The 115,343-nt window shown below is 36.8% G+C and carries 97 protein-coding genes and 2 pseudogenes; 64 read left to right on the top strand and 35 right to left on the bottom strand.

Annotated features, from left to right (window positions below):
• Positions 1 to 54: 54 nt before the first annotated feature.
• Together zur and ssb1 are read right to left on the bottom strand one after the other, a co-directional pair.
• Entirely contained in the window at positions 55 to 585 is a 531-nt protein-coding gene (zur, locus tag CBE70_RS08685; protein ID WP_100159027.1) for a zinc uptake transcriptional repressor Zur, read from the bottom strand.
• Between the two features lie 204 nt (positions 586 to 789).
• A complete protein-coding gene (ssb1, locus tag CBE70_RS08680; protein ID WP_088494417.1) occupies positions 790 to 1,317 on the bottom strand; it encodes a single-stranded DNA-binding protein SSB1 in 528 nt (175 codons plus the stop codon).
• A 252-nt stretch (positions 1,318 to 1,569) separates the two neighbouring features.
• Here ssb1 and uvrA point away from each other — a divergent pair, with 252 nt between their 5' ends.
• The 3 genes from uvrA to CBE70_RS08665 all read left to right on the top strand — a co-directional run bounded on the left by uvrA (position 1,570) and on the right by CBE70_RS08665 (position 7,817).
• Positions 1,570 to 4,404: an excinuclease ABC subunit UvrA gene (uvrA, locus tag CBE70_RS08675; RefSeq protein WP_100159026.1), complete on the top strand. Its 2,835-nt coding sequence runs from the start codon at positions 1,570 to 1,572 to the stop codon at positions 4,402 to 4,404.
• A 667-nt stretch (positions 4,405 to 5,071) separates the two neighbouring features.
• Positions 5,072 to 6,403, top strand: coding sequence for an SLC5/6 family protein (locus tag CBE70_RS08670; protein WP_088494419.1), 1,332 nt, complete (start codon positions 5,072 to 5,074; stop codon positions 6,401 to 6,403).
• 64 nt (positions 6,404 to 6,467) lie between these two features.
• Positions 6,468 to 7,817 (top strand): L-cysteine desulfidase family protein, encoded by a 1,350-nt coding sequence (locus tag CBE70_RS08665; protein WP_100159025.1) that lies wholly within the window; start codon positions 6,468 to 6,470, stop codon positions 7,815 to 7,817.
• A gap of 105 nt (positions 7,818 to 7,922) precedes the next feature.
• On the opposite strand, the gene CBE70_RS08660 is transcribed toward CBE70_RS08665, so the two are convergent.
• Genes CBE70_RS08660 through dnaB form a run of 3 tightly spaced genes read right to left on the bottom strand, consistent with a single transcriptional unit; the run spans position 7,923 to position 11,714 of the window.
• The gene (locus CBE70_RS08660; RefSeq protein ID WP_100159024.1) at positions 7,923 to 9,119 is read right to left on the bottom strand and encodes an amino acid aminotransferase; all 1,197 of its coding nucleotides are present in this window, start codon (positions 9,117 to 9,119) and stop codon (positions 7,923 to 7,925) included.
• A gap of 53 nt (positions 9,120 to 9,172) precedes the next feature.
• Positions 9,173 to 10,264, bottom strand: coding sequence for an alanine racemase (alr, locus tag CBE70_RS08655; RefSeq protein WP_100159023.1), 1,092 nt, complete (start codon positions 10,262 to 10,264; stop codon positions 9,173 to 9,175).
• Positions 10,265 to 10,304: 40 nt separating this feature from the next.
• Positions 10,305 to 11,714 carry a replicative DNA helicase gene (gene dnaB, locus CBE70_RS08650; protein ID WP_100159022.1) on the bottom strand — a complete coding sequence of 470 codons (1,410 nt, stop codon included), beginning with the start codon at positions 11,712 to 11,714 and terminating at the stop codon, positions 10,305 to 10,307.
• Between the two features lie 155 nt (positions 11,715 to 11,869).
• Here dnaB and CBE70_RS08645 point away from each other — a divergent pair, with 155 nt between their 5' ends.
• Together CBE70_RS08645 and CBE70_RS08640 are read left to right on the top strand one after the other, a co-directional pair.
• Positions 11,870 to 12,853, top strand: a complete 984-nt coding sequence (locus tag CBE70_RS08645) for a quinone oxidoreductase (protein ID WP_100159021.1) — start codon at positions 11,870 to 11,872, stop codon at positions 12,851 to 12,853.
• Between the two features lie 191 nt (positions 12,854 to 13,044).
• Positions 13,045 to 13,359 (top strand): hypothetical protein, encoded by a 315-nt coding sequence (locus CBE70_RS08640; protein WP_100159020.1) that lies wholly within the window; start codon positions 13,045 to 13,047, stop codon positions 13,357 to 13,359.
• A 47-nt stretch (positions 13,360 to 13,406) separates the two neighbouring features.
• On the opposite strand, the gene dusA is transcribed toward CBE70_RS08640, so the two are convergent.
• Entirely contained in the window at positions 13,407 to 14,441 is a 1,035-nt protein-coding gene (gene dusA / locus CBE70_RS08635) for a tRNA dihydrouridine(20/20a) synthase DusA (protein WP_100159019.1), read from the bottom strand.
• An 84-nt stretch (positions 14,442 to 14,525) separates the two neighbouring features.
• Here dusA and CBE70_RS18510 point away from each other — a divergent pair, with 84 nt between their 5' ends.
• From CBE70_RS18510 to potD, 6 genes are all read left to right on the top strand, one after another.
• Positions 14,526 to 14,702 carry a CbrC family protein gene (locus CBE70_RS18510; RefSeq protein ID WP_106426930.1) on the top strand — a complete coding sequence of 59 codons (177 nt, stop codon included), beginning with the start codon at positions 14,526 to 14,528 and terminating at the stop codon, positions 14,700 to 14,702.
• 174 nt (positions 14,703 to 14,876) lie between these two features.
• Complete coding sequence (locus CBE70_RS08630) at positions 14,877 to 16,163, top strand: S8 family serine peptidase (protein WP_100159018.1); 1,287 nt, start codon at positions 14,877 to 14,879, stop codon at positions 16,161 to 16,163.
• 546 nt (positions 16,164 to 16,709) lie between these two features.
• Entirely contained in the window at positions 16,710 to 17,825 is a 1,116-nt protein-coding gene (gene potA, locus CBE70_RS08625; RefSeq protein ID WP_100159017.1) for a spermidine/putrescine ABC transporter ATP-binding protein PotA, read from the top strand.
• Positions 17,809 to 18,669 (top strand): spermidine/putrescine ABC transporter permease PotB, encoded by an 861-nt coding sequence (gene potB, locus CBE70_RS08620; RefSeq protein WP_023583058.1) that lies wholly within the window; start codon positions 17,809 to 17,811, stop codon positions 18,667 to 18,669. The genes potA and potB overlap by 17 nt, the downstream gene beginning before the upstream one ends.
• Positions 18,666 to 19,445 carry a spermidine/putrescine ABC transporter permease PotC gene (gene potC, locus CBE70_RS08615; protein ID WP_036934543.1) on the top strand — a complete coding sequence of 260 codons (780 nt, stop codon included), beginning with the start codon at positions 18,666 to 18,668 and terminating at the stop codon, positions 19,443 to 19,445. Before potB ends, potC begins: the two co-directional genes overlap by 4 nt.
• A gap of 112 nt (positions 19,446 to 19,557) precedes the next feature.
• The gene (potD, locus tag CBE70_RS08610; protein ID WP_100159016.1) at positions 19,558 to 20,601 is read left to right on the top strand and encodes a spermidine/putrescine ABC transporter substrate-binding protein PotD; all 1,044 of its coding nucleotides are present in this window, start codon (positions 19,558 to 19,560) and stop codon (positions 20,599 to 20,601) included.
• 148 nt (positions 20,602 to 20,749) lie between these two features.
• On the opposite strand, the gene CBE70_RS08605 is transcribed toward potD, so the two are convergent.
• The 6 genes from CBE70_RS08605 to CBE70_RS08580 form a co-directional block, all read right to left on the bottom strand.
• Positions 20,750 to 21,052 carry a helix-turn-helix domain-containing protein gene (locus CBE70_RS08605; protein WP_100159015.1) on the bottom strand — a complete coding sequence of 101 codons (303 nt, stop codon included), beginning with the start codon at positions 21,050 to 21,052 and terminating at the stop codon, positions 20,750 to 20,752.
• Positions 21,053 to 21,078: 26 nt separating this feature from the next.
• Positions 21,079 to 22,152: a fimbrial protein gene (locus CBE70_RS08600; protein ID WP_100159014.1), complete on the bottom strand. Its 1,074-nt coding sequence runs from the start codon at positions 22,150 to 22,152 to the stop codon at positions 21,079 to 21,081.
• A complete protein-coding gene (locus tag CBE70_RS08595) occupies positions 22,152 to 22,670 on the bottom strand; it encodes a fimbrial protein (RefSeq protein ID WP_100159013.1) in 519 nt (172 codons plus the stop codon). The genes CBE70_RS08600 and CBE70_RS08595 overlap by 1 nt, the downstream gene beginning before the upstream one ends.
• Positions 22,670 to 25,189 (bottom strand): fimbrial biogenesis usher protein, encoded by a 2,520-nt coding sequence (locus CBE70_RS08590; RefSeq protein ID WP_100159012.1) that lies wholly within the window; start codon positions 25,187 to 25,189, stop codon positions 22,670 to 22,672. The genes CBE70_RS08595 and CBE70_RS08590 overlap by 1 nt, the downstream gene beginning before the upstream one ends.
• 36 nt (positions 25,190 to 25,225) lie before the next feature.
• On the bottom strand, positions 25,226 to 25,906 hold the full coding sequence (locus tag CBE70_RS08585) for a fimbrial biogenesis chaperone (RefSeq protein WP_100159011.1): 681 nt from the start codon (positions 25,904 to 25,906) through the stop codon (positions 25,226 to 25,228).
• Between the two features lie 98 nt (positions 25,907 to 26,004).
• Complete coding sequence (locus CBE70_RS08580; protein ID WP_100159010.1) at positions 26,005 to 26,541, bottom strand: fimbrial protein; 537 nt, start codon at positions 26,539 to 26,541, stop codon at positions 26,005 to 26,007.
• Positions 26,542 to 27,415: 874 nt separating this feature from the next.
• Here CBE70_RS08580 and yddG point away from each other — a divergent pair.
• The 19 genes from yddG (at position 27,416) to CBE70_RS08485 (ending at position 45,630) form a co-directional block, all read left to right on the top strand.
• Positions 27,416 to 28,330 (top strand): aromatic amino acid DMT transporter YddG, encoded by a 915-nt coding sequence (yddG, locus tag CBE70_RS08575; RefSeq protein WP_100159009.1) that lies wholly within the window; start codon positions 27,416 to 27,418, stop codon positions 28,328 to 28,330.
• A gap of 263 nt (positions 28,331 to 28,593) precedes the next feature.
• On the top strand, positions 28,594 to 29,868 hold the full coding sequence (locus tag CBE70_RS08570) for a bifunctional O-acetylhomoserine aminocarboxypropyltransferase/cysteine synthase (protein WP_100159008.1): 1,275 nt from the start codon (positions 28,594 to 28,596) through the stop codon (positions 29,866 to 29,868).
• Between the two features lie 108 nt (positions 29,869 to 29,976).
• On the top strand, positions 29,977 to 31,353 hold the full coding sequence (locus CBE70_RS08565; protein ID WP_100159007.1) for a protein-tyrosine phosphatase family protein: 1,377 nt from the start codon (positions 29,977 to 29,979) through the stop codon (positions 31,351 to 31,353).
• Between the two features lie 272 nt (positions 31,354 to 31,625).
• Positions 31,626 to 32,210, top strand: coding sequence for a TetR/AcrR family transcriptional regulator (locus tag CBE70_RS08560; RefSeq protein ID WP_100159006.1), 585 nt, complete (start codon positions 31,626 to 31,628; stop codon positions 32,208 to 32,210).
• Between the two features lie 29 nt (positions 32,211 to 32,239).
• On the top strand, positions 32,240 to 33,094 hold the full coding sequence (locus tag CBE70_RS08555) for a transcriptional regulator (protein ID WP_100159005.1): 855 nt from the start codon (positions 32,240 to 32,242) through the stop codon (positions 33,092 to 33,094).
• On the top strand, positions 33,094 to 33,612 hold the full coding sequence (locus tag CBE70_RS08550; RefSeq protein WP_100159004.1) for a FidL-like protein: 519 nt from the start codon (positions 33,094 to 33,096) through the stop codon (positions 33,610 to 33,612). Before CBE70_RS08555 ends, CBE70_RS08550 begins: the two co-directional genes overlap by 1 nt.
• A 664-nt stretch (positions 33,613 to 34,276) precedes the next feature.
• Positions 34,277 to 34,555, top strand: a complete 279-nt coding sequence (locus CBE70_RS08545) for a BMC domain-containing protein (RefSeq protein ID WP_004249182.1) — start codon at positions 34,277 to 34,279, stop codon at positions 34,553 to 34,555.
• A gap of 20 nt (positions 34,556 to 34,575) precedes the next feature.
• Positions 34,576 to 34,860, top strand: coding sequence for a BMC domain-containing protein (locus CBE70_RS08540; protein ID WP_006536329.1), 285 nt, complete (start codon positions 34,576 to 34,578; stop codon positions 34,858 to 34,860).
• Positions 34,861 to 34,874: 14 nt separating this feature from the next.
• Positions 34,875 to 35,153 carry a BMC domain-containing protein gene (locus tag CBE70_RS08535; protein ID WP_006536328.1) on the top strand — a complete coding sequence of 93 codons (279 nt, stop codon included), beginning with the start codon at positions 34,875 to 34,877 and terminating at the stop codon, positions 35,151 to 35,153.
• A 73-nt stretch (positions 35,154 to 35,226) separates the two neighbouring features.
• Positions 35,227 to 36,894, top strand: a complete 1,668-nt coding sequence (locus tag CBE70_RS08530) for an acetaldehyde dehydrogenase (acetylating) (RefSeq protein WP_088494443.1) — start codon at positions 35,227 to 35,229, stop codon at positions 36,892 to 36,894.
• Positions 36,895 to 36,920: 26 nt separating this feature from the next.
• Positions 36,921 to 37,184, top strand: coding sequence for a EutN/CcmL family microcompartment protein (locus tag CBE70_RS08525; protein WP_100159003.1), 264 nt, complete (start codon positions 36,921 to 36,923; stop codon positions 37,182 to 37,184).
• A 7-nt stretch (positions 37,185 to 37,191) separates the two neighbouring features.
• A complete protein-coding gene (locus CBE70_RS08520; protein WP_100159002.1) occupies positions 37,192 to 38,340 on the top strand; it encodes a 1-propanol dehydrogenase PduQ in 1,149 nt (382 codons plus the stop codon).
• Between the two features lie 56 nt (positions 38,341 to 38,396).
• Positions 38,397 to 41,825: a choline trimethylamine-lyase gene (cutC, locus tag CBE70_RS08515; RefSeq protein ID WP_100159001.1), complete on the top strand. Its 3,429-nt coding sequence runs from the start codon at positions 38,397 to 38,399 to the stop codon at positions 41,823 to 41,825.
• A 100-nt stretch (positions 41,826 to 41,925) separates the two neighbouring features.
• Positions 41,926 to 42,876, top strand: coding sequence for a choline TMA-lyase-activating enzyme (gene cutD / locus CBE70_RS08510; protein WP_100159000.1), 951 nt, complete (start codon positions 41,926 to 41,928; stop codon positions 42,874 to 42,876).
• Between the two features lie 13 nt (positions 42,877 to 42,889).
• Positions 42,890 to 43,405, top strand: a complete 516-nt coding sequence (locus tag CBE70_RS08505; RefSeq protein WP_100158999.1) for a BMC domain-containing protein — start codon at positions 42,890 to 42,892, stop codon at positions 43,403 to 43,405.
• Positions 43,405 to 44,049: a phosphate propanoyltransferase gene (locus tag CBE70_RS08500; RefSeq protein WP_100158998.1), complete on the top strand. Its 645-nt coding sequence runs from the start codon at positions 43,405 to 43,407 to the stop codon at positions 44,047 to 44,049. Before CBE70_RS08505 ends, CBE70_RS08500 begins: the two co-directional genes overlap by 1 nt.
• A 17-nt stretch (positions 44,050 to 44,066) precedes the next feature.
• Positions 44,067 to 44,771: a hypothetical protein gene (locus CBE70_RS08495; protein ID WP_100158997.1), complete on the top strand. Its 705-nt coding sequence runs from the start codon at positions 44,067 to 44,069 to the stop codon at positions 44,769 to 44,771.
• A gap of 35 nt (positions 44,772 to 44,806) precedes the next feature.
• Positions 44,807 to 45,223, top strand: a complete 417-nt coding sequence (locus CBE70_RS08490; RefSeq protein ID WP_100158996.1) for a DMT family transporter — start codon at positions 44,807 to 44,809, stop codon at positions 45,221 to 45,223.
• A gap of 80 nt (positions 45,224 to 45,303) precedes the next feature.
• The gene (locus tag CBE70_RS08485; protein ID WP_004245856.1) at positions 45,304 to 45,630 is read left to right on the top strand and encodes a DMT family transporter; all 327 of its coding nucleotides are present in this window, start codon (positions 45,304 to 45,306) and stop codon (positions 45,628 to 45,630) included.
• A 114-nt stretch (positions 45,631 to 45,744) separates the two neighbouring features.
• Here the strand turns inward: CBE70_RS08485 and CBE70_RS08480 are convergent, their stop codons facing one another.
• Both CBE70_RS08480 and CBE70_RS08475 read right to left on the bottom strand, forming a co-directional pair.
• Entirely contained in the window at positions 45,745 to 48,822 is a 3,078-nt protein-coding gene (locus tag CBE70_RS08480) for a MexW/MexI family multidrug efflux RND transporter permease subunit (RefSeq protein ID WP_100158995.1), read from the bottom strand.
• Positions 48,823 to 48,834: 12 nt separating this feature from the next.
• The gene (locus tag CBE70_RS08475) at positions 48,835 to 49,941 is read right to left on the bottom strand and encodes an efflux RND transporter periplasmic adaptor subunit (RefSeq protein ID WP_100159045.1); all 1,107 of its coding nucleotides are present in this window, start codon (positions 49,939 to 49,941) and stop codon (positions 48,835 to 48,837) included.
• Between the two features lie 208 nt (positions 49,942 to 50,149).
• On the opposite strand from CBE70_RS08475, the gene soxR reads away from it, so the two are divergent.
• Complete coding sequence (gene soxR / locus CBE70_RS08470) at positions 50,150 to 50,599, top strand: redox-sensitive transcriptional activator SoxR (protein WP_075673527.1); 450 nt, start codon at positions 50,150 to 50,152, stop codon at positions 50,597 to 50,599.
• Positions 50,600 to 50,605: 6 nt separating this feature from the next.
• Here soxR and CBE70_RS08465 read toward each other — a convergent pair whose 3' ends face one another.
• The 7 genes from CBE70_RS08465 to CBE70_RS08435 all read right to left on the bottom strand — a co-directional run bounded on the left by CBE70_RS08465 (position 50,606) and on the right by CBE70_RS08435 (position 54,719).
• Positions 50,606 to 51,037, bottom strand: coding sequence for a hypothetical protein (locus tag CBE70_RS08465; protein WP_100158994.1), 432 nt, complete (start codon positions 51,035 to 51,037; stop codon positions 50,606 to 50,608).
• Entirely contained in the window at positions 51,027 to 51,731 is a 705-nt protein-coding gene (locus tag CBE70_RS08460) for a type III secretion protein (RefSeq protein WP_100158993.1), read from the bottom strand. The genes CBE70_RS08465 and CBE70_RS08460 overlap by 11 nt, the downstream gene beginning before the upstream one ends.
• The gene (locus CBE70_RS08455; RefSeq protein ID WP_100158992.1) at positions 51,712 to 52,275 is read right to left on the bottom strand and encodes a type III secretion protein; all 564 of its coding nucleotides are present in this window, start codon (positions 52,273 to 52,275) and stop codon (positions 51,712 to 51,714) included. Before CBE70_RS08455 ends, CBE70_RS08460 begins: the two co-directional genes overlap by 20 nt.
• The gene (sctJ, locus tag CBE70_RS08450) at positions 52,256 to 53,017 is read right to left on the bottom strand and encodes a type III secretion system inner membrane ring lipoprotein SctJ (protein WP_100158991.1); all 762 of its coding nucleotides are present in this window, start codon (positions 53,015 to 53,017) and stop codon (positions 52,256 to 52,258) included. The genes CBE70_RS08455 and sctJ overlap by 20 nt, the downstream gene beginning before the upstream one ends.
• Positions 53,018 to 53,019: 2 nt before the next feature.
• On the bottom strand, positions 53,020 to 53,304 hold the full coding sequence (gene sctI, locus CBE70_RS08445; RefSeq protein ID WP_100158990.1) for a type III secretion system inner rod subunit SctI: 285 nt from the start codon (positions 53,302 to 53,304) through the stop codon (positions 53,020 to 53,022).
• 22 nt (positions 53,305 to 53,326) lie between these two features.
• The gene (sctF, locus tag CBE70_RS08440; protein WP_100158989.1) at positions 53,327 to 53,581 is read right to left on the bottom strand and encodes a type III secretion system needle filament subunit SctF; all 255 of its coding nucleotides are present in this window, start codon (positions 53,579 to 53,581) and stop codon (positions 53,327 to 53,329) included.
• Between the two features lie 61 nt (positions 53,582 to 53,642).
• Entirely contained in the window at positions 53,643 to 54,719 is a 1,077-nt protein-coding gene (locus tag CBE70_RS08435; RefSeq protein ID WP_100158988.1) for a hypothetical protein, read from the bottom strand.
• 296 nt (positions 54,720 to 55,015) lie between these two features.
• On the opposite strand from CBE70_RS08435, the gene CBE70_RS08430 reads away from it, so the two are divergent.
• From CBE70_RS08430 to CBE70_RS08345, 18 genes are all read left to right on the top strand, one after another.
• Positions 55,016 to 55,771 carry a helix-turn-helix domain-containing protein gene (locus CBE70_RS08430; protein ID WP_100158987.1) on the top strand — a complete coding sequence of 252 codons (756 nt, stop codon included), beginning with the start codon at positions 55,016 to 55,018 and terminating at the stop codon, positions 55,769 to 55,771.
• Positions 55,755 to 57,467, top strand: a complete 1,713-nt coding sequence (sctC, locus tag CBE70_RS08425) for a type III secretion system outer membrane ring subunit SctC (protein WP_100158986.1) — start codon at positions 55,755 to 55,757, stop codon at positions 57,465 to 57,467. Before CBE70_RS08430 ends, sctC begins: the two co-directional genes overlap by 17 nt.
• Before the next feature lie 4 nt (positions 57,468 to 57,471).
• Positions 57,472 to 58,557 (top strand): type III secretion system gatekeeper subunit SctW, encoded by a 1,086-nt coding sequence (gene sctW, locus CBE70_RS08420; RefSeq protein ID WP_100158985.1) that lies wholly within the window; start codon positions 57,472 to 57,474, stop codon positions 58,555 to 58,557.
• Between the two features lie 16 nt (positions 58,558 to 58,573).
• Positions 58,574 to 60,679 (top strand): EscV/YscV/HrcV family type III secretion system export apparatus protein, encoded by a 2,106-nt coding sequence (locus CBE70_RS08415; RefSeq protein ID WP_100158984.1) that lies wholly within the window; start codon positions 58,574 to 58,576, stop codon positions 60,677 to 60,679.
• Between the two features lie 8 nt (positions 60,680 to 60,687).
• Positions 60,688 to 61,101 carry an InvB/SpaK family type III secretion system chaperone gene (locus CBE70_RS08410; RefSeq protein ID WP_100158983.1) on the top strand — a complete coding sequence of 138 codons (414 nt, stop codon included), beginning with the start codon at positions 60,688 to 60,690 and terminating at the stop codon, positions 61,099 to 61,101.
• Between the two features lie 3 nt (positions 61,102 to 61,104).
• Entirely contained in the window at positions 61,105 to 62,406 is a 1,302-nt protein-coding gene (gene sctN / locus CBE70_RS08405; protein ID WP_100158982.1) for a type III secretion system ATPase SctN, read from the top strand.
• Complete coding sequence (locus tag CBE70_RS08400) at positions 62,390 to 62,851, top strand: type III secretion protein (RefSeq protein ID WP_100158981.1); 462 nt, start codon at positions 62,390 to 62,392, stop codon at positions 62,849 to 62,851. Before sctN ends, CBE70_RS08400 begins: the two co-directional genes overlap by 17 nt.
• Positions 62,832 to 64,091: a hypothetical protein gene (locus CBE70_RS08395; protein ID WP_157925999.1), complete on the top strand. Its 1,260-nt coding sequence runs from the start codon at positions 62,832 to 62,834 to the stop codon at positions 64,089 to 64,091. Before CBE70_RS08400 ends, CBE70_RS08395 begins: the two co-directional genes overlap by 20 nt.
• Positions 64,088 to 64,984, top strand: a complete 897-nt coding sequence (locus CBE70_RS08390) for a FliM/FliN family flagellar motor switch protein (protein WP_100158979.1) — start codon at positions 64,088 to 64,090, stop codon at positions 64,982 to 64,984. Before CBE70_RS08395 ends, CBE70_RS08390 begins: the two co-directional genes overlap by 4 nt.
• A 4-nt stretch (positions 64,985 to 64,988) precedes the next feature.
• Positions 64,989 to 65,648: an EscR/YscR/HrcR family type III secretion system export apparatus protein gene (locus tag CBE70_RS08385; RefSeq protein WP_100158978.1), complete on the top strand. Its 660-nt coding sequence runs from the start codon at positions 64,989 to 64,991 to the stop codon at positions 65,646 to 65,648.
• On the top strand, positions 65,648 to 65,902 hold the full coding sequence (gene sctS / locus CBE70_RS08380) for a type III secretion system export apparatus subunit SctS (protein ID WP_100158977.1): 255 nt from the start codon (positions 65,648 to 65,650) through the stop codon (positions 65,900 to 65,902). The genes CBE70_RS08385 and sctS overlap by 1 nt, the downstream gene beginning before the upstream one ends.
• A gap of 4 nt (positions 65,903 to 65,906) precedes the next feature.
• Complete coding sequence (gene sctT, locus CBE70_RS08375; protein WP_100158976.1) at positions 65,907 to 66,680, top strand: type III secretion system export apparatus subunit SctT; 774 nt, start codon at positions 65,907 to 65,909, stop codon at positions 66,678 to 66,680.
• Positions 66,673 to 67,734 (top strand): EscU/YscU/HrcU family type III secretion system export apparatus switch protein, encoded by a 1,062-nt coding sequence (locus tag CBE70_RS08370; RefSeq protein WP_100158975.1) that lies wholly within the window; start codon positions 66,673 to 66,675, stop codon positions 67,732 to 67,734. The genes sctT and CBE70_RS08370 overlap by 8 nt, the downstream gene beginning before the upstream one ends.
• Before the next feature lie 149 nt (positions 67,735 to 67,883).
• Entirely contained in the window at positions 67,884 to 68,402 is a 519-nt protein-coding gene (gene sicA, locus CBE70_RS08365) for a type III secretion system translocator chaperone SicA (protein ID WP_100158974.1), read from the top strand.
• Positions 68,395 to 70,665 carry a type III secretion system translocon subunit SctE gene (sctE, locus tag CBE70_RS08360; protein WP_100158973.1) on the top strand — a complete coding sequence of 757 codons (2,271 nt, stop codon included), beginning with the start codon at positions 68,395 to 68,397 and terminating at the stop codon, positions 70,663 to 70,665. Before sicA ends, sctE begins: the two co-directional genes overlap by 8 nt.
• A 22-nt stretch (positions 70,666 to 70,687) precedes the next feature.
• Positions 70,688 to 71,536, top strand: a complete 849-nt coding sequence (locus tag CBE70_RS08355) for a type III secretion protein (RefSeq protein WP_100158972.1) — start codon at positions 70,688 to 70,690, stop codon at positions 71,534 to 71,536.
• A 2-nt stretch (positions 71,537 to 71,538) separates the two neighbouring features.
• Positions 71,539 to 72,570 (top strand): IpaD/SipD/SspD family type III secretion system needle tip protein, encoded by a 1,032-nt coding sequence (locus tag CBE70_RS08350; protein WP_100158971.1) that lies wholly within the window; start codon positions 71,539 to 71,541, stop codon positions 72,568 to 72,570.
• 227 nt (positions 72,571 to 72,797) lie between these two features.
• Positions 72,798 to 73,757 carry an IpaD/SipD/SspD family type III secretion system needle tip protein gene (locus CBE70_RS08345; protein ID WP_157925998.1) on the top strand — a complete coding sequence of 320 codons (960 nt, stop codon included), beginning with the start codon at positions 72,798 to 72,800 and terminating at the stop codon, positions 73,755 to 73,757.
• A 95-nt stretch (positions 73,758 to 73,852) separates the two neighbouring features.
• Here CBE70_RS08345 and CBE70_RS08340 read toward each other — a convergent pair whose 3' ends face one another.
• The 6 genes from CBE70_RS08340 to CBE70_RS08315 all read right to left on the bottom strand — a co-directional run bounded on the left by CBE70_RS08340 (position 73,853) and on the right by CBE70_RS08315 (position 80,549).
• Complete coding sequence (locus CBE70_RS08340) at positions 73,853 to 75,799, bottom strand: TonB-dependent receptor plug domain-containing protein (RefSeq protein ID WP_100159044.1); 1,947 nt, start codon at positions 75,797 to 75,799, stop codon at positions 73,853 to 73,855.
• A 276-nt stretch (positions 75,800 to 76,075) separates the two neighbouring features.
• On the bottom strand, positions 76,076 to 76,924 hold the full coding sequence (modD, locus tag CBE70_RS08335) for a ModD protein (protein ID WP_100158969.1): 849 nt from the start codon (positions 76,922 to 76,924) through the stop codon (positions 76,076 to 76,078).
• Positions 76,921 to 77,745: a class I SAM-dependent methyltransferase gene (locus CBE70_RS08330; protein ID WP_100158968.1), complete on the bottom strand. Its 825-nt coding sequence runs from the start codon at positions 77,743 to 77,745 to the stop codon at positions 76,921 to 76,923. Before CBE70_RS08330 ends, modD begins: the two co-directional genes overlap by 4 nt.
• Positions 77,732 to 78,526: an ABC transporter ATP-binding protein gene (locus CBE70_RS08325; RefSeq protein ID WP_100158967.1), complete on the bottom strand. Its 795-nt coding sequence runs from the start codon at positions 78,524 to 78,526 to the stop codon at positions 77,732 to 77,734. Before CBE70_RS08325 ends, CBE70_RS08330 begins: the two co-directional genes overlap by 14 nt.
• Entirely contained in the window at positions 78,523 to 79,521 is a 999-nt protein-coding gene (locus CBE70_RS08320; protein ID WP_100158966.1) for a FecCD family ABC transporter permease, read from the bottom strand. Before CBE70_RS08320 ends, CBE70_RS08325 begins: the two co-directional genes overlap by 4 nt.
• Entirely contained in the window at positions 79,518 to 80,549 is a 1,032-nt protein-coding gene (locus CBE70_RS08315; protein WP_100158965.1) for an iron ABC transporter substrate-binding protein, read from the bottom strand. The genes CBE70_RS08320 and CBE70_RS08315 overlap by 4 nt, the downstream gene beginning before the upstream one ends.
• Positions 80,550 to 80,780: 231 nt before the next feature.
• On the opposite strand from CBE70_RS08315, the gene gntR reads away from it, so the two are divergent.
• From gntR to CBE70_RS08295, 4 genes are all read left to right on the top strand, one after another.
• The gene (gene gntR / locus CBE70_RS08310) at positions 80,781 to 81,776 is read left to right on the top strand and encodes a gluconate operon transcriptional repressor GntR (RefSeq protein ID WP_100158964.1); all 996 of its coding nucleotides are present in this window, start codon (positions 80,781 to 80,783) and stop codon (positions 81,774 to 81,776) included.
• 289 nt (positions 81,777 to 82,065) lie between these two features.
• A complete protein-coding gene (gene gntK, locus CBE70_RS08305; RefSeq protein WP_100158963.1) occupies positions 82,066 to 82,620 on the top strand; it encodes a gluconokinase in 555 nt (184 codons plus the stop codon).
• Complete coding sequence (gntU, locus tag CBE70_RS08300; RefSeq protein ID WP_100158962.1) at positions 82,617 to 83,954, top strand: gluconate transporter; 1,338 nt, start codon at positions 82,617 to 82,619, stop codon at positions 83,952 to 83,954. Before gntK ends, gntU begins: the two co-directional genes overlap by 4 nt.
• A 146-nt stretch (positions 83,955 to 84,100) precedes the next feature.
• Complete coding sequence (locus CBE70_RS08295; protein ID WP_100158961.1) at positions 84,101 to 85,039, top strand: methyl-accepting chemotaxis protein; 939 nt, start codon at positions 84,101 to 84,103, stop codon at positions 85,037 to 85,039.
• Positions 85,040 to 85,107: 68 nt separating this feature from the next.
• Here the strand turns inward: CBE70_RS08295 and CBE70_RS08290 are convergent, their stop codons facing one another.
• The 7 genes from CBE70_RS08290 to CBE70_RS08260 form a co-directional block, all read right to left on the bottom strand.
• A complete protein-coding gene (locus CBE70_RS08290) occupies positions 85,108 to 86,340 on the bottom strand; it encodes an SGNH/GDSL hydrolase family protein (RefSeq protein WP_100158960.1) in 1,233 nt (410 codons plus the stop codon).
• Positions 86,315 to 87,517: an SGNH/GDSL hydrolase family protein gene (locus tag CBE70_RS08285; protein WP_100158959.1), complete on the bottom strand. Its 1,203-nt coding sequence runs from the start codon at positions 87,515 to 87,517 to the stop codon at positions 86,315 to 86,317. Before CBE70_RS08285 ends, CBE70_RS08290 begins: the two co-directional genes overlap by 26 nt.
• Positions 87,504 to 88,922, bottom strand: a complete 1,419-nt coding sequence (locus tag CBE70_RS08280; protein ID WP_100158958.1) for an MBOAT family O-acyltransferase — start codon at positions 88,920 to 88,922, stop codon at positions 87,504 to 87,506. The genes CBE70_RS08285 and CBE70_RS08280 overlap by 14 nt, the downstream gene beginning before the upstream one ends.
• Positions 88,923 to 89,085: 163 nt before the next feature.
• Complete coding sequence (locus tag CBE70_RS08275) at positions 89,086 to 89,880, bottom strand: protein bax (protein ID WP_100158957.1); 795 nt, start codon at positions 89,878 to 89,880, stop codon at positions 89,086 to 89,088.
• Between the two features lie 275 nt (positions 89,881 to 90,155).
• Positions 90,156 to 91,310, bottom strand: coding sequence for a DUF4056 domain-containing protein (locus CBE70_RS08270; RefSeq protein ID WP_100158956.1), 1,155 nt, complete (start codon positions 91,308 to 91,310; stop codon positions 90,156 to 90,158).
• On the bottom strand, positions 91,310 to 92,452 hold the full coding sequence (locus CBE70_RS08265) for a BamA/TamA family outer membrane protein (RefSeq protein WP_100158955.1): 1,143 nt from the start codon (positions 92,450 to 92,452) through the stop codon (positions 91,310 to 91,312). Before CBE70_RS08265 ends, CBE70_RS08270 begins: the two co-directional genes overlap by 1 nt.
• A complete protein-coding gene (locus tag CBE70_RS08260; RefSeq protein WP_100158954.1) occupies positions 92,452 to 93,447 on the bottom strand; it encodes a hypothetical protein in 996 nt (331 codons plus the stop codon). The genes CBE70_RS08265 and CBE70_RS08260 overlap by 1 nt, the downstream gene beginning before the upstream one ends.
• A gap of 360 nt (positions 93,448 to 93,807) precedes the next feature.
• Here CBE70_RS08260 and CBE70_RS08255 point away from each other — a divergent pair, with 360 nt between their 5' ends.
• Complete coding sequence (locus CBE70_RS08255) at positions 93,808 to 94,269, top strand: regulatory protein RecX (protein ID WP_100158953.1); 462 nt, start codon at positions 93,808 to 93,810, stop codon at positions 94,267 to 94,269.
• Positions 94,270 to 94,273: 4 nt separating this feature from the next.
• On the opposite strand, the gene CBE70_RS08250 is transcribed toward CBE70_RS08255, so the two are convergent.
• The gene (locus CBE70_RS08250; protein ID WP_100158952.1) at positions 94,274 to 95,146 is read right to left on the bottom strand and encodes a LysR family transcriptional regulator; all 873 of its coding nucleotides are present in this window, start codon (positions 95,144 to 95,146) and stop codon (positions 94,274 to 94,276) included.
• 416 nt (positions 95,147 to 95,562) lie between these two features.
• On the opposite strand from CBE70_RS08250, the gene CBE70_RS08245 reads away from it, so the two are divergent.
• The 10 genes and pseudogenes from CBE70_RS08245 to CBE70_RS08205 form a co-directional block, all read left to right on the top strand.
• Positions 95,563 to 102,429, top strand: a complete 6,867-nt coding sequence (locus CBE70_RS08245) for a Tc toxin subunit A-related protein (RefSeq protein ID WP_100158951.1) — start codon at positions 95,563 to 95,565, stop codon at positions 102,427 to 102,429.
• Between the two features lie 55 nt (positions 102,430 to 102,484).
• On the top strand, positions 102,485 to 106,816 hold the full coding sequence (locus tag CBE70_RS08240; protein ID WP_100158950.1) for a SpvB/TcaC N-terminal domain-containing protein: 4,332 nt from the start codon (positions 102,485 to 102,487) through the stop codon (positions 106,814 to 106,816).
• Positions 106,817 to 106,878: 62 nt separating this feature from the next.
• Positions 106,879 to 107,196, top strand: coding sequence for a phage holin family protein (locus CBE70_RS08235; RefSeq protein WP_100158949.1), 318 nt, complete (start codon positions 106,879 to 106,881; stop codon positions 107,194 to 107,196).
• On the top strand, positions 107,193 to 107,582 hold the full coding sequence (locus CBE70_RS08230; protein ID WP_100158948.1) for a M15 family metallopeptidase: 390 nt from the start codon (positions 107,193 to 107,195) through the stop codon (positions 107,580 to 107,582). The genes CBE70_RS08235 and CBE70_RS08230 overlap by 4 nt, the downstream gene beginning before the upstream one ends.
• Positions 107,579 to 107,947: a DUF2570 family protein gene (locus CBE70_RS08225; RefSeq protein WP_100158947.1), complete on the top strand. Its 369-nt coding sequence runs from the start codon at positions 107,579 to 107,581 to the stop codon at positions 107,945 to 107,947. The genes CBE70_RS08230 and CBE70_RS08225 overlap by 4 nt, the downstream gene beginning before the upstream one ends.
• Positions 107,877 to 108,107, top strand: a complete 231-nt coding sequence (lysC, locus tag CBE70_RS18745; protein WP_456300074.1) for an Rz1-like lysis system protein LysC — start codon at positions 107,877 to 107,879, stop codon at positions 108,105 to 108,107. The genes CBE70_RS08225 and lysC overlap by 71 nt, the downstream gene beginning before the upstream one ends.
• 589 nt (positions 108,108 to 108,696) lie before the next feature.
• A pseudogene (locus tag CBE70_RS18505) lies at positions 108,697 to 109,080 on the top strand (RHS repeat-associated core domain-containing protein); the annotation flags it as partial.
• A 63-nt stretch (positions 109,081 to 109,143) separates the two neighbouring features.
• The gene (locus tag CBE70_RS18500; RefSeq protein WP_232797381.1) at positions 109,144 to 109,833 is read left to right on the top strand and encodes an ADP-ribosyltransferase; all 690 of its coding nucleotides are present in this window, start codon (positions 109,144 to 109,146) and stop codon (positions 109,831 to 109,833) included.
• A gap of 421 nt (positions 109,834 to 110,254) precedes the next feature.
• A complete protein-coding gene (locus CBE70_RS08215; RefSeq protein ID WP_100158945.1) occupies positions 110,255 to 113,092 on the top strand; it encodes an RHS repeat domain-containing protein in 2,838 nt (945 codons plus the stop codon).
• Positions 113,093 to 115,065: 1,973 nt separating this feature from the next.
• Positions 115,066 to 115,343, top strand: a pseudogene (locus CBE70_RS08205) (toxin); the annotation flags it as partial.

The following is a 115,343-nucleotide window of genomic DNA, read 5'->3' as shown; positions in this document are numbered from 1 at the left end:
AACCACAAGATCATCTGCATTTTTTTATGTCTAGAATTACTGACAGTTACTCAATCAACGAGGCTTATAGTCGCCCGTTTTTTTCTGCTTAAGATTATCATCCATACTGTGATCATGATGACAACCTTCAGGATGTGTACACTCTTGTGCTTCGTGGCACTGTGAACACAATCCATGAATTTCGATGACGCTATGTCGTAAATGAAATCCACTCTCTTTTGCCAGTAATGAAATCGAATTTTCGATTTTATGGCTATTCTTTTCAGTGACAGATAAACAGCGGTCACAAATTAGCATTACTGACGTATGTTCAACATCATCAAAATGATGACAAAGTACATAACTGTTGGTGGATTCTATTTTATGGATAAATCCTTGCTCAAGTAAAAACTCTAACCCACGATAAACTGTTGGCGGTTTTGCTTGTGGCTCAACTTGGCGAAGTAAATCCAATAAGTCGTATGCGCTGATAGCAGAAGGTTGCTGCACTATTAGACGCAATACTGCCAGACGTTGTGAAGTCAGGCGAACACCTCGTTTCTGGCAGATCTTTTCTGCCTGAGCGAGCAATTTCTCTTCATTCATGGGGATCAGATGCTCTCAGACGTTGTTAATGGCGCAGATCCTATCATATTTTTCAAGAGTAAACCTTTGTGTAAAGTGGGGTTTTGTGAAAATAACTTTTCATGGCGACCTGTAATGAGCCTCAATAAAAAACCCAGCCTAAGCTGGGTTAATTTTTTAGATGGTTTTAGATAATTTGTTTTGAAACCAGGTCTAAGGTAAACCTCAAAACGGAATATCGTCATCAAAATCCATTGGTGGTTCATTGTTTGGCGCTGGTGCTGCCGCAGGTTGTTGCGCTGGGCGAGATTGTGCACCACCGCTAAATTGTTGTGATGCTTGTGGCTGTTGTGGTTGACCCCAACCGCCTTGGCCGCCTTGAGAAGGTGCGCCATCTTGACCACCACGGCCACCTAACATCTGCATTGAGCCACCAATGTTAACAACAACTTCAGTGCTATATCTGTCTTGACCGCTTTGGTCTTGCCATTTACGTGTTTGTAATTGACCTTCGATATACACTTGTGAACCTTTACGCAGATATTCGCCTGCAATTTCCGCTAATTTGCCGAAAATTACCACACGGTGCCACTCGGTTTTTTCTTTCATTTCACCGGTTTGTTTATCGCGCCAGCTTTCTGATGTTGCCAGTGTTAGGTTGGCAACTGCACCGCCACTTGGCATATAACGGATTTCTGGATCCTGCCCTAAATTACCGATAAGAATAACTTTGTTTACGCCTCTGCTCGCCATGTGAGGTACTCCTGCGAAAGTAAATTTTTTGAAATCATAAGCGAATAAGTTTATCACGTACGCTAAAATTTGAATATGACGTGTGATGAATTTCTCAATTGTGAACATTGTCGACATTTTTTTGTATCAAAATGACAGAGTTACATCATCAATCAATTTCACTATATATACTGTATATCCATTCAGTTAACTTTGTGTCATAATTATCCGATTCTTTCTTTTTCGGCGACTCTCTCAATCCGGGATATATTCATGGATAAAATCGAAGTACGGGGCGCTCGCACCCATAATCTAAAAAATATCAATTTGATCATTCCTCGCGATAAACTGATTGTTATTACGGGGCTTTCTGGTTCAGGTAAATCTTCTTTAGCCTTTGACACGCTTTATGCAGAAGGGCAGCGACGCTATGTGGAATCGCTTTCTGCTTATGCTCGTCAGTTTCTTTCGTTAATGGAAAAACCTGATGTTGATCATATTGAAGGTTTATCTCCCGCTATTTCGATTGAGCAGAAATCTACGTCGCATAACCCGCGTTCGACAGTGGGAACAATTACAGAAATTCACGACTACCTGCGTCTTTTATTTGCTCGTGTAGGTGAGCCTCGTTGTCCTGATCATGATATTCCATTAGCCGCTCAAACAGTGAGCCAAATGGTTGATAATGTACTTGAGCAACCAGAGGGCAAGCGCTTAATGCTGTTAGCGCCTGTGGTAAAAGAGCGTAAAGGCGAGCATATTAAGTTACTCAACAATCTTGCTGCCCAAGGTTATATTCGTGCGCGTATTGATGGCGAAGTATGCGATCTCTCTGATCCGCCAACATTAGAATTACAGAAAAAACATACCATTGAGGTGGTGATTGACCGTTTTAAAGTGCGTGACGATCTCGCCCAACGTTTAGCAGAATCTTTTGAAACCGCATTAGAACTTTCTGGTGGTACCGCTGTTATCTCTGATATGGATGATAACAATGCCGATGATATTGTTTTCTCTGCAAACTTTGCTTGCCCTGTTTGTGGTTACAGTATGAGCGAGTTAGAGCCTCGTTTATTCTCCTTTAATAATCCTGCTGGTGCTTGTCCAACTTGTGATGGTTTAGGTGTTCAGCAGTTTTTTGATCCTGAATTAGTGATCCAAAATAGAGAAATTTCTCTTGCTGGTGGCGCAATTAAAGGATGGGATCGCCGTAACTTCTACTATTTCCAAATGCTTCGCTCATTGGGTGAACATTATCATTTTGATGTTGAAGCGCCCTTTGATTCGTTACCAGATAATATTCAAAAAGTCATTTTAACGGGTTCAGGCAAAGAGAATATTGAATTTAAATACACAAACGATCGTGGTGATGTTGTTGTTCGTCATCATCCTTTTGAAGGTGTATTAAATAATATGGAACGCCGTTACCGCGAGACAGAATCTAGTGCGGTACGTGAAGAGCTTTCTAAATATATTAGTAATCGCTCTTGCGCCTCTTGTGGTGGTACACGTTTACGCCGAGAAGCACGCCATGTGTATGTTGAAAATACAACATTGCCTGAAATTGCAGATTACAGTATTGGTCATGCGATGACCTTTTTCCAAAATCTCAAACTCAGTGGTCAACGTGCGAAAATTGCCGAAAAAGTCTTAAAAGAGATTAGTGATCGACTAAAATTTTTGGTCAATGTCGGCTTAAATTACCTCACACTTTCTCGTTCAGCGGAAACCTTATCAGGCGGTGAAGCACAACGTATTCGCCTGGCGAGTCAGATTGGTGCAGGATTAGTTGGCGTAATGTATGTCTTGGATGAACCTTCAATTGGGTTACACCAACGAGATAACGATCGTCTACTTGAAACGCTGATCCACTTACGTAATTTGGGTAATACCGTGATCGTTGTAGAGCATGATGAAGACGCTATCCGTGCCGCTGATCATGTTATTGATATTGGCCCTGGTGCGGGTGTTCATGGTGGTGAAATTGTCGCTCAAGGGACTCTTGAAGATATTATTAATAACCCGAATTCATTAACGGGGAAATTCTTAAGTGGTGAGCGTCGTATCGCAATTCCAGAGCAACGTGTACCTGTTGATCGCGAAAAAATGCTGACCATTCTTGGCGCAAAAGGCAATAACTTAAAAAATGTAAATCTAAAATTACCAGTAGGTTTATTTACCTGCATTACAGGTGTTTCGGGATCAGGTAAATCAACGCTGATTAACGATACGTTATTCCCTATTGCACAACGCCAATTAAATGGGGCTACAAATAGCGTACCTGCGCCTTATTTAGATGTTGAAGGGCTAGAATATTTCGATAAAGTTATTGATATTAACCAAAGCCCAATTGGTCGTACTCCTCGTTCAAACCCTGCAACTTATACCGGTGTCTTTACACCTATTCGTGAGTTATTTGCGGGTGTACCTGAATCTCGTACTCGTGGTTATACACCGGGTCGGTTCAGTTTCAACGTAAAAGGTGGTCGTTGTGAGGCTTGCCAAGGCGATGGCGTTTTAAAAGTTGAAATGCATTTCTTACCTGATGTGTATGTACCTTGTGATCAATGTAAAGGTCAGCGTTATAACCGTGAAACCCTTGAAGTTAAATACAAAGGGAAAAATATTCACGAAGCGTTGGATATGACCATTGAAGAGGCGAGAGAGTTCTTTGATGCTGTGCCTGCGTTGGCTCGTAAACTACAAACATTGATTGATGTTGGCCTTTCTTATATTCGCTTGGGACAATCAGCAACGACTTTATCGGGTGGTGAAGCGCAGCGAGTTAAGTTAGCAAAAGAGTTGTCAAAACGCGGTACAGGACAGACTCTTTATATTCTTGATGAGCCTACAACAGGGCTTCACTTTGCTGATATTGAGTTGTTACTTGAAGTGCTTCATCAGTTACGCGACCAAGGTAATACTATTGTTGTTATTGAACACAATCTTGATGTGATCAAAACAGCAGACTGGATTGTGGATCTTGGCCCTGAAGGCGGAAGCGGTGGTGGTCAAATTTTAGTGTCAGGCACACCAGAGCAAGTTGCAGAGTTTGAAGGCTCACATACTGCAAGATTCTTAAAACCAATCTTAGAACGGGGTTATTAAGATCACGCCACTTATTCCCTTATGATCTAAGCGCTACGGACAATAAACTCTTTACTGTTTGTAGCGCGCTTTCTTCAAGAAAAGTAAATCCATGGGATATGATAGAATTTAATTCTATCGAAAAAAGTATTCTCTTTTGGTTATACACTTCCTTATTTATTTTAATCTTATTCGTCGCCTATTTTTATAAAAAACAGATTAAATGGTTAATTATGCTGTTTTGTAACAGTATTTTAACCAAATACGAGATAACAAAGCTAAATAGAAAGGATTATCATAGTATATCGTGATGGACAGCACAGTTTATTTGGTGATTTGTTTCAATTGTTATACTTGACTATTATTGTATAACAATAGGTATTTTTCATTATTAATCAATTAGTTGTTTGTTTATGAAGGTTACAATAGAGGGAAGGTTATTATTTACTGTGCTCTTTGAACAGATAATCCTACTTTTCTCCTTACGATAGAATTTTTTTCCAAATCATTTCAGGCTATCACGATTTATAACAACTTTTTTCTCCGTAATATTCCCTATCATTTACCCATAATAAATAATACCTGCAAAGAGTAAGGCTATTTCGACATCGCAATGTTAGATAGACTTTTTTTACCCCCAAATTTCGTTTTGCTATTAACAATTACAATATAAAAAGTGAGTACTAATATGGAAACGGCTTCCTCAAAAACAGAGACAACAAGCTATCCCGCAACTAGTGCTGGCGCTCGCCGCGCAGGTATGACAGAACAAGAATGGCGTGCTGCAATTAAATTCGACGGCAATGATGTGGGCTGGGTTATCATGAGTATCGGTATGGCTATCGGTGCAGGTATTGTGTTTTTACCTGTACAGGTAGGTCTGATGGGATTATGGGTTTTCCTACTATCCTCGATCATTGGTTATCCTGCTATGTACCTTTTCCAACGTCTATTTATTAATACGTTGGCTGAATCTCCAGAGTGTAAAGACTACCCAAGTGTTATCACCGGTTATCTTGGTAAAAACTGGGGTATTTTATTAGGTGCACTCTACTTTGTGATGTTAGTCATTTGGATGTTTGTCTACTCAACAGCAATCACCAATGACAGTGCTTCTTACTTACAAACATTTGGTGTGACTGAAGGTTTACTGTCAGAGAACCCATTCTATGGCTTGATCTTGATTTGTGCTTTAGTTGCTATCTCTTCTCGTGGTGAACAATTACTGTTTAAAGTATCAAGCTTTATGGTGCTGACTAAACTGTTTGTTGTTGCAGCGTTAGGGATCTCCATGATTGGTATGTGGCATCTTTATAACGTGGGTGCATTACCACCTGCTGGACGTTTAATCAAAGAAGCAATCATTACATTACCTTTTACCCTGACTTCAATTTTGTTTATCCAAACATTAAGTCCAATGGTTATCTCTTACCGCGGTCGTAATAAAAACCGTGAAGTTGCTCGTCACAAAGCGTTACGTGCAATGAACATCGCGTTTGGTGTGTTGTTCTGTACTGTTTTCTTCTATGCAATCTCATTCACATTAGCAATGGGTCATGATGAAGCCGTTAAAGCGTATGAACAAAATATCTCTGCATTAGCGATTGCTGCAAAATTCTTCCCTGGTGGTTGGGTAACTGTTGTAAGCGTTATGCTGAATATCTTTGCTGTAATGACTGCATTCTTTGGTGTCTACCTAGGTTTCCGTGAAGCGACACAAGGGATCGTTATGAATATTCTGCAACGCTATATCCCAGCAGAAAAAATCAACCAAAAATGGGTACAAAACGGCATCATGATTTTCGCCGTACTTTTAGCATGGGGTGCAATCATCCTGAATGCGCCAGTGCTGAGTTTTACCTCAATTTGTAGCCCAATCTTCGGTATGGTGGGTTGTCTTATTCCTGCTTACTTAGTTTATAAAGTGCCGATGTTACACAAATACAAAGGTGCATCACTTTACCTGATTATCTTTACCGGTTTACTGCTCGTTATCTCTCCGTTCTTGGCATTCTCATAGTCGCCAACTTCGGTTCTAGTTAGGCGTTATTGTTAAAAACTAAATTAATCCAAGGTGTTAGATTATGAGCCAGAACAAAAATTCTCATTTATGGTCACAGTTTGTTCGTCAGTTACGCGAAGGTGTGAAGCCTGCGGTAGGTTGTACTGAGCCAATTTCATTAGCATTGGCAGCGGCGAAAGCAACTGCGCTTTTAGGCGAGCCAGTTGTTCGTGTCGAAGCTTGGGTTTCGCCAAACTTGATGAAAAATGGCATGGGCGTAACAGTGCCGGGAACGGGAATGGCTGGGCTACCTATTGCAGCAGCACTAGGTGCGACAGGAGGAGATCCTGATGCTGGATTGGAGGTCTTGTTAAAAGCATCTGCTGATGCAGTTGCTCAAGCTAAAGCGCTGGTTGCTCAAGGTAAAGTCACAGTTGGTGTAAAAGCACCTTGTGAAGATGTTCTTTACTCTGAAGCGAAAGTGTATAGCCAATCTGGTTATGCCATCGTCAGTATTGCAAGAGAGCATACACACGTTGTTCGTTGTGAATGTAACGGTAACGTTGTTTTTGAGGAAGATAAATCAGCGCTTACCAATAATTGTGAATGTACTGATGAAAAACCTTTTACTGATGTTTGTGCTGAAGATATCTATAACTTCGCACTTAATGTGCCAGTGAGTGAAATTGAGTTTATGCTCAATGCCGCTCGTTTAAATGGCGCTTTATCAGAAGAGGGGCTACAAAACACCTATGGATTAGCCATTGGTCGTACCTTAATTTTGCAACAAGAGAAAGGTTTGTTAGGTAAAGACTTACTTAATGAAATCATGATCAGATCATCAGCCGCATCTGATGCTCGTATGGGTGGGGCGGTATTACCTGCAATGAGTAATTCAGGCTCAGGTAATCAGGGCATTGCCGCAACATTGCCTGTAATGGTTGTTGCTGAATTTATTAAAGCAGATGATGAAACCTTACTGCGTGCATTGGTTTTATCTCATTTAATGGCAATTTATGTTCATAGCCATTTTCCACCACTTTCCGCCCTTTGTGCTGCAACAACCGCTTCAATGGGAGCAGCCGCAGGAATGGCATGGTTACTCACAAAAGATTTCACCACTGTCAGTATGTCTATCAACAGTATGATTGGTGACATCAGCGGCATTATCTGTGATGGTGCATCGAATAGCTGTGCAATGAAAGTATCAAGTAGTGCAGCGAGTGCCTATAAAGCAGTATTAATGGCGATGCAAAATCAAAGTGTTGCGGGTACTGATGGTATTGTCAGTGACGATGTCGATAGCTCAATAGCGAATCTCTGTGCATTAGCCAGTCGTGCTATGCAACATACAGATATTCAAATTATTGAGATTATGGAAGAAAAAGCGCGTCGTAATGCTGGGGAAAAGAAGCAAGCTGTCAATATATAAAAGGCGAAAACCTAAAGCGACAGTGATGTTGTGATGCAGTAAAAAGAAATACCTGCTTATAGAAATAGGCAGGTATTTTTTTATCGTGAAATTGCGTTGATTGGCTTAAATACTCACCGCTGCAAAGGCTTGCGCAATGCGCTGAACATTACCTGTATTAACACCTGCCATACAAACACGACCAGTACCGACAAGATAAATGCCAAATTCGTCACGTAATCTATCAACTTGTGTTTGTGTAAAGCCAGTATAGCTGAACATACCGCGTTGAGTTAATAGATGATCAAAATTCTTTTCAGGCAGTGCAATTTTTAAAGCTTCGACTAAAGTCACGCGCATCTCTTTAATGCGATCACGCATATGCGCGACTTCTTTTTGCCATTGTGCAGTTAAAACTTGGTCTGATAGCACTTTATTGACAATTTGCGCACCATAGTTTGCAGGGCTTGAATAGATACGACGTACACCTGCTTTCAACTGACCTAATACATGTTCGCATTCAGTGGCATTATCACAAACAATTGATAAGCCGCCAGCACGCTCACCGTAGATCCCAAATATTTTTGAAAAAGAGTTACTGATAAGTATCGGTAATCCTGCTTTTGCCATAGTACGGATAGCATAAGCATCTTCATCTAAATTTTCAGCAAAGCCTTGATAAGCAATATCTAAGAATGGAATTGCTTGGCGAGCTTTTAATACTTCAGTGACTTGATCCCATTGATCTTTAGTCAGATCAGAGCCTGTTGGGTTGTGGCAACATGGGTGCATTAATACGATGCTTTTTTCAGGCAGCTTTTTAAAGCAATCTAGTAGTGCTTCAAATTTTACGCCTTTGGTTTCAGGATCAAAGTATGGGTAGTAATTTACCTTGAAACCCGAGCCCGCAAAAATAGAAGCATGATTATCCCAAGTTGGATCACTTATCCACACTTCTGATCCTGGAAAATAGCGATGGAGAAAATCAGCTCCCACTTTTAATGCACCTGATCCGCCTAATGTTTGGATTGTGGCAATTTTCTTTTCTGCAATTAGAGGATTATCTGCACCGAAAAGGAGATCTTGAATTTCGCTACGATAAGGCGCCAGCCCTTCCATTGGTAAATAAAGTGTTGCGGTGGGGGTCATGGCATTAAGTTGCTGACGCGCAACTGAAACTGTTCCTAAAATAGGGGTCTTGCCTTCTTCGTCATAATAAAGACCAATGCTTAAATTAATTTTATCCTGACGTGGGTCTTTGTTATAAACATCCATCAATGAGAGAATCGGATCTCCCGGAAACGCTTCAACCTGTTGAAACACGGCTTCTTCTCCAATCACTTTTAGTGTGTCATAGGGATACAATATCGTGTGTATTATTGTTCGTCTAGGTATTCCATGATGACGCGCGAGGTTAATTTTGTAATCAACTCATAGGCGCTAATACCACTATATTTGGCAATTTCTTCTACGGGCAACACATCTCCCCATAAAATAGCTTCATCACCAACACTATCAATCAGTTCAGTCCCCAAATCGACGCTGATCATATCCATCGAAACTCTGCCAACAATAGGCACTTTTCGACCATTGATCCACACAGGAGTACCTGAAGGTGCGCTACGAGGATAACCATCGCCATAACCAATAGCGATCACACCAAGATAAGTGTCTTTTTCACTTACCCATGTGCCACCATAACCAACAGGCTCACCTGCTTTATGTTTACGAACGGCAATCAAGCTTGTTTTCAGTGTCATTGCTGGGGTTAAGCCAAAATCTTTACCCGTTCTTTCATCACCAGTAGGGGAGATACCATAAGTAATAATTCCGGGACGAACCCACTGATAATGAACTTGAGGCCAAAATAAAATACCAGCAGAAGCTGCGATAGACTTGTCACCGGCTTTATCTTGAATAAAATCTTGAAATAGTGAGATTTGTTTTTGTGTTGCTTCAGGAACATCAGGCTCATCAGCGCGACTAAAATGGCTAACAATATTCACGGGTTGTTGCACATTTTTGCAAGCGCAAAGTCGTTGATAGAAGGCTTGCGCATCTTCAGGACGCACCCCAAGACGGTGCATTCCCGTATCAAGTTTCATCCATACTTTTACAGGCTCTTCTAAATCAGCCTGTTCTAATGCTTCAAGTTGTTCTTGGCTATGAACAACCGTTTCTATGTGGTTAACTACCAAAATAGGCAAATCAATCGCATCAAAAAAACCTTCTAGCAGCAGTATGGGTTTAACAATCCCCCCACTGCGCAATGTCAATGCTTCACCAATGCGTGCAACACCAAAACAATCAGCATTTTCCATTAAAGTGTATGCTGTTTCTAATAACCCATGACCATAAGCGTTTGCTTTCACGACAGCTATCAGGTGGCTATGTGGGGCATAGTCTCTCACATGCTGAAAATTGTGACGCAGAGCGCGGCGATCTATCACTGCGGTTGCCGCTTTCATATTATTCCAATACTTCCTTCAATTAAGTCAAGGTTAGTGATTATTCATCATCGTAAGCAGGGCCAGCATAGTTATCAAAGCGTGACCATTGGCCGTTAAAGGTCAGTCTTACTGTACCAATTGGACCGTTACGTTGTTTACCGATGATGATTTCTGCAACCCCTTTTAAATCACTACTTTCGTGGTAAACCTCGTCACGATAAATAAACATGATAAGGTCAGCATCTTGCTCAATAGAGCCTGATTCACGTAAGTCGGAGTTAACTGGGCGTTTATCAGCACGCTGTTCCAAACTACGGTTTAACTGTGATAGAGCAACCACAGGAACTTGTAATTCTTTAGCTAACGCTTTTAAAGAACGAGAAATTTCAGCAATTTCTAGTGTTCTATTTTCAGATAATGAAGGTACTCTCATTAGCTGTAAGTAGTCAATCATGATAAGGCTTAAACCGCCATGTTCACGATAAATGCGGCGAGCGCGAGATCGTACTTCTGTTGGTGTTAAACCCGATGAATCATCGATATACATATTGCGTTTTTCAAGCAAAATACCCATGGTGCTTGAAATACGCGCCCAATCCTCATCATCGAGCTGACCTGTACGAATTCTTGTCTGATCGACACGAGATAATGATGCCAACATACGCATCATGATTTGGTTTCCGGGCATTTCTAAGCTGAAGATAAGTACGGGTTTTTCTTCCGTCATTGCCGCATTTTCACATAAGTTCATGGCAAATGTGGTTTTACCCATAGAAGGACGTGCTGCAACAATAATTAAATCTGACTTTTGTAATCCTGCGGTTTTTTTATCAAGATCTTGATAACCACTTGAAACCCCTGTGACACCATCATGAGGTTTTTGATAGAGCTGTTCTATTTTTTCAACCGTCTCTTCTAAAATGGCATCTATTGCTTTAGGGCCTTCGTCTTTATTGGCTCTTGTCTCAGCAATTTGGAACACTCTTGATTCAGCAAAGTCGAGTAGATCTTCACTGGTGCGTCCTTGAGGATCAAAACCTGCATCTGCAATTTCGTTGGCAACTTTTATCATATCGCGAACAACTGCACGCTCTCGGACGATATCCGCATAAGCGTTGATGTTCGCTGCACTAGGCGTATTTTTTGAAAGCTCAGCTAAGTAAGCAAAACCACCTACACTGTCTAACTCTGCATTTTGTTCTAATGCTTCTGATAACGTAATAAGGTCGATAGGTTTGCCTAATTCCAACAAACGTTGCATTTGCGAGAAAATAGTACGATGAGGTCGGCTATAAAAGTCTTCTGCGGTGACGCGTTCAGAAACATTATCCCAACGTTCATTATCTATCATCAGACCGCCTAACACGGACTGCTCTGCTTCCAGCGAATGGGGAGGTAGCTTTAATCCCTCCATTTGTCGGTCTTTAATCTCAGACATCAGCTTGTCAGTGGTCTTGTTTCTGGCCATAAATCCTGCATAAAATCGAAAAAGTGTCAGTCAGGGTATTAGTATACGCTAACCCAATTATCTGTGCCTTGTAGAAATAGCTATCCTTTGTCATTATCTCTAAAGGTCTTTTTGCGCTCGCTTATTTAACTTTTCATCCTACAAAGGAGATAGTAATGGCTAATCGTATTCAATTTGCAACTCATGGCGATGCAGATGTTCTTGAGTTAGCAACATTTACACCAGCTTCTCTTGGTGATCATGAAGTTCAAGTTGCCAATAAGGCAATTGGTATTAACTATATTGATACTTATGTACGTAGCGGATTATATCCTGTAAGCCAATTTCCAAGTGGATTAGGCACTGAAGCTGCGGGCATTATTATCAAAACAGGCGCTAAAGTGACTTCACTAAAAGAAGGGGACAGAGTTGTGTATGCGCAATCTCCGCTAGGGGCTTATAGCGATACGCATAATGTACCAGAAAATAAAGTAGCACGTCTGCCTGATAATATCTCTTTTGAACAAGCCGCAGCCTCTTTCTTAAAAGGATTAACGGTTTATTATCTCTTCAATGAAACCTATAAATTACAAGCGGGTGAAACCTTCTTATTCCACGCAGCGGCTGGTGGCGTTGGTTTAATTGCAAGCCAATGGGCGAAAGCAATTGGTGCAAAAATGATTGGTACAGCAGGTAGTGATGAAAAAGTTGCCAAAGCGAAAGCCGCAGGTGCATGGGAAGTGATAAATTACCAGACTGAGTCGATTGTGGAACGTGTCTTGGCGCTAACGAATAACCAAAAAGTACCTGTTGTTTACGACTCTGTGGGTAAAGCAACGTGGTTAGATTCGTTAGACTGCTTGCAACGCCGTGGCTTAATGGTGAGTTTTGGTAATGCATCAGGTGCCGTAACAGGTGTTGATTTAGGTATTCTCAATAAAAAAGGTTCTCTGTATGTGACTCGTCCATCTATTTCGGGTTATATCACAACGCGTGAAGAGTTAGATGCTGCAAGTGAAGCGCTATTTGCGTTAATTAGTAGCGGTAAAATTGATGTGAGTGTGCCAGATAATCAAAAATTTGCTTTAGCAGATGCAAAAGATGCACATCGTTATCTTGAAAGTAGACAATCTCAAGGATCGAGTTTACTTATTCCTTAATTCTTATTTGTAAAAACTAAAACCTATTTAAAATAAATTAGATAGGTTTTGAATATTTATTATTAATAAATATAAATAATTTCCATCTTGATTATCAAAAAAAAGCCTTATTTTTATTTTAGATTTATTTTTAACTCTATCTCTTTTAATTTATGTTTTCGTGATTTTTATTAATAGAATATGGAGTGTTTATGCAAAAAGATGAATTAAAGGATTTTATTAATTTTATTTATGAAGATAATAAAGTCAGTAATGTTGAATTACAGTTTATTCGCGATGTCGCAGATGAAAAAATAGAAGCATTATTTAAACGTCTTGGTGAAAATAATAATTTATCTGCATTCCAAAAGTCAATGGATGTGTCAGTTCAATTAATGCAAAACGCTTTTTTTGATATTAAGAAAAAAGAAAGTACAGAAGAAGGTAAATGCGAAGTTAAAGAAGCGTTTGAGTTTCAAATTGCTTATTTAATTGCCAATTATAATCGTTTCTTCTCATTACTTTAATAAAAATAAAACCAGCCCAATGTGGCTGGTTTTATTTTCGAATGTCGTTATTTTTCAGTTACAAATTTAAGTGCATTTTCTAAAACAGATAAATCAGCGCCCTGTTTATGGGCATTTTCACTTAAATGACGTCGCCATTGTCTAGCACCTGGAATACCCTGGAAAATCCCCAACATATGACGCGTAACATGACCTAAGTAAGTACCTTGTGAGAGCTCTTTCTCAATATAAGGGTACATTGCTCTTACCGCAGTAACAGCATCTGCAATAGGTAGCTGATTGTCAAAAAGCTCATGATCAACATGCGTTAGAATTGACGGGTTTTGATAAGCCTCACGACCAACCATAACACCATCCATATATTTTAAGTGTTCCTTCGCTTCTTCTAGTGACTTAATACCGCCATTAATCGCCATAGTAAGATGCGAAAAATCACGTTTTAATTGATAAACACGAGGGTAATCTAAAGGTGGAACTTCACGGTTCTCTTTTGGGCTTAAACCCGATAACCATGCTTTACGTGCATGAATAATAAAGGTATCGCAGTTATTATCACGGCTAACAGTATCAATAAAATCACAGAGAAATTCATAGCTATCTTGGTTGTCGATACCAATACGTGTTTTTACTGTTACAGGGATATCAACCACATCACGCATGGCTTTCACACAATCTGCAACGAGTTGTGCATCTCCCATTAAACAAGCACCAAAGCGCCCATTTTGTACACGATCTGAAGGGCAACCCACATTTAAATTAATTTCATCATAGCCACGCTCTTGTGCCAATTTTGCACATTGCGCTAAAGCTTGAGGATCGCTTCCGCCTAACTGCAAAGAAACAGGATGTTCTTCTTCACTGTATTTTAGATAGTCGCCTTTACCGTGAATGATGGCACCTGTTGTGACCATTTCAGTATAAAGCAGTGTATTTTTACTGAGCTGACGAAAGAAATAACGACAATGACGATCAGTCCAATCGAGCATCGGCGCAACAGAGAAACGATTCAAATTATATGTCTTTGAATGGCTATTAACATGATGATTTTCTGTTGGTTTATGGAGTTCTATATTTTCTGACATACTGTAATTCTTTCGTCTATTTAGGCGTTGCTACCCTTATTTTTTTATGAGGGTAGAAAATGAGGGCGCATTATAGCATAGAGAATAACTAAAGATATTGCGAATAGATTAAATGAATTTGTTTCTTTGGAAGAGGATATTAGTGATATAGACATGACAATCGATGATTTATCAAATAACTTAACCAATGAAGGTCATTGCCAAGGTTATTTATTTAAATGTTTTTGTGGAAAGTTACGTCTACATATTGATTTTAGTTAATAAATATTATTCAAATAATATTAAGTCTATTTTTTTAAGCCTATTGTTAAAACATAGGCTTGATATTTATTTTTATAAAATAGCCTATTTGTATTATCTCTATTAAAAATAAAAATAGTCAATGCTCAATATTTTACGCTATAAAGCGAAAAAATAAAAAGAGGAGCATTGATTATGAACATTAAAAGAAAAATCCTTATAAGATTAAATAATCTTGATTATGATAATAAAAAACTGTCATTTTCTACTTCCCATGAAATGCATCACTCCCTTTTAACTAATATATCTTTAGTTCCGGTAATATCATCTGTTTATCAATTACCACCAAAAAACTATATTAATTCTATTTCAATAAACTTTAATGATCTAAATAAATATTATTACCTTAATTTACCAGAGAATAATCATTATTCTTTAGACGAAGTGATCAAAGTATTACAACAACACCCTGATATTGAATATGTACAAACGGTACCGATACAGCCTATTGAACCTCCTAATATTACGCCTGACTTTACTCAATATCAGCAATACTTAAATACGCCAGAAAAAACGGTAAATATTAATAAAATTAAAGGGCTAGGGATTTATGAAGCATGGAAGCAAGAAGCCTACGGGCAAGGAATACAAGTCGCTGATATTGAGTGGGATTTCAATCTTTCTCACCATGATTTATCAACGGATAATATTACGCCATTATTACCATTCAATGAAAAAACCAGTCAGGCAGATCATGGTACAGCGGTTGCGGGATTAATTATGGGAAAAAATGATGGTAAAGGGATCACTGGACTCGCCTATAAATTAGATATGTTTTATGCCATCTCTGAATTAACTTGTGGGCGTATTGATGCGATTATTGCGAGTAAACGCATATTACATGCTGGTGATATTGTTTTATATGAAATGCAGACAATTTGTGAACATCAAGCTTACGTACCTGCGGATTATGAAATGCATGTTTGGGAAGCGACTCGTGCATTAACAGATGCTGGGATCATTGTGATCATGGCAGCAGGTAATGGGGGCGTAGATTTGGATTTACCGGCTTATGAAAGTTATCGACAACGTCATGACAATAACTCAATACGTGTTGGTGCAGGTTCGCCTTATACATTAAATAGATTACCTTTCTCAACGTATGGCTCACCTATTCATGTACAAGCGTGGGGAGAGGATGTTGCAACAGCGGGTTATGGTGATCTGTTTCGAAGTGATGATAACCATACTTATACAGCTAATTTTAGTGGAACATCGTCAGCCAGTGCTTTAGTTGCGGGAGCCGCTGCTGTGATCCAATCTTGGTATAAAGACCGTACAAACAGTGTGTTAACGCCGATACAAATGCGTGACTTATTAATTAGAACAGGCACTTTCCCACTGTCAAATGACAAAATTGGCCCTTTACCGAATGTGAATAACGCAATTTTGTATTTAAAAAACCTAATAAAACGTCATTAAGCACAATAGTATTAATTCCTTTAACACCTTCTAAATATTAGGAGGTGTTATTTAAATTTCATCTCTATGATATATAAAGTTTTTATCATCATAATAAGATGAAAACATAAAAAGAAGCATAATTTAATCAACTTTTTTTGTATAAATAACGACCATAAAATAGTGTTGAAAATAAAAGAGCTAATAAGTTTTCATAGGAAAATAAGGCGATTAGACGACTTCTAAGAGAAAATTTATTTAATTATAAACTTAATCGATTTTTACGATTTATATAAATTAATAGCATTTTGATTTTATTGTCTTTTTGGTCTAAACCCTAAAGGGTATGGTTTATGATGAAAAACTTAAATATGAATAGTTTTTCATTGTTTATGCACCTTTTTGCTTTCAATTTCACGCCACTGCGTTTATCATTTTCCGCTTGTACTATACATACGGCGTCGCTGGTTTTGGGCTTCTGTGGAGCATAATGCTCCGGCAGCTCACACAGTCTTTTCCAGTGGCGGTTCTATCTGCATTATTCTTCGGGATAGAGTATTACCTTAAATGACTGAGAAAACATCTCTGACACCAGTTGTCGAATTAAAATCCTTAAGTAAAGGTTTCGACGGAAAACAAATTATTTCCCGCCTCGATCTCACTATCAACCATGGCGAGTTTTTAACCATCCTCGGTCCTTCGGGCTGTGGTAAGACGACGGTTTTGCGTTTAATCGCGGGTTTAGAAGACGTTGATGATGGGCAAATTATCCTTGATGGGCAAGATATTACGGATATCCCAGCGGAACAACGTTTTGTAAATACGGTTTTTCAAAGTTACGCGCTTTTCCCACATATGACTGTTTTTGAAAATGTCGCATTTGGTCTTCGCATGCAAAAAACACCTGCTGATGAGATTAATATTCGCGTTGAAGAAGCCTTGCGTATGGTGCAACTTGAAGATTTCGCACAACGCCGTCCTGCACACCTTTCTGGTGGACAACAACAACGTGTCGCGATTGCGCGTGCTGTTGTGAATAAACCAAAGGTCTTATTGCTTGATGAATCATTATCTGCACTGGATTACAAATTACGTAAACAGATGCAAAATGAATTAAAAGCCTTACAACGTAAATTAGGGATCACCTTTATTTTCGTGACTCATGACCAAGAAGAGGCGCTGACCATGTCAGACCGGATCGTGGTGATGCGTGAAGGGCGTATTGAGCAAGATGGTACTCCGCGTGAAATTTATGAAGAGCCAACAAATCTGTTTGTTGCGCAATTTATAGGTGAAATTAATATCTTTGATGCGCGTGTTCTCCATCGTATTGATGACACACGTATTCGTGCTGATGTTGAAGGTCATGAATGTGATATTTATACCACATTACCTGTAACACAAAACCAGCAACTCAAAGTATTACTTCGACCTGAAGATCTCCGTGTTGAAGAAATTCACGATCTTGAAAACCTTCCAGGACTAATTGGTTATGTTCGTGAACGTAACTATAAAGGCATGACGCTAGATTCTGTTGTTGAAATGGAAAATGGCAAGGTAGTGATGGTCAGTGAATTCTTTAATGAAGATGATCCAGATGTTGATCACTCGTTAGACCAAAAAATTGCAGTAACTTGGGTTGAAAGCTGGGAGGTCGTGCTGGCAGATGAAGAAAACACGTAAACTATTTCAAAACATCGTTATTACCGGTGTTGTGGGTTGGTTGATGGTGTTCGTCTTCTTGCCGAATATCATGATCATTGCGACCAGTTTTTTAACGCGTGATGATGCCAACCTTGTCGAGATGGTCTTTACACTCGATAACTACTATCGCTTATTTGATCCTATGTATGCAGAAGTGTTACTGCATTCTATTAATATGGCGGTGGTCGCAACATTAGCTTGTTTATTATTAGGTTATCCCTTTGCTTATTTCCTTGCAAAAATGCCTAAGAAAATACAGCCATTAATGTTGTTTCTATTGATTGTACCTTTTTGGACAAACTCGCTTATTCGTATTTATGGATTAAAGATATTCCTAAGTACGAAAGGTTATTTTAACGAATTCCTGTTGTGGATTGGATTGATTGATAAGCCACTCAGAATTATTTATACCCCAGAAGCCGTTGTACTGGGGCTGGTTTATATTTTATTACCTTTCATGGTATTACCCTTATATTCCAGCATTGAAAAGTTAGATAAACCTTGTTTAGAAGCAGCGCGCGATTTAGGTGCTAATAAATTTCAAACCTTTATTCGTATTATTATTCCATTAACAATGCCGGGCATTATTGCGGGTTGTTTACTCGTGATGTTACCTGCAATGGGCTTATTCTTTGTTGCTGATTTAATGGGTGGCGCGAAAAACTTATTAATTGGTAACGTAATTAAGAGCCAATTCTTAAATATTCGTGACTGGCCTTTCGGTGCAGCCACAAGTATTTGTTTAACATTGGTGATGGGATTAATGCTGTTTGTGTATTACCGAGCCGTGAAGCTACTGCATAAGAAGGTAGAAATAGAATGATTGGACGGTTATTGCGTGGTGGATTTATGTCCATTATTTACGCGTATCTTTATATCCCGATCATCATTCTGATAGTTAACTCTTTTAACTCATCACGTTTCGGGATCAACTGGAAAGGTTTTACCACAGATTGGTACGCCATTTTATTTAATAATGACAGTCTGCTTCAAGCAGCAGGGCATTCATTAACAATGGCAGTCACTTCTGCGACATTTGCGACACTCATTGGCTCATTAGCGGCTGTTGCTCTTTATCGCTACCGTTTTCGTGGCAAAAAATTTGTGGGTGGAATGCTGTTTGTTGTGATGATGTCGCCGGATATTGTGATGGCGATTTCGTTACTTGTACTGTTTATGATCCTAGGTGTTTCATTAGGATTTTGGTCGCTTCTATTTTCACATATTACATTTTGTCTGCCTTTTGTTGTGGTGACGGTGTATTCACGATTAAGTGGGTTTGATGTAAAAATGTTGGAAGCGGCTAAAGATTTAGGGGCAGGCGAATTTACTATTTTACGTAAAATCATTATGCCTCTGGCGATGCCAGCAGTAGCTTCAGGTTGGTTATTAAGCTTTACGTTATCCATGGATGACGTTGTGGTTTCTTCTTTTGTGACGGGGCCAAGCTATGAAATTTTACCATTGAAAATTTACTCAATGGTAAAAGTGGGCGTTTCGCCAGAGGTGAACGCGCTTGCAACCATCCTTTTAGGTCTATCTTTAGTATTAGTATTAATTAGTCAGTTAATCTTAAGAGACAGAACTGGCAAAGCGTAAACATGCATTAGTGCGAGTTTCTCGCACTTTTTGGGGTCTTGAAGACCAATCTGTTGGAGGTAGGCTCGCTGCCTATTTGATATTAACGCATCAACCACTGAAGGAAACATAAATGAAAAAGTGGTCCTCAGTACTTGCTGCCAGCGTAATGGCATTAAGTATCGGCACAGCATCGGCTGATGATGGTAAGACATTATATTTCTACAACTGGACGGAGTATGTGCCGCCTGGTCTGCTTGAACAGTTTACAAAAGAAACTGGGATTAAGGTGATTTATTCCACTTATGAATCCAATGAAAGCATGTATACCAAGTTAAAGACCTATAAAGATGGTGCTTATGACTTGGTGGTTCCTTCTACTTATTTTATTTCTAAAATGAGCCATGAAGGAATGCTACAAAAAATCGATAAATCAAAATTAACTCATTTTGATAATCTCGATCCCAGCTTATTACATAAATCATTCGACCCTAAAAATGACTACTCCATTCCTTATATTTGGGGTGCGACCGCTATTGGTATTAATAGCGATGAAGTGGATGTGAGTAGCATTACTTCATGGGCTGATTTATGGAAACCCGAATATAAAGATAGCCTGTTATTAACCGATGATGCCCGTGAAGTTTTCCAAATGGCATTATTGAAATTAGGCTATTCGGGCAATACAACCGATCCTAAAGAGATTGAAGAAGCCTATAAAGAGCTACAAAAGCTAATGCCAAACGTATTAGCATTTAACTCAGATAACCCTGCTAACCCTTATATGCAAGGGGAAGTTAATTTAGGGATGATTTGGAATGGCTCTGCATTTATTGCTCGCGATGCTGGTGCGCCTATTGAAATGGTATGGCCAAAAGAGGGCGGCATTTTCTGGATGGATAGCTTAGCTATTCCTGCAAATGCTAAGAATGTCGAAGGTGCTCATAAACTTATCGACTTCTTATTACGCCCAGAAGTTGCAGCAAAAGTGGCTGAAAATATTGGTTATCCAACACCTAATTTAGCTGCGCAAAAACTACTGCCAAATGTTATCACTAAAGATAATTCTCTTTATCCAACAGAAGAGATTATTAATAAAGGTGAATGGCAAAATGATGTGGGTGATGCAACTGTATTATACGAAAGTTATTACCAAAAATTAAAAGCGGGACGTTAATCGCGCCTGCTCCTTGCTAAAAAGCCACCTTTGAAAGGTGGCTTTTTTTATGTCGAAAAGGGCATAAGGTTTCCATTAAATTAATAATAAAAATAAATGAGAGGGGTTGTGTAAACAAAAGATAATTAAAAAATAAATGTGATTTGCATTATTTTTTTATACAGCTTTCAGCAATAAGTTGACTGTTTTTTTCTTGAGTTTTACGTTGTTGTTCAATATTAATTAAATAATTGCTCTGTAGAAAATAACTAATATGAACATCAAATTTTTCAGAAATCAGATAAATAAACTCAATACTTATCCTATTTGTTCCCCGTTCATAACGAGAAAGTTGTTGTTGGCTTATGCCTAACTCTTGAGCAAAAAGGGTTCCTGAGTATTTTATTTTCTTTCGTAAATGACGTATTCGTTGCCCTATACGAAAATTAATGGTTTTGCTGTTATCAATCATTTAATCAGCCTTAAAAATTCAAATCATTATTGATAAGAAAAAGTCAGACTGGCTAACCCGTTTGCTTTACCAGGTTTTAGTGTTCCAGTCGTGATATAGCGAGTTGACAGGTTTAATGTGTAGTTTTCGTTATTAGATGTTGTTATATGAAGTAAACGTTGATTAGGTTGTCCGATAGCACTGATATCAGGTCCATAAACGACAGGGGTTGGATTATCATTAAAAAGAAATTGGATCCCAATACCCGAAGCGTCAGAGTCTGATGTCAGTGTGAGCACATCTGTATTATTAGAATAGGTAGATTGATCGGTCATGCTGGCATATAAGTGAACGTTGGTATCACAAGTAACAGTAATGGGCTTACTTTGTGTTTTTGACGTTGAACCAATGGTTGCCATATCTCGCATTGAAATATCGCCTAATTCATAGGTGAGATTTTTCGTATTGACCGTACAACCACGGGCTTTAATCGTGATTGTTACAGGATTTATTGCGACAATAGAGGTGTTATTTCCCTTATGGCTTCCGCCATACTCAGACCAAGTATTTGCAATAATGGTATAAGGAATGTTGTAAACGCCTGTTTCTAAGTGTTCATCTGTGACAACAAACACCACTTTGCCTTTTAACGAAACACGGTCAACATTATGGTTAACAGTAGAGCCTACGGCTGGATAAATAATGGTTGCGCCCGAGCCACTATCCACATCAATTGGGACATAAGAAACACTGTCATTGTTATCTTTTAGACCAAAGGCATAGCCAATACCTTTGACTCCTGGAAGTGAATAAACTGGATAACGATCTCCCCCTTCGTAATAGTAGATACCACTAATTTTTGAACCTAACGCATTGGCATATAGTGTTTCTACCCAGCATTTTTGTAAGAAACCATGCTCACATTTAAAGCCATTATGAACGGAAGTTTCACCTATCCATGTTGAGGTAATGGGAGTGCCAGCCGGTGTGCCATCTGCCGCGCCATCAAAATTCATTGGGGGCGGTGAAACCACAAGAGGATCTGCCACTGCCCATGCCATTTCTGTGGGAAGACAAACAAGGGAAACCAGTAATGTAAGGGGAAATAAAGTACGTTTCATTATTGGTACTCCAATAAAAATGTGGTGGTTGCATTGGCTTGTCCTGCACTGACTGGTACCTGAGTGGCGACATAGCGAGCGTAAAATTGCAGGGTATTATCTTGATTAGGTAACAGGGCATAAGATTGGCTTTTATCATTAATAGAAATTGATGTTCCTGATTTATCCATAATTGAAATGGCGACACCTTTTGCACCATTATTATTAATCGCCAATAAAGCATTATTAGTCAGGTCACTAGCACCTTTAAAACTGACTTTTACTGCGCTGGCTTCAGGCTGACAATCCACTAATTTAATACTAAAAGGAATAATAGGTGTTCGTTGTTGGCTCATCGCTGTTGATGTGAAGTCTTTCGTCGCAATGTCGCCAAGTTTCACTGTAATATTTTCTGAGTTTGTCTCAACGGTACAGGTGTTGCCCGTCACTCGTGCATGAATTTGCACTAATGTGTCATAGGTATATCCTTTAGTTATAAAAAGGAGTGGCAGGGCCAAAATAAGCGTGAGTTTATGCATTATTGGCACTCCTGTGTCATTTTTACAAAAGGTTCATCATGTTGATTTTCAGGTAATGTATAATTAACTTGGCAATATTCAGATGTGCTATTTCCCCAGCGAATATCTAATACGCCAGACTTCGGTACGCCAGAAAGGTAAAGTAAGCCATCGTCACCAACAATGCCGGAGAGGTGATTTTGCTTGTCAGATGCTATGGCACCAAAAGGAAGTGGACGCCCTTGTCGTTGTAGTGTGAGTAATAAACGGTATCCTGTTTTTGCGTCAAATTTGACTTTGATAACGGCACCTTGAGTCGGAACAACTTGCTGAATATTCTGTTCAATTTCAACATTATCAGGAAGTGCTGAGGTGTCTAAGGCAACTTTATTTTGACGATAAGCGGTTGCATAAGGAATAACGGCAAATCCACGCCAGTCGGTATAAATCCCTGTCGCATTATCAATAGGAACATCTGCGGTTTTACGTGCATCAACAAGAATGGCATTTGAGCTTAAAGGTTGGCTTAAGGTTAAGCCTTCGCTGTGAAGTAACATACCGCCCGCAACACTATAATTCAGTTGTTGGTTTTCTTGATTGTAGTTATACCCCACATTAAGGTTGCCATAGCGGCTTTGATAACCTAATGCCGCGTTACCCGTATAGCTTCCGCCTTGATTGCTATAGCCTTGCTGGACACTGTAATTAAGCGTGTTGTCTTCAAGTAATGTACCCGCAACACCAGCATTATGAGCAGAATATCCCTTATTATTATGACTATAGTTATAAGTGAGATAAGCGCTATTTACAGATTGATAGCTTGATGGCATTAATAGTTGCAATGGGATCGAAATACCTAAAGAGAGTGTTTGATCTCGCTCACCGCTATTCATCATGCGGTTGTATCCATAAATAATATTGTAAGAGAGGCCTTTTACATTACCGTTATAGCCAGTTTGAAATAGAACGTTTTTTTCATTGGTTTCCCAATAATTTTGCCAATTCGTTGTCATAAAAATAGAGCCATAATCGCCAAGTTGTTGCGATAAATTCACTTGAAGGCTGCCTTTTTTACGATTATTTAAATTAAAGTATCTTGATGAAATTTCTTTATTATTTTCATTAAGATAACCTGACATTCTAGTATTAAGTGTCTCATCTAATGTATAGAAACCTGATGTTGAATAGCGATATCCTAATAGCTGAAAATTTGTTCCAAATTGGTTTAATGATTTCGCATAAAGAAAGCGTAAGGAATACCCTTCAGAAGTAGAGTCATTAGGTAATTGACTATGAGCAAAGGTAATATCTGTTGAGAAGGCACCTAATATCCCCATATTTCGACCTACACCCACAGCATAGGATTGATAATCTGAAGTAACTAATGCACCACCATAAAGGGTGCTGTTATAAGGAAGCCCATAGATAAGATGTCCTTGAATAAAGCGAGGCTGTTTATTTGGGTTGTCTTGTCTTACTTCACCTGCTTGAATAACAAACTTTTTTTGTCCTTCTCGTTGTAAAATAGGTACCGCAGAATAAGGCACAACATAATTGTGTTGGCTTCCATTATTTTCTTCAACGGTGACATATAAGTCACCACTATTTGAAGTCGGGTAAAGATCGCGAATTTCAAATGCACCGGGAGAGACGAAGGTTTGATAAATAACATAACCATTTTGCCGAATAACAACTTTGGCATTACCACTTGCAATACCTCTTACAACAGGTGCAAATCCTCGTTGACTATCAGGCAACATGGTGTCATCGCTTTCTAAAGAAATACCACGGAAATTAACGCTGTCGAATAATGCAGACGAAGTATAACTGTCGCCAATTTTTAGCTGACTTCTTAATGACACAATATTTCGTTGCAGATAGGTATTGATATGGTTCCACTTGTTATTTCCATTAGATGAACTCCATGTGGAATAATCTCTCAATCGCCAAGCTCCAATATTGATCCCACTACGCAAATTAAGGTAATAACTATTGTTATGAGAATTTCCCCAATTATTAGCACCACTAAAACTGTAATTGAGTAAACCAGCATTAATCCCGTTATCCCACTTTTCTGGTGGAATATAGCCACGAGCTTGAAAGTTTAATGCGGCTTGAGGAACTTGGATCTTTAATGCTTGTTTCTCTATATCGTAATTAACACTGCTATCAGGGATAGAGTTTGTAATATCAATACATTCTTTTTCTGAGATTAAATCAAAGTGGGGTATTAGTTTGATATTAATGCCCAGTGATTTTAAGAAATTTTTATTTAAACAAGGGATTACATTTTTATTTTCGTTAATAAAAAGTATATTTTCATTACGTAAAAATTCATTATTAAAAATAATATTAAGATGATAATTACCAGGTTTAATACTATTCCCTGCTTCAAAATAGCTTAAATCAGTGACTGCTTCAGGTGAGTCAGATAAAAATGCAGGATTAAATCGATTTGCACCATATGAAGAAAATGCCAATATTAATGAAATTGGTATGATGCTAGAAAGAAGAGAACTAACTGTATTTTTATTAACCATGATTTTTAACCAACAAGCTAAAAGCAGATGTAATTATTAATGAGTAATTTCTTTTTTTAATACAGGAGTTTGTGCGCCATAATCATTAATGGTTTGGAATGAAATTGTATTAGCATCACGATGTATTTTTCCCAATGTTAATTGAGATAAAGGATTAAGCATGATGCTGGATGGGAGTTGACTACCTGTAACAGCTAGATTCACCATCGTAATATAATAAGGTGTTGGATTATTAACGATTAACTCGTCATTTTGATATGAAAATTTAAGTTCATTACTAAATTTCTCATTATAATCAGGTAAATGACTTGGGCGATAAAACAGCTTAATTCGACTCTGTATTGCAATTTGCATTGTATTTTCTTTAGCTAGTTTATCTTCTAATGAAGGGATCACTTTGACATTCATCCAAAATAAACTTTCACGATCTTTGGGCAATGGTGCTCCGACATACATAATTCTTAATGCATTTTCTTTATTAGCATCAAGAATATATAAAGGGGGGGTGACAATGAAATCATTGTTCTTATTACCTTGATTATCAGAAACCCAAGATTGAATTAAAAAGTTATTCTCTTTATCTGAATTAGTAACCACTAAGGTAGTTTGTTTAATATTAGAATGATAAACAATACGAGTGGCACCTAATGAAACGCCATTAGAATAAGAAAGTAACGGAAATAAAAAAGTAATAAGAAAAATAAGTGTCTTTTTCATAATAAATGTTGTCAGTAATAAAAATAGTGCAATTGCATTTTTTGATTAAAAATAAGCCATCCCTGGCAATAAGACATCAATCAAAAGTGATAAAGCAATTAAGAGTAAGTCACCATAAAGTTTGTAGTAACGTTTGCGCTACCTGCCTTAACAGTATCTTCAGTTGAAATAAGTGAAGCGTTGTAATTTAATTGATTCTCACCATCAATCAGTTTTTGAGTCGTTGAAGCGTTGTTTGGTACAACAACTGTATTTGTTGAATCAGTGATTTTTAAGGCAATATTTTCCGCTGCATCAGCACCTTGTAATGCAAATGCATTAGCATCAGTTGAAGCTGTACCGTTGAAGGTAATTGCCGCATTCGCTGATACTGTAGTATCACAATTATTTAATTTGATACTAAAAGGAATACGACCTGTTTCATCACCTTTGGCTGTAAATTCAGCAACACGGAATTGGCCTAAACGCACAGTTTGGTTTGATGAACTGCTATCAACACCACAAGCTGCATTCACGACCGCACCTTCGAAATTAACAGAGCCACCATTTACGGTCACGGTTGTTGCTGCTAATGCAGGTGATGCCATTACGCCAATTGTTGAGGTAATAATTGCAGATAATAATAACTTTTTCATTCATTGTTCCTATATTTTCAATATATATCTTTATTTTTAGCTTAATAAACTAAGCTATATTTAACTCTGCTTATCATTTCTATATAAATGAAGAAACAGTGATTAAAATATGTTTGAGAAGTGTAAATAGAATTATTAATACACTTATTAAAATAAGAGTAGATAGATCAAAATTTAATTAAACAGGAATAAAATGCATATTGCACTTAAGTCAAATTTACGAAAATTATAGATGGGCTAGAAAAATTATAGAAATCGTTTAAACCATCATTTTTGAGGGGTTTGATAGTTAAAAACTACTGATAATCTGTTAACTATAGGTGAAAATTAATGTTAAAAAATAGAAAAAAACATAAATTTAGGTAATGTATTGTATTTTGGAATTTATCTAATTGATATTTATTGTATTTTTGTGTAATCGAATAATGCTCTTCCAAAATAGACTTGGCATTTATACGTATAACATAATGTTTCATAATATATATTTTATGATAAAAATATTTACAGAATGAAACAAAGTTTTACTCGTAATGAGAGGAAAAACGAAGCAGCATGTTTTTTTATAAAAAATAAAAGATTTAAATATGTTTTTTTATAAAAAAATATAGAAATATTATTTATTCATTTTTTTTTGAAATTAGACATCATAATTTTACAATTTAGAATTTTTCTTTCTTTTTTTACAATTAAGGGGAGTAGATCAATATATTTTATTTTCAATATAAATTGTAACAAAATGTTTCATTGATCAAGGTACCCTTTTATTTTTACCTGTTCGTTTTTCATTTTTTGCATGATAGTAATTAAAGCAATTACATTGATTCTGTTTTAATATCGGCTCTAATGACAGGATCTTGAACCCGAAGGCAAAAAAATGATATCTAGCTCATCAAAAGGAACATTATATGGCATTGTTGCCATTCTACTTTGGAGCACTATTGTTGGTTTAATTCGTAATATTAGTGAGTATTTTGGTGCCGTAGGAGGTGCTGCACTGATTTATACCACCGGCACACTCTTTCTTATTTTGATTTTAGGTGTACCTAAGTTATCACGCTTTCCTAAACGTTATCTTTTTTGGGGAGGGCTATTATTTGTCACTTATGAAGTTTGTTTATCTTTGGCTTTGGGATTTGCAACAGACAGAACACAAGCCATAGAGCTAGGAATGGTGAATTATTTATGGCCCAGCTTCACGTTAGCCCTTGCCGTAATACTTAATAAGCAGCGATTCTCTATTTTACTGATTGTCGGATTATTATGTGCATTCAGTGGATTGGTATGGGTCGTTAGTGGCGATAATCCGCTGACAATTGACGGTTTATGGAAGAATATTCAAAGTAATCCATTAAGCTATATATTGGCGTTTTCAGGTGCCATTTTATGGGCGTTTTATAGTAATTTAACTCGCCTTATGTCTGGCGGGAATAACGGCATTGTGCCCTTCTTTTTATTAACGTCACTTGCATTGTGGGGGCAATATCTATTTTCAACACCAGTAGAGTGGATCGTTAATACAAAAAGTATCACGTTATTATTAATAACAGGTGCTGCTATTGGGCTTGCAAATGCGGCTTGGACAATCGGCATGATCAGAGGCAATGTAACCTTATTAGCCACACTCTCTTATTTTACTCCCGTTATTTCTACTGCATTCTCATCAATATTATTGTCTACCGCACTCTCTTTCTCATTTTGGCAAGGTGTAATGATGGTGACTGGTGGCTCTTTAATTTGCTGGTTAGCAACTCGTCAAAAAACGATAAAACCATTTAAAATGGCTAAATAACATAAAATAGAGGGTTTTTAAGTTAAATATTGATGTAAATAGAGGTTTTTGGATCAATAAGTTCTATTTTTAAAAAAAGCATTTGTGTAAGTTGAAATTTTTTCACTATGCGATGAGAGCAATATCGGCTTATCTATACTGATCATACTTCAAGTTGCAGCATTATTGATGAATGACTTATTCATTTGTTGTTTAGCTGTATCTCGAATTATTTAGAGTATAAGTAATACTATAAGAACAAATGCAACAAAAAAGGAATTGTTATGAAACTTGAGACACTCTCTGTTCACGCCGGTTATTCACCTGATCCAACCACAAAAGCAGTTGCTGTACCTATTTACCAAACGACGTCTTATGCATTTGATGATACGCAGCATGGAGCGGATCTTTTTGACTTAAAAGTGCCTGGTAATATTTATACCCGTATAATGAATCCAACCAATGACGTATTAGAAAAACGTGTTGCAGCATTAGAGGGTGGAATTGCAGCCGTTGCTGTAGCATCGGGCATGGCAGCTATTACTTATGCAATTCAAACTATTGCGCAAGTGGGCGATAACATTGTTTCTGTTGCCAAACTTTATGGCGGCACTTATAACTTAATGGCGCACACATTTCCTCGTATTGGTATTGAAGCACGCTTTGCTCCTCATGATGATATTGTTGCCCTTGAAGCATTAATTGACAACAAAACAAAAGCGGTATTTTGTGAAACCATCACAAACCCAAGCGGAAATATCGTCGATATTCAAGCATTAGCTGATGTTGCTCATCGTCACGGTGTGCCTTTGATTGTTGATAATACAGTTGCAACGCCTTATTTATGCCGTCCTTTTGAACATGGCGCGGATATTATTATTCACTCTTTAACTAAATATATTGGTGGCCACGGTAATTCGATTGGCGGTATTGTTGTTGATTCTGGTAAATTCCCTTGGGCTGAGCATAAAGATCGTTTTGAAATATTAAATACACCTGATGTTTCTTATCATGGGGTAAATTATGTTGAGCATTTTGGTGCGGCTGCTTATATAGCAAGATGTCGTGTTGCACCTTTGCGCGGAACAGGTGCTGCACTGTCGCCATTTAATGCTTTTTTAATTCTACAAGGGTTAGAAACGCTGGCGCTACGTATGGATCGCCACACTGAAAATGCACAAAAAGTAGCAGAATATCTACAAAATCATCCTCAAGTGGCATGGGTTAAATATGCGGGGTTAAACAATCACCCTGAGCATGATTTAGCTGTACGTTATATGTCAGGTAAACCTGCGGGTATTCTCTCTTTTGGTATTAAAGGGGGCGCTGAAGCGGGGGCGAAATTTATTGATGCATTACAACTCATTGTTCGCCTTGTGAATATTGGTGATGCAAAATCATTAGCATGTCATCCAGCATCAACCACTCATCGCCAATTAAATGATGAAGAATTAGAACGTGCAGGTGTTTCACGTGATTTAATTCGTTTATCTATAGGTATTGAACATATTGACGATATTCTTGTAGATTTAGAACAAGCATTAAAGGCCAGCATTTAAATTAAAAAACACTTTATATTTTATTCTTATGAAAATCTTACCAAATTTGGTAAGATTTTTTTATTTCTATGGAATGTGGAATAGCTTTATTTAAAATAAGGAATAATTATGCTGGGTCCTATTAACAAAAATATAGTTTTGCCAAAAGCATCTGAAATAAATTGTGATTGTGGATATTCTCATTCTTTTGGTAAATGTTTTTCAGATATAAAAAATACTCATTTTGAAGTAAAAGCTTTTAAATCTGGATATGAAACTCTATTTGCTAGAGAGTTAAATAAAATTTCAGAAGGAAAAAGTATTAATGATATTAATAATATCGATGATATGGAGAATTACTTTTATGAAGACAATTGTAGTAATTTGAAAGAAAATAAAAATTTAGGGAGTGGTAAAAAAAGAGAAATAAATAAGAACGATTATATGTTATTTGAGAAAGGAGGAAATGTTATAGAAAATCAAGATAGTTACTATACATTTCTGAATGGAATGAAATGGTCTTGTTTTATAATGAATGTGGCAGATAAACTCGATTTCTATCAAAAAAAACTGAGGGAAATGAATTTAAATAGTGTAAATAATAGTGTTTTATCTAGGTTGGAAAATATAACCCCAAAAGAGATTATTAAGAAAATAAATAATTTAATTATAAATCTAAATGATTATGTTTATCCTAAAAATAAATATACCCAAGTGGATGACCAAAGGAATAATCACAGTCACTATTGTCAAAATACACTAATTAAAAATTCATCCAAAAGTTTTCCAGCTAATGAAATGTTAACGCCTTCCGGAAATAAGGCTATTTTATCTGAATATCCATTACATACGAAGGAAGAATTAAATCAATATCTAAAAATGTTGCTAAATGAAAATATTGATGTTGTTTATATTATATCTGATAAAAATGATATTTTTAATTGTGATGATATAAAATCAAATAAAAAAAATATTTATAATAAACCTTTTATTCTTGATGAGGTTAAATTTAAATATTTTAAATATTTTGATTACTTTATGGATAATAGTGATGTAGCTGTAATAGGATGTGGTTGTGAAAAAAAACAAAGAGAGAAATATAATGAATATCCTATTATTAATTTTGAATTATATACTAATAATGTAAGCGATCGAGATAAGGAAAAATATATTAAATTTGTTCATATAAATAATTGTAAGGCTGGAAAATTAATGGATCCTTTTATCTTGGAAAACACAATTAAGTTTATAGAAAAAGAAAAATTAAAGACAGATAACTATAACTTCCTTATCCATGGAACTAATGGCGTGAATAGAATAAGCGAATTCTTTGTTGTAAAGGAAATAATGGATGCTATAAATATTGGTGAGAAAAATAACCAATCATTAGAGGATATTCTTCATCAATTAAAAGCGGATGGAAGCCCTCAATTTCTTAATAGTCCTGAGGTTCTTATTGAACTTACTGCTTATGCATTGGCTAAAGGTATTCCTCTGGTTAAATAGTAAAACAAAGGGTGAAATTGATAAATGACAAACAAATATTGCTAATGATTTATTGTTGTTTGATAATAATCAAATTATCATTATATTAAATTTATAAATATAAAGATGAAATCAATATTTATATTTTTATTTTATATTTTAAAAAATAATGTAGTTGAGTAAATAAAGGAATGTGAAGTCAACTACATTATTTACATATAATAATTACGAGTCTAAAAGGGATTGATTTCGATCAATAAGGAACATACCGACTGGTCGGTATCATCCTATGCATGAATACAACTGCGCATCACCGAAAAAAAGATCCTATCCGAGTTCAAGAACAATTATTGGAAGCGGCAAGCATTATTGTGGCTAATGAAGGAATAGCCTCTCTTTCTTTAAATGCTGTAGCAAAAGAAGCTGGGGTAAGTAAAGGTGGTCTACTTCATCATTTTCCCGGAAAGCTAGAATTAGTTCATGCGGTCTTTAAACGTCTATTAGGTATTATGGATAGTCGTATTGCAGTTATTATGGAAAATGATCCTATTGAAGCAGGGCGTTTTTCTCGCGCATATTTAACTTATATTTCTGATTTAAAACAGTCAGACGAAAGTCGTCAATTAGCGATATTGTCTTTAGCAATGCCAAACGAACCAATTATGCGTAAATGTTGGCGAGATTGGATGTTAGAACATTTAGCCAAAGGTGATAAATTAGACAATAGTTATTTAGGTACATTAATTCGTTATGCCGCAGATGGTCTTTGGTTATCTGAATTAACAGAAGGCCCCACGATTTCACAAGAAGAGCGTAGCGCATTAGTTGAAAGATTATCTGAGATGACATTTGACTATATGGCAAACACAGCAAATTAGTAATTTTAATCAGGATGAATGAGGGCACAATGAAATACAAAATAAATGCCTTAATTTATTACGACGCAACGGATGGCGCGATATCGTTAGAAAAAGAGAGTATTGATACACATCTTTCTATTACCGCAAATGCGTTACTTTTTTATTTTATTCAGCACCCTGGAGTTGTTAATCGTGATGAAGTATTAAAACGGGTTTGGGATGATAATGGATTAGTTTCATCAAACAGTAATTTAAACCAATATTTGAGTTTGTTACGAAAAACATTTCGCCATTATGGTATTGAAAATATCATTGTTACTATTGCGAAAGGACGATTAGAGTTTAATCCGGATATTTCAGTTGAACTCATTGATGATTCAACGCTATTACCTTCAACTCAAACAAATGAAGAAGCGCCTATTTTAGTTAAAGATGAAAATCAAATAACCGTTGAAACAACGACACCTTTAACGCAAACTCAAACACCTTTAGAGTCTACGCAAGAAGAAGCGCCCGAAAAAATACAGAAACCTGAAATATGTTGGTATTTAGCCAGCATCGGTTTTTTATTAGGTGCAGTATTTCTCGCGGTGATCATCTTTTTTAATCAACATCAATCAAAGCCAATTTCACTAACACCATTAACGCATAATGATTGTGAGTTACTTTCTAATGAAGCCATGATTAATTCTGCGGTAAGTGATAATTATGTTCGCAATTTTGACGCTGTAAGAAAGAAGCTTAATTTACAGTGTGTGAAAGGTGAGCGATTTGTTTTCTTTTATGGTGATAAATTACAAACAAATGGATTGGGGCGAGTATTTTTAGCGCACTGTGCTAAGAACGAAGATAATCCATTTAGTTACTGTGACAATTACTTTTACTATTCTTGGAAATACTAATGAAAATCTCAGGGAAACTTTTATGTTTTTTATCGGCCCTGATTTTTATCTTGGTCGCCACTTATGCAGCAACAAGATTATTAACCATTAAAAATGAAGGTGTCATGGTTTGCTCAACCAAAGGCATTATGCGTTTTGAAAATATGGAAGATGAAAATGTAAATGGTAATATTCATTTTTCATTTGGTGCCAATGGTAAAGGCTCAATTGTTGCTGAAGGTTATACCACTTCAAAAGCAGGATGGCTGTATTTACAACGTTATGTGAAATTTGATTATACAACTAAGCGCGTTTCACCGACAGAACGTCACTATTTTGTTAGCCAATGGGATGCTAGTGCATCATCAATTGATGAATCTCCAGACGTTATTTTTGATTATTTTATGCGTGAAATGTCAGACAGCCATGATGGGTTATTTATTAATGCACAAAAGCTAAATGAGAAAACTTTACTTTTAAGTTCGCTCAATTCACCACTCTATATTTGTACCTTAAAGCCGGGTAGTAAATTCGATTAATTGTCCTGATTATCCTATCTTATTTTTGCAAGGTGGCCTCTCTATAGCCACCTTTTTGTTTATCTAAAATTCAATATATCCTATCCCTTTAATTAATCTTCTCTTCTCACACATTCCTGATTTTAGCTCTTTTACCTGTACAGTGATTTGAACTGATTGTCTGTATGACTTTTATAGTAAAGAGTACTTACCTCTATTTTTTATACACAGTCGTGAAGGTTTAAATTTGATAAATACGTTATCAACAAAAAAATAGCACGATTTGTATATAGACTCGATTTAGCCTTTTTCAATTATTGATCTCACATTGAAATATCAGTGATATTCCGCACATCTTTCTCGTCGATATGTACTGCCTTTTTTCACCTTTTCAACATCCTTCTAACAAAGTTAATTTGCCTATTTTTCCATCTATTTTTTGTGAAAATTAATAAATTTATAACGATGAAAAAAGCAAATTAACAGCACAGATATATAAATATGGAGATAAAAAACACTAAATAGCAGAACTAAATTCTATATATGTTCATTACATGGATTTATATTTTGTTTTTGTTTTTACGCGTTATAGTGATTTTGAAACCAACGTCTGCGTTTAAAAAATCACCACGCAGACACAATGGGCAAACGTAAACCGTTAAACGGCTTCTCGGAGGAAATGAAAATGGGTGATGCATTAGGTCTGATCGAAACCAAAGGTCTGGTGGCATGTATTGAAGCCGCTGACGCTATGTGTAAAGCCGCGAACGTTGAACTTATTGGCTATGAAAATGTGGGTTCAGGTCTCGTGACTGCGATGGTGAAAGGCGACGTAGGCGCAGTGAAAGCTGCAGTGGATTCAGGTGTGGAGTCAGCACAACGCGTGGGTGAAGTTGTTACATCGCTCGTGATTGCTCGTCCTCACAATGACATCAACAAGATTGTTATCAAACACAAGGCATAGTTTCTGCCTTAGGAGAACGTATGGGTGATGCATTAGGACTTATTGAAACTCAAGGGCTGGTTGCTTGTATTGAAGCAGCAGACGCGATGTGTAAAGCGGCAAATGTTGAGTTAATCGGCTACGAAAATGTGGGTTCTGGTTTAGTTACTGCAATGGTGAAAGGTGATGTTGGTGCCGTTAAAGCCGCAGTGGAATCTGGCTTAGAAGCTGCTCAACGTGTTGGTACTGTTGTGACTTCATTAGTCATCGCTCGTCCACATAACGATATTCAAAAAATCGTTGCCCAGTACAAAGTGACTGAATAACGAAGGAAATAAATATGAAAGAAGCACTAGGTCTAGTTGAAACCAAAGGTCTTGTCGCTTGCATTGAAGCTGCTGATGCAATGTGCAAAGCAGCCAATGTTGAACTGATTGGTTATGAAAACGTCGGTTCAGGTTTAGTGACAGCAATGGTGAAAGGCGATGTCGGTGCAGTAAATGCAGCGGTTGAGTCAGGTGTTGAAGCGGCAAAACGTATCGGCACCGTAGTGACTTCTCGTGTTATTGCAAGACCGCATAACGATATCGAGAAAATCGCACAACAGCACAAAGCCTGATTATTCAGGCGTGCTGTAAAGCAAAGAAATACGTTATTCAGCTAAATTTTTTAACTCCTGTATGGGGGAAGACATGGTTGCATTAGATAAAGATTTGCAATCCAGACAACTGGCTCGTGAGCTAGTTCGTAACGCGAAAAATGCACAACTTGTTTATGCTAAGTTTTCGCAGGAAAAAATCGACAGTATTGTAAAACACATCGCATTTGAAGCCGCTCGTCACGCAGAAGAGCTGGCGAAAATGGCGAACGAAGAAACAGGCTTTGGTAAGTGGGAAGACAAAGTTCTGAAGAATACCTTCGCGTCATTGCGTGTGTATGAACATATGAAAGACATGAAGACCGTTGGCATTATCAATGACGATAAAGTGAAAAAAGTCATGGATGTTGGCGTGCCTTTAGGTGTTATCACGGCATTAGTTCCTTCAACTAATCCAACATCAACCATTATCTATAAAACCCTAATTGCACTGAAAGCGGGTAATGCGATTATTTTCTCTCCGCATCCAAATGCAAAACAGTGCAGTTTCCGTGCGTTAGAAATTGTTAAAAAAGCGGCATTAGAAGCGGGGGCACCAGCAGGTATTGTTGATGGTGTGACATTACTAACACTGGAAGCGACGAAAGAATTAATGCATAGCAAAGATGTGTCATTAATTTTAGCGACTGGTGGTGAAGGTATGGTGCGTGCAGCTTATGCATCAGGCACGCCAACAATCAGTGGTGGCCCAGGTAATGGCCCTGCTTTTATCGAACGTAGTGCAGATATCAAAAAAGCAGTGAGCGATATCATCACCAGTAAAACATTCGATAACGGGGTTATCTGTGCATCAGAGCAATCCATTATCGTTGAACGTTGCATTTATAACGAAGTTCACCGCGAGCTATTAGCGCAAGGTGCTTACTTTATGAATGACGAAGAAGCAACAAAAGTGGCTTCAATGTTACTGCGTGCTAACGGCACAATTAACCCAGCAGTTGTGGGTAAAGATGCGATTTATTTAAGTCAGCGTGCAGGTTTTAGCGTACCCGCAAATACGCGCGTATTAATCGCATTACAAGATACTGTTTCACCAAAAAACCCGTATTCACGCGAAAAACTATGCCCAATCTTAGGGATGTATATCGAAGAAGATTGGAAATCAGCGTGCGATCGTGTGGTGCAGTTACTGACTAACGAAGGTTTAGGTCATACCTTAGTTATTCATACCAAAAATGAAGATGTTATTCGTCAGTTCTCTTTAGAAAAACCTGTTAACCGTATTCTGATTAATACTCCTGCGGCATTAGGCGGTATCGGTGCAACAACCAATATTACTCCTGCACTTACTTTAGGTTGCGGTGCTGTTGGTGGCGGTTCTAGCTCTGACAACGTTGGCCCAATGAATCTACTGAATATTCGTAAAGTAGGTTATGGCGTGCGTACCGTTGAAGAGTTGAAACAACCTTGTCCTTTAGCACAAGAAGCTGCTCAACCTGCTGTTTCTGCTTGTGCTGTTTCTAGCGCAAATCACCAGACCAGCATTCTTGATGATGACCGTTTTCGTTCACCTTCTCTAACTCCTGTTCATGCTGAATGTGCTACTGCACAACGTCAAACTCAAGGTGATGATCGCTTTGGTGCATCTCCTTATGCAACGACAGTCAGTGCTTGTGCGCAGCAAGTGATTGAACAAGGTGATATTACCGAAGAAAACGTGGAACGCATTATCAAGGAAGTTCTCGGACGTCTGAGTAAATAACTCATTGATATAAGGCGATATAAACCATGATCCTCGCAAAGGTAATCGGACACGTAGTAGCGACACAAAAAAGCCCAGAACTTAAAGGTAGCAATTTATTAATGATAGCCACCTTAGATGATGAGCTTAAACCACTGAAAAACAAAACTTATGTTGCAGTGGACAGTGTAGGTGCAGGTATCAACGATATTGTGTTGGCTGAAGAATACTTTGCACTGAACAAAGATCGTTACAAGGCGATGTCAGTGGTTGCCATTGTTGAGAAGGTTTATCGGGACAGTAAGGAGTAATAACGACATGAGTGAGTTTCTGATAAAACCCAAAATTCAGTTTGGCACCAATGCACTGGATTTTCTTTCTGGGTTAACTGCCCGCCGCGCATTTGTGGTGACAGATAAAGCAATGGTGAAGTTTGGCTTTGCAAATAAAGTCACCGATAAGTTAGTGCAACGGGGTATCGAGTTCCAAGTTTACGATGATGTTGCTTCAGATCCAGATATTTCAGCCATCGTGAGTGGTATGAAGATCATGGATGCTCATTATCCAGACTTGGTTATCGCACTTGGTGGTGGATCAGTAATTGATGCCGCGAAAGCCGTTATGTACTCCCTCTGGCATACCCGTAAAGAGAGCAACAGAACAAAACCACAGTTTATTGCGATCCCAACCACTAGCGGTACGGGCTCTGAAGTAACCTCTTTTTCAGTGATCAAATCACGCAGTGAAAAACTGGTCTTGGTTGATGAGTTTATGTTGCCTGATGTTGCCATTCTCGATCCTGAGTTGGTGAAATCTGTGCCACCTGCAATTACGGCAGATACCGGTATGGATGTCCTTTGTCATGCACTAGAAGCTTATGTTTCTAAAGCTGCATCTGATTTTTCTGATGCGATGGCAGAGAAAGCCGTCAAGTTAGTCTTTGGTCATCTTATAGATTGCCACCATCAAGGTGACAACTTGATGGCTCGCGAAAAAATGCATAACGCATCTTGTATTGCAGGTATGGCATTTACTAACGCCTCTTTGGGGATTACTCACAGTCTTGCCCACGCATTAGGCGGTGTATTCCACGTTCCTCACGGTCGTGCAAATGCGTTATTGATGACACATGTTGTCGCCTTTAACGCCAATCTTCATGGTGATTGTAATAGTGAAGCAGCAAAACGTTACGCTTATCTTGCTCAAAGCTTAGGACTTCCGGCTAACACTGTAAGAGAAGGGGTAACCAGTTTAATCGTCGCCATTAATGTATTGAAAGATGAAATGGGTATGCCGAAGAGTATTCGCGATACCGGTGTCAGTGAAGCGGACTTTTATGCCCGTTTAACGGAAATGGTCGGACAGGCTTTACGAGATAGCTGTACGCCGACAAATCCGCGTGACGTGAACACACACCAATTAGAAACATTGTATCGTCAGGCATTTGCCGGTGTATCACATAGTTAATGCTCAACCGAATTAATACCGATTAGGTCAAGTAAAGAACATCAGGAGAGCCTCACATGGCCAAATATTCTTTGACGCCACGCGTAAAAATGCTGGCAGAACGTTTAGTTTCACGTAATAGCTCAATCAGTACAGAGCGTGCGACAATTTTTGATTCATTAGACAACAGCATTGCAGGTGTTCCTCAAGCGATTAAACCTGCGCAACGTTTTTATGAATTTATCCGCCATTTTCCAAGCTATATCGCACAAGATGAACTGATTATCGGCAGTCAGTCATCAACACCACGCGGTGCGATTTTTCACACTGAAGAAGAAGTGCGTAGTGACTCTATCTACCGTTTCTTAAGTATTAACAATAGCGTTGCATCACCTGATTATATGCTGGTGGTAAACCAAGGTTTCTTAGCAATCAAAGCACAGCTTGAAGATAGGATCAGAAGCATTGGTAGTGCCGTAAATCGTAGCAGTATGGATGAAGCTAATTACTGTAAATCCGCTATTTATGCATGTGATGCAGCACTGTATTTTGCACAAATTCTGTCTGCAAAAGCAGAGAATTTAGCTGCAATGGAAGGTAACCCATACCGTAAAGCCGAATTATTAGATAGTGCCGCAGTATTACGAAAAGTACCTGCAAAACCAGCAGAAACCTTTAAAGAAGCGGTTCAAGTATTCTATTTATTGCAATTAGTCTTACATCTGGAAAATGGTAGTTATGCTATTAATCCAATGGGATTTGATAAAGCACTTTATCCATTCTATCAACGTGATATCGACCAAGGTCGTTTAACACAAGCACAAGCGTATGAAATTGTTGAAAGCGTATGGCTGAAATTAGCTGAGCTTTCAGAAGTACGTGCAACCAAAGAAGTTGATGGTTATCCAATGTTTGATGCAATGACGCAGGGTGTTGATATTAACGATCCTCGTGTCAGCATTAACGAACTGTCAGAGATGCTGTTATCAGCTCGCGCTAATCTGTCAACTTTACACAGTTCATTACAAGTGCGTTTATACAACGGTCGTATGAATTCACAACCTCAATACGCTGCACCTTCTGCAAACTTTGTGGCACCAAGCGCTGATGCGGGCGAATTCAAAGTGATGGAAGGATTAACTCCTCGCTTGCAGCGTTTACGTAACCGTTATTTAGAAGCGCGTCCAAGTGTCTCTATTTATAGAGCCTTAGCATTTACTGAAATTACACGCGAGAATCCAGGTCTACCGCCAATCTTACTACGTGCTAAAGCTTTCCGTCGCGCGTGTGAAACTGCGCCTATCTTAATTCAAGATGAAGAGCTGATTGTTGGACATCCTTGTGGAAAACCGCGTGCTGGCGCGTTCTCTCCTGATATCGCATGGCGTTGGGTTCGTGATGAACTCGATACCATGAGCACTCGTCCACAAGATCCATTCCAAATTTCAGAAGAAGACAAAAAAGTCATTCGAGAAGAGATTGTCCCATTCTGGGAAGGTCGTTCTTTAGATGAAATCTGTGAAGCGCAATATCGTGAAGCGGGTGTGTGGGAATTTAGTGGCGAAACCTTTGTCAGTGATCTTTCTTATCACCAAATCAATGGTGGTGGCGATACTTGCCCTGGCTATGACGTATTGTTATTCACCAAAGGGATGAATGGCATTAAAGCTGATGCACAAGCGAAGTTGGCTGAATTAAGCATGGAAAATCCAGCTGATATCGACCGTATTTATTTCTATAAAGCGTCGATTGAAAGTTGTGAAGGTGTGATTGCTTATGCGCATCGTATTGCAGAACATGCCCGTGAATTAGCCTCTAAAGAGAGCAATCCACAACGCCGTGAAGAGCTACTGACTATTGCTCAAGTGAATGAAAACGTACCAGCGAATCCACCAAAAACACTGCAAGAAGCATTACAAAGTATTTGGACTGTAGAGTCATTGTTCGAAGTTGAAGAAAACCAAACGGGTCTTTCTTTAGGTCGTTTAGATCAGTACTGCTTCCCAATGTATGAAAACGACATTAAAACTGGGGTGATAACCCGTGAACAAGCGCTGGAAATGATGCAAGCCTTTATCATCAAATGTGCTGAGTTAATGTGGATGTCGAGTGAGTTAGGTGCGAAATATTTCGCAGGTTATCAGCCATTTATCAACTTAACCATTGGTGGACAAAAACGCTCTGGTGGCGATGCGTGTAACGACTTAACTTACCTGATTATGGATGCTGTGCGTTTTGTGAAAGTGTATCAACCATCACTAGCATGTCGTATTCATAACCAATCTCCACAGCAATATATGGAAAAAATTGTTGATGTGGTGAAAGCAGGTATGGGCTTCCCGGCTTGTCACTTCGATGATTCTCATATCAAGATGATGCTACGTAAAGGCTTCGACTTTGAAGATGCGCGTGATTACTGCTTGATGGGTTGTGTTGAGCCACAAAAATCAGGTCGTATTTATCAATGGACATCAACAGGTTATACCCAATGGCCTATCGCAATTGAGTTTGTATTAAACCGTGGTCGTATGGTGCTGTTTGATAGCTATCAAGGTTTAGATACAGGTGATTTACGCGACTTGCGTACTTATGAAGATTTCGACCGTGCTGTAAAAGAGCAAGTGGCACATATCGTTCGTTTATCCGCAATTGGTACTGTGATAAGCCAACGTGTTCACCGTGATGTTGCACCAAAACCATTAATGTCTCTGCTAGTTGAAGGCTGTATGGAACAAGGTAAAGACGTAACGGCGGGTGGTGCAATGGTTAACCATGGCCCAGGTCTTATCTTCTCAGGTTTAGCGACTTATGTAGACTCAATGGCGGCTATTCGCAAACTTGTTTATGAAGATAAGAAATACACCTTAGAGCAAATCCGTGATGCGTTATTAGCCAACTTTGAAGGTCATGACGAGTTATTACGTGACTGCTTAAATGCGCCGAAATTTGGTAACGACGATGATGTTGTTGACCAATATGCACTGGATATTACGGAATGGACTGAGCGTGAATGTCGTAAATACAAAATGCTCTATTCCACACTGAGCCACGGAACGCTATCTATCTCTAACAATACACCAATTGGCGAGCTAACGGCTGCTACACCAAACGGTCGCTTCGCATGGAAACCATTATCAGATGGTATCAGCCCAACACAAGGTGCTGATAAACATGGCCCAACGGCGATCATCAAGTCAATCAGTAAGATGAATGTTGAAACCATGAATATCGGTATGGTTCATAACTTCAAATTCCTGAAAGGTTTATTAGATACCAATGAAGGACGCCAAGGTTTAATTACCTTATTAAGAACGGCTTCAATTCTGGGTAACGGCCAGATGCAATTTAGCTATGTTGATAATGAAGTACTGAAAAAAGCGCAATTAGAGCCTGAAAAATATCGCGATTTGATTGTTCGCGTTGCAGGTTACAGTGCTTACTTTGTTGAATTATGTAAAGAAGTTCAGGATGAAATTATCAGTCGTACTGTGATTGAGAAATTCTAATCATAGCCATAGGGATGGCACTGGCTATCCCTTTTTATCGACAAGACAAGATTTAAATTTATCGAACAGGGATGTTTGATGCAGATTTGGAGGCGTAAAGATGGAGACGGCGGCAGAAACAAGAGGTCGGATATTTAATATCCAGAAATACTCTATTTATGACGGTGATGGTATTCGTACTCTCGTTTTTTTAAAAGGCTGTAATATCCGCTGCCCTTGGTGTTCAAATCCAGAAGGTCTTAGCAGTGAATTTCAGGTGATGTACTCTCACGACAAATGTGTAGATTGCGGTAAATGTGTTGATGTTTGTCCGGCGGGTGTGCATTACATGACAACCAATGAAAGTGGTAAACAAGTTCATCGTGTTGATCGCGCTGTTGATTGTATTGGTTGTCGCAAATGTGAAGAAGTCTGTATCTCTGATGCTCTTGATATTATGGGAAAAGATGTTTCTGTCTCTGAGTTAATGAAAATCATCATGCAAGATTATGACTTTTACATCTCTTCAGGAGGTGGTGTCACAATCGGTGGCGGTGAAATGAGTTTACAAACGGATTTTGCGGTTGCGCTTTTACGAGAATGTAAAAAGATGATGATCAATACCGCCGTGGAAACACAAGCAACCACTAACGTGGCGAATTATGAAAAATTAGCGGAAGTTGTTGATCAATTTCTGATTGATATCAAACACATCGATACCAATCAGCATAAAGCGTTGTTTGGTATTGGTAATGAGAATGTCCGCCGTAATCTAGAGCGTTTAATGGATCTCGGTGCAAATGTGGTTGTCCGAATGCCTTTAGTACGAGGCTATAACGACTCTTATGATGCTATCACTGGAGCGATTAACTACGCAATGGAACTCTCAAAACGCGGCAATCTTCAGCGCATTGATATTCTTCCTTATCACCAATTTGGACGTAATAAATACGAAAAATTGGAAATGATTTACCCAATTAAAAATGATCCAAGTTATACGCCAGAAGAGTTAGACAGTTTAGAAGCCTTTTTTAAGAAATTTGATTTCGATATCCGTCTTGTCCGTCACTAAGTAGGAGAGAAAGATGAACAGTTTAGGTGTGATTGAAACACGAGGGTTAACCGCAGCCATTCAAGCGGCAGATGCCGCCTGTAAAGCGGCAAATGTAGAAATTATCGGATACCGAAAAGTAGGATCTGGCTTGGTATCAATCTGTTTTCAGGGCGAGATCAGTGCAGTAAGAACGGCGATTGATCATGGCGTTGATGTCGTGAGCCAAAAAGAGCTGGTGATTGGTTCATTGGTTATCGCAAGACCAGAGCCAAGCGTTATTACTAAATTACTTACAGTAAAAAGTAAGAAAAAAGCGCCCGCCATTGCTGAAATAACGCAAGAGACTGCTCTTGAAAAAGCCGTTGAAACAGTTGTTGAAACAATAGTTGAAACTCCTGTTAAAAACGAAGTTGAAAACCTTGATATCACAAAAGCAGTTGCAGATTTACAGGCTCAAAATATTGCCTCTGAAACTAAGGCCGCGACAGATAAAGCACAAAACAGTAAAAAAGAGATCAAACCAGAAAGCCGCAAAGGTAAAAAATAATGATTAATCAACAACTCATGGGAAAAATTCTCTCTCGCTTACCCGCACATGGCGTGATGTTGGGGGAGACGCAAGGAATGGCTATCCCTGTTGGTATTTCTAATCGTCATGTGCATCTTTCACAGCAAGATGTTGAAGCATTATTTGGCAAAGGTTATCAACTCACTCCGTTTAAAGATCTTAAACAACCGGGTCAGTTTGCAGCAAAAGAGTGTGTGATTGTCGTAGGATCTAAAGGCTCAATCAGTAAAGTTCGTGTTTTAGGACCAGTTCGTCCACAAAGCCAATTAGAAATTTCAAAAGCTGACTGTTTTGCACTAGGTGTAAAAGCACCAGTACGTGAATCAGGTGATTTAGCTGGTTCTGGCAATGCTGTTTTAATGGGACCTGCGGGTCACGTTGAATTAAAAGAGCAAGTGATCTGTGCTCAACGCCATATTCATATGAGTGAAATTGACGCCAGAATGTTAAACGTCACCAATGGACAAAAAGTACACATTAAAACTGAAGGTGAGCGTAGCCTAATTTTTGATGAGGTTGTTGTTCGTGTTAGTGATAAATTTGCTTTGGAATTTCATATAGATACTGATGAGGCTAATGCGGCAGGGCTTCGTAACAACGATAGCGTGTTTATTGTCAGCTAAGGCAATGAGGTGACGTAATGGACAATCAGTTAATTGAAAGGATAGTGGCTGAAATAGAAAAAAGAATGAAAAAGTCGGTGTTGTTAGCACTTACACCTGCACCGGGATACCAAGATGAAATCTGTCAACGTATCAACACGTTTTCTCACATTCGATTTTCTCTTTTTGTCACAACACAGGCACAAGTCAGTCATGATTTGTCGAAATGGCGTCATCTAGGAGAAATGTATAACGCGAGTGAGTTTGATTGCCAGCAATTATCGACTTATCACGCACTGTTTGTTCCTTATTTTGATAAAAAGCTGGTGGGTGAAATTATTAATGGGCTATTTATCAGTGAAGAAGGAAAGTTAATTCATTCTGCACTTGCTCAAAATATTCCTGTTATTGCATTACCTTATTTTTGCCAACCAGAAAGTGAATTAAATGAGATTTTAGGTTTAAATAAAAATAAAGAGTACAACCTGCTTATTCAGGAAAATATTAGCCGATTAAAATCAATGGGTATTATGTTTCACCCTATAAATGATGTTGAAAATAATTTAATAAACCATGATGTTAATCATCAAGCTAAATCTAAATATAAACCTGAAGTTAAACAAGAGAATAATAATCGCTATATTACTTTAAATGAAGTAATGAATAAGCCTGGAGAATATCATTTATCGAAAGATAAATTGACGGATTCTGCTATTGAATACTTAAAAAGTTTGAAAAATTAATCTTAAATTATATCTGATAACTCAGGAGTCTTATTATGTCACCAAAAGCTAAATCATGGCTTTGGATGCTGGCGGTTATTATTTCAGAAACCTCAGCAACCTCTACCTTAAAAATGTTTGATAATAGTGAAGGTACAACGAAAACATTATTATTAGGCTTAATTGTTGTTCTTTATGTTATTTGTTATTACTCATTATCGCGTGCAGTAAAAAATATTCCAGTTGGTTTAGCGTATGCAACATGGTCTGGTACAGGTATATTAGTGGTTTCTTCTTTAGGTATGTTGTTTTATGGTCAACATCCAGATACTGCGGCAATGATAGGTATGGCGGTGATTGCCAGTGGTATTGTGATTATGAATCTCTTCTCCAAAATGGGCTCAGAAGAAGAGGAAGAAGAAACCACAGAACCTCAAAATATTAAACAAGCTGCATCGTCAGTGAATAAATAAATCTATTTATTAATAAAACTCTTTTTTAATAAATCTTTTTTTAATAAAAAACTTTATTAAAATAAATAAGGATAACAATTATGTTTACCGGATTCTTATGGCTGGCGTTGTCTATTGGTTCTGAAATTACAGGAACCTCAATGATTAAAAAAACAAACGGCTTTAGTAAATTAGCGCCTTCTGTTTTAGTTATTGCTGCTTATTGTATTTGTTATTTCGCCTTAACGCGTGCAATGGGATATATCCCTGTTGGTGTAGCGTATTCACTGTGGTGTGGATTTGGTATTGTGGGTGTCACATTAGTTGCCATGATCCTATATAAACAAAAACCAGACTTACCAGCTATATTTTCAATGGCATTAATTATCTCTGGCGGGATAATCATGAATACATTCTCAACAATGTAATTACGCTATTAATTATATTTAATAGAAGCACTGAACGCTATATAAAATAGTAGGCTCAGTGCTTCTTTTGTTTCTATGACATTACTGCTTTTAATTGCTTTTTATTTTTAAAGCTTATAATTCACTGACTTTTTGTAACTGTTTTTGACGCTCTGTTTGGGCGCTGATTTGATGGTTTCGTGCTAAGAAACTATACATCGTTGGTAACACAAATAGAGTAAACAGTGTGCCGACTAACATACCGGATACAATAATCAGCCCTAATCCATAGCGGCTATTTGCTCCAGCACCACTGGCAAATAAAAGTGGAATAAGCCCAATCACCATTGCTGCGGTGGTCATTAATACAGGACGTAAGCGGATTTTTGCGGCTTCAATAATCGCATCACGACGGTTTAGATTTTTATGAATTTGCAGCTCATTAGCAAATTCCACCATTAAAATACCGTGCTTACTAATTAGCCCTATTAATGTGACTAAACCAATTTGCGTGTAGATATTGAGTGTCACCATACCTAACGCTAATGGCACAAGAGCGCCACAAATAGAGAGCGGTACTGTAATCAAAATAATCAATGGATCAACTAAGCTTTCATATTGTGCTGCTAACACTAAATAGATAATGATCAGTGCGGCAATAAATGCAAAAACTAACGTATTTCCTTCTTGAGTAAATTGGCGAGAATCAGATTGCCAATCATGGCTAAAGCCAGCGGGTAATGAATCCGCCACGTTTTCAAGAAACGTGACTGCTTGCCCCATCGTCACACCGGGTGCAGGGATCGCTTGAAATATTGCGGCATTTTGTTGATTAAATTGCGTTAATTTATTGGGTTCAACATGAGTGGTAATGTTGACGACCGTTGATAATGGAATTAACACGTTATCTTGAGTACGAATATAGTGCCCTGCAAGTGCTGCTGGCGTTAAACGTTGGTGACGTACACTTTGTGGGATCACATCATAAGAGCGACCATCCATACCAAAGCGATTGATATAGTGTTCACCGACTAATAATGACAGTGATTCACCAATATCTTGCATGCGAATGCCTAAACTATTGGCTTTCGCTCTATCTATTGCAACTTGAACGACAGGGTTGTTGTAGTCTAAATCGCTATCCACCACGACAAATAGGCCACTTTCTCTGGCTTGTTGTTTAATTTGTTCCATTGTTTCAAATAAAACGGGATAACCTAATGGGCTACGTAATACCATTTGAACGGGTAATCCCCCCACTGAACCGGGCAAAGAGGCTAATTGGAAAGCAAAAATACTGGTTCCTTCAACATGACTTACGCGGTTTTGCAAGTCAGCTTGGATTTGATCTGCATTGCGGTCACGTAAATCCCAACCATCAAAGTTGATCCCACCAAAGCTCGCTGAAGGACCATCTGTACCATTAATTATCCATGTGCTGTCTGTTTCAGGCAGACTCATATAAATTTCATCAAGCTTCTGATTAAAACGTTCCGCATAGGCTAAGTTTGCATGTTGTGGTGCTTTTACGGCAGTTAAGACACTTGCCTGATCTTCTGAAGGAGCCAGCTCTTGTTTTGTTTGGCTATATAAAAACGGCAAGCTGACAAATACGGCTAAGGCGAAAACGACGGTTAACCAGCGATTAGCTAAAGAAAAATTGAGTACGTAACCATAATAATGAGCCAATTTATCAAAGACATATTCGGCAATTTTAGCCATTCTGCCTTCATTTTCTTTTGGTTTTAACATTAATGAGCTCATCACCGGTGATAAGGTTAATGCCACAATACCGGATACAATCACACTGCCTGCTAATGTTATGGCGAATTCTTTAAATAATGCACCTGTTAAGCCAGCCATTAAACCAATAGGCGCATAAACAGCCGCTAAAGTGATAGTCATTGCAATAACAGGGCCTGCCACTTCTCTTGCACCTACTAAAGCTGCTTGAACTGGTGATAATCCCTCTTCAATATGGCGATGCACGTTTTCAACAACCACTATCGCATCATCCACAACTAATCCAATGGCTAAAACCATTGCCAATAAAGTAAGCAAATTAATACTAAATCCAAAGGCAAGCATTAAACCCGCAGCACCTAGCATCGATAATGGAATGGCAAGTACAGGAATAAGAACAGAGCGGAACGATCCCAAACAGAGATAAATAACAGCAATAACAATTAAAATAGCTTCAATTAATGTTTGTACTACTTGGTTAATAGAGGCTTTGATAAAGCGTGAAGTTTCAAAAGCAAGCTCAACATCAACGCTAGGTGGTAAGGTTTTTTGAATATCAACAAGATGTTCGCGAATACCATCAACAATCACTAACGGATTGCCTGTCGGTGTCGGAAATAGCCCTAAGAAGACGGCTTTTTTACCATTCATAATACCGCTGGTTTCAGTGGCAGCAGCACCTAGCTCAACAGTACCAATATCACGCAAACGCACAAGATTATTGCCATCATTAATGATAACCATGTCTTTAAATTCTTCGACATTAGTGAGATCAGTATTGACATAAACGTTGGCAATTACAAACTCACCTTCAACTTTCCCTGGTGCAGCTTGATAGTTATTACGGCGTACAGCTTGCGCGACATCACTCGCTGTTAAATTGCGACCAGCCAGTTTGTCTGTATCTAACCACAGACGCATTGCTAATTGTTGTCCACCAAAAACTTGTACTTTGGCAACGCCATTGATGGATGAGAACATAGGTTCAACAACTCGAGAAAGGTAGTCAGTGAGTTCAGGGATAGAGAGTTGTTCACTTGAAAACCCTACATAAGCTACTGCAGTAGATTCGCCAGATGAAAGCTCGATAACGGGATCATAAGCTTGCTCAGGTAATTTATAGCGCACTTGATTCACCTTCGCCATTACCTGTGCTAAGGCTTGAGTAGGGTCACGATTTAATTCCATTCTGACGGTGACTAAACTTTTCCCTTGTACAGAAGAAGAGGAAATATAATCCACGCCCTCAACAGAAGAAACGGCTTGTGTGATCGGTTGTGTCACAAATCCTTGCATCAGTTCAGATGATGCCCCTGGGTAGTCTGTTGCAATCGTTATAGTTGAATTTTGCAACATCGGATATTGGCGAATTGGCAGTTTACTGAATGCAAATGCACCCAGTAAAAAAATGAGTGTGCTAACAACTAATGCCAAAACAGGGCGCCGAACAAAAATATCGGTAAATTTCATTATTAGCTCCCGTTATGGTTTTGTTGTCGCTGATTGAGCCAACGCTAATGTATCTTGCTCAATAGGTTCAATTGAGATCCCATCACTTAACTTAATCTGCCCTGATGAAACGATTTGATCTCCTAGGGCTAAACCCTCTTTTATTTCGATCATGCCGTTGTAGCGCAATCCAACTTTCACAGAGACACGCTTAGCGATAAGGTTTTTTTGATTGTCAGATTGCGCTACAAACACAGTATCTCCATAGGCAGTATAAGTAACTGCCGTTTCTGGTACGGTTAATACCATAGGACTATCAGGAGAAGTAACTTGAACACGAGCAAACATGCCCGCTTTTAATTTATTGTCAGTATTCGGTAAAACAGCCTGTATTTGTACTGTACGAGAAGGGCCAATAAGAGGATCAATCGCATTTATTGAACCCGTAAAAATGATATCTGGGTAAGCATCGACTTCGATATTAATTGGCTGTTTTGTTGAGATTTTTGGTGCAGCTTGTTCATCAAGTGAAAAATTGAGTTTTAAACGGCTTGCATCGACAAGTGAAGCTACACGTTCACCAGCATTGAGATATTGGCCTTCATGAACAAGTTTTATCCCAACAATACCGTCAAAGGGCGCTTTAATTGCTTTTTGTGCAATCCGCGCTTTCACTTCACGAATGGAGGCCGCAATCATATCGCGTTCTGATAACGTGCTATCTAATTGCGCTGTTGCCACCATGTTTTTACTATAAAGTTGTCTTGTTCGAGAATAGAGTTTTTCTGCATTGGTTAATTGCGCTTGTAAACGTAATAATTCGGCTTGTTCAGGTTCATCATTTAATTTAGCTAAAACTTGACCTGCTTTAACAGTTTGCCCTGACTCAAAATTAATCACGGCAATTCGTCCATTGGTTTCAGCTGCTAAATATACTTGGCGTGCGGCTTCTAATTCTCCAACCCCTTGCATATTGTTTGGTAATTTTGATGATTGTACGGTTGCTAATGCCACTTTTGTTGGTGGATAAGCAAATTGTTGTGATGCATCTTCATCAGATGATGTTGTTGCATAAACCGCCGCACCTGCACTGAGTAAAAAGAGTGAGGCACAGAGTGTAAATATTTGTTTTTTCTTCATCATATAGTCGCCAATCTCATAGTGAGCGTTTTTCTATTTTTATTTATTCAGTTACCACAGTGCCTTGAAATAAAGCTATTTTTCTACAGCAATAAATAATTGACTAACAATCTTAAACACAGAAGCCAACATCCCACTGGCTTGACTTAATTTGCGAGGAGGACTATAAAACCTCAGGTTAACTTGAGGTCAAGAGAAAAAGTTAAAAATGAAAAAAGAAAAAATAGATTTTAATAGAGCACTTACCGTCGGTGAGGTAGCAAAACGAAGTGGTGTTGCAATTTCAACGTTACATTTTTATGAAGAAAAAGGATTGATAGAAAGTTATCGAAGTGCTGGTAATCAGCGTCGTTACCCGCCTGTTGTACTGCGTTATGTGGCAATTATCAAAGCTGCGCAAAGTACAGGTATCCCACTAAAAGAAATTCAGGAAATACTAGGAAAATATCCACCAAATAGTAAATTGACCGCAGAACAATGGCACGAAATATCAACGGATTGGAAAGTACGGTTAGATGAAAGAATTCGTCGCCTTAAGCGACTACGTAATGGGCTTGATCACTGTATTGGCTGTGGTTGTTTATCGTTAAGTGACTGCCCTTTACGTAATCCTGATGATATTTTAGGCGAGAAAGGTGCGGGAGCTCAGATCCTATAATTAACGTTAAAATAAAAATGAAGCACTATCAGGTTTAAAAAATTCCTCATAGTCTTCTTGGTTATCGTTAATGCCTAATAAATCGAGAGTAAATTGATGATAAAAACCTTGATAAGAAAGAAGTGAAATTAACGCTTGATTAATCGCCTCTTTATTATCGCTATTTTCTAATTCGCTCGCTTGGCGTGCATAGATTAATAGTGCAACTTGGCGCTTTTCTTTTAAGGTTTGGTTGTTGTCATTTTTGACATCAAATTGATTTAATAACGCTAATACACCTTTGACTGTATTCACGTTGGTTGTTTTTAAATCTTGGTAAAAGGCCGGATTTAGCGTTGCCATTAAAGGATCTAATTCCTTATTTACTCTGCTTTGTGATGCGGGAAAATGAGATTGTGGCTCATATAAAGCCTGTGTTTTTAAAGCATCAATCTTCATGATTATCCTCACTGAATGTTTCTATTTTAGGTTGCATATCATCTGATGCATCAAACGTATTAATAAATTTCAGTAGAGTCTCTTTAATTTCTTGAGTAAATGTTGCTTGATAAGATTCGGAAAAAGGTTGGTGAAATTGTTTTTTTAAATCATTAAGTAACAGTGCTGGATCAAAAAAAGCCACTTGATCACCAGCATGAATAGCAATGGTCTTGTTGTCATGAGATATCAATTCAACATTGATATTATTGAGCTCTTTCTCAAGCTCTTTCTCAAGATAAAGGCGTAGTGTTGCAGGAATATCTAGCGTAATTTTTTTCTCTGTAGGCATTGCTGAAATTAAACGACGTGTGAGTTCAACTTGTATTTCTGGTGAGTCAAAAAATTGAGCAATAGTTGCGGTTATTTGCTCTCTTTGTTGAAATTCATAGCGTACCAGTTTTTCTTGATAGTGAATTGAGAATGTTAATATATCTCCTAATAATACCTGTAAGCCTTTACTATAAGCTTGATTTACGATCTCTTTATTATGTTCTTCTAGTTTATGATTAAAATCTTGAATTATTTTTTTTGCTGTATGCTTAGCCGCTAATTCTGTTTTATAAATATTATCGAGCTGTCGAACATAGCGAGCTCGTATTAATACACCTTCACAAGTGTATGTTAAAAGATCTTCAGGCAGGGAGCGCAGCATAATCTAATACCAAAAGAAAAAGTGAACGAGATAAAAAAAGTGATTGAGGAAGTTCAATCAATGAGGGTTGTGGTGCAAAAAGTAATGTAAAGCGCTGAGCAAGCGCAGTTGAAATTGAATTAATAAAATTAAACAGTAATTGATAGCCGATATTTATTGGTACAATATTTTCCAGAGAAGTTGTTATTTTCTTATTTATATTTAATACAGGATAAAGAGATAAAAACATCTTTAATTGAGGTTCTAGTTGATAGTAATTACCAGATAATAAAAGAGTTTTTCTAGAGTACAATAAGCCTAAAAATAGAGCGCAACGAGGAAGTAATAGCCAATGAGTAAATATTTTCTCTACAATAATATCGATATCACAATCTAGCTGATTGATAAGTTGGTATTGTTGAATTAATTGGCGATTAGTTAATTTCTGCCAGATTATACTTTCTTTATTCGAAGCCAATACATTGTAATCTGCATGAAGATAACTAAGTGGTTCATACATTACACTGGATATCATTTCGAATTGTTCAGAAGTTAGATTTATCATTATTCTCTTCCTTCAGTGTCTTCTTTCGTCGGAATATTATCAATGAAACTGTAATGATAGCGGCGATAACCATCAATATTAAACTTAGAAATAACCAAGAACTAAAAAATGAATCAGAGTTATTTTGGTAAAGTTGGTTATTTATTATGTTGAACTTATTGATATTTCGCGGATACAACAAAACGGTAATATTATCCTCATTCATATCGTTAAAGGCATTATGAATAAAAGCACGAACATCTTCACTTAACTGATCATTATCTAGCATACCCTCTTCATAAAAAACCAATGCTGAAGCATGAGGTGTCGGAATAATTCGTTCAGTAGGAGAAATGGGATAGCTGACATGAACTCTAGCATCAATAATATGGTCAATAGTAAGTAATGATTGTTCTAATCGTTGCTCTATGGCAGAAATTAAACGTGCTTTTTCGGCTTGTGGCGAGGATACCAAGGCGTCTGATGGAAATAGCTGAGTCACTTCAATTCGAGATAATGTGGGTAATTGATATTCCTCTAAAATTTGAATCGCAATACCCATATCTTCTTTTTTAACGGAAATATCAAATAACCCTTTTCCTAACGCTTTACGAGTACTAGTTATTTGGTGCTTTTGTAAAACAGCTTGAATTTCCGTTGCCTGTCTTTGATCCAAATTAGTGAGTAGCGATTGATCTTTACAACCACTTAATAATGGAAATAGACAACATAATAACGCCAATAACAAATATCGCATTTTCATTACTATTGAGCCTTGAGTAATGTTTCAACTATATTCAGTGATTTTCTGGCTAAAGTACTCGCTAAATTCATTGTAATTGTATAGTCATTAAGTGTGGTTTGTAGCTTGGTATAACTTTGAACATCACTTAATTGGCTTAATGCCGTTAGTTTTTCTTGGATCTGTTTTTCATACTGAAAACTGCTTGCCACAGTGTTAATCATTATTGAAGATAAATTATCATCACTATCACGGTTATCATTTGACAGTGTTGCTAAATGCACAGGAACAACAGGGGTAATCGCCATATATAATCTCCATTCAATAAAATCAACGCATGTTTCCGATAATGCTCATTGCCAAGTCTTTTACGACTTTAATCGACGTTGATTGTGCATTACGTGTAATATTATATTCAGCAAGCTTAGCTTGATAATCAGCTAATGCCGCAGCATTTGATGTATCTGCTTTTAAGGCATCTAATGCTTTTTTTAAGGCATCACTTTGATCTTTAACCGGCTCTTGAAAGTAGTCATCAATTTTATCAATAGAGCTGACATCATCGGCAACAGGATAGGCTGGCATAATATTATTCCTCTAATTTCAATTCTAAGTTTCGGTTTATAAGTATTTATAAGTATCACTATTAGCCTTGAGGAAAATAGCGATGTTGGTTATCTAGAAAAATATATCCACGATCTTCTTGTAAAATTGCTTTATTCTTCAATATTGGATTACTTATATTTTCACGGTAAAAGATAAATTTTCTTCCAAAAATAGCCGTTTGTTTTTTGATATAAGTATCAAGTTTTTCTTTATTATTCTTCTCTAATAAATCATCAAAGATAAAGTTTAAGCCATTATTTTTTTCTTCAATGGTATAACCTATTGTTTTTGTTAATTCTAATTTATTTATATCATTAATGATGCTTGGAATAGATATTTCTTTAATCGTCGGATAACAATTTTCTGAAAAATAACTATTTATGGCGTTAATGATTTTTAGTTTTTCATTGTCATTATGATAAATGAAATTGACAACGGGTTTAGTTTTATCTTTTAAAATTAAATGTATTTTTTTGTAACTATTTTCAATTGCTAAATTTTCTATTTTTCTTCTATCTATATAAAAAACTTTATTTCCTGAACTGATTTTTTCTTTTGATGTAATGTATGAATCATCAAAAGTGCAATAATATCCATTTTTCCCTTGAAAACCTTTAAGATTTAGACTTTTTAATACAATTGGCGGAATTTTTTTTTCTATTGGCTTGTTTATATAAAATATAAATACCATAAGAAATAAAATTGCCAGCATTAATAACATAAATATTTTTTTATTAGCAACTACTTTCTTTTTATTTTTTTTAAAATACGATGAATTAAGCGATAAATCATTTTTATTACTGACTAAAAATATAGGAATATCATTGGAATACACAGGGGTGTTTAATGGTAATGAATATTCTTTGCCAACTTCCTTTGGTATGAAACTACGCTGAATTATATATTTGTTATTTTCACTATTATTTTCATCAAGTATAATGTCGAGCTTTTTTTTACAGCCCTTATTATCACAAGGAATATAAAGCAGCGTTTTATCACTTTCGTCTTTACTATCATGATCTTCTTCATCTTGTAAGAAAAATACATAGTGGTTGGGTGGTAAAGGTACTATCGTTTCTTTTAATGGACCTGAAAGAATATAAATGTAATACATCATAGATTTAGCCTAATGATAGAATGTTATTAATTCATAATTTAAATATAGTTTAGTGAAATAGTGATTAATTTTCTTTTAAAAAAAAGCACATGTTTTTTATTTGATAGTGAGTATTGATATATTACTAGTACTTTTTTTAAATAATAAACAGAAAAAATTTGTTATTAATCTTTGTAGTTAATAATTCGTAATATTATTGTAGTGTTATATAAAGCAAAAACATAAAGATAAGATGCTTGATAGTTTACTATCTTTAATTTTTCAATTGATTGGTAGGATAAGGTTAAATATTTTTTATGTTAATAAATGATATAAAAATAAGTGGTGACAAAAATATATTGCTCGGAAATTCATTGTTCTTTTGTATTCCTATAAATAATGATTTTCCAGTGAAAATATATGATGAAAAAACGACTAAAATTATAAAAGGAAAGGCTTTTATTTATAATTCAAAAAATGAAGATGTTATTTTTCAATCTGAAAACCAGTCGTGGAAAATTGAGAAACGATCATTTTTTATTTGTGCAAGATTATTGGCATTTATTGATTATGCTCGTGATTTTTCTAAAATGACTGCAATAGGATCTGAATTTGATATTAATCAGCAGATTTTTTATATAGAAGATACTAATAAATCTCTAGAATACGTATTAATAAATGAAGCAATAAAACCGGAAAGCCAATTAGAGCCTCTATTTGTCACCATAAGACACAGTGAAAGTTATTGGCTTATTTTACATCTCATTAGTTATTTAGATGAGAAGAAAAGTAATATTGCACAAATCGGAGAGCGATATGGCGTATCAGGTACACATTTTAGACGACTGTGTAAACGTTATTTAGGTAATTGTGGGAAAAGCCAATTACGTTCATGGCGTGCTGCATCTTCAATTTTAACCACGCTATCAACTGATGAATCATTAACACAAATTGCCGTCGATAATGGATTTAGTTCAGCGTCTCATTTTTCTAATGAAATTAAGACGTTATTTGGTATTACACCAACAGAATTTCGTCGGATTGGTCAACATCTTTATGAAAATAAAAAATAAAATTTATTATGCTATTGGGCTAATACTTTGTTGTAGCTTTTCTTTTCAAACTCAAGCTGCTCAAGGCAAGGTTATCTATACACATCAGGTGAAAAAGCCTGATGTATTTATTGCTGTTGATACTCGAGTAGAACAGTTCTTTCTTGTGTTATCGGATAAGTTAAATAAACCTTTTATTCTGAGTAATGCGGTAAAAAAGGAAAGAGTAACTGGAAATTTTGATATTTCCTCACCAGAAGAAGCATTTGAATTGATGGTAAAACGTTTGTCATTACTCTATTTTAATGATGGAAAATCAATCTATATTTATGAGAGCAGTGAGATATTACAAGAACTCTTTCAGGTAAAAAATATAGGCCTAATCGAGCTAAAAGAGTATTTACAAGATGTAGGATTATATGATCAGCGTTATCCACTACGTGCAGGTCGAGATCAACGCACTTTTTATATTTCTGGCCCTCCTATTTATATTAAATTAGTCAAAGCCGCAGCTGAATTTTTAGATAATGATGTACAAGAGCAAATTAATGAAAATACAAATAACCAAGTACCAGTAGGAAGTTCTCGCTATGGTGATGAGTTTGTACAGATATTTCCATTAAAAAACACCTTTGTACAAGATAGAACTTATATCTTACGTGATGAAAAAGTAGTATTGCCTGGTATTACTTCTGTTTTACAACAGTTGTTTATGTACTCTAACGAAATAAAAAGAACAGCGCAGGATCCTCATCAAACGCTAACAAATAACGATAGTCAGAAATACGATGAAGCGATAAATGGTATTGAAGAAACTAATGCTCCTATTATAACTAAAGTAGGTCAGTATAACGTCGAATTAGTGCCATTACCGGGTTCAAATAGCCTTTTAGTGAAAACAAGCCGAGAAGGTTTGGTATTAATAGGCTCACTTATTGCGCAATTAGATAAACCCAAAAGACAAGTCGAATTGTCATTATGGATAATCGATATCTCTAAAAATAAAGCAGATAGTTTAGGGGTTAATTGGCAAGCAAGTTATGGCTCTGATAAAGGCAGTTTCTTTTTTAATACGGCAAGTTTAAGTGCTGCATCTGGTTTTAATTTTTTAAGTAAAATTAAAGCATTGAGTGAAGATGGTGAAGCTCAAATGGTATCTCGCCCAATATTATTAACACAAGAAAATACGCCAGCTATTTTTGATAACAATACGACTTTTTATACTCAAATAAAAGGTGAACGAGTTGCTTCATTAGAATCAACAACATTTGGCACGATGATCAGTGTATTACCACGTATTGGTAATTCAGATAAAGATATTGAGATGATCATTAATCTGGAAGATGGTGCAGAAAAAAAAGATGACAATGGTAATGATGAAAGTATTGAAAAACTGCCTGTGATTAATCGTACAAACATTAGTACGGTTGCTCGTGTTTCAGAAGGTGGAAGCTTATTAATTGGTGGATATACACGAGAAGATAATGTGAAAGCCGAAAGTAAAGTTCCTTTTCTAAGTGCAATCCCTTTAATTGGCGGAGCTTTCAGATACGAGTCTGATAATAATAAAAAAATGATCCGTATTTTTATGCTACAACCCCGTTTATTAGAAAAAATACAAACCGAATCTTTAGGATCTCTCACTGAAAATCCATTTGAACCAATAGATAAAAAAACGTCTCAGGCATTAAAACAACTTCAGGCTTTTATGAGGTAATATCATGATTGGGCCAATTAATACCTCTACTTCCACAAATCTAGCGAACACTAGTATTGGTAAAAAAAGCCAACAAGAAACAGAGTATAAACAACCAAAAATAAATGAAAGTCAAAACTATCAAAATCAGTTAATAGAGATATCTGATGATATGTCTATGGTTGCCACTCTTTTTTCTCAACGCTTTGGTCAAGCATTAGATAAAAAAGCAAATAGGGGACAAAGCACATTATATATTGCAGAAGAAGGCGCTGATAAAAAATTAGATAAAGTAATGATGCTATTTAGAAAATCAGGACGAAGTTTGCAAGAATTGCTTCAATATTTGCGTAAAATGTTCCCCGATGAAAGTGATCTTGTGATGGTTTTACGAGAATTACTAAGGAAAAAAAAATTAGGGGCGCAATTAAATGCAGGAATTGAGAATGAAATAAATAATCTACTTGAAGGTGAGAATGGAAAGCAAATTCGAGCGGGTATTAATATTGCTTTACAAGCAAAAGCATTTGCTAAGTTACTGTCTCTCGATGCTTCAACATTAAGAAATCTTTATCGTAGCTATATTAATCTTGACCTTGAACCTATTTATTTTTTAAAAATGTGGATTGAAGAATATGATATTAAACAATGCACTATCATTTTAAATTTTTTAACACAAAGCTTAATTTGTGATATGCAATCACTTACACCAAGTTGTTCTCAAAGTTCAGAGTTTGGTTATTTTTTTGAGAGGGTTAATAAATTACGTACCTTATATAGTTTTATAGAAATAAATATAAAAAAATTAGAGTCAAAAGATTTAAAAAATACGATAACTGAAAAAGAACTTTATCAATTAATTTTTCATGGTATGACATTTCCTGATGAAATGGAAAAATATTTAATTTCCCTTCTGGAAAATGAATGGATTAATTATCTAATTAATATAAAAATGAAATTATTGCAAGGGCTAAAAACAATGTTCAATGAATATCCGGGATCATTGTATTTATCTGATGATTTTAGAGATGAATGCCAAATAATTATACAAAAATTTATAGATAACTATCTTAGATTAGAACAATATCAACAAAGAAAATATATAAAATAATTTACGGATAATCTCTATGATTTATAGATTTCTATTGGCAATAAAAAATAGACCAGAGTTAATCGTATTATCGGTTATGATCTTGGTTATTATGATGCTAATTATACCGTTGCCAACCTATATTGTAGACTTTCTTATTGGGCTTAATATTACTATTTCTTTACTTATCTTCATGAGTTCATTTTACATTACTCGTATATTGAATTTTATGACTTTTCCTGCATTATTGCTTATTACGACACTTTTTAGGCTTGCGCTTTCTATTAGTACAAGTCGATTAATATTATTAGATGCAGATGCTGGTGAAATAATTACTTCATTTGGTGAGTTTGTTATCGGTGAAAATTTAGTTGTTGGTTTTGTTGTTTTCTCTATCGTCACTATCGTGCAATTTTTAGTTATTACTAAAGGTTCAGAACGAGTTGCAGAAGTTGCTGCTCGTTTTTCTTTAGATGGAATGCCCGGCAAACAGATGAGTATCGATGCTGATTTAAAATCAGGCATTATTAATAACGATGAAGTGAAAATAAGAAGAAAAGAATTAGGGCAAGAAAGCCAGCTATATGGTTCTTTTGATGGTGCAATGAAGTTTATTAAGGGTGATGCAATTGCTGGTATTGTGATTATCTTTGTTAATTTAATTGGTGGGATCTCTGTTGGTATGGCACAAATGGATCTCTCTATTGGTGACGCATTACATACTTACACACTGTTAACTATCGGTGATGGACTGGTTGCACAAATTCCAGCTTTACTGATTTCAATTAGTGCGGGTTTTATTGTGACTCGTGTTGGTGGTGAAAATAACAATCTTGGTTTTAGCATTATGACCGAGTTACTTGCTCAAGATTTTGCTTTATTAGTGACAGCGATCCTTGCTTTTACCATTGGTTTTTTACCCGGATTTCCAACACCCGTATTTCTTATTTTATCTGTTTTATTAGGTGGATATTTCTTTAAAAAACAATGGGAAAATAAGAAAAAAGAAACGATAACGGATAATAAAGAAGATAATAGTGAAGAGAGTGATTCAGATACTGATGGTAAAAAAGGACTTATTTCAAATCTATTTTCAAATAAAAATGAATCAGAAAATGAGAATAGCTTATTAAAAGAAAATATTACATTATCTCAAGCGGAAACATTACCTTTAATTATTAGCGTATCTTCTAAGAAAAAAACATATCTTTCAAAACTCATTTTTGAAAAATGGCTAAAAAAAGAGTTTATTTTACAATATGGTGTATTGCTTCCTGATATCGTTATTCATTATTCTGATAAAATTGATGATAATAAAATTATTATTTTAATAAATGAAGTTAAGGCCGATGAGTTTGATTGTCCTTTCCCATTTCTTTATATAGAAAATCCTAATGATGAATTTTTATCTCTAAATTTTAAAACAATAGAAATACAAGATAATGATATTAAAAATTACTGGATTAATAAAAGTGATAAAGAAAAAATTGAATTATTAGGCTATAAATTAGAACTACCAGAGATTTATTTTTACAGGAAGTTTTCTAATTTAATTACACTTAATATTGTTGAGTTTCTTGGGATCCAAGAAACAAAAAATATTCTTGATAAAATAGAAGAGAGTTCACCAGAACTTTTAAAAGAGTGTTATAGACAAGTTTCTATTCAACGAATTAATGATGTTTTACAACGTTTGGTACAAGAAAAAATTCCTATTAGAAATATAAAAACGATTATCGGAGGGTTAGTACAATGGGGAAGTAAAGAGAAAGATCCTGTACTTTTAACCGAACATATCCGTTCTTTACTTTCACGTTATATTAGCCATTTTTTTTCAAATGATGGAAAACTTAATGTAATTATTTTATCTCATAACGTAGAGGAGATAATTCGTGGCGGAATAAGACAGAGTTCTTCAGGGACATTTTTAAACTTAGAGCCTGCTGAACTTGATATGATAATAGAAAAAATATCTACTGCTATTGATGAAATTAAATATGTACAAAATTATCTATTTTTAACAGCAATAGATATAAGACGTTTTGTTAAAAAATTAATAGAAACACAATATCCACAATTATCTGTGTTGTCTTACGATGAAGTTACATCAGATATTGAAATTAACGTTTTACAATCTATTTAGGAGAAATTATGTCTTTTGATCTAGCAAGTTTAATTATGGATGCCATGAATGTAATCGGGAGAAATGATTTATTCTCAGAAGGAAAATCTGTTGATAATCATTCAACAATAACAATTAGTTTGGGGGATATGCCGGATATAAATCTATTAGTTGTTGATGAAGTTCCGATGATCTGGTCTGTACTTGGTGAATATAATGAAAATTTATTATCACAAACTAGTTCTTCATTATTATTAACTAGTATTAATAATCAAACTGAAAGTTTTTATCCCGGTCAGCCTGCTTTAGTGAAAGTAGAATCTGAATTAGAGCTCAGAGCTTCGTTTATGCCTATTGCTTTACAAAATGGTGAATCAATGGCAAAGGCGATAGACGAGTATTTTCAAATGATGAATAGCATTCATCAACAATTTATCAATTAAAAAATGAATAACGAATTTTCAATATTTCATCATGCAGCTCACCCTATACGGATACAAGGCAATATTCTTGAAGTGATGTTGCGTGGTGTATTTATTGGAGAAATTTGTCTATTAAAAGATTCTATTGTTAATGGTCAAATTATTGGTGAAGCGATTGTGATTGGCTTTCGCAATGGTATTACGATTTTAAGTATGATGGGGAGTTCACAAGGTTATTCTTTGCAAATAATCGTAGTGCCAACTGGTAATGCTTTTTCTGTTGCTTTAAACCATAATATTTTAGGGAGTATGATTGATATCAAAGGTAATTATTTATTACGTTTCAGTGATAAGAAAGAAATAGAGGAAAATTTCTATTCCTATTTGCCTATTGATGGTCACCCTCCCTCATTTAATGAACGACGTCCTATTACAGAAGTATTTGAATCTGGTGTTCGTGCAGTTGATGGATTATTAAGTTGTGGATTAGGGCAGAGAATGGGAATTTTTGCCAGTGCAGGAACGGGTAAAACCATGTTGATGAATATGTTTATCCGTTTCTCTCAGGCTGATATTTTTGTTATTGGACTTATTGGTGAAAGGGGGCGAGAAGTTACTGAATTTGTCGAGGAACTAAAAGGAGATAAACGATGTGAAAAAACGGTATTAATTTGTTCTACCTCCGATCAACCTGCAATAGAACGCTGTAATGCTGCCTTAGTTGCCACTACGGTTGCTGAATATTTCAGAGAGCAAGGTAAAAATGTCGTGTTATTTATTGATTCTATGACACGCTACTGTCGAGCTTTAAGAGATGTGGCACTGACAGCGGGCGAGCTTCCTGTTCGCAAAGGTTATCCAGCTTCTGTCTTTGATAAATTACCCGCAATTTTAGAAAGACCGGGAGTAACTCATCAAGGCTCAATTACGGCATTTTATACGGTTTTGCTCGAAAGTGATGATGAGCCAGATGCCATAGGTGAAGAAATTCGTTCTATTTTGGATGGACATATCTATCTTTCACGAAAAATAGCGGCTTCAGGTCATTATCCCGCTATTGATATTTTAGGTAGTGTGAGTCGTATTTTTCAGCAAATAACAAGTACTGAACAACAAAAAGCGGCATTAAAAATAAGACAAATATTGATGCGTTTGCAGGATATTAAATTATTACAAGAATTGGGTGAATATCGCGCGGGAGAGAATGAATTAAATGATCTAGCAGTCAATAAGCAAGCGGTAATAGAGGCTTTTCTTATTCAATCATTTAAAGAAAAAGCAGAATTTCAACAAACACTGAATCAACTTTATGCGCTTACCTCCTAATCAACAAATTTTAATAAACGCTATTGCTATGCGTCAAAAAAGAATAGAAAAGGAGCAACAAAAACATCAACAATTAATAAAAGAAGCAGAAAATAAGAAAGAAGAACAAACTTTATTGGCTTCAGCATTAGAGAAAGAGATCCCTTTTTATGAAAAAGCAGGAAGTTATTCGACTATCTCTTTAAACCAACAAAAACGTAAGCAAGCAATTATATTATCTTCATTAAATATTTCTATTACTCAAATTAAAGAAATAGAGTATCAACTGGAAAAACTAAAAAAAAGTAGCTTGTTTTTAAAAAAAGAAAGAGACATAGCAATCAAAAAACAAAATAAAATGAAGCTTTATCTTGAAAGAAAAGCACGAGAAAAAGAGTTATATATTGAAAGATTAGAGCAAAACGAAATTCAGGAGATGGTATTCTATGATCTGCGTAATGAGTAATACTAAAATAGATATGGATTCAATGAGTGAAATAGAATCTATTCATATTAAAAATAAAACATTCCCATCAGATTATACTGAAGTTAATGCCTCTCATAAAACACAACCTTCAACTGAAAATATAAAAAAGATTAATCAAAAATTAATGCTATTAAACCAACTTTATCATCAAAAGAATTCTGAAAAAGTGAATAACACCATCACTCATATTGAAAAAGATACAGATGATGATAGTAAAAATGTTGAAGGCCTATTATTAAATCAGCCAGTTATTCCTATTTATTTAAAGCCATCTCATATTTCATTGGCTAAAAATAGCGAACTTCATCTCGATATTGAAAAAAGTAATGTTCATTATCAAAAAAATAAAAAGTATTCTTTGTATGAAAATAAACGGATAGCCACAAATATTGGGGTAATAAATAAACGTGAGCGATTAGCAAGCGATAACCTCAATTCACGTCAACCAGAAAAAACGGCGACTCAGGTGCCTTATAAGCAAGCACTAAAGCAAAATGAATATCAGAGTGGAAACAGGGCTAAGTCTCAATTAAAAATAGGTAAGGATAACCACACAACGGTGACCATAACAACACCTCCTCAACTTAACACTAAGCTTGAGCGTCATTTAACGCACACCTTGACTCAAGGTGTTGTATTAGGCGCATCATTATCACCCCAAGCGCCTAAGACTTCTCCCTTGACAAAAGAAGCAAGCCTACCAAGTGATGAGTGTCAAATACCACTATCAATATCGTCATTACACATTCAGAAAAAGATAGAAGGGGAACTTTCTCGCGTTGTTCCAGAGCATATTGAAATAAAAAAAGGAGAAAAAGAGAAAGAAAAAGTGCTCATTCAGCCACAAGTCAGATTAGAACCTGACATGTTGCAAGGGGCTTCTCAATCAGTAATGAATTTACCAGAAGCAGCACCAAAATTGTTGGATATGCCTTTATGGCGAGTACTTCATCAGAAGATATCAACACTGACTCGCCCCCCTTCTATAACTTATGTTTTCAAACAATGGGGAAATACCACCCATCAAATGAAAATTCAATTAATAGAACATCAAGTTCAGTTAGTTGCATCAACGGGGCGAGTTTATCAAACGTCTTTAGATGGATTAAATCAATACCAAGGACGGCTTCCATTAGAATTAGCAAGTGAGGAGAATAATGAACGTAGGCGAATTAATGCCGTTAATCATGATGACAATAAAGAAGATGAAAAATCATGATAAGTCAATTAATTCCTGAAACGCGGGAGCCAAACAATGATGAGGTAGCGATTAAAATCTTATCATCTTTATACCAACCTCAACGGCTTAAACACGCTGATTACTATTTTATGATAAGCGCAGAGAATTCACTGGGTAACTTCTCAGGGCTGGTCAGTATTGAGCAGGTCATGGAGATTGCTTATCCTAATAGAGGGATAGCGTGGGCTCAAATTCCTTTTTCTTATTTACAGCCCCTTTTCTTACAGAAATTCCCACAGCTTATTTTCCCTTTTGCGCAAGAGCCTCTGCAATTAACTGTTGATAATATTTGTACCGGTGAAGAAAAAAATGAGCTTTATCCCGTTATTAGTACCGATATAGGTGACGTTTTTATTAATGCTCTTAAAGGTAAATATCAATGGCATCTGCTACCCGAAAATAAAATAGGGGCTATTGGATACTTCTATTTTGGTCATAGCAACATATCTATCTCATTATTAAAAACACTTTCATTGGGCGATATTTTTTTAATCGATAATATCTCTTTATCATTATTTATTGGTGAAAAAAAATGGATGAGTTTTAAATGGACAGGAGGAAATAGTGTGGAATTAGAACAAAAAATTGAAGAACAAAGTAATGAAAATACGACCATTGAGTTAAATAAAAAAATGAGCTTAAAATCAGTGGGAACTATTCCGGTTACTGTCTCTTTCTTATTATTCAGTAAGTCATTACAGATTGAAGAAATTGAAAGTTTATCACCCGGCCAACAGATCACTCTTCCCGATAATATTATTCGTCATATTACATTAACCGTTAATGGAATTGCGATTGCACAAGGGGAATTAGTCAAAGTCGGTGAACGGTTCGCCGTTGAGATCCAACAAGCTTATACTGATCCTGAGTAAATATATGGAAAGCTCAACTCATCTTATTCTTATACTCTCTCTGGCAACCCTTGCACCTTTTGTCATTGCGGCGGGCACTTGCTATTTAAAATTTTCTATTGTGCTGGTGATGACGCGTAATGCATTAGGTGTGCAACAAGTACCGTCAAATATGGTACTTAATGCGATTGCGCTAATGATGGCTCTGTTTGTTATGACACCGATTGCAAAAAATACCTATTACTATCTTGTTGATAATCCAATCGATATCTCATCACCTGAGTCATTTGAGCGTTTTTCAGATGATGCATTAGGTGATTATAAAAAATATTTATACCACTACTCGGATCCCGATTTGTTGGCCTTTTTCGAACAAGCCCAAGGTAATCGACCAAATAGTGAGGGTGAAAACGAAGCAATAGAAAATTCACTTCTTTCATTGCTACCAGCTTACGCATTAAGTGAGATTAAATCTTCGTTTATTATTGGGTTTTATCTCTACTTACCTTTTATTGTTATTGATTTAGTTGTTTCATGCATTTTATTAGCTTTAGGTATGATGATGATGAGTCCAATTACATTATCTGTTCCTTTAAAACTTATTTTATTTATTGCTATGGACGGTTGGAGTTTATTATCCAAAGGATTAATTAATCAATATCTTGATTTGATGGCGGTAAAATAATGGATATGGTCTATGCGGCAAATAAAGCAGTTTATTTAGTTATTCTACTTTCAGCAGGGCCTATTGCTATTGCCACATTTATTGGACTTCTTATTGGGTTATTACAAACAATCACCCAGGTTCAAGAACAAACCTTACCTTTTGGTGTAAAACTGGTTGGTGTTTTTGTTTGTTTATTAATCACCATGGGATGGATGGGCGATAAGATATTAGTTTATGCAAAGGAGATGATGGCGATAGGATTAGCTGGATAATAATATGTTAATATATCTTGGGTATATACAAATTTATTTAGTTGACCTTTTATTGTTAGTTGCAAGACTATTTCCTATTTTTATGTTTATTCCATTTCTCAATAGCCGTATTTTAAGTAGCCAACTATTAAAATATATCGTTGTTTTTTATATCGCAATAGGGATAAGACCGAGTATCACAATCACTGAATTTTGTAGAGCGCAGTGGGAAATTATTTTACTCACCGAACTGGTTATTGGTCTGCTCATTGGTTTACTGGTTGCGACACCTTTCTGGATAGCTTCTGCTTTTGGTGAATTTGTTGATAACCAACGAGGGGCAAGTATTGGTGACACAATAAACCCAACCACAGGTATTGAATCTTCAGAATTTGCTTCATTAACAGGGTTATTTTGTGTCGTATATTTTTTATCGACAGGCGGGCTGACGATTTTAATCAGTACCATAAAAGAAAGTTATGATGTGTTTCCTATTGGCTATTTTAATCAGGATATTGGGTATGCCTTTATCGGGCAATGGCTAAATAATATGATAAAAACGGCGATTGTTTTAGTTTCTCCTGTGCTGATTATTATGTTTTTAAGTGAAGTGGCGTTAGGGGTTTATTCGCTATTTTGTCCTCAACTAAACGCATTTTCATTATCTTTGTGTATTAAAGGGATTATTGCTTTTGCATCACTGTTGCTTTTCTTTGCGTCAGCGATGACAAATGAGCTATATGAATTTTTTAATAATCGTTACTTCTACACATTGTTTATGAGCATCTATCATGGCTGAAAAAACGGAAAAACCAACGCAGAAAAAGCTCGATGATTCCGCTAAAAAGGGTCAAAGTTTTAAGAGTAAAGAGCTTACTTCTGGTTTAGTTTATCTTATTGGTGTGATGTATATTTTTAATCAGATTGAATTAAGTGAATTTACTTATTTTTATCAATCATTACTTCTTCACCCGAGCAACATTACGCTAAAAAGTTATGTAGAGATTATCTCAAGAATATTTTTCCATATTATTTTGCCTATTTTAATGGTTACTATTTTATCAGGCGTGATCCCCTCTCTATTTGCTTCTCGATTTAAATTGGCGACAGAAGCCATCAAGTTTGATTTAAACCATATCAATCCTATTTCTGGTTTTAAGAAAATATTTAGCATAAGAACAGTAAAGGACTTTGCAAAAACATTATTCTTCATACTTATATTTCTTATCACTTGTTATTTATTTATTATTTTACATGGGCCTGAGATATTTTTATTATACCGTTCCAATTTGGCACAGGTGATTGAAAAATGGTGCTCACTGGTTGTGCAATTTATATTTATATTTTTTGTATTATCAATACCTATTCTGATTCTAAATATTATTGCTGATTTTTTCTTGTTTTTAAAAGATATGATGATGGAGAAACATGAAGTTAAACAAGAAAATAAGAATATGGAAGGTGATCCTGAAATAAAATCAACTCGCCGGCAGATACATCAAGAGTTACTTGATGAACCAATGAAAAAAGTTATTCGTGATTCATCGGCTGTTATTGTTAATCCTACTCATGTGGCGGTAGGTATTTATTTTGATCCCGACAATGGCATAATGCCATTAGTTTCACTGAAATGTATTAATGATAAAGCGTTAGCAGTGAAAGCTTATGCGAAAAAAATAGGTACTCCTGTTATTCGCTATCCCGAACTCGCGAGAAAATTTTATCATAAGTATCATTTATTTGAGGTAATGATAGACCAAGATTTATTGGACATTATGGATATTCTTATTTGGCTTAAGAGAATAGAAATGGAAGGTTTACTAAGAGAAGAAATGGATTATACATATCATTAATAAATCCAATGCATGCATTTATGTATTAATTATAAAAATAATGTATTTATATTTATAAATATAGACGTGTGTTTTATTAAAGTAATTAATTAATGATTGTTTTAGAATCTTATTATTAATTATTCATCATAGATGAAAGGATTAACATCATGTCAGTATATGAAAAAATGTCAGAAAAAGAACTTGATCAATTAGCAAACTATATTGTTTCTATTGTTCAGAACGGGACATCACTCAAGGATGAAAGCGCTATCCCAGAAGGATTTATGGAAGGAATCTATTCATTTGCTTATGACTTTTACCAGAAAGGAAAACTGGATGAGGCTGAAGCAATTTTTAAATTTTTGTGTCTCTACGATTTTTATAATGTTGACTATATTATGGGGCTTGCTGCTGTTAAACAATTAAAAAAACAGTATCAAGCTGCTATTGATCTTTATGCTTTAGCTTATCTCAATGCTAAAAATGATTATCGACCTGTATTTTACGCTGGGCAATGTAACTTATCTCTGGGGGAAAAAGAAAAAGCAAAATATTGTTTTAATCAAGTTTCAGAAAAAATTAATGATCAATCTTTAAAAGAAAGAGCCAACGTTTATTTAGAGTCATTAAAAGATATCCCTCTTATTGTTATTGAAGAAAATAATAAGGAAGAACAGCATGAGTGATAAAATTAATACTAATTATAGTACCGTTAATCCTAAATCTTTGATTACTGAAGAAGTAAAAAAGATAATAAAAGTAGATATCAACCAAGCACAAAAAATTACAGAATATGTTAATTCAAATTATACTTTACCTAAATTTTTTGATGAAAAAAAATTTCAAGAAGAACCGCTACTACGAGCCCCCTTGGAGCAAAAAAAAAGTAATGAATCTATTGATTTAGAAACAGAATCACAATATAAAACAAAAACCTTTCCAGAAAAGGAAGATCATCGTCGTGATATAAAAGAGAATAAGCCACAATCAGACGGGTTGACTTCTGAGGATAAAAAAGAGCAGCTATTAGTTAATCAAAAACATTTTTATGACGATAACCATTTACCATTGTCGGCATTTATGCCGACAAAAGAAATGAGCGATTTAAATCATTTAGCTAAAATTCCTACAAATAAATCAACTATCGAAGACGGATCTACACCTCATTTCCCACTTAATAGTCCAGAGAATAAAAAATCAAGTGAGCATTATGAGTTTTTATATTTACAGCTATCTTATCAAAATCTAATCAATAAAAATATTTTAGATAAAATAAAGGATACCGATAAATTTGATTATTATTTAGAAAAATTAAATAAATTATCAAAAGGAGTAGAAGGATTAAGAAATGAGTTTAAACCAATATTAGAAAATGTAAATAAGTATAAAGATGCTTATATCGATTATTGGATGGAAATAAATAAGGAGATAAAAGAAAATAAATTAATATCAGAAAGTGATATTGCTAACTTATTAAAAAATAAGAATATTAGTAATTCAGTTATTAAAGATTTGCTTCATAGTAAGATTCATAGTCGTGATGAAATGGAAGCTTTTTTAACTAAACACTTTCCGTTTATGGATTTACCTGATGATATCTCGAAATATACATTAGATAATTTAGATGATTTATATGGAAAACTCGCCAATTTTCTTGATAATGCATTTAAATATATGCCAGATGTTGCGATAGATAAGAGTAAATTACCTGGAATAACCTCTCATCAGGCGGAACTTGAGAATTTAATTAATAAAAAACAAGACATTAATATTAATAATAAATTAGCGAGTGCCAGTGAACAGTATAGTGCACTCATTGGCGAGCAAAGTAAAATAGAATTAGAAGCCATGGCTGATACGTTATCAGGTATGGCTTTACTCACCTTTTTATTAGCAAAAGTACGTGAACTCACCATGAAAGTGATGTTAGAACGCTCGGAAGGTGAACAAAAGCTTTTTGATGAAATGCAGGAGGTGACGACACAGTCATTAAAAGACAAAATTGCAGATCAGAAAGCACAAATCAAAAAACAAGAAGAAATTCAGTATTGGGCGGGAATTGGATTAAAGATTTTAGGCGGACTATTAACCCTTATTGCCGGTGTTGCTGCGATTTTTACGGCAGGTGCTTCAATGGCATTGGTGGGCGTCGCTGTTGTGATGATGGCTGCCAGTGTTACCTTGACGGTGGCTGATGAAATTTATAAAGCGGTGAATGATAAATCCTTTATGGAAGAAGCAATGGCGCCTGTAACAGAAGCGATTGGCGAGGCTATTGATAAAATATCGGATTTTATTATTGATATGATCCACGCCAGTATGGATATTTTAGAACGTATGGGGGTAAATAAAAATATCCTCGAAGATGCCAAAAAAGCCATGCAAGATAAATTAAAAATGGCGGTGAAAATTATTACCACAATTGCACTTCTTGTTGGTGGGGTGGCGCTTAGTTTTGTTGCTGGCTCGGCGGCAAATGCGGTAACCAGTGTCGCTAAAAATATCTTTACTGAGCAAATTAAGGAAACATTGAAAAGAGTCTTAAATGATTTTCTAGAAGCCATGCTCGGTAAAATGGTTAAGCAAATTATTGTTGAAACAATGCAAAATATTTTTAATAAGATAAGTAAAATTTTATCTAACGAGCTGACAACTCAAGGTATTAAAATGATTAACAGAGCGGTTATCATGTCTAAATTAGCGACAGCCGCTGCATCAAGTACCGTCAATATCTACACCGCGACAATTACAGATAAAATTATTAAATCTATTGCGGATAGTAAAAAATTGGAAGAAATATTAAAACTTATTCAATTATTAATGGATAAGTTGATGGAAAGCTATCATGACCATGTTGATACGCTCACTGAAATTTTAAAAGAGATGAGTGACCAATCCTCAATCAGCAGTAAAACGAAAGCAAATATTGTCAGAAATATCTCTATTTAATATCTCTATAGGGGATGATTATATGTCTACATCAATAAGTAATAGCACCAATGAAGTTAGCGCATTAAAAGATCTCTTTGCCAATATGGTAGATGAGAAAGAAAAAATAGATATTAATAAAGAAGTACCCGAACTTTTTAATCAGGAAAATAAAGCAAAATCAATTATTGATAATATCGATAAATTAGAACTCAGTAAAAAAACAATTGTACCTGAGATAAAACAACCTAAAATAAATAAATCTAATTTACAATATCTTATTTCTCAGTTAGAGAAAGCAAAAAAAACATCAAATAATACACCGATAGTAGCAAGTAATTTTAATTTTTTATCTAATGAAATGATGAGCCTTATTAGTTTAATGATCAAATATTTACAGAATATGATAAAAAAATATGAAGCATCAAGAGAACTCGGTAATTTATTTATGCAAATTGGACTTGATGTTGCTGATAAGGTAAAAGAAAACTTATATAAAAAAGCAGATATTATGCTCAGTGCCACAATTTCGAGTGCTGCTGTTTCTATGACAATACATGGTATTGGTGCCTTTACCTCAATGAATGGGTTAGGTAAGGATATGATAGGAAGCACAAATAAAACAATGATAACAGGTGGACTGGTTTCATCATTGGCCGATCCAATATCAAAAATTATTGACCAATCTATTCAGACTAAAGCACTACAAATAGAAGGTGATGTCAAAGTATTAGAAGCAAGAAGTCATGCCTTAAATCAGGTTGCAAATAATAATAGTGATATTCAACGTGAAGCCTTAGATATTATTAAAGCGTTAATACAAGCAATTGAAGCTATTATTAGAGCTAATCAAGATGCAGTATCATCGATTTCAGGTAATGTAAGAGGATAATCATGGTAGGCCCAACTCGCTATGACAATAATAACTATAATGTATTAAAAAAAGAAGTAAATAAAGAAAGTCTAAATATTATTGATGATAAAGTAGATCATGAATTAAATGAAGAAATATCTATAAAAAAAATAAATGATGCCAAAGAAAAAATAAAAATGGCAACTAAAGAGTTATTCTCGATAAAGAATGATCCTTTAAAAAAGAATTATTCTTTTAGAGAAGCAGAAATTAAAAATGAAAATGATTATACAAATAATGTACATCAAGCAAAAAAACTTGTAAAAAATATTCCAGAATTATCTGAGAATATAGACTCTTCTCTGCCTCTTTCATTACGTGATTTTTTTAGTGAAGTTAAAAGCACGATAACGATAGGTAAACATGATTATCTTGATGTTTTAAAAAATATTTTTTCTAGTTATATGAACTATGTTAATGAACTAAGGGATGGATTGAGTAGCCTAAGTAAACATACAAAAGCAGGCAGTAAAGATGGGTATGTAAACGTGGATTTTGATTCTTTATCTCTCGAGATAAGAAAAATTAAAATTAAAAATTTAAAGTTATTTAAAAATATAAATATTTATTTCAATAAAGGTGAAGGCGATTCTTATTACCGAGTAATAAATGGAGAGAAAATATATTATGAAAGTAGTCGTCGTGCTAATAAAACAATAGAGGCACTTGAAAAAATACTCACTGAAATAAGTGGTATTCGTGTAAAAAAAGAAAATGCTGCAATATCACCAAATATTGGAAATACTTTTATTTTATCGTTAGATTTTACTGAATTTGATAATTTTATACTTGATTTATATAAAAGAAGTTGGAAGAATAAAGATATTCTGCAAACAGAATTTGATCTGTTTAAAAAAACTTTAGATGCGCTTGAAAAAAGAGTGAATACCAATCTAGAAGAACTTTCTAAAAAATACAGTGCTGCAAATAGTAATTATGATAATTTTGTTAAGATAATTAGTAGTACAATGAATACATTGATGGAAATGGCAAAAGGATTTTTACGGTTTTAATTTTTAAAATAAGCGTTAATAAAATTAACAACTAATAGTAATAAAATAGACTAAGCAACTTAATATAATAAAAATATAAATCTAATAAAATAGATAAATATTTTTATTTAAGTTGCTTTTTTTATTGCTATTAGAGGTTAATGATGACATCAATTCTATCTAACAAATCAAACAATAATATTCAAAATTATATTATTAATTCAAATCACTTTTATTTGGAAAAAAAAGTGAGTGATATTGACCGAAGTAATTTTAATAATAAAGCTCATGAAATAGAGAAAAAATTAGATTTAAAAAATTTAAAAAATAGAGATAAGATCTCTCCTTATTATATTGGTCGGAATCTTTCCGAAAAAGAAATTCTATTTATTAATGAAAGTCAATATGCCAATAATAATAAAAATACCTTAGCATTAATTGGTGGGGTTTCTGATGCTGAATATGTTAATGCAGATCTTAATAACGATGATCCCTCTGAGGCTGGCTCGTTACATGATTTTTTTAATGAAGTAAAAAATACGATTATTATCGGTAAACATGATGATTTAGATATTTTAAAAGATATTTTTTCTAAATATATGAACTATGTTAATGATCTAAGGGAAGCATTGAGTAACCTCAGTAAATACACAAAAGCAGGCAGTAAAGATGGGTATGTCAATGTGGATTTCGGTTCTTTACGTAGCGATATTGAAATGATTAAAAATAAATATTTAAATTTATTTCAAAATATAAATATTAATTTTACTAAAGGTGAGGGTGATTCCTATTACCGAGTAATAAATGGAGAAAAAATATATTATGAAAGTAGTCGTAGTGCTAATGAAACAATTGATGCACTTGCAAAAATACTAACGGAAATAAGTGGTATTCATGTAAGAAAAGAAAATGATGCAATGTTACCAGATATTGGAAATACTTTTATTTTATCGTTAGATTTTACTGAACTTGATAAATTTATAAATGATTTAGATGAAAGAAGTAAGAGTCGAGCCGATATTCTGCAAACAGAATTCGATCTGTTTAAAAAAGCCTTGGATGCGCTTGAAAAAAGAATCAATACCAACTTAGACGAACTCTCTAAAAAATATAGCTCAGCAAATAGCAATTATGATAATTTTGTTAAAATTGTTAGTAGTACAATGAACACATTACTTGAAATGGCAAAAGGATTTTTACGTTTTTAATTTTTAAAATGAAATAGCGATATATGGATAATAAAAAATAAGCGCTGTTATTAATGTAATAATAGCGCTTTTATTTTATAAATTAATAAACTTGATTAGAATTTATATTCAACACCTAACCAATAATTACGACCATCTTCCATATAGCCTTGAGTATATTCGTAAGATTTATCAAATACGTTATTAACAGAGGCATTAGCAGAAATACCATAACCAAAGTCGTAATCTAAACGAAGATCAGTTTTTGCATAGCCTGCCAGTTTGTCATTTTCATCAATACGGTTATATGTCCAACTTTGTACTTCTTCCATAATAGTAAAACGGGCGTGTTCTACTGGAATAAAGGTCATCCACATATAGGCTTTATGTTTTGGTAAGCCTTCAATATGTTCGATTTGTTTCGGATCGCTATGGATATAGCTGTAGTTTACGCCAAGTTCTAACCAATCTGTGACGTTGCCTTTAGTGCCTAAATCAAGACCCACATAGTCAACACGTCCGCTGTTTTGGTTTTGGAAGAAGGCGTTACCATTACGATAAACTGTGTGCGCCATAATTGCATCACTAACACGGTTATAGTAAATGCTGGTTTGGTAACCCCATTTATCAGTAATGTGTCCTTCATAGGTTAAGTCGAACGATAATGCACGTTCAGGATCTAAATCGGGATTGATAATCCCTTTTGAGCCATCTTTCGGTTTTTCAGTGGTGTAACGCTCTTTTTGCGTTGGGAAGCGACTACGATCAGACACAGAGAAGCGGACTGCATCATCATTGGCTAAAGAATATTTAGCCATCATTTCCCAGTTAAAGGCCGTTTGTTTGTTATCATCAGCACCTTTATCCGTATCAACACTGTCACGCCAGTCATAGCTAATTGCGCCAACTAAATCGAGATCATTGGTGACAACCCATTGGTATTCAGTGGCTAAAGACCATGTTCTGTCTTTATAACGCATCCAATCGCCACCTTTCTCTTTTTGTGAGCGGTGAACATCATCTTTCCAATGTGCAGCAAAAGAGAGTAGGTCACTTTCACGAGTATCAATACCTAGCTGTAATGCAGCGCCTGTGCTGTAATCGTCATAGTGGCTATAATCAGGGGTGCCACCTTTTTTCGGATACATATAGAGGGTATTTTCAAACTTATCGTGGTATGCACGGCTTTGTAGATTAATACCGTCTGTGATTTGTGTTACACCGCTATAGTAATAGCTCTCTTTGTTGTAATCCGGCCATGCCCAATATTTAAATTTACCCTTACCTAATGTTGATGGTGGGCTATTTTTTTCACCATCTTGTTTTACATAAGTTAGGGTATATTCGTCAGAAGCGCGTGGTGTCCAACCTACTTTGATCATGCCTCGTTTATCATCAGTGGCTGAATTATCACGGCGTCCATGAGTACCCGCAGCTTGATTATTTTCATCAGCACCAGGGATTGGTGTAAAGCGTTGTTTTAATTGGCTACCACTGATTTGAATAAAGCCTAAATCATTGCGAGCACCTAAACGGGCGCTCATGTTATGTGCATAATCAGCACCACGAGCAAAACCTTGAGAATAAGCGATACTGCCTTCTAAGGGTTTTTTCGGGGTTGCTGTAGTGATATTAATTGCCCCCCCCATTAAGTTAGGGCCTTGCAGTAATGAGGTATAACCTTTGTTGACTTCAATACTAGCTAAATCGTTAGTAGTAAAGCGCGCTAAGTCTAAGTTTCCATCATACGGCACATACGTTGGAATACCATCGAAGAAGACAGGCACTTGTCGACTATCAAAACCACGAACTTTAATGGTGTATTCATTACGGTTACCTGATTTTTGCATCACAACACCAGGTAATGTTGCGATAGCTTGTGCAGCATTGACTTTGTTTTGTTCAAGCATTTGTTCTTGCGTTAACACATCAGGGTTTGCCGCAATTGGGCTACTCCAAACGGTTAATAAATCAGGCATTGATTGTCCATAGGTTGTATCTGCAATAGCAATACTTGGTAGTAGAGCAACAGATAAACAGTAGCATAGAGGTTTTAATTTCATCATTCCAATCTCAATTTGCAATCATTATATAATTTTTTATATAGCGAAGTGCGTAAAAATAAATGAATAAAGTGAGTGCTGACAATATGTTAGCACTCGGTTTTGTTATAAAACAAAGCAACATAATGAAAATAAGAGAAGCACAGCAAAGATATTCCTCTATGCTACAGCAACCCTTTCCTTGTTAATTACTTTCCTTATTTTTCGCTTATGTTGTCTTTGTTTATTGTTGATTAAATAGGTAAATACTCACTTGTTGATAAGTTTTATTTTTATTTAATCTTTTGGGTAAAGACGAACTTTAATATCTGTCGGTGGTGCATAATAAGGCGCAGACGTCACCATTAGACGAATACCTGTCTGTGCGTATTTTTCAATGGTGTTTAGGTTAATCCCACCCGCCAAAGAAAGGTGGCAATGAGGCGCAATTTGAGGTGTTTCATGTTGAAGCAGAGCAATATCTTCAACAGAGAATTTATCAAGCTGTAAGATATCCGGCTGGGCTTTTAACGCTTCCCTTGCTTGCTCAATATCATCTGCTTCTACCACGATACATTTTTCAGGTGCCGCTTGGCGTAACTGTTTAACGTGTTGTGCCCAATTATCTGGCTCTGATAAAAATCGACGATGATTAGCGAAGAGTAAAATTGTTTCAGAACAACCTTGTCGATGGATAACACCCCCGCCAGCAAGTACGGCTTGTGTTGCCAGTAACTTGGTATTAGGAATGTTTTTACGGGTACAGGCAATTTGCCCTTGAGGTTGATAGCGGTGATAAATTTCCAGCATTTTTGCCATATAATCACTGACACCACAACTCCACTCAAGCACATTTTGCACCACTTTCCAGCCTTGATGCAGTGCATCAGCACGGCCTTCGGCGGTGATTAAACAATCACTAGCATCAGCAAAATCACCGTCTTGCCGATGTGCTGTTACTACTAATCCTAATTTTTCTAATAAACGGCAACCTAGTGTGATCCCACTGACACAGCCAGCTTGACGGCGTGTAAATGTCATTGTACCTAATTGATCACTTATATTCAGAGCGCGACTGGTTAAATCACCATACTGAATATCTTCCATCAATAAATTATCAAGAAAGGCGTCAGGGTAATAAATCATAGCGTTAACTCGCTTTCTGGTACGACGTCCCAAGAAACCATCGCCCAATCACGCGTAGGCGAAATCAGTGAAACACCGTTTTTAATGCTGTCATGATAGTAGTTCGTTAAACGAGTTATTTCATCTTCACTTAAAGGTCCTACGGAGAAGTTAATACCTTCGATAAATTGCTCAAGGCTATTGAAATTACTTTGGCAATTACGGCTACGGATATAATCCACTTTAGGGTGAATGCCCATTTGGTTAAGCATATTTACTGCATAAATGTAGGTTGGTAGCGTAGGAACATCTCGACCCAGTAAGCGAATAATGCGTTGATCAACAAAAGTTGGGGATACGGTGTGGGTAGTATAGACACGTAATTTCGCTTGGCGATTAAGTTTGATTAACGCAGCTTTTAAATCCATCACTAAGGTTGAGCGTGAAGCGACCGCAATATCACAACGAGGAAGTGCATCCCAGCTATCTTCCCATGAGCAAGTAATAAAGTCGGCGTGATTGATGCCTGCTTGTTCTGCTCTACGTTTAGCCACAGCGAGCATACCTGTACTGTAATCAATACCGATGGTTTTCTTGAATTTATCCGCAACATGAATGCTGATAGATCCAGGGCCACAACCCACATCTAACAGCGTTTCAGCACCCGTAAAATCCATCATTTCACGAAACTTGATTAAATAAGGATCGTTAGGATTGGCACAGGTTTCAGCCATTTTTTCAGCGCGTTTATCCCAATGTTCAGGCTCTTTTTTGGTTCTTTCAGCCTGTACCATGTGGTTTTTATAAAGTTCAGCAAAATCCGTGGTTTCAATTGTGTTCATATTCTTGCCTATGGTCATTTTTATTATCAGAGTAGGCGTGAAAATGCGCCTGAATATCTGTGGGTTTTACACCATAAAGGTGCGCTAAATTATCGGGTGTGAGCAAAATGTCTGGTCTATCTTGCAAAACGTGAGTATGTGGTGTGAGCAAAATAACATCATCAGCCAATGAAGCGGCATGTTGTGGATGGTGTGTTGACATAAAAACACTGATCCCCAACGCTTTTAATGCCTTAACTTGGGTAAGCAGTTTAATTTGATTACCAAAATCAAGGCTGGCTGCGGGTTCATCCATAATCAGTAATTGGGGTTGCTGCACTAAAGCACGAGCAATCAAGACCATCTGTTTTTCACCGCCACTTAAGGTATCAAAGGTTCGATGAGCAAGATGAGAAAGCGAGAGCATTTCTAAGGTTTCCATCGCCATTGTTTTATCTTGAGTGCTGGGCATAGAGAAAAAAGATAAATGCGCACCTCGACCCATCACCACCATATCAATCACATTGAAAGAAAAGGGAATGTGTGTGGCTTGAGGTACATAAGCCACTACTTTTGCCAACTCAGTTGGTGACCACTCACTTAGTGTTTTACCTGCAATATTAATCTCACCATCGATACAAGGTATTAGCCCTAACAGCGTTCGCATCAGTGTGGTTTTTCCACAGCCATTGGCACCTAATAAGCAAATGATTTGCCCTTGTTCAATGTGGAATGAGAGATCTTTAATTAAGATTTTGCCTTTATAGCCAATGGCGAGATGCTTTGCGTTGGCGATGATCATGGGCTTTTCCTTGTTCTAAGTAATAACATCAGGAAGAAAGGTGCACCAATCGCAGAGGTTAAAATACCTAATGGGAGTTCAATATTGGCAATTGTACGAGCTAATGTGTCCGTAATTAACAACATAATAGCTCCCACAAGTAAGGAAACAGGTAGTTGTTGACTGAAGTTAGCGCCCACTAACAATCTTGCAATATGGGGAACAATTAAGCCGAGCCAACCAATAATGCCTGCAATAGAAACAGCACTTGCGGTTATCAATGTGGCTGACAAAATAAAGACCAATCGTGTGACTTCAACATTTAAACCTAAGGCTCTCGCTTCTTCATCAGAGAGGCTCAGAATGTTCATACGCCAACGTAGTAAAATCAGCGGAATAAAGCCGAGAAGCATTAATGGCGCCACAGACAATAAATCAGAAGCTGTAATAGTTGAAAGCCCGCCTAAAAGCCAAAAGGTGATTGATGGTAATTGCGTATAAGGATCAGCGAGAATTTTCATTAATGAGATCGCGGAGCCACATAACGCACTAATCGCAATACCAACCAATACAAGCGAAAGGACAGGATCGTGTTGTTTAGCAAGCCTTGCAATAAAGTAGACTAAGGCAACCGTTGCCAAACCGCCTGCAAAGGCAAATAGTTGAATAGACAACATTGATTGCCCAAGGAAAATACCTAAAACCGCGCCCACTCCAGCACCTGATGAAACCCCAAGAATATCAGGTGATACCAAAGGATTACGGAACATTCCTTGATAAGCAGCACCCGCAATCGCAAGCCCGCCACCAATTAAGATAGCCGCCAGAACACGAGGAAATCTTATTTGCCAAAAGACGGTTTCAGTACGGCTATACTCTATATTGCCCGTTAATTTATTACTTACCAGTGTCCACAGTTCATTAGCAGTAAGTGAATACTTACCACTAGTGATTGCAATTAACGCAACGATGGAAAATACCGCAAATAAAAGCGTGATGCGTACTGATTGACTCATGAATACCCCAGCAATTGCTGACATTGTTCAGCACTTAATTGCGTATGGTAAAAATGAGCAAAGTAATTTTGTAGATCTTGGGCGGCTTGTTTTTCTATTCGGGCGTCAAAATGGCTCTGTAAACGACGCATCCCCATTAAACGGTTGATACCCGGAGGACCATCTAACCAACCAAATGGTAAGCCTTTAAACAGTAATACTTTGTTGTTTTTAACAGCTTGGATGCTTTTCCATACAGAGTCTTGCATAATTTGCTGATAGGCATTTTCATCTTGTGTGATGATAATTTCAGGATCCCACATTAACAGTTGTTCTGGTGAAACATCTGTTAATCCCGTGAAATTAGGAATATCTACCACATTTTCAAAGCCTAATGTTTCAATTGCTTCAGTATGGATAGAGCTTCTTGCACCCGTTTGTAACCCTTTCGCACCACGAGCAAGGTAAAAACGAGGGCTTGTTTTTTGTGTAGAAGCAAACAAGGCAGCATCACTCAGATATTGCTCTGCAATGAGTGCTAATGTTTCAGCTCTTTCTGCAACACCTAATAAAGCCCCTGTTTGACGTAACTGAGCTGGGCTATCTTTTAATGTGCCATCAATTAGCACATAAGGTACACCAGTTTGATCCGAAACACGTTTCGCTAATGAACGATAAGTTTCATCCACATTGCCACTATCAATAATGATATCGGGCTCTAACGTCAGTAAAGCTTCTAAAGAGAGTGTGCTTCCTCGCCCTGATAAGCGTCCTAAACGAGGTAATTTGCGTAGTTCATCTGAAAATAAAGGGCTTTTTTCTAAATTAAGTGAGGAAAACCCCAATAATTTTTCAGGCGCTAATGCGAGTAACAATTGATCAGTAGGCGGCCCTGCACTTATCACGCGATGGATAGCGGTTGATGCCGGAACATGACCAAATTGTGCTGCAATACGTGAGGTTATTGCGGCTCTTACAGAATGTGGAAGTGCTGATAATGTCGCAATGGTTGTGAGGTAAGTTAGAAATTGTCGTCTACGGATCGCCATAAGTTCACACTGTTTATTGTTTTATATTGGTATCGTTGTTTCATTTATTATATAGCGAAGAATACTATATTTCCTTTGGCTTAAGTCAAGGGATCATCAGTCAAAATCAAATCTAAGCACACATCTGAAAAACTTTATTCGAAATAGTGTATAACCTAGGGCTATAATCAGCGTTCTTGGAAAATTAAAGCGCGTATTAATACGAGTGTTTTTGGATAGTTGCGATATAAAATGAAGAAAAAACGCCCCTCATTACAGGATGTAGCTTCGCGAGTTGGTGTTACCAAAATGACTGTGAGTCGTTTTTTGCGTAACCCTGAACAAGTCTCTGAAGCTTTACGAGAAAAAATTGCGCGTGAATTAGAGAGCCTTAATTATATTCCTAATCGCGCTCCTGATATTTTATCTAATTCGACCAGTCATGCGATTGGGGTATTACTACCTTCTTTAACTAACCAAGTTTTTGCCGAAGTTATTCGCGGTATTGAGTCAGTGACCGATAAATATGGTTATCAAACCATGTTAGCGCACTATGGATATCGTGCTGAAAAAGAAGAAGAGCGCCTGCTTTCATTACTCTCTTATAATATTGATGGGCTTATTCTTGCTGAAAGAACGCATACACCAAAGACGATGAAAATGTTAGAAACCGCGGGTATTCCAGTGGTGGAAATCATGGATAGCGTTTCGCCTTGTTTTGATTCTGCGGTGGGGTTAGATAACGTTGATGCTTCAAAACAGATGGTCAATGAGATGATCAAACGTGGATGTAAACGCGTTATTTACCTTGGCGCAAGACAGGATGAACGAACCTTAATGCGTTTAAACGGTTATGAGAAAGCAATGCAAAATGCGGGTTTACCTGTTGGTAATGTGATGACGCCAAAAAGCTCATCTTATTCATTAGGGGCTGAATTATTACATGCTGCACGTAAGCAATATCCTGATTTAGACGGACTTTATTGCACCAATGATGATATTGCAATTGGTGCTGTTTTTGAGTGTCAACGTTTAGGTATTTCTGTGCCAGAGGATATTGCGATATCGGGCTTCCACGGACATGATGTTGGACAAGTGATGACACCTCGTCTGGCGAGTATCTTTACCCCTCGTGATGAAATGGGGCAACAAGCGGCTGATTTATTGCTTAAACGAATGAAAGGCAAAATTGCGCGAGGACAAGTGATTGATGTGGGTTTTCGCATTATTACTGGTGAAAGCATATAACCAATTAACTAGTTGATTATATTTAAATTTATTTTTATCTAACCCTATTGTTATATGATTAACAGTAGGGTTTTTTATTGCGCCTTAATAAGGCAATCTTGAGTTACTTATTCGATATTTTGTTGTCAGTTTGTAGATCATCTTACTTTCATTTGAGAGTCGCTTCACATTTTCACTCCTTAGTTGATCTTCGTTGTTGTATTTACCTTCCCACTTCGGATATGTTACCCGTAACAGTTACGGGTAACATTACAAAAAAGACTTAATATCTGCCTTAAAGGAGCATTCTATGAACGATACCCAATCCCTACACCATGTTTTTATCTTAATGGGGGTATCAGGCAGCGGTAAATCTGCGGTCGCAAGTGGTGTAGCACAACGTACAGGTGCTGCATTTTTGGACGGTGATTTCCTCCATCCTCGCTCAAATATTACTAAAATGGCATCAGGTCACGCTTTAAATGATGAAGATCGTAAGCCTTGGCTACAAGCATTAAATGATGCCGCATTTGCAATGCAAAGAACCAATAATATTTCGCTAATTGTTTGTTCTGCATTGAAAAAACAATATCGCGATATGTTAAGAGACGGCAATCAATGCCTGCACTTTTTATATTTAAAAGGTGACTACGAGCTAATTGAAAGCCGCTTAAAAGCACGTAAAGGGCACTTCTTTAAACCTCAAATGTTAGTGACTCAATTTGAAACCTTAGAAGAGCCAACAAAAGCTGAAAACGATGTGTATGAAATTGATATTTCAATGCCACTTGATGATGTGATTGAAAGTGCAATTAATAAGATAAATTCAGTCACTCAAGGGACTCTTGAAGGGGAAACAGTATGAGTACATTAACGCTCGTGCTAACTGCGGTTGGCTCGGTTTTATTACTGCTCTTTTTTGTGATGTATGCGCGTTTACATGCCTTTATCGCATTAATGATCGTGGCCATTGGTGCGGGTATTTTCTCTGGTATGCCTTTGGAGAAAATCACACAAACCATGCAAAATGGTATGGGGGGTACGTTAGGTTTCCTCTCAATCGTCGTCGCGCTAGGGGCAATGTTTGGTAAGGTGCTACATGAAACAGGGGCATTAGACCAAATTGCAGTGCGATTATTAAAATACTTTGGTGAGAAACGAGCCAACTACGCATTAGGTATTGCAGGTTTAATCTGTGCTTTACCTCTGTTTTTTGACGTTGCCGTTGTCTTGTTAATTGGTGTTGTATTTGCTGTTGCTCGTCGTACTGGTGGCAATGTGGTGAAAATGGCTATCCCTCTCTTTGCGGGTGTCGCAGGTGCAGCTGCCTTCTTATTGCCAGGGCCAACACCAATGCTGTTAGCTGACCAAATGAATGCTGATTTTGGTTGGATGATCTTAATTGGTCTGTGTGCGGCTATTCCGGGAATGTTATTAGCAGGCCCTATCTTCGGTAACTTTATTAGTCGTTACGTCACATTAGAATTACCAAAAGATTTGTCAGAACCAAGTTTAGGTCAAAACAAAATGCCTTCTTTTGGTTTCAGTCTTGCACTTGTGTTATTACCTTTAGTCTTAGTGGGATGTAAAACCATTGGTGCGCGTTTCGTTGAGAAAGGCTCAGAGCTGTACAATATCCTTGAATTTGTTGGTCATCCTTTTATCGCTATTCTTGTGGCTTGTTTAGTGGCTATTTATGGTTTAGCAATTCGCCGTGGTATGAGCAAAGAAAAAGTGATGGAAATTTGTTCTGCTGCAATCCAACCAGCGGGGATCATTTTACTGGTAACAGGAGCTGGTGGCGTCTTTAAACAAGTATTAGTCGATTCAGGTGTGGGTCCTGCATTAGGGAATGCGTTAATTGGTGCCGGTATGCCAATCGCAGTAGCGTGTTTTATTCTGGCAGGCGCAGTACGTGTTATTCAAGGATCAGCTACGGTTGCTTGTTTAACTGCAGTTGGTTTAGTTTTACCTGTTATCAATGAACTGGGCTACAGTGGCGCTCAAATGGCGGCATTATCAATCTGTATTGCGGGTGGCTCTATTATTCTTAGCCACGTTAATGATTCAGGTTTCTGGTTATTTGGTAAATTTACTGGTGCGACAGAAGCACAAACCTTAAAAACATGGTCATTAATGGAAACTATTCTTGGCACAACAGGTGCTGTCGTAGGTATGATTTTCTTCGCTTTTTTATAAAATTGAATCTTTATTTTCTTGTAATTAGCGCGTCTTTTGACGCGCTTTTTTTCATTGCTATAAATGACTATGAAATGTGACAGAAAATACCCCGTTTCTCATTAATCTATAGGTTTATTTAGTGGGCAAACTAGGATTGTTATTTTATGGTTGACTATAATTCGCTTTTTATTAAACACACGGATTGTAATATTCATACAATCACGCTTATACGTGATTCGATTTTAGCATCAAGCAATAAGCTACAAGATAAGCTGAATTTACTTGATGAGATGGAACATCTATTCAGCAAGATGCTAGATAATTCGCGTTTATTAACTCAATTTTTAAATGAAGTGGATACACATTTTACGCATAGCCGAGAAGAGATAGAAAATTTCTCAGGTTGGCTAAAAAAAATTAAAGAGAGCGCCAGCAACATTGATAGGCTTTCTAGTCAGGCGAACCTTTTATCAATAAATTCAGCGATTGAAGCAGGGCATATAGGGCGAGAGGGTGCAGGATTTTCAGTCTTAGCCCAAGAGATGAAAAAGTTGTCATTAGAGATCCAAAAACAAGCTTCTTCTATTGCCAGCATTAATAATAATTTAGGTGCTCGCTTTATTCCCGTTAAAGAAACCACAGAAAAAAACCAACAGCAGGTTCAACAAATAAAAATACAGGTTGAAGAAGGGCATCAAAATTTAACATCATTGTCAGAGCAAGCGAGTGAGCTTAAACATATTTTTACCTTTATTTCGATGCAGCAATTTTTTAATACCGTCAAACTTGATCATGTTTTATGGAAAGAAGCTATTTATATCCACTTATTAAATAATGATGATGAGCACTGTGTTAATCAGCATACAGAGTGCCGTTTAGGGAAATGGTATTATCAAGGTGATGGTAAAAAATTTGCAAAAACTGACGCCTTTCGTCGCTTAGAAGAACCCCATAAATTAGTGCATGAATGTGGTCGTTTAGCATTAAAGGCCAATATAGAAGATAATCAAGAAGCGGTTGCACACTATATAGAGAAAATGGAACAAGCCAGCGTTGATGTTATTAAATATGTCGATGTTTTATTAAATTCAGATAATTACTAACCTGATGAATAAAATAAGAAAAATAAAAAGGAGCGATAAGCTCCTTTTTATGTGTTAAACAGCGTGGATCAGCCTTTGTTTATTAAGGTATTCAATTGGCTATAAAGTGTATTTGCACTGCTTTCATAACCTTCACGAGAAAGATGAACACCATCAGGTCTTGCTAAATCATACAGCGCCCATGCTTTTATCGAACATTCGCCCCCCATATAATCACGCCAATCCCAAAAGAGCGTTTTCTCTTGTTGAGCCACTTCTTTTTGAATTCTGATAATATCGCTTAGCCATTGAGGCTGTTGTGAGCGACAGTCAAGAGCTTCTTTATTCTTGATTGAGTCAGAAGGCCCAATTAATAAAATGGCGCTATTGGGAGCTTGTTGGCGAATTTGGCGAATTTTATCCGTAAGCTGTTGGCGATAGGCGTTCAAATCGAAAGTGTCATTAAACGCTTCATTTGTGCCATACGCTAAAATCACCATATCAGGGTTTAATTGACCTAGTGTTTCAGTCCATTGTGTACCCCATTTATCCATCATATTGATAGTGGCACCATTGATGCCTAATGAGGAAAGCATTACGCCAGGCTGTTGATTAGTGATCAACCAACCGCCTAATTTAACAGACTGATTTTTGCTGACGGTAATACTAACAGGGAATGTCATGGCTGTTGGGTTTGAAAACTGCCATTTACCTTGCGTTTGCGATAATGAAAGCACTTTATTTGTTGATGATTGTACATTCATTTGTGCTGCTGTTGGGGCTTTATAGAGCGCTTGCAATTGATAACGTTGCTGAGTGACTGGGTTTTCAGATAACTGTAATTTTGCCCATTTAGCTTGAGGTTCACTGATAAAGCCCCCTAATGGGAAATCAGGATCGCTATCTTTTCTGCTTGAAAGCAGTGTCCATGCTTTTTTGTCACTCTGGTATTGTACGTTTGCAATACGCTGACCTGCGATATTCGTCGGAGGAATAAAACCAATACCGCCATTACCATAGTCAGCCTGAAAACGTTCACGCAACTTACCACTGAAAAAATCAGCCGCAGTATGGGAATCCCCTAACTGAACAATGTGTACAGTTTGGCGGCCTTGCTGTAATTTCTTAACAAAGCCCGCAAAGTGAGGATCATGATAGTTATAAAGCTGTCTTGAACCATCAGCAGGTAATACTGTTGGTGTGGGTAGCTTTACTGTTTTTTCAGTGTCTTGGTTACAAGCAACTAAGAGTGAAACTAAAGCCAGTATGATTGAGCTACTGACTAAGGTTTTACGCTCAAGGATGTGCGTTATTTGTTTCATTTACAATAACCGTGTTTTTATCTTTTACATCATCGACTGCATTATCTTCTTTAATTTCTTCTTGAAGATGAATACGTGAGAATACGTGTTGCGCAATAATTTGCTGACCTTTTAAGCTAAAATGAATGCCATCACCGGCTCTTAACTTAACACGACTACTACCGTCACCCATATAATCAGAATAAATATCTTTTTCATATTTAAACATATCATTGACGGAAAGGTAAATTTCACCCATTTTCTCAGCTTCTTCGCGGTAAAGTTTGTCAAGATATGCCATGCCATCAGATAATTTTTGTTTGCGCATATTAGGCGGCCCAACCCAAATAACCGTAACATTATTCTGTCGGGCATTTTCTATAATACTGGCAATGCGCGCACGATAAGTTGATTCCCATGCTTCACTGGCAAATTTTAAGTAACGCCCACCGCCATCGGGTGGCATATCCCAAGGATCGTTAGGACCTAAAAAGACCACCAGTAATTTAATGGTGTCGTCACTGGCTAAACGTGTTGCGATAGTTTGTGGCCAATTGAAAAAGCGTGGATAAGCAAGCCCTGTACTTTGTTTACTTAAATCAATACTGCTGATGTTGTAATCCGTTTGCAGTTGGCGTTTAAGTAACGGCGCGACACCTTGCATCATTGAATCACCGGCAAATAAAACTTTATCTTTTGGAGATAGGATAATTTCTGTTTTTTGGACGATAGGTTTTAAGGCTTCTAATGCCGCATCAGAGACGTCGGTGACAGTATGGTAAGGTAAACCTCCCATGGCTTGTTTACGCTCTAATAATTGAGGAAAGCGTTGCGTTAATTGTGATGCTGGTCGCGTGTAACCATTAAAGAAGTGCAGACCAACAGCAAAGCCCTCTGGAAGTTGTTCTGGTGCTGACGTTTGTACAACAGGTTTTGCCTGATTATCAGGATGGTTAACCCGTAGATAATCGCCATAGCTTTCTACTGCGATAAATACTCCATCACGTAGTTGCCCACCCACTTCCCAAGCATAATAGTGAGAGAGCCCAGACCAAGGTGCAGGGCGGTGATATTGTTGCTGCCAAAAGCGCTCTAGCGATGTTTGGTTTAGCCAAATCAACAAGATGGTACTAAAAAGTACCATTAAAGCGACTTTTGCTGTCTTCTTTAAGTTTGAGCAGAAATCAAAAGCTGGCATAAATAAATCCTGGCACCCCATCTGGAGACAACATAAAAATAATCGTGAGGATCAACGCAAGTGGTAGAGGATAAACATACCACGGTACTTTTTTCTCAAGACGCGCCACGATATCCCTTAAGGTCACAAAGCAAGGGTAAAGTAAGAAAAGTCCCCAGAACATAAAGAGCGTTAAGCCTTCAGCTTGTAATGAAGCCCAAGCACCTGCACTAAAGAGTTGTTGTATCAGAACAAAAGCATCTCCAACTGTTTGGCTGCGGAAAAAGATCCAAGCAAAGCAAACAAAGTGGAACGTGATAATCCATGACAACAACATATTTAACGAAGATAGCGCAGTGGGTGGCGCATTTTTCTTCACAGGGAACAGGCGGTGTTTAATATTTAATAACACCACACCAATACCGTGAATGGCACCCCAAATAATAAAGGTCATTGCTGCACCATGCCACAATCCTGAAATTACCATCGCAGCAAAGGCATTGAAGTTTTGTCTAATGACTCCTTTCCGATTTCCCCCTAAAGGAATATAGACGTAATCGCGAATAAAGGTAGATAGACTGATATGCCAACGGCGCCAGAAATCAGCGAGGTTGATTGCTAAATACGGTGCATTAAAGTTACGAGGCACGACAAAGCCGAGTAATAAGGCAATACCTGTCACAAGATTGGTATAACCCGAAAAGTTAAAGTAGATATGCCATGCGTAGGCATAAATAGCCGTTAACACTTGTCCGCTTTGTGCTAAATCAGGTGCATTGAATACTGGATCAACATAGTTTGTTGAGAACCAACCACTTAACCAAAAGAGTTTTGCGATAGCCAAAACAATCAGCATTATCGCCCCTTTATAGTCAATAATTTTTCGTGTCGGTGCCTGAATTTGCGGTAGAAACTCTTTAGCACGATTAATAGGCCCTGCCACAATGCTTGGGAAAAAGCATAAGTAGAGGACAACATCGAGTACGGGCGCTTTAGGTATTTCTTTTCGACATACCGAAACCACATAACTGACGGAGTGGAAAATATAGAAAGAAAGCCCTAATGGTGCCAGCAACTCAATAAGAGGAAGCTCAATACTGAGTCCCCATTGTTGGAAGGCTTGGGTTAGCGTTTCTTGGAAAAATGAATAGTATTTAAAGGCGGTAAAGTAAACAGCAACTAATAATCCCAACAACCAATAAATTACTTTAGAGGAGGTGTACTTAGTTAATATATTCGCCAGTAAATAAATAAAGAGAGTGTAACTTAATAAGATAATCGCAGGACGATAGTCCGCATAAAAGAGAAAAGCATAACTAACTGTAATCAGTAGAATATTTTGGATCTTAACTTGCTTTTGAAAGAGCCAGTATAGAATAAAAAAGCTAACAAAGGCTCCGAGAAACTCGAATGAAAAAAAATTCATAAATGGCTCTAAGGGTGTGATTTAAAAGTCATACCAAACGTGTTACCACATATATTATGAATTCTAAGCGGGCTTTCAATCAAAAGATTGCCTAGAGATAAATAAAAGCCACTTTTCTCTAGGAAGAAAAGTGGCTTTTTAGACTATGAAAGCCTGTTAAGGCTTAACTTTCTTGCTTCGACTGTAACTGAACTTGGGTGATCAGTTTTTTATTTGAGTCGAACATTTCGGTCAGATAATCGTTATAACTTGAACCCAATTCTGAGTAACCTTTCAAGTCAGAGATTAACTGGCGAGAGTCGAGTTGCTGTTGCGTCATTCTTTGCTGTGCTCTTGAGGAGCGCAATGAATTATAGGCGCGGTGCGTATTAAGATTACGCATATAAGCAATCACAGAGCCTTCAATATCAGGGTAGGCTGCATAGCCTTTGGTTTTCCCTGGTACATTATTGCAAGACTGACTCCCACATCGCATACCGAATAAGTTATTATTTTGCTGTGCCAACTTCGATGTACCCCAACCTGATTCTGTTGCGGCTTGCGTTGCGACAAAGTGTGTCGGAATTATATCAACGCGAGTCAGTAAAGAATCCCAATTTACTTTTTTGGGGCTGGTACATGTAACGCCATAGTATTGACAGATCTCACGCAGTTTTTTTAACTCTGCGCTGCCCCAGTGCTGGGCTTTACGTTGAGCGAGCAACCACTCACGATCTTTTAAAATCTTATTATTAACATTGTCAATAATAGGAACTACGACATTTAAAAACGCTTTCTTACGCTGCGTTCCCGATGGGTATCTTTTCAAATCTGGCAACGGTGTTGACGTGCTTTTGAAAGAATACGCCTGCAGCATTTGGGAACTGCCGGTACTGGTTGAAGCAAAGCTTACACCAGTAAAGAGTAGTGAAATCAAGAAAGCGAAGACGGCACTTGTCCTCATCAATTGAGAGGGCATTGCTTCTCCTCGTTTAACTGGATAAAAATCGAACGAATACTAGCAAATTACTTTTTTCATAGCTACAAAATATCGCCTCACATTAGGATAACTACGAGTGATTTGTTAAGAAAATGTATATGCTTTACTGGAACGTCTCGTTTTATAATCGCTTTTTTCTTTTAACAAAAAGTGCTTTTTTTGCTTAAACTTAAATTTATCTTATGTAAAAAGGTGCCACTTAACCCAAATTTAGTAAAAATAAGGGTTTCTAATGTGTCAATTTTGTTTGTTATTTAGTCAATTTTTGTTGTTTTTGGTCGAGTTTTATTATCAATTTCACGAGCTTTTTCTGTTAAATCAGTAAAATCCGCTTCACGCCAATAGGTTTTAGGGTGAGGTAAATTTGCCATATGCTCTGTTGGTAAAAGCTGAAATTCTGCTAATTGTTCTAAAACGTAACCAGAATAAGCACTAGGTAATGTGAGGTAGTGTGGCGATGCAGTTTCCTCAAAAGGTAACACTGGATAGCGTTTGTCAGAGAGATGATAATCACGCATTAAAACGAGAAACTTGTCAGGAACTCGTTGCTGGCTATCCCACCATTGTCCATCAATAACATCAAACCACTGCTGCGTAAATTGACGAGGCTGGGCGTCTAATTGGTACAGTGCAGAAGGAATAATACCCTGCATTGATTGATTATAGTGCTCAAGGCTGGTGGCGTGACCATTAAGAATTAAGGTAAGCGAAAGCCGTGCGCCAATTAAGTTAGAGTAGAGATCTTCAGGCGAGAATGCCGAGATACCTTCTGAAAAACCGGGTACAGAACGAAAACCATACCATTGTGCAATTTCATGCCACACAGCAAGGCGATAGCCTAATCTCGCTGCAAGGTAAGCACTTAGGGTATAACGCTGCGCCTCATTTTGGGGTGGTGTAAAAGCATTAAAGTGAATTCTACGTTGTGCCAATTCATCACTTAGCGTTAAGGTCCACTCTTGGCCTAACTTTGGATAGATATGGCTAAAGAGATAATAAGTGTAATCCGCCGTATCACGAATATGAGCGATATCAAGAAATCCCCCTTTATGGGAATAAATTAAGCCTGATCTTTCACTTCCTAAGCCTAATACTGCCCCTGTACCTAGCCAAAAACTATCGTTATAACGATGATTGCCCAATGCAGAGGCTTCAACAACGTTATCAATACGATAAAAAGGAATTGGTATTTCGAATGCTTTAACTTTTAAGTCGTAACCAAAAGCACAGCAAGGTCTTAAGCCATTAGGTGCAGTCAGAGGGGGCGGTGTTTGCCAAACTTGTACGGCTTCTTCGTGGGTGACACTTTCAAGATTGGCATGAATGGAATTAACAGGTGCGACTTGAGTGCAACCTGCAATAAATAAGAAGAAGACAATGGTGTTAATAAAAAGAAAACGCTTGAACATCAAAATGCTTCACCTACTTGAAAATAGAATCCAGTACTTTCTTTACCTATACCAAAATCGAGGCGCACATTCATACGTGGTTTAAACTCAAACCGATAACCAATACCGACACTAGGTAGCCAATGGCCTTCACCTAAATCACGGGCTTGATCGCTTAGTGTTCCACCGCCGACCCAAAGTGCAATGCCATGGCGCCAATCGAGTTTTTGACGGTACTCAACTTGGGTTGAAAAAACATGATTATCTTGATATCGCCCCTCGTAATAGCCCCGCATCTGGTGCCCATTACTTAACTTAGAAAGTTGGCTCCAAGGTACATTGCCCGATGTAAAACGTGCATAATTATCAAATGCCAATACCGCATTATCACTTAAAGGATAGTAGTAGTTATATTGTATTTGTGTCGCATTAAAACGATTATTACTGCCAGTATCTGGAGAATAATGTGTATAGCTGATATCAAAAGCCTGACCTTGATAAGCATTAGGCAAAAAATCACGACTATCGTAAGTAAAACGAACACTTAATCCAGAGCTTGTGGTGCGTAATGGCAAATGGTGCTTATCCATATAGCCTTTAAAAAGAGCATCAGGTGCAGCAGCCTGTAAATTTGAATAATCCCAGCCTAAGCCTATATAGGTGTTTTTGGTAATTTGACGAAGTAAAGTGGGAGTAAGACGCAATTCTTGAGAGCGATACTCGCCTAAATGATCTTTTACTCGCCCTTCGTGATAACCCTCACCCCAATAATTAGTTGGCACATTATTTAATGTTCCTGTGAGATAAAAGCGCCAAGTATCATCCGCAAGATAAGTGTAGTTGCTAAAGGTCATACCAAAAGCACCTGTTGATGAACCAAAGCCACTTAACGAGAGAGAAGAGATTTTGCTATCAGGGCGACTATCGGCTTGATAAAGCCCGACAAGTGCAATTCCCACCCCAAACTCTAATTCTGGCGTATAGAAAGGCCCTGGCAAAATACCCCAGTCGATGGTTTTACTGCGGTCGAAGTTGTTTTCTCCCCCTAATCCAACTAACCATTGGTCTATTTGTTGTCTGTCAGGAAAGAGTTGTGCTTGTGCTGTGTGTGAAGTAAAGAGGCTGGCAAATGCCAGCCCAAAAATAAACGGGTATTTAACCATTAAAAACGGAACTCACCTGAAACAAGGAAGCTATTACGATTATTAAAACCAAACTCTGTGATCACATTAAAATTACGCGTTAATTCTAAACGCGCACCCAAAGTTTGGTTCCACTTGTGCGCAAGGTGTTGTTCAACATCGAATTTGATATTACCCATCATTGATGGAGGTAAGATATTCATCATGCCATCAAGTTCGTCAGGTAAATTTAATCTGCTAACATCCCCTTTAAAACGTTGTGTAATATCTTGATACATCGCACCTGTCCAAACTTGTAATTTAGTATTACCTTGTCCAGAGATCAGTGGTGAAAAGACAAATTCATAACCGACACGAGGTGTAATCACTAACGCTTTAATATCACCATCTAAAATATCAAGATTCGTTTTGGTGTAGTTTAAATCAAAAGTACCAAAAAATTGATTATAGCCACCCGCTAAAGTAAAGCCGCCACCAAAGGATTTACCTTCATAATTTAAATCAAATGGCAAATCATTAGCAATTTCTTGCCCACCTAAAGTCACAGCATTTAGTTGAGCATGAGAAGAACCTTTTGTTTTCCCATAAATACCGTAAACGTTCATAAATGGGAAAACCCAAGTATCAAGTTTGAGCATGTGTGATTCATTACTACTACGAGTATGACCAACATCGACACCGACAATTGAAAGAATATTTTGTCCTAATGCTTTGTCAGAACCAAAAGCAATCTTATCGACAATAACGTCTTGACGTAAATTCATATAGTTATAGCCAATACCAAAAGGTTCTGGCAAATCATAACCACGGGCGCGAGCTTCATCGCCCCAAATCGGTAAAACACGAGATTGGCTGGCTGGGGTACGAGTATCTAACGAACCTTCGTTATTTAAAGCAGTGCCACCTGATTGGCTTACACTTAAAGAGAGCAGAGGGCGATCGCTATCAGCATAAGAAAAGCCAGTCGCAAGAAGAGAGGCAGTTAACACCACCTTATTTAAATTGGAAAAGTTCATACATAACCCACAGAAAATGTTTAAAAAGAAAGTAGTAAGTAAAAGAGTAGTCGCAAATTTTAATCTTTTTCTAATTAATGGTCACCAGCTATAAGTGCGATATACAGTAAGAGATGCTTATATTCTTCGTTATCATAGGATTATTAGGGGTTTATTAAGAGAAAAGCGCGATATTTTCTAAGCTAATCTTAATAAAAGTAGAAGATCTTTTTATAAAGAATAATGATAACGTTTCTTCTCATTATTCTTATTTTGTTATTTTTCTTTTTATTGACTAAATAAACATCGAAATAAGATATTCGTGTGATAAACGGTTATGATAATAGTTACTTCACATGGATTTTTTAATAAAGGAACGTTATGACCTATCAAGAGCTTTATCAGTACGCTATTTTTATGCTCTCACGCCGTGATTACGGCACCGTAGAGCTTCAACGTCGCCTAGCGCGAAGAGTAAGAGAAAGCGACCGAGAAGCAAAAACCGTCACTGATGAAACATGCTTACCTCAAGTAATGGAACATTTATTAGAAAATCATTATCTTGATGACAATCGTACTGTTTATGCTTTCTTTCGCAGTTATTTAAATAAATCTTATGGCCCTTTGCGTATTCGCCAAGAATTACGTGTAAAAGGCTTCCCTAGTGAGATTATTGAACGCGTTTTTGAAGAAGACGAAACAGATTGGTATTCACTTTGCCAAGAAGTTCATGAAAAAAAATTTGGTGGTGGTAAACCCAACGATTTTAAAGAGAAAGCGAAACAAATTCGTTATCTGCAATATCGAGGGTTTACCTCTGATTATATCAATGCACTATTTTAATTGATTACCGTAGTGTCATTGCGATATCGGCTAATTTCTTATTATTTTCTTTTTTAAAATAGACCTTTTGGTGTAAGAAAATATCAAAAGGAAAAGGAGAACGAATAAACTGCACCTCATCGTTTGTAATGGTTGAAATATAATGAATATTTTCAGGCATAAAGCAGTAACCTGCCCCCTCATCAACACAGTGCAAGACATCGGCCATTTCGGTTAAACCTAAAGTATTATATTGATAATTTTGATTTTTTAGCTTACTAAAAATTGTTGAGAATATAGGGTTTTGTAAAGTACTACTTCTTTGTATTAAGGTTTCTTTGGCAAAAAATGTTTTAGTATTGGGATATTTTTCAAAGAGTTTTTTATTTACTAATAAGCCGACTTTTTGTGTGCATAAGTCAATTGCATTGATATTTTTTTGTGGATAGTCAAACTCAAGGGATGAAATAACAAGGTCGAATTCCTTATCAAAAAGTTCCTCGTGAATATCGTTGATATAACCATCTTCTAAAGAAAGGTTGTATTGACTGTTTTTTTGTCGGATCTCCAATATTTTTGTTTTTAGATCAGGATAATAAAGACCATCTAATTTAATAGAAAGTGATGTTTTATCCTCATTTGAAGTCAATATCTGATTTTCAATTTTTCTAATTTTTTCATAATAGGGATATAAACGCTCATAAAGTGTTTTTCCCGCAGGGGTAAGATCCATTCCACTTTTGGAACGCTTAATCAGCGATTTACCTATTTGGCTTTCTAACTCATTAATACCATGGCGTAACGCGGATGGGGTAACATTGATTTGTTCTGCTGCTTTTACTAGACTTTGACAAGTCGCGACGGCAAAGAACTGATTTATTTTTCGTGAGAAAAACATGCAGGCGTTCTCCGTATTTATTTGTATACATCTCGTGAATTAATAATCCTCTCGAATGAAATCTTTATATTGATATTTATCAATTATCATTTTAGTGCGACTAAAAATGAAAAAATTATAAAGAATAAATAAAAAAAGATACTGAAGGCTAAATTTGATATTAAATAAGTGCGTTTTTGATAAAAATAAAATCAAATGATTAATTTTATTTTACTTCTTTATTTATTAAGTGCCATTATTTTTTCTCGCTATTTTTTATTAAAAATCGCAATTAATCTATAAAGCATAAAAAAATTCAATGGTAGGTTATAAAAAACTCAATTTTCATTTTTTGTTTTCTTGATATTTTAATTTCAGAGGTTAAGCGAAGTTTTAATTATCTCTATTTAAAATTAACTTATATTAGGAAATATTGAATGAAACACATTAATACACTTTTAACGAAAATGAACTCTTCTATTTCAGAAGTGATTACATTAAAAGAATTAGCACCATTGTCACTTCATGAAATTCGTGCATTAAGCGAAGAAAAATTAAGTTGGCATGAAGCAAAAATATTATATACACAGGCACAAGAAGCCGCAAAAATTAATAAGCTTAATGAAGCCCATCATTTAGCGCGTAATAATCCTCAAGTAAAAAATGCGGTTGCGTTAGGTATTCAAAAACAATCAGCGAAAAGTCGTGCATTAGGTGATTGGATCCCAGAAAGAGGCGATACATTTGTCGATGGCAAATCAGTGGCATCGATGTTTTCACCAGCAGGTTATTTAACCGAACTTTATTGTGAAGCAAAAGAAATTCGTGCTGAAGGACCAATGTATCGTCTTGATGCTCGCCGTCCTGATTTAGCGAAATTAGTGCTTTCTCAAGAAAATATGGATAAAGAAGTCTCCACGCTTTCTTTATCAAATCAAATTTTAACGACAGCATTGCAACATAAATTAGGCAGTGATAAAGATTTATTCCAAGAACTCGCGACAAACCGTGTAATGGGTGAAAATCCTTATCACCAACCCTATGAAACTGTTCGACAAACACTATTATTACGAGATGGCCTGATTGATAAATTAGTAAAAGCTAAAGATTATCTTGATATTTTAGATACAGAATGGATTTCAACAATTAGCTCCGCTATTTCACCTGAATTGTATGCTATTTTAACAGAGGTTATTTCTGATGATAACATTGATGAGCTTGTAGAGAAAAATTTCGGTAATAAAGACATTAGTTTAAAAAATAATTTAAAATTCTTATCTGAATATTATGCTATTCCAGAAGATAAAATTTCACCTTTATTTAATGAGCTTAAAGGAAATAAGGAATTGTCTTCAAAAGGCATGTTGATCTTAAATAAGATTATTCGTTTACATAAAGCAACAGGGATCTCTTTTGATAGCTTAACTATTTTAATTAAAACAAAAAATAGTAATAATAGTATTGATTCTGAAGTTATTCGTTCCATTCTTCATGTGCAATATATTGTGGAAAAATACAATATTAATATTGAGCAATCTATTGTGCTTAATGGTGCAGATATTAATCAACAAACATTTGATAATTCGTTATCGTTATTTGATATTTTGTTTAATTCCCCTCCTCTAGGCAAAAATAAATTTATTGCAGATAATAAATCACTTGATTTTACATCAACATCTCCTGATGACATTATACGAATCAACACCTTAAAACGTGCCTTTCATGTTGATGATATTGGCCTTGCCACCATGTGGAAATTAGCATTTGGTAAACAAGATGGTTTTACTTGTTCGATAGAAAATATTTCACTGTTGTATCGAGTATATTTATTAGCAACAATACATGAATTAGATATTTACTCTCTCGCCTTATTACTCAATATGCTCCCTGAGCAGTTTAATAAACCCATTAATAAACAATCTTTATCAGATGATGCAGGTAATTTAATTTATACAATAGATAGTTACTGTTATTTTATTAAAGAATATAAGCTAAATATTTCTGAGCTATATTTGATGACGAAAAAACAATATGATTTAACCTATACTATTGAAATAAAAAACCTTGTTGAAGAATTAAGTCAAGTGAAATTTGTTGATGATTATACATTATTTCCACGAGAAATTATAGCTTCATATTTACCTATCATTTCTTATTACTTCCACCTATCTTCATCAAATTATATTTACTCTTTATGGCAGCTTCTTGAGTCAGAGTTCTTATTGAATTTATCTGTTAGTGATTTTAAAGATTTAATCAATAAAGACGATAAAACTTTAGAAGATAAAAATAGTATTGTTACTTATATACAAATGCTATGTCAGATGATGTCTATCTTTACTAAGTTAGGCTTAAACGAAAATGAAATAAATGAATTAGGTAGTCAACGTGTGCTTGGTGATGAAATTACGCTTCCAAATTTATCATCAATAAAAGAATTATCTGAGTTTCATCGTTTTTATTTGGAAAAAATAAAAAATAAAGATGATCTAATGGCGGTTTTTAATGGTCGTGACTCTATTTCAATTTTATCAAAAATATATGAGGTTAGTGAGGATGTAATTAAAGAAATTATCTCATTATTAAAAATAAGGAATGAAATTAAATTTAATAATATCAAAGAGATTTCTAGCTATATTGATATGATTAAAACATTTAACATTACACCGAGTAATTTTAATCTATTAACTGAATTAAGTTTTTCTACAAGTGGTAATAAAGAAAAAGATTACTTAAATTGGGATAGGATCAGCAAGGTTTTACAAAGTGGATTAAATTCTCAACAAGCAGTGTTACTAAAAAATAGCATGGATGAAAAAGAGAGTATTGTATTTAGTGCATTTTATATTAATAAATTTAGTGAGTTAAATTTATCAACTAGTGATGATATTTATCGCCATTTACTAATTGATAATAAAGTCTCATCTCAAATAAAAACCACAAAGATTGAGCAAGCTATTGCTAGCATACAGCTTTATGTTAATGAATTTTTATCTTTAGATATGGGAAATAATCATGCACCTATTAAGTCTCGTCAATTTTTCAAAGATTGGGATAAATACAATAAACGGTATAGTACTTGGAGTGGTATCTCTTTATTAACGTATTATCCTGAAAACTATATTGATCCCACTGTGCGTATTGGTCAAACTAAAATGATGGATACGCTGTTACAAACGATCAGCCAAAACAGCATTAACAGTGATACAATTGATGATGCATTTAAAACGTATTTAACTTCTTTTGAACAAATTGCTAATTTAGATGTGATTAGTGGTTACCATGATAGTGTCAGACTAGAAGATGGAATGACTTATTTTATTGGCTGTAATGCGTCAGAAAAAGCAAGTTATTACTGGCGTAGCGCAGATCATAGTAAAATCAAAAAAGGGGTGATGGCGGCAAATGCTTGGACTGAGTGGACTAAAATTGAAAATGGTGCAAACCCTTACAATAATTTAATTCGCCCTGTTATTTTTAACGATCGATTATATGTAGCTTGGATTGAACGTAAAGAAACAGAGAATAAAGAAACTGAAAAGAAAGAGACAAGTGAATCTAAGCCTGTATCTGAGCAAACAAGTTATAGTTTAAATTTATCACACATTCGTTATGATGGTACTTGGAGCTCATCAATTAATTTTCCATTATCTGATGATATTTTAAAAAATGAAAAAGGAAATTTTTATTTAAGTTATAATCAAGATCTTGATAAATTGTATTTTTTAACTTATATCACAAGTGATGGTTATAAAGATGAGAATCAAGATTATCAAGTTTATTCAATTGATAATGAAATGATGTTTTCTGATATATCGAAATCAAGTGGAGAAGATGCAAAAAATATTTATATTAATGTAAAATCTGAATTTGATATCCTTGATAAGGAATTTATTAAAAACATTAATAATAAATTTATATTGAAAGGCAAAGAGAGTTATTCGATATCTCATGATCCTATCGATGATATGAAAAGCACTGACTCTCAAAATATTTCACTCGCAGGCAGCTTAATAAATGGCGTTAGTATAGAGCCAAAAAATAAAACATTATCTTGTTACCTTTCTGCCTTTGTTAACTGTAATATTAATTATGGGCATCTTGCACCTGCACCTATCAAAGATATTTTTAAAGGTTTGTTAAAGAATAATTCTATATTGGAAAATATTGTTTATATTTCTGGTAGTGTCGGTAAACTGACAACTTTATCTTTTAGTGAGGGAACGCATTATAGCTATTATTTAGGCTTCGATACTGAAGAAAATATAGTTTACTTTTTTATTTATGATAATGCTAAGAATGCTGTAATTAGTAACTCAGATATTAATCAAGGAAGTGATTATAGTGTACAATTATCCTTTTTCACTAAACAATCGAATAATTTATTACGGTATACCTCGGAAAATAAAATCGCCTTTACACTTTCTAATGAATTGGGTGATTTTTCATTACTGGATTTTTTAAACAAAGAAACGCCAAGATTTATTTTTTATGTTTCAGGAAAAATAACAAGCCAATTACTGATGGGAGCTTATGGAAAAAGAATATCTTATCCATTGACTATTAATAATAGCGACTTAAATAAAGTTATCTATAATGATGATGAAATGATCCATGATATCAATATAGAGTTATTATCTAGTAATTCTTATAAAATAGCTTATTCTCTTAAACAATGGTCTAACGCTAGCACTGATTTAATTGAAGGAAGCAATAGTTTCAATAGTAAAGATAAAGTGCTTAAGCTTGATGTGCCTGATAGTGAATTTAATGATGATGGTGAATTTATATTAACCGCAAATATCAAAGCGATTAATAAAAATGGGAAAATTATTTCTGAAAATACATACTCTTTTAAAGTCAGTGAATTGGAACATATTAATGAAAGTGTTATTAGTTTAAAAACAAACCAAAAGCATGCTCAATATATTTCAATGACTGTGGCTAATGAACCAATGTTAGTACGATTAAATACGCTATTTGCACGCCAATTAGTCAAACGTGCGAATAATGGAATTGATGCTATTTTAACGCTAAGTTCTCAGCGATTACCGGAGCCTGCTTTGGAAGAAGGCGCTGATGTACCAATGGACTTTAATGGTGCTAATGCACTCTATTTCTGGGAGCTGTTCTATTATACGCCGATGATGTTAGCTAATGTGATGTTAGAAGGGCAAAACTATGATGAAGCGAGTCGTTGGCTACGTTATGTGTTTAGTCCAAATGGTTATATTGATAATAATACTCATACTAATCGTGTTTGGAATTCACAGCCTTTATTAGCTGATGTGGCTTGGGATAATGATCAACTGGATTCAACGGATCCTGATGCAGTGGCGCAAGCTGATCCAATGCACTATAAGTTAGCGACCTTTATGAAGTGCCTTGATATTCTGGTGGAGCGTGGTGATAGTGCTTATCGCCTACTTGAGCGTGATACTTTAAATGAAGCTAAAATGTGGTATGTGCAAGCACTGAAGTTATTAGGAGACGAAGTCGAGCTATTAGATAACGATGTGTGGTCAGCTCCAACATTAATTGATGCGGCAACGAAAACCCATCAATCAACACCTTCTGCTAATAAAAAAGAAGCCACGTTATTACGGACAGCAAATACATTAACTTCGCTCTTTTTGCCTCAAATTAATGAAAAATTGGCACAATATCGTCAAGTGTTGACAACGCGTTTGTTTAATTTACGCCACAATTTATCGATTGACGGGCAACCATTGTCGTTGCCGATGTATGCAACACCGGCAGATCCTAAAGTGTTGCAAGCTGCAGCGGTAAGTCAATCACAAAATAATAGCGTATTGCCAAATGCAATGATGCCAACTCAGCGTTTTCCTGCCATTGTAGCCAGTGCAAAATCGGCAGTTGCTCAATTAATGGCGTTTGGAAATTCGCTTTCTAGCATCACAGAGCGTCAAGATGCTCAAGCGTTATCTGAATTGCTTGTCACACAAGGTAGTGAAATTATTCTGCAGAATATTAAATATCAGCAGAAAACGTTGGAAGAATTTGAACATAGCAAAAAGGCATTACAAGCTTCACGTTCAGGTGCTAAAAAACGCGTTGATTATTATAGTAAATTGTACGATCAGAATATTAGCACGCCAGAACAACAAGCGATGGATCTCTATTTGAGCTCTTCTGTGCTCAATACTGCCAGCCAAGGGTTAAATATGGCAGGCGCAGCAGCTGATTTAGTGCCAAATATTTATGGTATGGCTGTCGGTGGTTCTCGTTTAGGCGCTATTTTTAATGCGACATCCATTGGTCTGCAATTGTCTGGTTCTGCAACCCGTATTGCAGCAGATAGATTAAGTCAATCAGAGTCTTATCGTCGACGCCGTGAAGAATGGGGCTCATTACGAGATACCGCTCAATCAGAGTTAGATCAGTTTGATGCTCAATTAGCCGCGTTGGTTGTACATCAACAAGCAGCGAATCTGCAATTAGATAGCTTGATGTTGCAACAGAAGCAAACACAAGAGCATTTAACTTTCTTACAAAATAAATTTACCAATAAAGCCCTGTATAACTGGTTACGCGGTAAATTGATGGCGATTTATAAACCCTTCTACGACTTAACTGTATCTCGTTGTCGAATGGCAGAATCGGCTTATCAGTATGATTTAGGTGAAACGCAAACCTTTATTCGTCCTGGTGCATGGCAAGGTAACTATTCTGGCTTAATGGCAGGTGAAAGCTTAATGCATAATCTGACTCAAATGGAAAACAGTTACCTTGAAAAAGACAAGCGTGCGCTGGAAATTACCAAGATTGTGTCGTTGAATGATGTATATCAAGGCTTAAGTAGCAATAAGTTTGGCTTTGAACAAGTCGCTGATGTGATTAACAAATCAAAAACACAGTTAGGTACGGCAGAAAATGGTGTTACGTTGAAAAATGGCCAATTACAAGCCTCTATTAAGCTCTCTGATTTAGCTATCGACAAAGATTATCCGGCAGATCTCGGTAAATTACGTCGTGTTAAACAAATTAGTGTGACATTACCTGCATTAACTGGCGCGTATCAAACTATTCGTGCGGTGCTCAGTTATGGCGGTAGTGCAGTGAAACCACGTGGCTGTAGTGCGATTGCCATTTCCCATGGCATGAATGACAGTGGGCAATTCCAACTGAATTTCAATGATGATCGTTATCTGCCATTTGAAGGTTTACCAGTAAATGATAGCAGTACACTGACTTTAAGCTTCCCTGATGCAACAGATAAGCAAAAAGAGATGTTACTGACACTTAACGACATCATTCTCCACATTAACTACACCATTCGTTAATTATTCAAATCTTAATTAATTACAGGCTCCTTAGGGAGCCTGTCTGGAGTTCTACATGCAAAATTCAGAGAAATTGACCTTTGATGCACCTAATTTACCGAAAGGAGGCGGTGCTGTCACAGGGTTAACCGGCAATATGGGCGCTGTTGGCCCTGATGGTGCAGCCACTTTTAGTTTACCGTTGCCCATTAGCCACGGTCGTGGTTATGCGCCATCTTTAGGCTTAACTTATCAAAATCAAGCGGGTAATGGCGTATTTGGGTTTGGTTGGTCTGTCGGTGTGATGTCGATTCGTCGTCGTACTTCAAAAGGCATTCCAACTTATACGCCACAAGATGAGTTTGTTGGACCTGAAGGTGAAGTGATTGTGCCTATTTTGAATAAAAAAGGTGACGTTGAAACAACGCAACGTAATACATTGTTAGGCATAAAACTTATTCATCAATATCAAGTGACGACGTATCGCTCTCGTATTGAAAAAAGCTTTAGTCGTTTCGAATATTGGTCACTCAATGACAGCAAAGCATCAGCGAATACACCAACCCAATTTTGGGTAATGTATAGCGCAAATGGGGATGCACATCTATTTGGTTATGAAACTACAGCACAGATTGTAGATAGCCAAAATAGTGCTCATATCGCCCAATGGAACCTAAATGCTTCAGTTTCAGCAACGGGTGAACAGATTGAATATCACTATCGCCCTGAAGATGAACAAGGTTGTGATAAACATGAAATTCAATTACATACAAATGCTAATACACAACGTTATTTAGATAAGGTCTATTACGGTAATCCGGTAGGTGAGCGTGCCTTTTCTTGTGTCAAAACCGATAATACATTACCTAATAATGCGTTATTTACACTGGTATTTGATTACGGTGAGCGTAGCAGTGCATTAGCCTCTTATCCTCAATGGCAAGGTAATTCCGCATGGGCGTTGCGTAAAGACTGTTTTTCGCTTTTCCATTATGGTTTTGAACTACGTACCCGTCGTTTATGTCGCCAAGTGCTGATGTATCACCGTATCGAAAGTTTAGAAAAACAAACGCCACTGGCAGAAACACCAGAATTAGTCGCTCGATTAACGCTTACTTACGATGAGTCAGCATCGGGTACGGTGTTAGTCTCAGCACAGCAATCGGCTTTTAGCAACAATAAAGACGCACAATCGTTAGTGACATTACCCCCAGTAAAATTTGATTGGCAAACAGTCGGTTCGACAAAACAAGCACAATGGCAATCTCTTAATGAACTTGCTGCTTTTACACCGCAACAGCCTTATCAATATGTTGATTTATTAGGTGAAGGGCTTGCGGGGGTGTTGTATCAAGACCGTGGTGCTTGGTGGTATCGCGCCCCCATCAGAAAAGAAGATAAGCAAAATCCGAATGCCATAACATGGGATAAAGCGAAAAAGCTTCCTATCATTCCATCGTTACAAAATTCAGCCATGCTGACCGACATGACGGGTGATGGAAAACTGGAGTGGTTAGTTACAAAAGGTGATGTTAATGGTTATTACAAACAAGATGAAAATAACGCGGAGAGTTGGCTGAATTTTGTTCCACTTGATGCAATTCCTACAGAGTATTTTCATCCTAGAGCAGAATTAACCTCATTAACAGGCCGTGGTTTTGCTGATTTAGCTTTAATTGGTCCTCGTAGTATTCGCCTTTATGCCGGTTCAGCGCAAGGCTGGAAAAAAAGCAAAGAGGTGATGCAAACCGAAGGTGTGACATTACCGATTAAAAACGTTAATCGACGTACTTTAGTGGCATTTAGTGATGTATTAGGTTCGGGTCAGCAACACCTGATTAAAATTGACTACCAAGGCGTAAGTTGTTGGGTTCATCTTGGTGATGGAAAATTTAGCACGCCTATTACTATTCCAGGTTTCTCTGCTGATCGTCTTAAATTTAATCCTAATCAGCTCTATTTAGCAGATTTAGATGGTAGTGGTACAACCGATATTATTTACGCCCAATCTACCCATTTAGAGGTTTATTTTAACCACAGTGGCAATCAATTTGTGCGTGGTGATGATATCGCATTACCTAAAAATATGCGTTTTGATAGCTATTGCCAGCTGCAAGTTGCTGATGTGCAAGGTCTTGGTGTTGCCAGTATTTTACTGACAAAATCTTATCCTGTACCGCAGCATTGGGTGCTTTCTTTGCAAAATCAAAAACCGTGGTTATTAACATCGATTAATAACAATATGGGACTAATTCAAAATCTGCATTACCGCAGTTCAGCGCAATTTGGGTTAGATGAAAAATTAGCACAAGCAAAGCAGGGTAAACAAAAAATGGTTAGCCATTTACCTTTTGCATTACATACGTTGTGGAAAATCGACACAGTGGATGAGGTAACTCAAAGCCAGTTAACACAAATGTTTAATTATCGTCATGGTGTGTGGGATGGTAAAGAGAAAGAGTTTCGTGGTTTTGGCTGTGTTGAAATGACCAATGCTGAATCCTTTAAAAGCGAAGAGGACACCACAGATAAAACACCAAGCGCATTAACTCGCCAGTGGTTTTTAACCGGTAAATCCGTGGTGGATAGCCAGTTATTTAATGAGTTTTGGCAAGGTGACAATGTGGCATTTCCACACTATTCACCTCGTTTTACACAAGGTGAAGACAGTGCAGAAAAAGTCTGTGAAAGCGCGCTACGCCAACAATATGGCTATTGGCTTGAACGTGGTATGCAAGGCACATTATTGCGCAAAGAAATCTATGGATCAGATAATGCGGTTGTTGCTGATATTCCTTATGTGGTAACAGAACAACGCTCACAAGTACGCTTAATTGAAACACAAGGACATTCACCCGTGGTGATGCCTTCTGTCGTTGAAAGTCGTGTATATCATTATGAGCGTATTGCAACTGATCCGTCTTGTCATCAACAAATCACATTAGAGCAAGACACCTATGGTGTTGTGACTAAAGCGGTTGCAATTGATTACCCAAGACGTGCTAAAGGTGAAGTAAATCCTTATCAGCATTATGAAAGCTTGCCTGAAACGTTGTGGACGTCAAGTCATGATGAACAACAACAGACTCTACGTTTAAGTTTGTCGCGTCAAACTTGTCACCATCTTGTTCATTCTGAAAAACAGGTTTATCAGCTAGGAGTGACGGAGGCAAGTCGACAAGATGTTTGGGTTTTTGGCGCAGAAAAGCAGCCAAAAAAAGGCTTAAATGTTGAAGCGTTGCTAGCAAGCAATAATCTGCTAACACAGAAATCAGCATCCGTGTTTGCAGGGCAACAACAACTGGCTTATTTGGATGCTGAAGGCAAAGCGACATTAACTGAGCCTGATTTTCCAATCCGTTTAGCGTATAGCGAAACTGCAGAATTAGACGAAGACACTGCCAAAATCATTTCACAGCCTTATCCTGATTTAAAACTGGATAACGTGATGAAAAACGCGGGTTATCAGCAAAAAGGCTATTTATTTGCTGATGAAGCGGAAAAAGGCAAAAAACTGTGGGTGAAACCGTTATTAGGCATCAAAACCTACGGTTCATTAGCGCAGTTTTATAAGCCGCTAGTGTATAAAAAATCTGAGCTTTCTTGCGACTACACACTGTTATGGGATAAGCAATTCTGTGTGTTAATGGGGAAAAAATCTCCTTTGAGCGTACAAGATTTTTATCTTACTTATGATTGGCGCTTTTTATCACCTAACTCTATTACTGATGAAAACCACAATCTTCATCAAGTCACTTTTGATGGCTTTGGTCGTGTAACGACAACGCGTTTTTCAGGGACTGAAAATGGTAAACAAAGTGGTTATAGCGATAAAGCCTTTACGATGCCAATCGATATCAATGAGGCGCTAGCGTTGACATCAACACTGCCAATCGCCACGGGTTTTGTGTATATCACTGACAGCTGGATGCAGACATCGTCAAGATTGCCACCTCATGCACTACAAATCATGACCGACCGTTATGACAGCGATCCACAACAGCAAATTCGCCAACAAATCACTTTTAGCGATGGTTTTGGCCGCTTATTGCAAACTTCCGTCAGAGTTGAAGCGGGTGAGTCCTTTTTGCGTAGTGAAAAAGGTGAACTAGTGGTTGATCGAGCACAACAGGCACAACAAAAAGGCACCACAACACGTTGGGCAATTTCAGGTGAAACCGAATATGACAACAAAGGAAATGTAAAGCGGGTGTATCAGCCTTATTTTCTCAATGACTGGCGTTATGTTTCGGAAAGTTTATCTCAGCTTAACCGTTTTGCGGATACCCATTATTACGATGCATTAGGTCGTTTATATCAAGTGATTACCGCAAAACAATATCGCCGTCATACGATAGTGGCGCCATGGTTTGTGGTTCAGGAAGATGAAAATGACACACTAATGTAGGTGATTTATTACGCGGATTAATGAGTGGCATTGTTTAATCCGCTCTATTTAGGAATTTTATTATGCTAGTTGCGATCCCATCAGAAAGCGATGCACTGGCTTGGATGATTATCGGTGGATTTTCAGCCTGGGGAGGTATCGTGAGGTATTTAATGGAAATTAGACAAAAACAAATTAAGTGGTCTTGGTGTGGCATTGGTAGCCAAATTGTGATTTCAGTATTTACAGGGTTATTAGGCGGTTTATTGAGTTTTGAAAGCGGAGCAAGTCGTTATATGTCTTACATGATTGCAGGGCTTTTTGGATCAATGGGTAGCACAACTTTAATTTGGTTGTGGAACCGTATTTTTGGTGTGAATAACCTTAAGGAGCCAAAATGAATACGTATACATTAAGTCAACGTAGCCTGAGTAACTTAAACGGAGTGCATCAAGATTTAGTGCAAGTGGTTCATCAGGCGCTGGCATTGAGTGAATATGATTTTGTTGTTATTGAAGGGTTGCGTTCATTAGCTCGGCAAAAAGAGCTAATGAAGGAAGGTAAAAGCAAAACCCTCAATAGCCGTCATTTAACAGGTCATGCCGTTGATATTGTGCCTTTAGTGAATGGAGCGATCCCTTGGCAAGATTGGTCAGCATTCGAGTCGGTATCAAAAGCGATGAAAAAAGCCGCTTACCAATTGAATGTTTCGATTAATTGGGGAGGGGATTGGATTTCATTCCGCGATGGCCCTCATTACGAACTATGTCGTGAGGTATACCCATGAATATCAGTACGTTTTTACGTTTAGGTATTAAAGGAGGGATAGCGTTCATTATTGTTGTTGCTTTATTAGTGCTCCGCTATCAACACAATAAAATTAATCAACTTTCAGAGCAAAATAGTCAGCTTGAATATCAACAACGCACATTGCAATCACAATTAGTGCAATGGCACGAACAAGCAGAAAAAGTCTCTGAAACACTTATGCATCAACAAAAGGAGCAACAAAATCTAGAGGAAGAAAATCATGTTATACGCCAAGAGTTACGGCAGATTCTGGCTCAAACGCCTTGTGCTAATGAGCCTGTGCCTGATGCTGTTATCCAGTTGCAGCAAAACACCCTTAACCGTCGTGGAAGCGCCCAATAAGTTTGTACCCACACACTTGCTACAGCCGTGTTCTGCACCATTTTTTAATGTGCAAGTGTGGGGAGATTACCCTGACTATGTGGCGCGGTTATTGTTGATATTAGAAAAATGTAATACCGATAAAAAAGCGATAGAAACATTATTATCATCAATAAGTTAATAAACTGACAAAACAATTTAAGGAAAGGTTTATGAATAAATCAAACCAACAATTACACACAAGAACGCCAACGGTGGTGGTTCATGATAATCGCGGATCAACAATTCGTGAAATTAACTATTGCCGTCATCCTGACACAATTAATAAAACCGATGAGCGTATTACGCGTCACCATTATCATGCGCGCGGTTATTTAGAACGCAGTATTGATGCAAGATTGTATGAAACACAACAATCAGACTCAGCTATTCAACCCAATATTCAACAAACACTGAGTTTAGGCGGATTATTGTCTGCAATTAAAAGTGTAGATAGTGGTAATAGTGTCAATATCAGTGATATTGAAAATAAAAAAGTGATGGATATTAATGGGTTGGGGCTAGTGACGGAATATCACTATACAAAGCCAGAGTTTGTTTCACAACTTATGGCGATTATGGAGTCTTCCCCGACGTCCAAACAGATATTAAAAGAGCGCTTTACTTGGGGTGGGGGTGATAATAAAAATATTGCCAATAACTCTGTCGGTAAATGTACCCATCATGACTTTCTTGCTGGAAGAACGGAATATGGTGCTTATGCCNGAAATGTGAGAGCCTTATGTTGGAAAGTGGGTTTCCCAAAAGGGATTAAGAATAACCAACTGCGTTATAGCTATGATGATGGCATTGGCAATAGTGGATTAGAAACTGATGGAAAAGGGCAATTAGTCAGCTATGAAGAGTATTACCCTTATGGGGGCACCGCGATTTGGTTTAGTGAAAATGCGGTAGAAGCCAATTACAAAACTATTCGTTATTCAGGTAAAGAAAAAGACGCAACAGGGCTTTATTACTACGGTTATCGTTATTATCAGCCGTGGATTGGTCGTTGGTTCAGTGCCGATCCCGCAGGTACGATTGATGGACTGAATTTATATCGCATGGTGCGCAATAATCCTGTGACATTGCATGATCCGGATGGATTAGCACCATTAAGAACTATCGATAATTTATCAAAAGAGGATCTGAAGGATATAAAAAAATCAATAAGTGAGATGAAGAATTCGGCGAGAGTAATATTATCGGATAATGAAAAAATCCATCAAAAATCGAGAGGGTTTGCGGAGGTTCAGGCTAAGTATCACGAGGAATTTGCTTCCCATAAAGGATTACCTGTATCAATTTTGGATGAGGAAGACAAAGGAATAATACGACTTTACAGCAGAAATCAAACTCCCTTTAATTGCTATCTGAAACAAGGAATTAGCATAGATAGTGGTATTAATGGCAATGCTAAAAAATTTGAGAACGCATTAAGTAAAATGGCAAATGCAACGGAAATAAGCTACAGAGGATACGGAATACCGAAAGGTGCATGGGACAATCTTTCTCCAGGCGAGTTAGTCACTAATGATGTATTTATGTCTACAAGTTTATCTATCAGTTATGCCAAAACCTTTACCGAGCGATTTTCACAAGGCAGGGAAGGAGTAATGCTCAAAGTAATGGGAAGGACAGGGAAAAACATTTCATTGCTATCACACTTTCAGGGAAAAAGTGGAGAATCGGAAATACTGTTCTCTCCAAACAGTACTTTTAATATTATGGCTATAAAAAAACATCGGAAAATTAACTATGCTATCGTTCGTGAAGTTAAAAATAATCCTGACCAAAAACGCAGTATATATGATGGGCGATTATTACAGCCTCCTATTCATGAATCTGCATGGACGCCGATGTCATAGCTACTGATTTACCTGTAGCTAGATACGGTGATTCCGTAAGCCTGGTCCTAAAGATGGGCTACCTGTAGTGGCTTGCAACTTCGCGCTAAGTGAAAATAAAAATTTTTACTTAGGCAGGCATAGAACGTCCAGTTTGGGTAAACCCAAAAAAGGCAGTCCAGTGAGACAGTTTTCCTGTCTCATTTGGGTTGTTTTTATCTTATCTTGATAACTTGAATGCTTTTAATAATGTATAAAATAAAGTATTAAAAAATAATTTAATTTATGATTTTTATGATTTTTATGATTTTTATGATTTTTATGATTTTTAGTTTAGAAATAAATTAAGAATATATCGTAATGACTAAATATATTTACTCATCGTTAATCACTAATTAAATAATCATTAACGATAAAAAGAAAATTGAAAGGAATTAAAAAGATGTTAAACCAACAATTACACACAAGAACGCCAACGGTGGTGGTTCATGATAATCGCGGATCAACAGTTCGTGAAATTAGCTATTGTCGCCACCCTGATACTATTAGCCAAACGGATGAACGCATTACGCGTCATCATTACCATGCGTGTGGTTATTTAGAACGCAGTATTGATGCAAGATTGTATGAAACACAACAATCAGACTCAGCTATTCAACCCAATATTCAACAAACACTGAGTTTAGGTGGCGCATTATCTCTTTCACAAGGTGTTGATAATGGAAACAACCTAAATATCAATGATATTGAAGGTACTGTTGCACAACAGATTAATGCACAAGGAACCGTCACTACGTATGAATATAGTGAGCCTAAATTTGTACGTAACTTAGAAAAAGTTAAGGAAGGTAGCGCTGTAAAACAACTATTAAAATGGGCAAGTGGTGATGAAATCTCTGTAGATAATAATCGTGTCGGGAAATGTATTGTTCATTATGACACCGCAGGTAAAAAAGAATACCAAAAATTTTCTTTACTAGGAAAGCCAACTGCTATTGAACGAAAATTCCACTTTAGTAATGATATCCATTGGAAGGAAGGCAGTTACGACATGAACCAAGTGGAACATGCTGAAAGTTATAAAACTCGGTTTACTTATGATGCTACGGGGGCTGTATTAGAAGAAACCGATGCTAAAGGGCATCAACGCCGTATTACTTATGATATTGCAGGTTTTGTTAAGCAATCTTGGCTGACCTTAAAAGGACAATCAGAACAAGTGATTTTGCGCTCACTTTCTTATAGTGCAGCTGGTCAAAAACTGCGTGAAGAGCATGGCAATGGTTTAGTCACTACCTATGAATATGAGCCAGAAACTCAGCATTTGTTACATGTTAAAACAGTCCGTCCTCAAGGCCATGCTTTAGGGGCGAAAATTATGCAAGATCTGCGTTATGAGTATGATGCTGTAGGTAATATTATTTGTCTGAAAAATGATGCGGAAGCGACTCGTTACTGGCGTAATCAGAAAGTCGTGCCTGAAAATCGCTATGTATATGACTCTCTGTATCAAGTAGTGAGCGCAACAGGCCGTGAGTCTGCAAATCAGAAAACACCAGCTTCAATGCAATCTCAGCCTGTGACAGCATTAGTAAAGGATGCACACAGCTATACCAATTACACTCGCTTATATACTTATGATCGTGGGGGTAATTTAATACAAATTCGTCATAACTCACCAACGGCACAACAAAGTTTTACCCAAAATATTTGTGTCTCTAATAAAACCAATCGTGCATTACTTGGATCCCAATGTTCAGATCCACAAAAGGTTGATAGCTATTTTGATAAAAGTGGTAATTTAACCAAACTATTAAATGGTGATGCGCTACTTTGGAATAATCGCAATGAATTGGAAGCGACCAACAAAAGAATAGAAAGTGGATCTCTTTATGAAGGTGAAACCTACCAATATGATAGCAAGGGTCAACGAGCCACAAAACTAAGAGGTCGTAAGCAAGGTTCGTCTGATAAGCTGGAAAAAGTCACCACTCACTACTTATCGAATATTGAGGTTTGGGAGATTGGAGAATCCCCAGTAAAAGAAAAATATAGCGTTGTTCAAGTTAAAGCCGGCACAAGCGCTAACGTAAGAGCACTCTGTTGGGAAATTGGCTCACCACAAGGCATTGAAAATAATTCTCTGCGTTATAGCTATGATGATGGCATTGGCAATAGTGGATTAGAAACGGATGGCAAAGGGCAATTAGTCAGTTATGAAGAGTATTACCCTTATGGAGGTACCGCGATTTGGTCTAGCGAAAATGCGGTAGAGGCTGATTACAAAACTATTCGTTATTCTGGCAAAGAGAAAGATTCTACAGGGCTCTATTATTACGGTTATCGTTATTATCAGCCGTGGATTGGTCGTTGGTTAAGTACCGATCCCGCAGGTACGATTGATGGGCTAAATTTATATCGCATGGTGCGTAATAACCCCGTGACATTGCATGATCCTGATGGGCGGGCACCTACTCCTACAAGTGAACATTTTATCAATAGATTACCGACTTCATTTCATAAAATAAAAACAAATAATTGGGTGAGGGGGGTTATTAATCAGGCTGAGGTTTGGAATCAAGAAGATTCACTCGACTTTAAAAGAGAAACTCACTATGCAGTCAGTAAGTTAGGCCGGCATTTTTCGCTCTATTCAACTCCTGATTATCCATCAAAACAACTTATTGTCACTGCCCATGGTGGTTTTAACTTAAACAGTGGGGCTATTCCGATACCCGATGGAATGACATTAGAATTCTTAAATCCACACAGAACTTATTTATTGGATATGGGGATTGATAACATCGCAATAGAAAAGAGTCTTACGTTATTTTCCATTTCAAATCATCATTTGAAGTTACATAATAAATTTGCGATTGAAGAAATGGAATTATTGGGAATAAGGACAGTGACAGGCGAGTATAATAATATGAATTCTAAAGTAGCAGAAGACGATAATAATGAGGCAATCAATATTACAAATTATAGATTAACCACATATGAGAAGGATACACCCGACATAATAAGTAATGCATTGGCTGCCAACAGAGCAATTACGCAAACAATTCAAGATCAAACAGTAAGAACGGATATTGTCGCAGTAAGTGATACGATCACTTCTGACGGGTACTCTTTTCCTTCAATTACGACAATAGGAAGACTTTTCCATGATTTAAAGCAGAATAATATTAAATATGACAATATTGTCTGCTCATTTTGTCGTTCCAAAGATGACAGGCCAAATATGGATTATAATCCTAGATTACAGATACGAGAATAATCTTATTGTAACGCTCTTAATAATGCTAAAAGTCTAGGAGATAAGCGCGGGTAAATTAATCACAAGGTATTTAGTATAGATATAAATTAATAATATATCGTAATGACCGAATATATTTATTCGCCGCTAATCATTAACGAAATAATCATTATTGATAAAGAAAAAATTGTAAGGAATTAAACAGATGTTAAATCAACAATTACACACAAGAACGCCAACGGTGGTGGTTCTTGATAATCGCGGATCAACAATCCGTGAAATTAATTATTGCCGTCATCCTGACACAATTAACCAAACCGATGAGCGTATTACGCGTCACCATTATCATGCGCGCGGTTATTTAGAACGCAGTATTGATGCAAGATTGTATAAAACACAACAATCAGACTCAACTATTCAAGCGAATATTCAGCAAGTGGTGAGTTTAGGCGGATTATTGTCTGCAATTAAAAGTGTAGATAGTGGTAATAGTGTCAATATCAGTGATATTGAAAACAGAAAAGTGATGGATATTAATGGGTTGGGGCTAGTGACGGAATATCACTATACAAAGCCAGAGTTTGTTTCACAACTTATGGCGATTATGGAGTCTTCCCCGACGTCCAAACAGATATTAAAAGAGCGCTTTACTTGGGGTGGGGCTGATAATAAAAATATTGCCAATAACTCCGTCGGTAAATGTACCCATCATGACTTTCTTGCTGGAAGAACGGAATATGGTGCTTATGCCTTAACAGGGCAACATTTAATTGAATTACAGTTTATCACTGCGAATACCGTTAAAACACCCACACATTCTCAATATCAAACACGCAATATTTATGATGCTACAGGTCAATTATTAACACAAATTGATGCTGCAGGGCATGAGCGTGAATGGAAATACGATAGAGCGGGTTTTTTAAAACAAAGTAGCGTGCAATTACAAAGCGATAAAAAACAACTCGTGATTAAAGCGATCGATTACTCGGCAGCAGGACAAAAATTACGTGTTGAGCACGGTAATGGGATAGTGACAACCTATGAGTATGAGGCTGAAACTCAGCGCTTGCTGCATGTCAAAACCCAGCGTCCTCAAGGGCATGTTTTGGGTGCGAAGATTATGCAAGATCTGCGTTATGAGTACGATCCTGTCGGCAATATTATTTGTTTGAAAAATGATGCTGAAGCGACTCGCTACTGGCGTAATCAAAAAATTGTGCCTGAAAATCGTTATGTGTATGACTCTCTGTATCAATTAGTGAGTGCCACAGGTCGTGAATCAGCCAATCAACAACCCCCTGCTTCAATACAATCTCAATCAGTCACTACATTAGTGAAAGATGCACAAAGTTATACCAATTACACCNGCAATATTTATGATGCTACAGGTCAATTATTAACACAAATTGATGCTGCAGGGCATGAGCGTGAATGGAAATACGATAGAGCAGGTTTTCTAAAACAAAGTAGTGTGCAATTACAAAGCGATAAAAAACAACTCGTGATTAAAGCGATCGATTACTCGGCAGCAGGACAAAAATTACGTGTTGAGCACGGTAATGGGATAGTGACAACGTATGAGTATGAGGCTGAAACTCAGCGCTTGCTGCATGTCAAAACCCAGCGTCCTCAAGGGCATGTTTTGGGTGCGAAGATCATGCAAGATCTGCGCTATGAGTACGATCCTGTCGGCAATATTATTTGTCTGAGAAATGATGCTGAAGCCACTCGCTACTGGCGTAATCAGAAAATCGTGCCTGAAAATCGTTATGTGTATGACTCTCTGTATCAATTAGTGAGTGCAACAGGTCGTGAATCAGCCAATCAACAACCCCCTGCTTCAATACAATCTCAACCAGTGACGACACTCGTTAAAGATACACAAAGTTATACCAATTACACGCGTTTATACGCTTATGATCGTGGTGGTAATTTAACGCAAATTCGCCATAACTCTGCTATTGCACAACAAAGTTTTACCCAGAATATCTGTGTCTCCAATAAAACCAATCGGGCANCGTTTATACGCTTATGATCGTGGTGGTAATTTAACGCAAATTCGCCATAACTCTGCTATTGCACAACAAAGTTTTACCCAGAATATCTGTGTCTCCAATAAAACCAATCGGGCATTACTTGAAACACAACAGGTGGCTATCGAACAGATTGATCAGCAATTTGATGCTTTAGGTAATCAGAAACATTTATCAACGGGCGATGCATTACAGTGGGATCTTCGCGGTACATTGGCACAAGTGAATAAGAGAGG

This window comes from Proteus columbae (assembly GCF_002777965.1).
GTDB lineage: Bacteria > Pseudomonadota > Gammaproteobacteria > Enterobacterales > Enterobacteriaceae > Proteus > Proteus columbae.
The sequence above is the reverse complement of the archived record's forward strand: the minus strand, read 5'-3'. Positions and strand labels throughout refer to the sequence as shown.

Bases quoted from the DNA above. Each gene is read 5' to 3' on its own strand.
- zur (WP_100159027.1), bottom strand. From the start codon at position 585: ATGAATGAAGAGAAATTGCTCGCTCAGGCAGAAAAGATCTGCCAGAAA.
- ssb1 (WP_088494417.1), bottom strand. From the start codon at position 1,317: ATGGCGAGCAGAGGCGTAAACAAAGTTATTCTTATCGGTAATTTAGGG.
- uvrA (WP_100159026.1), top strand. From the start codon at position 1,570: ATGGATAAAATCGAAGTACGGGGCGCTCGCACCCATAATCTAAAAAAT.
- CBE70_RS08670 (WP_088494419.1), top strand. From the start codon at position 5,072: ATGGAAACGGCTTCCTCAAAAACAGAGACAACAAGCTATCCCGCAACT.
- CBE70_RS08665 (WP_100159025.1), top strand. From the start codon at position 6,468: ATGAGCCAGAACAAAAATTCTCATTTATGGTCACAGTTTGTTCGTCAG.
- alr (WP_100159023.1), bottom strand. From the start codon at position 10,264: ATGAAAGCGGCAACCGCAGTGATAGATCGCCGCGCTCTGCGTCACAAT.
- dnaB (WP_100159022.1), bottom strand. From the start codon at position 11,714: ATGGCCAGAAACAAGACCACTGACAAGCTGATGTCTGAGATTAAAGAC.
- CBE70_RS08645 (WP_100159021.1), top strand. From the start codon at position 11,870: ATGGCTAATCGTATTCAATTTGCAACTCATGGCGATGCAGATGTTCTT.
- CBE70_RS08640 (WP_100159020.1), top strand. From the start codon at position 13,045: ATGCAAAAAGATGAATTAAAGGATTTTATTAATTTTATTTATGAAGAT.
- dusA (WP_100159019.1), bottom strand. From the start codon at position 14,441: ATGTCAGAAAATATAGAACTCCATAAACCAACAGAAAATCATCATGTT.
- CBE70_RS08630 (WP_100159018.1), top strand. From the start codon at position 14,877: ATGAACATTAAAAGAAAAATCCTTATAAGATTAAATAATCTTGATTAT.
- potA (WP_100159017.1), top strand. From the start codon at position 16,710: ATGACTGAGAAAACATCTCTGACACCAGTTGTCGAATTAAAATCCTTA.
- potB (WP_023583058.1), top strand. From the start codon at position 17,809: ATGAAGAAAACACGTAAACTATTTCAAAACATCGTTATTACCGGTGTT.
- potC (WP_036934543.1), top strand. From the start codon at position 18,666: ATGATTGGACGGTTATTGCGTGGTGGATTTATGTCCATTATTTACGCG.
- potD (WP_100159016.1), top strand. From the start codon at position 19,558: ATGAAAAAGTGGTCCTCAGTACTTGCTGCCAGCGTAATGGCATTAAGT.
- CBE70_RS08605 (WP_100159015.1), bottom strand. From the start codon at position 21,052: ATGATTGATAACAGCAAAACCATTAATTTTCGTATAGGGCAACGAATA.
- CBE70_RS08600 (WP_100159014.1), bottom strand. From the start codon at position 22,152: ATGAAACGTACTTTATTTCCCCTTACATTACTGGTTTCCCTTGTTTGT.
- CBE70_RS08595 (WP_100159013.1), bottom strand. From the start codon at position 22,670: ATGCATAAACTCACGCTTATTTTGGCCCTGCCACTCCTTTTTATAACT.
- CBE70_RS08590 (WP_100159012.1), bottom strand. From the start codon at position 25,189: ATGGTTAATAAAAATACAGTTAGTTCTCTTCTTTCTAGCATCATACCA.
- CBE70_RS08585 (WP_100159011.1), bottom strand. From the start codon at position 25,906: ATGAAAAAGACACTTATTTTTCTTATTACTTTTTTATTTCCGTTACTT.
- CBE70_RS08580 (WP_100159010.1), bottom strand. From the start codon at position 26,541: ATGAAAAAGTTATTATTATCTGCAATTATTACCTCAACAATTGGCGTA.
- yddG (WP_100159009.1), top strand. From the start codon at position 27,416: ATGATATCTAGCTCATCAAAAGGAACATTATATGGCATTGTTGCCATT.
- CBE70_RS08570 (WP_100159008.1), top strand. From the start codon at position 28,594: ATGAAACTTGAGACACTCTCTGTTCACGCCGGTTATTCACCTGATCCA.
- CBE70_RS08565 (WP_100159007.1), top strand. From the start codon at position 29,977: ATGCTGGGTCCTATTAACAAAAATATAGTTTTGCCAAAAGCATCTGAA.
- CBE70_RS08560 (WP_100159006.1), top strand. From the start codon at position 31,626: ATGAATACAACTGCGCATCACCGAAAAAAAGATCCTATCCGAGTTCAA.
- CBE70_RS08555 (WP_100159005.1), top strand. From the start codon at position 32,240: ATGAAATACAAAATAAATGCCTTAATTTATTACGACGCAACGGATGGC.
- CBE70_RS08550 (WP_100159004.1), top strand. From the start codon at position 33,094: ATGAAAATCTCAGGGAAACTTTTATGTTTTTTATCGGCCCTGATTTTT.
- CBE70_RS08545 (WP_004249182.1), top strand. From the start codon at position 34,277: ATGGGTGATGCATTAGGTCTGATCGAAACCAAAGGTCTGGTGGCATGT.
- CBE70_RS08540 (WP_006536329.1), top strand. From the start codon at position 34,576: ATGGGTGATGCATTAGGACTTATTGAAACTCAAGGGCTGGTTGCTTGT.
- CBE70_RS08535 (WP_006536328.1), top strand. From the start codon at position 34,875: ATGAAAGAAGCACTAGGTCTAGTTGAAACCAAAGGTCTTGTCGCTTGC.
- CBE70_RS08530 (WP_088494443.1), top strand. From the start codon at position 35,227: ATGGTTGCATTAGATAAAGATTTGCAATCCAGACAACTGGCTCGTGAG.
- CBE70_RS08525 (WP_100159003.1), top strand. From the start codon at position 36,921: ATGATCCTCGCAAAGGTAATCGGACACGTAGTAGCGACACAAAAAAGC.
- CBE70_RS08520 (WP_100159002.1), top strand. From the start codon at position 37,192: ATGAGTGAGTTTCTGATAAAACCCAAAATTCAGTTTGGCACCAATGCA.
- cutC (WP_100159001.1), top strand. From the start codon at position 38,397: ATGGCCAAATATTCTTTGACGCCACGCGTAAAAATGCTGGCAGAACGT.
- cutD (WP_100159000.1), top strand. From the start codon at position 41,926: ATGGAGACGGCGGCAGAAACAAGAGGTCGGATATTTAATATCCAGAAA.
- CBE70_RS08505 (WP_100158999.1), top strand. From the start codon at position 42,890: ATGAACAGTTTAGGTGTGATTGAAACACGAGGGTTAACCGCAGCCATT.
- CBE70_RS08500 (WP_100158998.1), top strand. From the start codon at position 43,405: ATGATTAATCAACAACTCATGGGAAAAATTCTCTCTCGCTTACCCGCA.
- CBE70_RS08495 (WP_100158997.1), top strand. From the start codon at position 44,067: ATGGACAATCAGTTAATTGAAAGGATAGTGGCTGAAATAGAAAAAAGA.
- CBE70_RS08490 (WP_100158996.1), top strand. From the start codon at position 44,807: ATGTCACCAAAAGCTAAATCATGGCTTTGGATGCTGGCGGTTATTATT.
- CBE70_RS08485 (WP_004245856.1), top strand. From the start codon at position 45,304: ATGTTTACCGGATTCTTATGGCTGGCGTTGTCTATTGGTTCTGAAATT.
- CBE70_RS08480 (WP_100158995.1), bottom strand. From the start codon at position 48,822: ATGAAATTTACCGATATTTTTGTTCGGCGCCCTGTTTTGGCATTAGTT.
- CBE70_RS08475 (WP_100159045.1), bottom strand. From the start codon at position 49,941: ATGAAGAAAAAACAAATATTTACACTCTGTGCCTCACTCTTTTTACTC.
- soxR (WP_075673527.1), top strand. From the start codon at position 50,150: ATGAAAAAAGAAAAAATAGATTTTAATAGAGCACTTACCGTCGGTGAG.
- CBE70_RS08465 (WP_100158994.1), bottom strand. From the start codon at position 51,037: ATGAAGATTGATGCTTTAAAAACACAGGCTTTATATGAGCCACAATCT.
- CBE70_RS08460 (WP_100158993.1), bottom strand. From the start codon at position 51,731: ATGCTGCGCTCCCTGCCTGAAGATCTTTTAACATACACTTGTGAAGGT.
- CBE70_RS08455 (WP_100158992.1), bottom strand. From the start codon at position 52,275: ATGATAAATCTAACTTCTGAACAATTCGAAATGATATCCAGTGTAATG.
- sctJ (WP_100158991.1), bottom strand. From the start codon at position 53,017: ATGAAAATGCGATATTTGTTATTGGCGTTATTATGTTGTCTATTTCCA.
- sctI (WP_100158990.1), bottom strand. From the start codon at position 53,304: ATGGCGATTACCCCTGTTGTTCCTGTGCATTTAGCAACACTGTCAAAT.
- sctF (WP_100158989.1), bottom strand. From the start codon at position 53,581: ATGCCAGCCTATCCTGTTGCCGATGATGTCAGCTCTATTGATAAAATT.
- CBE70_RS08435 (WP_100158988.1), bottom strand. From the start codon at position 54,719: ATGATGTATTACATTTATATTCTTTCAGGTCCATTAAAAGAAACGATA.
- CBE70_RS08430 (WP_100158987.1), top strand. From the start codon at position 55,016: ATGTTAATAAATGATATAAAAATAAGTGGTGACAAAAATATATTGCTC.
- sctC (WP_100158986.1), top strand. From the start codon at position 55,755: ATGAAAATAAAAAATAAAATTTATTATGCTATTGGGCTAATACTTTGT.
- sctW (WP_100158985.1), top strand. From the start codon at position 57,472: ATGATTGGGCCAATTAATACCTCTACTTCCACAAATCTAGCGAACACT.
- CBE70_RS08415 (WP_100158984.1), top strand. From the start codon at position 58,574: ATGATTTATAGATTTCTATTGGCAATAAAAAATAGACCAGAGTTAATC.
- CBE70_RS08410 (WP_100158983.1), top strand. From the start codon at position 60,688: ATGTCTTTTGATCTAGCAAGTTTAATTATGGATGCCATGAATGTAATC.
- sctN (WP_100158982.1), top strand. From the start codon at position 61,105: ATGAATAACGAATTTTCAATATTTCATCATGCAGCTCACCCTATACGG.
- CBE70_RS08400 (WP_100158981.1), top strand. From the start codon at position 62,390: ATGCGCTTACCTCCTAATCAACAAATTTTAATAAACGCTATTGCTATG.
- CBE70_RS08395 (WP_157925999.1), top strand. From the start codon at position 62,832: ATGATCTGCGTAATGAGTAATACTAAAATAGATATGGATTCAATGAGT.
- CBE70_RS08390 (WP_100158979.1), top strand. From the start codon at position 64,088: ATGATAAGTCAATTAATTCCTGAAACGCGGGAGCCAAACAATGATGAG.
- CBE70_RS08385 (WP_100158978.1), top strand. From the start codon at position 64,989: ATGGAAAGCTCAACTCATCTTATTCTTATACTCTCTCTGGCAACCCTT.
- sctS (WP_100158977.1), top strand. From the start codon at position 65,648: ATGGATATGGTCTATGCGGCAAATAAAGCAGTTTATTTAGTTATTCTA.
- sctT (WP_100158976.1), top strand. From the start codon at position 65,907: ATGTTAATATATCTTGGGTATATACAAATTTATTTAGTTGACCTTTTA.
- CBE70_RS08370 (WP_100158975.1), top strand. From the start codon at position 66,673: ATGGCTGAAAAAACGGAAAAACCAACGCAGAAAAAGCTCGATGATTCC.
- sicA (WP_100158974.1), top strand. From the start codon at position 67,884: ATGTCAGTATATGAAAAAATGTCAGAAAAAGAACTTGATCAATTAGCA.
- sctE (WP_100158973.1), top strand. From the start codon at position 68,395: ATGAGTGATAAAATTAATACTAATTATAGTACCGTTAATCCTAAATCT.
- CBE70_RS08355 (WP_100158972.1), top strand. From the start codon at position 70,688: ATGTCTACATCAATAAGTAATAGCACCAATGAAGTTAGCGCATTAAAA.
- CBE70_RS08350 (WP_100158971.1), top strand. From the start codon at position 71,539: ATGGTAGGCCCAACTCGCTATGACAATAATAACTATAATGTATTAAAA.
- CBE70_RS08340 (WP_100159044.1), bottom strand. From the start codon at position 75,799: ATGAAATTAAAACCTCTATGCTACTGTTTATCTGTTGCTCTACTACCA.
- modD (WP_100158969.1), bottom strand. From the start codon at position 76,924: ATGATTTATTACCCTGACGCCTTTCTTGATAATTTATTGATGGAAGAT.
- CBE70_RS08330 (WP_100158968.1), bottom strand. From the start codon at position 77,745: ATGAACACAATTGAAACCACGGATTTTGCTGAACTTTATAAAAACCAC.
- CBE70_RS08325 (WP_100158967.1), bottom strand. From the start codon at position 78,526: ATGATCATCGCCAACGCAAAGCATCTCGCCATTGGCTATAAAGGCAAA.
- CBE70_RS08320 (WP_100158966.1), bottom strand. From the start codon at position 79,521: ATGAGTCAATCAGTACGCATCACGCTTTTATTTGCGGTATTTTCCATC.
- CBE70_RS08315 (WP_100158965.1), bottom strand. From the start codon at position 80,549: ATGGCGATCCGTAGACGACAATTTCTAACTTACCTCACAACCATTGCG.
- gntR (WP_100158964.1), top strand. From the start codon at position 80,781: ATGAAGAAAAAACGCCCCTCATTACAGGATGTAGCTTCGCGAGTTGGT.
- gntK (WP_100158963.1), top strand. From the start codon at position 82,066: ATGAACGATACCCAATCCCTACACCATGTTTTTATCTTAATGGGGGTA.
- gntU (WP_100158962.1), top strand. From the start codon at position 82,617: ATGAGTACATTAACGCTCGTGCTAACTGCGGTTGGCTCGGTTTTATTA.
- CBE70_RS08295 (WP_100158961.1), top strand. From the start codon at position 84,101: ATGGTTGACTATAATTCGCTTTTTATTAAACACACGGATTGTAATATT.
- CBE70_RS08290 (WP_100158960.1), bottom strand. From the start codon at position 86,340: ATGAAACAAATAACGCACATCCTTGAGCGTAAAACCTTAGTCAGTAGC.
- CBE70_RS08285 (WP_100158959.1), bottom strand. From the start codon at position 87,517: ATGCCAGCTTTTGATTTCTGCTCAAACTTAAAGAAGACAGCAAAAGTC.
- CBE70_RS08280 (WP_100158958.1), bottom strand. From the start codon at position 88,922: ATGAATTTTTTTTCATTCGAGTTTCTCGGAGCCTTTGTTAGCTTTTTT.
- CBE70_RS08275 (WP_100158957.1), bottom strand. From the start codon at position 89,880: ATGCCCTCTCAATTGATGAGGACAAGTGCCGTCTTCGCTTTCTTGATT.
- CBE70_RS08270 (WP_100158956.1), bottom strand. From the start codon at position 91,310: ATGTTCAAGCGTTTTCTTTTTATTAACACCATTGTCTTCTTCTTATTT.
- CBE70_RS08265 (WP_100158955.1), bottom strand. From the start codon at position 92,452: ATGGTTAAATACCCGTTTATTTTTGGGCTGGCATTTGCCAGCCTCTTT.
- CBE70_RS08260 (WP_100158954.1), bottom strand. From the start codon at position 93,447: ATGAACTTTTCCAATTTAAATAAGGTGGTGTTAACTGCCTCTCTTCTT.
- CBE70_RS08255 (WP_100158953.1), top strand. From the start codon at position 93,808: ATGACCTATCAAGAGCTTTATCAGTACGCTATTTTTATGCTCTCACGC.
- CBE70_RS08250 (WP_100158952.1), bottom strand. From the start codon at position 95,146: ATGTTTTTCTCACGAAAAATAAATCAGTTCTTTGCCGTCGCGACTTGT.
- CBE70_RS08245 (WP_100158951.1), top strand. From the start codon at position 95,563: ATGAAACACATTAATACACTTTTAACGAAAATGAACTCTTCTATTTCA.
- CBE70_RS08240 (WP_100158950.1), top strand. From the start codon at position 102,485: ATGCAAAATTCAGAGAAATTGACCTTTGATGCACCTAATTTACCGAAA.
- CBE70_RS08235 (WP_100158949.1), top strand. From the start codon at position 106,879: ATGCTAGTTGCGATCCCATCAGAAAGCGATGCACTGGCTTGGATGATT.
- CBE70_RS08230 (WP_100158948.1), top strand. From the start codon at position 107,193: ATGAATACGTATACATTAAGTCAACGTAGCCTGAGTAACTTAAACGGA.
- CBE70_RS08225 (WP_100158947.1), top strand. From the start codon at position 107,579: ATGAATATCAGTACGTTTTTACGTTTAGGTATTAAAGGAGGGATAGCG.
- lysC (WP_456300074.1), top strand. From the start codon at position 107,877: ATGAGCCTGTGCCTGATGCTGTTATCCAGTTGCAGCAAAACACCCTTA.
- CBE70_RS18500 (WP_232797381.1), top strand. From the start codon at position 109,144: ATGAAGAATTCGGCGAGAGTAATATTATCGGATAATGAAAAAATCCAT.
- CBE70_RS08215 (WP_100158945.1), top strand. From the start codon at position 110,255: ATGTTAAACCAACAATTACACACAAGAACGCCAACGGTGGTGGTTCAT.